Consider the following 110970-nt stretch of genomic DNA (forward strand, 5'->3'; position numbering starts at 1 on the left):
AAACCAGAGGTCGGAGGCCTACGGGCTTTCGCTCGTCGAGGCGGCGATGTGCGGCAAGCCGATGATCTCGTGCGAAATCGGAACGGGCACAAGCTACGTGAATGAAGCCGACAAAACCGGTCTGATCGTCCCACCTTCGGATCCGGATCGTCTTGCCGAAGCCATCAACCGGTTCGTCGATTCGCCGGTCGAAACGGCGAACTGGGGCCGAGCTGCGCGTGATCGGTACGTTCGTCTTTTCACCGCCGACAGAATGGGGAAGTCTTACGCCGAACTCTATTATCAGATCGACAGCCGCCAACGCTGAAAGGCGGCCTTGCTTCTGCCGGTGATTCGGCGCGGCTGCCCAGGGGCAAGGATGCTCCTATCTTCTGATTAGGATTTCCTGTGTTCCAGAGGGGACATCACCTTGGAGGTTTCGACATGCCGGTCTCCCCCGGCTGGCTCTCATTCGGTGATAGATAGGATGTCAGGGCTGCTTCGGCAGCAGCGCCCAGGCGGCAGGCACCAGGGTCGCGGCGAGCGCCACCTTGATCAGGTCGCCGACGATGAAAGGCACGACGCCGAACTGCCATGACTTTTCCGCGCCGATCAGCAGCGCCAGCCAGGCAAAGCCCATCGCCATCATGACGATCTCGGCGACCAGCATCGCATTGAAAAGCTTGACCGGGTAACGATCCCAGCCGCGGTCGGCGGCCCAGCCGACGATGGCGGCCATGACAACGAAGCCGGCGAGATAGCCGCCGGTCGGGCCTACCATGTAGGCGAGGCCGATGCCCTTTTCCGGCGTGCCCTGGAAGACCGGGAAGCCCATGGCGCCCTCGGCCATGTAGAGAAGCAGCGTAGCAACGCCGAGGCGCAGGCCGAACGCGGCGGCAATCAGGAAGACGGCGAGCGTCTGCAGCGAGATATCGACCGGGCCGAGCACGACCTTCGTCTTGGCCGACAGGGCCAGCAGCAGCGTACCGGCAATCGCCAGCAAAAGCTGCGTCGCGAGCCGTGTCGCGCCTTTTTCAGGCAGAGCCAGAGAAACAAGCGGACGCATCGTCGTTGCAGTTGCCATGATCTTCCCCATTCCAGACAGCCGCTGACGTGCGGCCTCGCATTTTCCTATATTGGCTTCCGTGTTATGCGGCAATCGGTTTTGCCGCCTCAGGAACAGAGCTCCACGCCCCCCATGGCCCTCAAATTCGACACCAGCTTCGATCCTGCCTATGGCCAGGCCGTAACCGTCGCACCAGGCGTCCAACGCATCACCGCCCGAAACCCGAGCCCGTTCACCTTTCACGGAACCAACAGCTATCTTGTCGGGCGTGACACGCTGGCAGTGATCGATCCGGGGCCGGAAGACGATGCGCATCTCGAGACATTACTCGACGCGATCGGGCTGCGGCCGGTCAGCCACATCTTCGTCAGCCACACGCATCGCGACCATTCACCGATGGCGGCCCGGCTGAAAGAGCGGACCGGGGCGATCGTTCTGGCGGAGGGGCCGCATCGCCCGGCGCGGCCATTGCGCATCGGCGAGGTCAACCCGCTCGACGCCAGCGCCGACATGGCTTTCGCCCCGGACATTGCGCTCCAAGACGACAGGCTGGTCCATGGCGACGGCTGGGCGATCAGAACGGTGCTGACGCCAGGCCATGCCGCCAATCACGCAGCCTTTGCGCTGGAAGGAAGCGGCGTGCTGTTTTCGGCCGATCACGTGATGGCCTGGGCGACATCGATCGTGGCGCCGCCGGACGGCGCCATGGCCGACTATATGGCCTCGCTCGACCGGCTGATCGAGCGCGGCGACCGTCTGCTTTTGCCCGGTCACGGCGGTCCGGTGACCGCGCCGCGCAGCTTCATGCGCGGGTTGAAGACGCATCGCAAGATGCGCGAGCGGGCGATCCTGGAACGCATCCGGGGCGGCGACAGGACGATCAGGGAGATGGTTGCGGCAATCTATCGCGACACCGACCCGCGCCTGCATGGCGCCGCCGGCCTCTCGGTGCTTGCGCATCTGGAGGATCTGGTGGCGCGCGGCGTGGTCGCCACCGATGGCGATCCAGCCATCGACGGCGTTTTCAGGCCGGCACAGTAGACATCATTCGGCCGGTGCGGCACCCACCTGGCCGGCCACTTCCTGGTCGAGCTCCCCTAGGAACTCCACGATCCGGGCGGCATTGTCGCCAAGGTCGTATTGGCCGTAGCGCGAGGCGGACCGCATGTCGACGATGACGGTGTCGCCATCGTTGGTCACACGGATCGCGACATCGGCGGGAAGGCCAAGCACGAAGCTTTTGGCGAGCGCATTGATCGTCACCTCGCTTTGCCCGTCGGTTTCAGGATATGGCGCCTGAAGCTGCCAGTCGCGCCGATCGAGCACGGTCTCGACCGCATCGACGACGGTTTCAAAGGGCAAATTGTAGCTGCGACTGGTGACTAAAGGATAGGCATCGCCTTGCAGGCTTTGCTCGCCTGGCGTCGGCGTCGACAGAACGTTCATGCCCTTGGTGCGGTCAGACGTGTCGATCGCCGGCGGATCGTCGAAATCGGTCGAAATGTCGCTCAGCGGCGGCGAGATCGTCGCCCAATAGGCGGCGGTGCCATAGGGGGCGAGCACCAGAAGCGCCAGCAGGGCGCCAACGGAGAGATCGCGGCCGCCGCGGTCGCCGAAATTCCACAGCCTGGACAAGGCGAATCCGGCAAACAGCAGCGCGAAGGCGGCGAGCAGCGCGACGATCGCCAACACCCAGAGAAATACTGGTGTTTCGACGAGATCGAGTCTGTGGCCGACGAGCACGGTCAGCAGCAGGACCAGCGAAAAAGCCGCTGTCCCGCGCGACCAGCCGGCCGCCCTCGACGTCTGTCGTTCAGGAATGCTAACCATTCTCAGCCACACCACCCCAAACCCGAACCGAGACTTAGAGCAGGATGAATTGGAATTGTCATTCACCCTGCTCTAAGTCTTTGTTTTATCGCATGATCTTTTCCGAAAAGTCTGCAACTTTTCGGAATCAAGCGCCAGAGCGTTTTGGCTCAGGCTTGAAGCCGAAAGACGCAGCATGCCCATCAATCCGTCGGCAGGCGATAGTCCCTGAACTGCTCGCGCAAGGTGATCTTCTGGATCTTGCCGGTGGCGGTGTGAGGAATTTCGCCGACGAAGGCGACGTCGTCGGGCATCCACCATTTGGCAACCTTGCCGTTCATGAAATCGAGGATTTCGGTCTTGCTCGGCTCCTTGCCTGGCTTGCGCACGACGACGAGCAAGGGCCGTTCGCCCCATTTGGAATGGGCAACGCCAATGGCGGCCGCCTCGGCGACATCGGGATGACCGACGGCGAGGTTCTCCAGATCGATGGTCGAGATCCATTCGCCGCCCGATTTGATGACGTCCTTGGCGCGATCGGTGATCTGCATATAGCCGCCCGGATCTATATGCGCGACATCGCCTGTATCGAACCAGCCTTCGGCGTCGAACTGCTCGGCGCCGACGCCGCCATAATAGGCGCGGGCGATGGCCGGCCCACGCACCTTCAGCCGCCCGAAGGTCCTTCCGTCCCAAGGCAGCGCCTTGTCGTCGTCGTCCGTTACCTTCATCTCGACGCCGAAGGGCGGATAGCCCTGCTTGCCCTGGATATCGAGCCGCGCCTCGCCGTTCAGCCCTTCATAGTCGGGCTTCATGGTGCACAGCGTGCCGAGCGGCGACATCTCGGTCATGCCCCAGGCATGGATCACCTGGACATCGTAATTGTCCTGGAATTTCTGGGTGATGGCGCGCGGACAGGACGAGCCCCCGATGACCACCTTCTGCAGGTAAGGGAGTTTCTTGCCGGTCTCCTCCAGATACTGCAGCAGCATCATCCACACGGTCGGCACGGCGGCGCTGAAGGTCACCTTCTCGGTATCCAGCAGTTCGTAGATCGAAGCCCCGTCCATCTTGCAGCCAGGCATGACCAGCTTGGCCCCGATCATGGGCGCACTCTGGCCGAGGCCCCAGGCATTGGCATGGAACATCGGCACCACCGGCAGGATGGTGTCGCGGGCCGAGATGCCCATGGCGTCGGGCATGGCGGCGATCATGGCGTGCAGCACGTTCGAGCGATGGCTGTAGAGCACACCCTTGGGATCGCCTGTCGTGCCCGAGGTGTAGCACATGCCGGCGGCGGTGTTTTCGTCGAAGGTCCTCCAGGCGAAGTCGCCGTCGGTCTCGGCCAGCCATTCCTCGTAGGCGACGGCGTTCGGCAGCGCCGTTTCGGGCATGTGCGCGCTGTCGGTCAGCACAATCACACGCTTCAGCGATTTGACCGACCCGGCGATCTTCTCGAGCAGCGGCACGAATGTCAGGTCGACGAAGATCGCCTTGTCCTCGGCGTTGTTCATGATCCAGGCGATCTGCTCGGGGAAGAGCCGCGGATTGAGCGTGTGATAGATCGCGCCGATCCCCATGATGCCGTACCAGGCCTCGATGTGGCGCGCCGTGTTCCAGGCCAGCGTCGCGATGCGGTCGCCAAGCGCGAACCCGTCGCGCTCCAGCCGTTGCGCCACCTTAAGCGCGCGCCGGTGAATTTCGGCGTAGGTGGTGCGCACGATAGGCCCCTCGATCGATCGCGACACGATCTCGCGGCTGCCATGCTGACGTTCGGCATTGTCGATCAGCTTGTGGCAAAGCAGTGGCCATTCCTGCATCAGTCCGAGCATGTCTGTTCCTCCCTGCGCTTTTTTCGCGTCTACGCGCTTTTGCCCCATTGTGGGACGAACCGGCGGATTGTCCAGCCATCCCGGTGCATTGACCGAAATGACAAGGAAAACCGCCACAATCCGGCCATCGTCGGCGTTAAGCTCTGTTAATGGGCAGGGGTGTGATTGGCGAATGGAAGAGGTTCGCATGGACGCGCAGCTCGACGACAAGGCACTTGAAAACACACTTGCCGAAAGTCTGGCCGATTTGGTGCCGGACGCCAAAACCGTCTCCGAAGATGAATTCGTCGAGGTTGTCGGCGGCGCCCTTGAGGCGGTCGGCGGCACGCTGCTGTTCAAGATGTGCGTCGACAACGACGGCGAAGGCCAGCATGTCGCCGCGGCATGCGTGGGAGATGGCGGCAACCGCCAGTTCCTGCTGCTGACCCTGCCAACGGTCGGCGGCGCGCTGAAGGTCGAGACGGCGTCGAGGAGCACCAATCCGGTGGCCGGCATCGCTGCTGCCTATGCCGGGCTGATGGATGTGTTCAAGACCGCGGCCTGAAATCTCGAGACAAGACCAGTATGACAGCAGACCAAGGGAGGGCTCGGTCAGGTTTGCTGCGTGTCCTTGAATGGTGACCTTGCGAAGCGCGGTCATCCGACACACCTAGTGCAGGACGTTCTCACCCCAGACAAGGAGACCCCGTCTTGGACCAGATCGCAAACCCTGCACCCGGCTTTCAGCGCAACCCCGGCAAGGTCATCACCGTCGAGCCCTTTCACGGCACCGTCGTCGTGCGCGCCGGCGATACGATCATCGCCAGCTCGACGAACGCGAAGCTCCTGTCGGAACCGCCGTATCCCGCTGTTCTCTACATTCCGTTCGATGACATCGATTTCAGCCAGCTTGGCAAGACCGAGCACTCAACGCATTGTCCCTACAAGGGCGACGCCACCTACTGGAGCGTGCGGTCCGCGAAAGAGACCGGCAAGGATGCAATGTGGGCCTATGAGCGGCCCTTCGACGAGATGACGGAAATCCGCAATCACGGCGCCTTCTATCCCAGCAAAGTGACGATCGAAGCCACTCCCGACTGAGCGTTCGGAGCGAACTCACCCAAGATGCAGACCCAGGGTCAGGCCGATCCGATCACTCGGTGGTGCCGTCGTTGCCGATGCCATCGGCTTCATCGAGCCGCACGAAGGTCAGGCCCTTTTGCTTGAGCGCCAGCAGGCCCTGCACCACGCCTTCGCCTGCGGCATGGGTAGGCTGGTTGATATGGGCGATGATGACGTCGCCGTCCTTGGCGGCGGCGATGCGCCGGGCGGTTTCCTTCGCACCCAGCAACGAACCGCCGTCCCCGTTTATCGAAAAGCCGGCGATCTTGAAGCCAAGCTTGCGGATCATGGCGATGGCGGACGAGCTGTATTCGGCGGTCGCGCCGCGAAACCATTTCGGCGCCGGCTCACCGGTGCGGGTAAGTGCGGCGGCGCCCGATTCGACCTCGGCCAGCACGGCGTCGGGGCTGCCGGCGCTGCGGATGCCATAGATCTTTTGCGGCGTGTCGACCGCTGGAATATGGCGGCCGCCATGGTTCTCCAACTCGAACAAATCGGGATGCGCGCGCATGATCTCGACCGCCGCGGCATTGCGCTTCAGCCAGATGCCGGTGACGAAAATCGTCGCCGGGATCCTGTTGTCGACCAGCGCCGAGAGGATCCTGGTGTCGGTCTGACCGCCGCAGGCGTCGAGCGTCAGCGCCACGCGGCCGCTGCCCGCCTGCGGCGTCAGGTGCAGCGTAGGCTCGAGAAGCGGTGCAGCGTGACCTGCCGACACGGCGCAGGCCGAGATCGCGATCGCGCAAAGACATTTTCCGAGCAGGCGCATGATTGATTTCCGGACAGATATGTAGAAGCGGATCACCGCGGGAGCCGCGCCAAAAAGACCCGCATCGAGGCGAAATCGGGACGGCGCGCACGCGACAGGCGGTCACCGCGACAACTGGCGTGTGACTTTTCAGCGAGTGGCGCGAACCACGGGCGGCGGTTGCACCGCGACCTCGGTCTGGGACAAGATTTCCCGCACGGCCTCGATGACAGGCTCGACCTCCAGGCGCCAGACGCAGCAGGATTTGCTTGGGTCCGGCCAACGGCACAAATCGCGCGCAACGCATTCGCACGGCATGGAAGGCTGGAGGCAAATGCTCGGCGCGCCGACCGGCGCCCAACGGGTTGGCCTTGTCTGGCCGAAAAGGCCGACAACAGGGGTTCCCGCCGCCGCTGCCATATGCATCGGGCCGCTCTCATTGCCGAGGAACAGCCGCGCTTCCTTCTGCAGCGCCAGCAGCGTCTCGAGCGACAGGACGCCGACGAGGTCGACGACGGCCGAGGCGGTCCCGGCGACAATCCGTTCGGCCGGCTTGCGCTCGTCCGGGCCGCCGACAAGCACGAAGTCCAGCCCGGTCTCGCGCGCGATTTCGTCAATCACGGCGGCGAAGCGTTCCGGCTGCCATTGCCGGCCGCGGAAGCTCGCTCCGGCATGCACCGCGACGAAGGCGTTTCGCCGGAGCCCGTGCCTGTTCAGTAAGTCCTCGGCGCGAGCCGTTTCCAGCGGCAGCGGCTTGATCGAAGGCACTCTGACGCGCAAATCGATCCCAAGCGCCTCCAGCGGCGAAAGGTAGCGGTAGAGATAGTGCGTTTCACCATAGCCGAACCGCGTGACCCGAATATTGGCCGGATTGCGCTCGTACCAGCGCAAGGGCCTGTCAGTCGGGTGATAGCCCAGTCTGGTCCTGGCGTTGACGAGTCTGACGACGACCCGAGAGGTTTTCGAATCGCTCAGGTCGATCGTCATATCGAAGCGGTGCTGGCGCAGCCTGCGCACCATCGAATAGAGCTCACGCCCGCGTTGCAGCGGTGAACCACGCAGGCGCGCGCGGCTGAAGGTGACGACGTCGGAGGCGATGCCGTGGGCGGTGAGGAAGCTTGCGAAACGCGCCTCGCAGAGGAACACGATCCTGACGCCCGGATATTCGAGCTGCAGGTTTTTCACCAGCGTGGAGGCGAGAACAATATCGCCCATGAACTTGGTCTGGAGGATCAGGATTGATCGGAACGGGGCGGGGGAAGACTGTAGCATCTGTTTCGGGCACCGGGGGTCGGGCTTGGGAAACTGGGCGGAAACGATGTCGAGATTGAGGACCGTCACACGCAACTTCGCGTGACTTTGCTCACAAAATCGTAAGTTGGCAACCACACAGCCGGAGCCAATCGACAGTCATCGATCGGTCATCCATGGCAATAGTCGCGGCCATCAGGCGCGCGGCGCAGATGCCTTTGCCACCAGCACCGCTGCCTGCGCCGCGGCCAGCCTGGCGATCGGTACGCGGTAGGGCGAGCACGACACATAGTCGAGGCCGACCTCCTCGCAGAAGCGGATCGAAGCGGGATCGCCGCCATGCTCGCCGCAAATGCCGAGCTTGATCTCGGGCCTGGTCGCCCTGCCCTTTTCGGCCGCCATGCGCACCAGTTCGCCGACGCCGTCTATGTCGAGCGACACGAACGGATCCTGCTCGATGATGCCTTTCTGACGATAGGTCTCCAGGAACGAGGCGGCGTCGTCACGCGAGATGCCGAAGGTGGTCTGGGTCAGGTCGTTTGTGCCGAAGGAGAAGAATTCGGCCGCCTCGGCGATGACATGGGCGCGGATCGCGGCGCGCGGCAGTTCGATCATCGTGCCGGTGAGATAGTCGATCTTGATGCCGGTCTCTTCCATGACACTCTTGGCGATGGCATCGATCCTCGCCTTGACGTAGTCCAGTTCCTTCACCAGGCCAACCAGCGGCACCATGATTTCGGGAACCACCAGCGCGCCAGCCTTCTGGCCCGCCTCCACGGCAGCCTCGAAGATGGCGCGCGCCTGCATTTCGGCGATCTCGGGGTAGGAGACGGCCAAGCGGCAACCGCGATGGCCGAGCATCGGATTGAACTCGTGCAGGGCTTCGGTGCGCTGCCTGAGCTTTTCCGGCGACACGTTCATGGCGGCGGCGACTTCGGCAATTTCCGCCTCGGTCTTCGGCAAGAATTCGTGCAGCGGCGGATCGAGCAGGCGGATGGTCACCGGCAGGCCGGCCATGATCTCGAACAGTTCGAGGAAATCCGAGCGCTGCATCGGCAGGAGCTTGGCAAGGGCTGTACGCCGGTCCTTCTCGGTGTCGGCCAAGATCATCTCGCGCATGGCGACGATGCGGTCGCCGTCGAAGAACATATGCTCGGTGCGGCAGAGACCGATGCCCTCCGCGCCGAAGGAGCGCGCCATGCGCGCATCGAGCGGGGTTTCGGCGTTGGTGCGCACCTTCATGCGGCGTGCGGCATCGGCCCATTCCATGATGGCGGCGAAATCGCCGGAGAGTTCCGGCTGCAGCATCGGCACCGCGCCCTTCAGCACCTGGCCGTTGCCGCCATCGATGGTGATGATGTCGCCCTTGCGGAACGTCGATCCCATCGCCATCAGCGTGCCGGCCTTATAGTCGACGCGCAGCGAGCCGGCGCCCGATACGCAAGGCTTGCCCATGCCGCGCGCCACCACGGCGGCATGGCTGGTCATGCCGCCGCGCGTGGTCAGGATGCCTTCCGCCGCGTGCATGCCGTGGATGTCCTCGGGGCTGGTCTCGATGCGCACCAGGATCGCCTTGCGGCCTTGCGCCTTGGCGTCCTCGGCATCGCCTGAGGAAAAGACGATCTCGCCGGTAGCGGCACCCGGTGAAGCCGGCAGGCCGATGCCGATCACGTCACGCGCGGCCTTCGGATCGATGGTCGGATGCAGCAACTGGTCGAGCGAGGCGGGATCGATGCGGGCGACCGCCTCCTCCTTGGTGATCAGACCATCCCTGGCCATCTCGACGGCGATCTTGAGCGCAGCTTTGGCGGTGCGCTTGCCGGAACGCGTCTGCAGCATCCACAATTTGCCGCGCTCGATGGTGAATTCGAGATCCTGCATGTCGCGGTAGTGCTTTTCCAAGCTGTCGGAGATGGTGACGAAGGAATGGAAGGCGTCCGGCATCAGCTTCTGCAGCGACGGCTTGTCGGAGCCGGCGGCAATGCGGGCAGCTTCGGTGATGTTCTGCGGCGTGCGGATGCCGGCGACCACGTCCTCGCCCTGCGCATTGACCAGGAATTCGCCATAGAGCTGCTTTTCGCCGGTCGAGGGGTTGCGGGTGAAGGCGACCCCGGTGGCCGAGGTATCGCCCATATTGCCGAACACCATGGCCTGGACATTGACCGCCGTGCCCCAGCTTTCGGGAATGTCGTGCAGGCGCCGGTAGGTGATGGCGCGGTTGTTCATCCAGCTGGAAAACACCGCGCCGATCGCGCCCCACAGCTGCTCGTGCGGATCCTGCGGGAACGGCTTGCCGAGTTCCTCCTCCACCTTGGCCTTGTAGAGCGCGATGACACCCTGCCACTCCAGCGCCGTCAGTTCGGTGTCGAGTTCGTGGCCGAGGCTCGCCTTCTGGTCCTCGAGGATTTCCTCGAACACGTCATGGTCGAGGCCCATGACGACGTCGGAATACATCTGGATGAAGCGGCGGTAGCTGTCATAGGCGAAGCGCGCATCGCCGGAATCGGCGGCCAGCGCCTCGACCGTCTCGTCGTTGAGGCCGAGATTGAGCACGGTGTCCATCATGCCGGGCATCGAGGCCCGAGCGCCGGAGCGCACCGAAACCAAGAGCAGTTTCGACGGGTCGCCGAAACGGCGCCCCGTCAGCCGGCCGATATGATCCAGTGCCACCGTGACATTTGGTTCCAGCTCAGCCGGATAGGTACGGCCGTTGGCGTAGTAAGCATTGCAGACCTCGGTGGTGATGGTGAAGCCAGGCGGCACCGGTAGGCCGAGGCTGCACATCTCGGCCAGGTTGGCGCCCTTGCCGCCCAGGAGGTTTCGGTCGCCGGCACGGCCTTCCGCAGCACCATCGCCGAAAGTGTAAACCCACTTGGTCATACTCGCCCTCCAGGTCTTGGAGATGGAAAGATTGGCGAAGCACGGACTAGGCCCGGTCTCCGCAGCGTCCGGACCGAGCGATATGATGCTGCACTGCGAAAGGCAAGGCGTCGGCAAAGCGACCGGCCCCTACAATCGATTAAGAAAAACCCCTACAACCGATTAAGCAAAGGCTGCGTCAAAAAGACTTGCGGCATCGGAGGTAACGAAATAGAACATAACAAGAACAATGTATGGAGTGGCGTCATGAAACTGACCGGAAAACTCGACTATCTGGAAATGCCGGCGACCGGAGGCACGCTGGACAGTGTGAAGGCCTTCTACAGCGCCGCCTTTTCCTGGTCGTTCACCGACTACGGACCGACCTATTCTGCTTTTGCCGAAGGGCTGGATGGCGGTTTTCAGGCCGATGCCGGCGAAGCGCCAGCCAAGCCCCTGCCGGTGCTTTACTCCAAGGATCTGGAAGAAACGCTGGACGCCGTCGAAAATGCCGGCGGCACCATCGTCAAGCCGATCTTCTCGTTCCCTGGCGGCAGGCGCTTCCATTTCACCGATCCGGCCGGCAACGAAATGGCGGTCTGGAGCGAGTAGACGCCGCTCCTGGCCGCGGCTGTGGACTGCGAAATCAGGTGGGCGACGCCACCCCTCATTGCCATTGTGCTTTTTGGCCGCTCTGCTAATAACGCGCCGCACAAGCGACTCTGATGGGGCGTCGCCAAGTGGTAAGGCATCGGTTTTTGGTACCGACATTCCCAGGTTCGAATCCTGGCGCCCCAGCCAATCTCAAGGACATCGTCCATAATTTCAGGGAAATGAACGAGCGGACAGCTGCCGATCAGGCGCCTCAGCTCGCCTCGCGCATCGCCTCGGCGGCCTGCAGGTCGACCGACACCAGTTGGCTGACGCCCTGCTCGGCCATGGTCACGCCGAACAGCCGGTCCATACGCGCCATGGTGATCGGATTGTGGGTGATGATGACGAAGCGCGTCTCGGTGGTCTTGGCCATCTCGTCCATGAGATTGCAGAAGCGCTCGACATTGTGGTCGTCGAGCGGCGCGTCGACTTCGTCGAGCACGCAGATCGGCGCCGGATTGGTGAGGAACACGGCGAAGATCAGCGACATCGCCGTCAGCGCCTGCTCGCCGCCGGAGAGCAGCGTCATGGTCTGCGGCTTCTTGCCGGGCGGGCGGGCGAGGATCTCCAGCCCGGCCTCGAGCGGATCGTCGGATTCGATCAGCTGCAGTTCCGCCGTGCCGCCGCCGAACAGATGCGAGAACAGCCGCTGGAAATGGCCGTTGACCACCTCGAAGGCGGCGAGCAGCCGCTCGCGTCCCTCGCGGTTCAGGCTCTGGATCGCTTGCCGCAGCTTGCGGATCGCCTCGATAATGTCCTCGCGCTCGGAAACAATGGTTTCCAGCCGGTCTGACAGTTCCTTCTGCTCTTCCTCGGCGCGCAGATTGACGGCGCCGAGCCGTTCGCGCTCGATCTTCAACCGGTCGAGCTGACGCTCGATCTCGGCCATTTCGGGCATCGGGCTGTCGGCTTCCAGTCCGGTATGGCGGATGACCAGATGCGGCGGTGTGTTCAGCGTTTCCTGGATGCGCGCCTCGACCTCCAGCCGCCGCTCGTCGGCCGCCGTCAGCCGCTCCTCGGCGCGAACGCGGGATTCGCGGGCTTCGGCCAGCGACTGGATCGCCGCGGTTGCGGCCTTGTCCAGTTCGGCCTGCTTGTTCTCCGCTTCCTGCAGGCGATCGCCCGCCGCCTGGCGCAGCGACTCGGCTTCGGCGAGCTGCGACAGCAGCGCGCGCCGCTTGGCGTCGATCTCGTCAGGCGCGTCGGCCAGCCGCTCGCGCTCGGCCTCGGCCTCGGCCTTGCGCTCGCCAAGGGCGGCAATCTGCGTCGATGCGTTCTCGGCCCGCTCCAGCCAGTTGCGTCGTTCGGCACCAATGGCCTCGAGGCGGCGCGTGCGTGCCTCGGCTTCCCGCCGCAACCCTTCATGGACGGCACGGGCGTCGGCCAGCGTGGCGCGGTCTTTTGCGACATTGGCCGAGGCCTGTTCGAGCTGCAGTTGCAGGTCGCCGAGGTCGGGCGCGCTCTGCAGCAGCATTTCCGCCTCGACGAAGGCGGCCGCCGTTTCTTCATGGCTGTCGACGACGCGGGCGCGGGCCTCGTCGAGGGCGGCGCGCCGGCTCACCAGCTCGCCTCCGGCCTTTTCGGCCTCGGCCAGCGCATTGCGGGCAGCGTCCAGCCCGTGCTGGGCGTCGCGGCCTGCCTGGCGAGCGTTGCGCTCGGCCTCGCTCGCCTGGCGAAGCGCCTGCTCGGCCTGGGCAAGTGCGGCTTCGGCCTCACGCAGGACAAGGGTCGCCTGGATCGCCTCGGCGTCGAGCTCGGCCAACCGGTTCTTCTGCGCCAGCCGCTGCGCGGCCGCGGTCGGCGCGTCGGCGCTGGCTGTCAGCCCGTCCCAGCGCCACAGCGCGCCCTCGCGGCTGACCAGCCGCTGTCCCGGAGCCAACAACGCCTGCAGCCGCCGGCCGTCGGCGGCATCGACAATGCCTATCTGCGCCAGCCGGCGGGCGAGCTGCGCCGGGGCACGAACCACGCTGGCAAGGCTCCTGATGCCTTCCGGCAACGAGGCATCGCCGGGGTGGACCGCGCTTTCGCCCCAATGCACTGGTGCGCTGCGGTCGAGCGGGACATCGAGATCCTCGCCAAGCGCGGCACCCAGCGCTGTCTCATAGCCGCGCTCGACGCTGATCTGTTCGAGAACGGAGGGGAAGAGATCGCCGCTCGCGGCATTCAAGATCTTGGCCAGCGTGCGCGCCTCGGTCTCGATGCGCGCCAGCTCGGCCTTGGCGTCCTGCAGCGGCGGGCGGGCGACGCTTTCGGCCGTGCGAGCCTCGGCGACCGCCTGTTCGGCCGATATTGCATTGGCCTCGGCCTGTTCCAGCAGCGCCTGGGCGTCCTCGACCAGAAGCCGCTTCTCGGCGGGATCGGGCAGGCCGGAAAATCGCGAGACGATGTCGGACAGTTCGCGGTCGACCTCGGCAAGCTGGCGGGCAAAACGGTCGCGCCGCTCGGCGGTCTCGCGCAGGGTGCGCTCGATCTGGTTGCGCGAGGCGGCCGCCTCGGCGCGTTCGGCGGTCAGCGCGGCAAGCTTCGCTTCGCTCTGCGAGAGCGTGGCCGCCGCTTGCTCGAAGGCGCCACGCGTGGTGGCCTCGCGCTCGGCGGCACCGGCATTTTCGGAATTGAGCGTAGCCTCCTCGGTGCGAAGGCGTTCGAGGATGTCGGCATTGTCGCGCACCATCCGCTCCTCGCGGGCGATGTCGCCATCAAGCTGCTGCAGCCGGCGCTCGAGTTCGGCCTGGCGGGCACGGATGCGGCCCGCTTCCTCCTCGATCTGCGTCTTGGCGATCGACAGGCGCTGGAAGGCGGCGGCGGCGGCGGCTTCCGCGTCGCGCAAATCCGGCAGCCGGTGGGCGCAGATGCCTTGCTCCCTCGCGGCCGCCATCTGGGCGGCGGCGCGGTCGCCGACCAGCGCCGTGGCAACCGCCAGCGCCGAACGCGCCTCGCCTTCCTGGGTCTTGGCCAGCGTCCAGCGCAGATGCAGCAGCGTCGCCTCGGCCTTGCGGATGTCGGCCGACAGGTTCTTGAAGCGCGAGGCCTGGCGCGCCTGGCGCTTCAAGCTTTCGATCTGGCTTTCCAACTCGCCGACGACATCGTCCAGCCGTTCCAGGTTCTGTTCGGCCGCTTTCAGCCGAAGCTCGGCCTCGTGGCGGCGCGTGTGCAGGCCGGAAATGCCCGCCGCTTCTTCCAGCAGAGCGCGGCGCGCCTGGGGCTTGGCCTGGATCAGTTCGCCGATGCGGCCCTGCCCGACCATCGAAGGCGACCGGGCGCCGGTCGACTGGTCGGCGAACAGAAGCTGCACATCCTTGGCGCGGGCTTCCTTGCCGTTGATGCGGTAGAGCGAGCCGGCCTCGCGCTCGATGCGGCGCGAAACCTGCAGTTCATCGGCGTCGTTGAAGGCCGAAGGCGCGGTGCGGTCGCTGTTGTCGAGGAAAAGCGTGACTTCGGCGGTGTTGCGGGCCGGGCGCGTTCCCGAGCCAGAAAAGATGACGTCGTCCATGCCGGACGCGCGCATGTTCTTGTAGGAGCTTTCGCCCATCACCCAGCGTAGCGCCTCGACCAGGTTCGACTTGCCGCAGCCGTTCGGCCCGACGATGCCGGTCAGGCCGCGTTCGATGACGAACTCGCCCGGTTCGACAAAGGACTTGAAACCGAGGAGGCGAAGGCGCGAAAACTTCATTCGCGCCGCCCCATAAGCTGTTTCAGCAAGGGTGTTCCGCGGTCGAACCCACGGCAAGGCATAGGCGTGCGCACGCCGAAGCGCAGCCGCTTCGGCGCTGCCTGGACGTCAGAGCAGAGGGTCGAGGATGGCCGACATTTCCTCAATCGACATCGCCCCTTTGTAGGTCTTCCCATTGATGAAGAAGGTCGGCGTCGAGTCGACCTTGAATTCATCGGCGCCGCGCTTCTGGACCGCTCTCACATCGTCCAGAAGTTTCTGGTCCGTCAAGCAGGCCTCGAAGGACTCCTGTGTAAAACCGGCGAGCTTCGAGATTTGCAGCAATGCGTCCTTGGTGTTGTTGACGCCAACCCAGTTGGCCTGCTGCTTGAACAGCACGTCCACCATCGGGAAATAGTTGTCCTTGGCGCAGCGTGCCAGCATGAAACCGGCCTCGGCGCTCGGATCGAACGGAAATTCGCGCAGGATGTAGCGGGCCTTGCCGGTGTCGATGTATTTCGTCTTCAACTCAGGGAAGGTCGTCTCGTTGAAATGCGCGCAATGCGGGCAGGTCATCGAGGCGTATTCGACGATGGTGACCTTGGCGTCGTCCTTGCCGAGCTGCTTGTCGGGCAACGCGCCGGGCTTCAGCAGTTCGGCCATATCGACCGTGCCCTGCGCTTCCGGCACCTTGACGGCGGCCGGCGTGGCTGGTGTCGCAGGGGTGGCGGGTGCGGCAGGCTTCACATCTGCCGCCTTGGCCTCTTCGTCCGAGTCGCTACAGGCGGCAAGCAGAACCACAGCCGGAACGGCGGCCAGCGAAGACAAGAGGTTTCTGCGGGACAAGCTTTGGCCAAACGGGGAACGGTTCATGCGAATCACCTGACAATGTTGGATTTTGCAATGCAAAGGCTAGAAAAGGCGAGAGTTGGCGCGAATTAAGGCATCGCAGTCCCCATTCCAATCGCCAAAGACTATATGCATGATCACGAATGCGCGAGATAGATGACGCATTCATGACCCCCGCGGTTTGCTTTCGCCAAGAATAGTGGCGCCGAGCCGTTCCAGCGAGGCGCGCAAGCTATCGTCCTCGATCTTGCCGACCGTGTCGGACAATTTGGCCTTCTCCGCTGATGTCAACGGCCTGAGAGCCGGTTTCGGCCGGGCTTTCTCGGTCAGCACCGGCTTCTGCAGGATCTTGATGCGGCCGATGGCATTGAACCCGAGGAAGGCATTGACGCGGTTGATGATCTCCCCGGCCTCGTGCTGCAAATGGAGTGCGGCCATGCCCTCGCAGGCGATGACCAGCATCGCCGGCTCGAATGGATCGTCCTCATGCAGGCGGCGCGGCCACTGGATCTTCTCGGGACGCGAACGGCCTGCAAGCCGGGGTCCGGCGATCTCCTCCCATGACTGGACCAGCCCGATCGAGATGCCGGCGCGCTTGCGTAGCACCGGATCGAGGATCTCGGTCGCGAGATCGCTCACCGGAACGGGATTGCCGAAGGGCCTTTTCCCTGCCATGTGCGTTCTCCAGTCCGCCCTTCACCAGATATCGGCCAAGCCGGCACCCGATCAATGGCACCGCTAGACCAGACCCGCAAGACCGCATCCGGAGACAGCAGCAAAGCTGCGTCCCTGGATATCGGCGAAGCTGGATCCGGGGATATCGGCGAAGCCGGATCCGATATCGCGTCCCGCCTGCTCGCCTGGTACGACGCGCATCACCGCGAATTGCCATGGCGTATCGCTCCGCGCGCGTTGGCGTCCGGCACGAGACCCGACCCCTACAGCGTCTGGCTCTCAGAGGTGATGCTGCAGCAAACCACGGTCGAGGCGGTCAAAGCCTATTTTCGCGCTTTCGTCGAGAAATGGCCTGATGTCGAGGCGCTGGCCGCTGCGCCGACCGAGGACGTGATGAAGGCGTGGGCCGGGCTCGGCTACTATTCACGGGCGCGCAATCTCAAGGCCTGCGCCGATCTCGTTGCGCGCCGAGGCGGCAGCTTTCCGGATACGGAAGCCGGCCTTAGGGAACTGCCGGGGATCGGCGCCTACACGGCGGCGGCGATCGCGGCGATCGCCTTCGACCAGCCGGCGGCCGTCGTCGACGGCAATGTCGAGCGCGTGGTCTCCAGGCTGTTTTCGATCGCCACGCCGATCAGCGAGGCCAAGCCCGAGATCCGCGCGCTGGTCGAGCGCGTGGTTCCGGACAAAAGGCCTGGCGACTTCGCCCAGGCGATGATGGATCTCGGCGCGACGATCTGCACGCCGCGCCGGCCGCGCTGCATGCTGTGCCCGCTGCGGGCGGATTGCAGTGCCATCCTTTCAGGCGATCCCGAACGTTTTCCGGTTCGCCTGCCGAAGGCGGGAAAGCCCTTGCGACGCGGGGCCGCCTTCGTGGCCGTGCGTGGCGATGGCGCCATCCTGTTGCGCAAGCGTGCGGACAAAGGTTTGCTCGGCGGCATGACCGAAGTGCCGACCACCGCCTGGACGGCGCGGGTGGACGGTGCGACCACTGACGCCGCGGCGCCCTTCCCCGCCAATTGGCGGCGTGCCGGACAGATTGCGCATGTTTTCACGCATTTCGCGCTCGAACTCGACGTCTTTCATGCGCAGGTGAGCGGCGACACCCCAGTTGGCCATTTCTGGTCGCTGCCAACAGACATTTCAGGCGAGGCGTTGCCGACTGTCATGAAAAAGGCAATCGAGGCTGCGATACCCGGCGCGACGAAAAAGCCGTCGCCACATACCGCAAAGAGGCCTGCATGACTGAAATCCGCCACATCGTTTTCGACATCGGCAGAGTGCTGATCCATTACGATCCGAACATCCCGTTCAGCCGCCTGATTCCGGATGCCGAAGAGAGAAAGTGGTTTTTCGACAATGTCTGCACCAGCGACTGGAACATCGAGCAGGACCGCGGCCGGACCTGGGAAGAGGCAGAGGCGCTGCTGATCGCCGAACACCCCGATCACGCTGAAAACATTCGCAATTTCCGCCGCCATTGGCACGACATGGTGCCGCATGCTTATGACGACAGCGTCGCCATCATGGAGAAGCTGATCGACACTGGCCATGACGTGACCATGCTGACCAATTTTGCCACCGACACGCTTGCCGAGGCCCGGCAGCGCTTCGATTTTCTCAACCATCCGCGCGGCGTGACCGTGTCGGGCGACATCCGCCAGATCAAGCCCGATCGCGCCATCTACGATCATCACGTCGCTGCGTTCGGACTCGAGCCAGAAGCGACGCTGTTCATCGACGACAGCCCGAAGAATGTCGAGGGCGCCAAGGCGGCAGGCTGGCAGGCGGTGCTGTTCACCGACGCCGAAACGCTCACGGCGGACCTTGAGCGTCTTGGTATCAAGGTGAGCTGAATCAGGCCCCTGCCCGCTCCATGCCGAGGCGGGCGATGCGACGAAGCTCGTCGATCGGGGTCAGGCCGCCGCTGCGCTCATAGTGCCAGAAGGTCCAGCCGTTGCAGGCGTCCAACCCCTGCACTTCGGCACCGATCTTGTGGATCGAGCCGGCGCTGTCGCCGATGGCCACCGTGCCGTCGGCGCGCACCCTGGCCGCCCAGCGCTTCTTGGCGTCATAGAGCGTGGCGCCGGGCAGCATAAGACCGGTGTCGATGAGGCTGACAAAGGCAACGCGCGGCTCGGCGCGCTTGCCGGTAAGCACGGTGAGATCGTCACCGTCCAGCGGACGAACGGCGTCGATGCGCTCGTTGGCGGCATCGATATAGGCCTGCTCACGCTCGATGCCGACGAAGTGGCGGCCGAGGCGTTTTGCCACCGCGCCGGTGGTGCCGGAGCCGAAGAAGGGATCGAGCACGATGTCGCCTGGTTTGGTCGAGGCCATCATGATGCGGGCCAGCAGTGCTTCCGGCTTCTGCGTCGGATGCAATTTGTCGCCGTTCTCGTTCTTCAGCCGCTCGCCGCCGGTGCAGATCGGAAACAGCCAGTCGGAGCGCATCTGGACGTCGTCGTTGGATGCCTTCAGCGCCTCGTAATTGAAGGTGTAGCCCTTGCCCTTCTGGTCGCGCGAGGCCCAGATCATCGTCTCATGCGCGTTCTGGAAACGACGACCGCGGAAGTTCGGCATCGGGTTGGTCTTGCGCCAGACGACATCGTTGAGGATCCAGAAGCCGAGATCCTGCATCCGGGCGCCGACCCGGAAAATGTTGTGGTAGGAGCCGATGACCCAGATGGTGCCGTTCGGCTTCAGCACGCGGCGCGCCGCCAGCAGCCAGGCGCGGGTGAAGGCGTCGTAGGCTTCAAAGCTCTCGAACTGGTCCCAGTCGTCGTCGACGGCGTCGACCTTGGACTGGTCGGGCCGGTGCAGATCGCCATCGAGCTGAAGGTTGTAGGGCGGATCGGCGAAGATGACGTCGATCGACTTTTCGGGCAGCCGGTCGAGTGCCGCCACGCAGTCGCCCTTGAGGATCGTGTCCAGCCATTCGGATTGCTGGGGAGCATGGGAAAGCTCGTCGAGAAGACGCACGGCTGACATTGTTACACCCAAGGCACGCGTTACTGTTTTACTTCCTGTTATGGTTACCGATCAGCGTAAATATTCGGTGAAGGGCGGAACCGGTTCGGCCGCCTAGGTCCGGTTAATTTGCGAAGCCCGGCCTGTTGGTGTATGCCGCGCCGCCTGAGCCCTGTCGGGCCGCCTACCATCCTTCCCTTGTTTCGGATTGCCATGCCCCAGCCAGACCTTGTCATCTTCGATTGCGACGGCGTGCTCGTCGATTCCGAAATCATCGCCGCGCGCATCGAAGCCGAGCTTTTGACCTCGGCCGGCTACGAGATATCGCCGGAGGAACTTGCCGAGACCTATGCCGGGCTGACCTTCAAGGACATCATGATGCGGGTCGAGGAGAAGTCCGCGATCCCATTCCAGGTCTCGCTGATCGACCGCGCCGAAGAGCTGGTCGACCGCAAATTGCGCGGCGACGTGCGCGCCATCGACGGCGTGCGCGAGGCGGTCGCGGCGGTGACCGTGCCGCGCTGCATCTGCTCCAACTCACGCTCCGAGCGGATCGAGTTCATGCTGGAGAAAGTGCATCTGCTGCCGTTCTTCGCCGGCCGCATCTTCTCGGCGATGGAAACACCGACCGGCAAAACCAAGCCGGCCCCGGACGTGTTCCTGTTTGCCGCCGAAAAGCTCAACGCAAAGCCGGAAAACACCTTCGTCATCGAGGATTCCGTGCATGGCGTCGCCGGCGCCAGGGCGGCCGGCATGCGCGTCATCGGCTTCACCGGCGCCGGGCACAGCTATCCCGGCCATGCCGACGCGCTGACCGAGGCCGGCGCGGAAACCGTCATCCGCCGCTGGGCGGAACTGAAGAGCGTCATCGCCGCTTTGTCCGAGTGGTCCGCGGACGCTTGAAAGGGCTGTCCGCAGCCGCTTTAAGCCAGTCAGTTCGTCGCGGCGGCGACCTTCTTCCGCTTGCCCTTAGGCTTGTCAGTCGCGGCTTTCGGGGCGCCTTCGTCATAGCCGGCGTAGGCCTGGTAGTCCTGCGCGGTCGGTTCCGGCACGACGACGTTCTGGTCGGTGAAGGCAAACTGCGTGGCGGCCGAGGGGTCGGTGACCTGGACCTGGTAAGGATGGATCTGCGAATAGAGCACCTCGGTGCCATGCATCACCGCCACGCGGATCGGCATGGTGATCGTGCCCGGCGCGAACATCGGTCCCGGAACGACCTTGCCGGCGACAGCGATCTTCATCGACAACTGGCCGTTGGCGTTGCTGCAGTCGCGGGTCACGTCGGTGATCGAGGCCTGGTAGATGACCTTGGCGGGATCGCGATCGGGATCGACGATGGTGCCGTCGGGCGCCGGCTGGGCGGCAGCCGCGGCATCCTGAGCGGCGTCGGTCTTCTTCCTGGGCTTGGCGGAGCCCTTGGCATAGGTGCTGAAGAAGGCCGTGCCGTCGCGCAACGTCACCCTCGGGCAGTAGGCGCGCAACTGACTGGCGAGCACCTTCGGATCCTGCGGCGGTGGTGGCGCCTGGGTGTCCTTCTTGCCGAAACCGAAGTTGAGAACGCCATTGTCGCTCGATTGGCAACCGGCGGCGGCAAGCATAAAGCCGGTGAGCGCCAGACCCGCGACAAAGCGGTTGTTGAACGAATAAAACGCCATGAAACTGCACTTCCCTCTCGCAAAGCTGGTGACGTATATCAACCGCGCGGCAAAAATGCGACTGATCCGCCTCGGAAAATTAACCACCTTGCGGTGAATGAAACGCCCGCCAGCAACGGAATGTGACGATGCAATATGTGAGTACCCGCGGGGATGCGCCCGTGCTTGGATTTTCCGACGCGGTGCTGGCCGGGCTGGCGCGCGACGGGGGCCTCTACGTCCCGCGCGAATGGCCGCAGTTTTCGGCATCCGATATCCGCGCCATGCGCGGCCTTGCCTATCCCGACCTCGCCATCCGCGTGCTGACGCCGTTCCTCGGCGGTGAAATCGCGACACCAGTGTTCGAGAAGCTGGTGCGCGAAGCCTATGCGACCTTCCGCCACGAGGCCGTCTGCCCGCTGGTGCAGACCGGTGCCAATACCTTCGTGCTGGAACTCTTCCACGGCCCGACGCTGGCCTTCAAGGACGTGGCAATGCAGCTGCTGGCCCGGCTGATGGACCATGTCCTGGCCGAGCGCGACCAGCGCGCAACAATCGTCGGCGCCACCTCCGGCGACACTGGCGGCGCTGCCATCGACGCCTTTGCCGGGCGCAACCGCACCGACATCTTCATTCTCTTCCCGCACGGCAAGGTCTCGCCGGTGCAGCAGCGGCAGATGACGACGTCGACCGCCGCCAACGTCCATGCGCTGGCCCTTGAAGGCAATTTCGACGACTGCCAGGGCCTTGTGAAGGACATGTTCAACGACCACGGTTTTCGCGATCGGGTGTCGCTGTCGGGTGTCAATTCGATCAACTGGGCCCGCATCATGGCCCAGATCGTCTATTATTTCTCCTCGGCGCTGTCTCTCGGCGCGCCGGACAGGCCAGTGTCCTTCACCGTGCCGACCGGCAATTTCGGCGACATCTTCGCCGGCTATGCCGCCAAGAAAATGGGCCTGCCGATCGAGCGGCTGATCATCGCCACCAACGACAACGACATATTGGCGCGCACGCTTGGTAGCGGCGAATACCGCACCAAGGGCGTCTTCGCCACCACCTCGCCGTCGATGGACATCCAGGTATCGTCGAACTTCGAGCGCCTGCTGTTCGAGGCGGCAGGCCGCGATGCCGCGACAGTGCGTCGCTACATGAACGGGCTCAAGCAGTCGGGCGCCTTCACCATCGAAACAGGCGAGATCGCAAGGATCAGAGCCGAATTCGACGCCGGCCGTTCCGATGTCGACGAGGTCGCCGCCACCATCCGCTCAACGCTCGAAGCCAGCAATTATCTGCTCGACCCGCACACGGCCGCGGCCATGCATGTTGCCGCCGGCAAGAGCACAGGCGCCGTGCCGATGGTGGTGCTGGGCACCGCCCATCCGGCCAAGTTCCCGGCCGCCGTCGAAGAGGCCTGCGGCATGTCGCCGGCCCTGCCCGCATGGCTAGGCTCCTTGATGTCAGCCGACGAAAAATACACGGTACTTCCATCCGACCTGAAAATGGTGGAAGATTATGTTACACGCCACACGCGGGCGGCGCGTTAGGGAGTACTAGCCATATGGGTGTTGAGGTAAGCCGTCTGTCGAACGGCCTGACAGTCGCAACCGAAACCCTTCCAAGTCTCGAATCCGTTGCCCTTGGTGCCTGGGTCAAGTCAGGCGCCCGCAATGAGCGCGAAGAAGAGCACGGAATGGCCCATTTGCTCGAGCATATGGCCTTCAAGGGCACGAAAAGGCGCACCGCCTTCGAAATTGCCTCTGAAATCGAGAATGTCGGCGGCGAGATCAATGCCGCCACCAGCGTCGAGACCACCTCCTATTACGCCAGGGTGCTCTCCGACGACGTGCCGCTGGCGGTCGATATCCTCGCCGACATCTTGCAGGAGTCCGAATTCGACCCCGAGGAGCTGGAGCGCGAGCAGCATGTGATCCTGCAGGAGATCGGCGCCGCGCACGACACGCCCGACGACATCGTCTTCGACCGTTTCACCGAAACCGCCTTCCGCCACCAGACGATCGGCCGCTCCATCCTCGGCACGCCGGAGACGGTCAAGTCCTTCACCTCCAAGCAGCTGCACAATTTCATCGAGCGCCAATATGGCGCCGAACGCATGGTGGTCGTCGCGGCCGGCGACATCAAGCACGACGCTTTCGTGCGCGAGGTCGAGAAGCAGCTGGGCGGCTTCCGCGCCAAGGCCGAGAGCAACATCCCGCAATATGCGCAATATGTCGGCGGCGATTTCCGCGAGGACCGCGACCTGATGGACGCGCAGATCGTGCTCGGCTTCGAGGGCCGCGCCTATCATGTGCGCGACTTCTACGCCTCGCAGGTGCTGTCGATGATCCTCGGCGGCGGCATGTCGTCCCGGCTGTTCCAGGAGGTCCGCGAAAAGCGCGGCCTGTGCTATTCGGTCTATGCCTTCCACTGGGGCTTTTCCGACACCGGCATCTTCGGCGTCCATGCCGCGACCGGGCAGAGCGACATCGCAAAGCTGGTGCCCGTCATCATCGACGAGTTGCAGAAGGCAGGCGAGAACATCCTGCAGGAAGAGCTCGACCGGGCCCGGGCGCAGTATCGCGCGGGGCTGATCATGTCGGCCGAAAGCCCGGCCAGCCGCGCCTCGCAGATCGCCCGGCAACTGCTCCTGTTCGGCCGGCCGATCGCCAAGGAAGAACTGATGGAGCGGCTGTCGGCGTTGACGATCGAGCGGCTGACCGACCTGTCGGCGCGGCTGTTTTCGACCAAGCCAACGCTCACCGCCGTCGGCCCCGTGGGTACGCTTGCACCCTATGAGGCGATCCTCGATTCGCTTTCGGGCACGCAGACGACAGCCCGCAAGCTCGCAGTCTAAGACCTCCCAAGCGCCATGTTCGCGCTCCCTTTCTTTCGCCGCGATCTGCCGGCACTGAAGGGTGACCGGATCACGCTGCGCGTGCCGCTGACCAACGACTACCGCGAATGGGCGGCGCTGCGCGGCGAAAGCCGCGCCTTCCTCGAGCCGTGGGAGCCGCGCTGGACGCCGGACGAGCTTGACCGCACGGCATGGCGGCTGCGCATCAGCCGCTACCGCGAGGACTATGCGCAAGGAACGGCCATCGCCTTCTTCATCTTCGAGAAGGCGAGCGGCAAGCTTGCCGGCGGCATCACGCTCGGCAACATCCGCCACGGCGTCGCGCAGAGCGGTCATATCGGCTACTGGATCGGCGAGCGCTATGGCGGCCGCGGCCTGATGACCGAAGCGGTCAAGCTGGTGTCGCAATTCGCCTTCGATACGCTGAGGTTGCACCGGATCGAGGCTGCCTGTATTCCCGACAACGCCCGGTCGATCCGCGTGCTTGAAAAAGCCGGATTCCGGCGCGAAGGACTTCTGCGATCCTATCTCAGGATCAATGGCATCTGGCAGGACCACTACCTCTACGCCCGGATCGCGGACGATCCGCCGGGCGCTGGAACGAAGGGCTGATTTTTGACGAATTTCCTGCGAATCGGCTCGCTGTTCGCGCTTCTCCTGGCGACGATCGTGACGCTTTGCGCGGCGTCTTCGGCCTTCGCCGTCGAACCGATCAAGATCGCCCGCGACGACGTGGCGCTCGACCTGTCCGGCGCCGTCGAAATCTACCGGAACCAGGGTGAAAACTTCCAGGTCTCGACCGCACCGGGGCCTGATGGCATCGTCAGGCGCATCGAGGTCGAGGCCAATGACGCGCGTTCGACCGGCGACTGGGCGGTGTTCGCGCTGGCCAACACCACCGACCAGCAGCTCGACCGGCTGATCGTCGCGCCGCATTTCCGGCTGGTGAATTCGGGCATTTTCTGGCCCGATCTCGGCTCGACCCGCATCGCCGCCATCACGCCCAGCGAAGGCTTCGCGCTCGACCGCCAGACCAGCCCCGACGCGGACGTGTTCCGAGTGACGCTGAACCCCGGCACGGTGATCACCTTCATCGCCGAACTCGCCTCGCCGAAACTGCCGCAGGTCTATCTGTGGGATCCGGAATCCTACAAGGACTCGGTCAATTCCTACACGCTGTTTCGCGGCATCGTCATCGGCATCGCCGGCTTGCTGGCGCTGTTCCTGACCATCCTTTTCGTCGTCAAGGGAACCTCGATGTTCCCGGCGACCGCGGCACTGGCCTGGGCGGTGCTTGCCTATATCTGCGTCGATTTCGGCTTCCTCAACAAGGTCATCGAGATATCGCCGGGGAATGAGCAGATGTGGCGGGCCGGAACGGAGGTGGCGCTTGCGGCGACATTCGTGGTGTTCCTGTTCGCCTATCTCAACCTCAACCGATGGCACGGCCATTTCAGCTATGGCGCGCTGGTCTGGATCCTCGGGCTGGTGCTGATCGCTGGCGTCGCCATCATCGATCCGGCGGTCGCCGCCGGCATCGCCAGGCTGTCCTTCGCCGCCACCGCAGTGACTGGGCTTGGCCTGATCATCTTCCTCGGCATACGCGGCTACGACCGCGCCATCATGCTGGTGCCCAGTTGGGTCATGGTGCTGCTATGGCTGTGCGGGTCGTGGATGGCGATCACCGGCATGCTCGACAACGACATCGCCCAGCCGGCACTCGGCGGTGGCCTGATTCTGATCATCCTGCTGATCGGCTTCACCGTCATGCAGCATGCCTTTGCCGGCGGCGCGCTGCATCAGGGCCTGTTCTCCGACCTCGAGCGCCAGGCGCTGGCCGTTGCCGGATCGGGCGACATCGTCTGGGACTGGGACGTGCTGCGCGACCGCGTGGTGACCAAGCCCGATGTCAGCGTGCAGCTTGGCCTGGCGCCCAACAGCCTGGGGGGCGCCGCGCGCAACTGGCTGCCGGTGCTGCATGCCGACGACCGCGACACGTTCCGCACCACGCTCGACGTGGTGCTGGAGCACCGGCGCGGCCGGGTCTCGCAGAATTTCCGCCTGCGCGGCGCCGACGGGCATTATCACTGGTTTTCGCTACGCGCCCGGCCGGTGATCGGCTCGGATGGCGAAGTGATCCGCTGCGTCGGCACGATGGTCGACGTGACCGAGCAGAAGAAGTCCGAGGAGCGGCTGCTGCACGACGCCGTGCACGACAATCTGACCGGCCTGCCGAACCGCGAATTGTACATGAACCGGCTGGAGGCGATCATCTCGATCGCGCGCACCGAGGAGAAGGTGCGTCCAACCGTCTTCGTCATCGACATCGACCGATTCAAGCAGGTCAATGACGGCCTGGGCATCTCGGCCGGCGACACCATCCTGCTGACCATCGCCCGCCGGCTGCACCGGCTGCTCAAGCCGAAGGATTCGCTGTCGCGCTTTGCCGGCGACCAGTTCGCACTGATGCTTTTGTCGGAACAGGACCCGGCTCGCATCGCGGCAGTGGCCGACGCCATCAAGCATGCGATCAACAACCCGATCACCTTCGCCAAGCGCGAGATCGTGCTCACCGCTTCGATCGGGCTGATCACCTGGACCACGGCGCAGACTTCAGCCGAGGACATGGTCAAGGACGCCGAGCTTGCCATGCACCAGGCCAAGCGCTTCGGCGGCGACAGGATCGAGCCGTTCCGGCCCGCCTTCCGCACCGTCGGCACCGACCGGCTGCAGTTCGAATCGGACCTGCGCCGCGCCATTGAGCGGCGCGAATTCACGCTTGCCTACCAGCCGATCGTGCGCCTCGAGGACGGCAGCGTCGCCGGCTTCGAGGCACTGCTGCGCTGGGACCATCCGCGCCGCGGCATGATCCCGCCGGGGGATTTCATTCCGGTCGCCGAGAATTGCGGCCTGATCGTGCAGCTTGGCCTGTTCGCCATGCAGCAGGCGGCCGAGGATCTGGCGACCTGGCAGAAACAGATCGGCGACGCGCCGCTGTCGGTTTCGGTCAACCTCTCCAGCCGCCAGCTCATCCGCCGCGACCTGGTCAGCGACGTCCGCTCCGTCATCGCGCGCGCCAATCTGAAGCCGCGCTGCTTCCGCCTCGAGCTCACCGAATCGCTGGTGATGGACAATCCCGAGCAGGCGTCGCATGTGCTGACCAAGCTGAAGCAGCTCGGCATCGGCCTGTCGCTGGACGATTTCGGCACTGGATATTCGTCACTGTCCTATCTGACGCGCTTCCCCTTCGACACGATCAAGATCGACAAGAGCTTCGTCGACGATGCGACGCCGAAGCGCGCGGTGCTGCTGAAATCCATGGTCAACATGGCGCATGAGCTTGGCCTGTCGGTGGTTGCCGAAGGCATCTCCGACGAAAGCGATGCGCTGGAGCTGCGCCAGATGGGCTGCGAATATGTGCAGAGCTTCATGTTCGGCGCGCCAATGCCAGGCGACCAAGTGCTGAAGACGCTGAAGGAGCAATATCCGCTTACGCAAGCATGATGTTCAGGCGTGACCGGCGGCCAGGCTGAGATGCGCCAGATCGATGCCGATCGAGGCCAGGATGCGGTCGTATTTGCGCTCGATGTCGGCGTCGAACAGAAGCTCGGGGGTGGCTGGGCATGTCAGCCATCCGTTCTCGGCGATCTCGCTTTCCAGCTGGCCGGCACCCCAGCCCGAATAGCCGAGCGCCATCAGCGCGCGGCGGGGCCCGCGGCCAGATGAAATGGCGCGCAATATGTCGACGGTCGCGGTCAGGCAGATGTCGTCGGAGACGCTGAGAGACGATTCAACCCGGTAGTCGCCGCTATGCAGGACAAAGCCGCGGCTGCGATCCACCGGTCCGCCGTTGCGCACGACGAAGTCGCGTGCCTGCGCCGGCAGGCGGATCGCCTCCTGCTCGTTCATGATGCCGAGTTGCACAAGAAGGTCCGGAAACAGCATCTGCTGCGTCTGGTTGATGATGAGGCCCATCGCGCCCTCATCGCTGTGGGCGCAAACGTAGATGACGGAGCGCGTGAAGCGGTCGTCCTTCATGCCGGGCATGGCAATCAGGAACTGGTCGTCGAGGAAGCCGCGTCCAGCAGCCGTCTTCTTGTGGCGCAACAAGTCCATGGCGTGAGGGTAACGCGTTTCCGGGGCGCCGAAAAGATGCGCGCGCGGGATTGCGGGCTCCTGCTGTGCCCGAAGCAAAAGATTCTTGAGTTGGGGTTCCTCGGATGGAATTCCACAGCTTGACCATCCTCTGCGCTGATGTCACGCAAATATGATACCTAAGGGGTCACGAGATCATTGCGCTGCCACGAACGGACGATCAAATCACGGCCATGCAAAGCTTGAAAATCCTGCTTGCCAGCGCCGCTGCCGTCTTGGGAACGGGCCTTCCGGCCCTGGCTTCCTCCTCGGCCTGGTACAACACCGAGGGCGGCAAGGTGCGGCTTGTGACCAGCGGCAAGCCCGACGAAGCCGGAAGCATCCAGGGCGTGCTCGACATTGCGCTCAAGCCCGGCTGGAAAACCTATTGGCGCGACCCTGGCGACGCCGGCGTGCCACCGCAGATCGATATCTCGGCCAGCACCAACATCTCCGACGCGCGGTTTTCATTTCCGCCGCCGCAGCGTCACGACGACGGTTACGGCAAGTGGGCCGGCTACGACCATCCGGTCTCGCTGCCGATTACGTTCACGCTGTCGGCGCCGGATCAGCCGGCGGTCATCGACGCCAACATTTTCCTCGGCATTTGCGAGACGATCTGCATTCCGGTGCAGACAAGGCTGAGCGTCGATCCCGGGTCCGATCCGGACAATGCCAAGGATGCTGCACAGGTGAAGGCGGCGCTTGCGACCCTGCCGGCTGCTTCACGGCCCGATTTCGGCATCAACGTGCTGCCCGGCGACCACGAGACACTGGTCGTCGAGGCGAGCTTTCCAGGCGACCCGGAAGCCGCGGACTTCTTCGTCGCCGGCGAACGCGACTATATGTTCGGTGCCCCGGTTCGCAGCGAAAAGGACGGCAAGCTGTTGTTCACGGTGCCGATCCTCGACCGGCCGTCGACGACGCCGACCGATGGCGGGCTCCACTACACGCTGACAAGTGCCGAGGGCGCGGTCGAAGGCATGCTGCCTTTCCCGTGACGGCGGCGCCGGGGGATGCGCAGACTGCAACATCCATTGCGCCAGGCGCGCCATGGCAGTTGCGAGCGACGCCTGACTTCGCTATCGCAAGGACACGTCCCTCCCCAACACATCGAACGAGGCATTCATGACCATCTCCGTTGGCGACAAGCTGCCCGACGCGACCTTCAAGACGATGACCGCCGACGGCGCCAAGCTGGTCACGACGGCCGAGATCTTTGCCGGCAAGAAGGTCGTGCTGTTCGGCGTTCCCGGCGCCTTCACGCCGACCTGCAGCAACAACCACCTGCCCGGCTATCTGGAGAACCGTGACGCTATCCTCGCGCGTGGCGTCGACACCATCGCGGTCGTCTCGGTCAACGATGTGCATGTCATGGGCGCCTGGGCGCGCTTCACCGGCGGCGAGGGCAAGATCCTCTATCTCGCCGACGGCAATGGCGATTTTGCCAAGGCGGTCGGCCTCGACTACGCCAGCGACGGTATGGGGCTGCGCTCGAGGCGCTTTTCGATGATCGTCGACGACGGCAAGGTCACCGCGTTCAATATCGAGACCAAGCCAGGTGTCGACGAGTCGGGTGCGGCTCACATTCTCGGCCAGCTCTGAGCTCGACGGCAGTCGGGCCAAGGCCGTCAGGTTCGCCTTGCGTGACGGCCGCGGTGTAGGTGCTTCTGGATCTTCACTTTTGGGGGACCTCAGCGATGTTCGATATTGTCTGGCGCAGCGTAGCGATCGGCATTGGCGCGACGGTGCTGATGGATATCTGGGCCTTCTTCCTTCATGTGGCTTTTGCCCAGCCGCGGCCGAACTGGGGACCGGTCGGCCGCTGGGTCTGGCACTTGAGAAACAAGGTGTTTCACGACGACATCGCGGAGGCCTCGCCCTACGCACATGAAGTGGCGCTGGGCTGGGCCTTCCACTATGCCGTCGGCATCGCCTACGGCATCATCCTGGTCCTGCTGGCGGGAACGGCGTGGCTTGCCGCACCGACCTTCCTGCCGGCCTTCATCCTGGGCATGGTGACAGTCGGCGCCGGCTGGTTCCTGCTGGCGCCCGGCATGGGTGCCGGCTGGGCGGCTTCAAAGCGCCCCAACCCGATGCAGATCCGGGCGCTCAATCTGGTATCGCACACGGTGTTCGCGCTTGGGCTCTACGGCACGGCGCTCCTGATCCGCGAGAGCGGTTCTGCTTTTGATAGAATCGCAGGTCCGCTCTAAGTATTTGTTTTTACGCAATTCCGGACGGAAAACCGCTACGCACTTTTCCTGGAATTGCTCTAGCTGAACTGGCTGGCACCGAGTTGCACCGGCCTGTCGATTGGCCGCCATCCGTGGAGAACGCGGCGCGCTCCGATATCGTAGGCGAAGTAGTTGCCGCCGCCCGCGGGCTGATCCGCTTCGCGGCTGATACCCCGACCGCTGAGAGACAGCAACAGGAGCGTTCCCACGCCGCCATGGCCCACGAAGACAATATCGTCGGCGCCGTTTGCGCCGAGCACGGCTTCGACCTCGCATACAATACGAAGCTGGGCATCGATGGCCCGCTCCCATCCACGAATGCTGCTTTGTGGATTGGCGAAGAACTGGTCCGCAACCGCTTCGAACTCCGGCGGCGGCAGGAAACCCGTTGCCGACCGGTCGTTCTCATGCATCCGGTCCCTCACCTCGACCGCAAGGCGCAGATGCCTTGCGAGGATCTCGGCGGTTTCTATCGCCTTGCGTTCGCCTGACGACACGATACGCCGGATCGACCCTATCCATGGCTGGTCGAGTATCGCAAAGGCTCTCGCTCGCCCGATGTCGGATAGCCCCCACTGCGGCACCGGAATGCCAGCATCGATCTGAACCTGGGGATGCGTGATATAGTATGCGACAGGCACGATGGAGGTCTTTCTGCCAGTCAGCGGATCCGCGCCCGAATTCAATAACTCTGGGTCGAACGCCGCGCCTTTGCGACCGCCTGCGGCTTTGCCTGTGCAGCTGGCTGCGGCGTCACTGTAGGCCTTGACGGGCCCTTCTTGAACGGCGCCATGCCTTCCCGCGCCAATTCGTCGGCGCGCTCGTTCTCGATATGGCCGGCATGGCCCTTGACCCAGTTCCAGGTCACCTGATGGCGCCTGTTGGCCTCGTCCAGCGCCTGCCAGAGTTCGCCATTCTTGACCGGCTTCTTGTCGGCGGTCTTCCAGCCGTTCTTCTTCCAGCCATGGATCCACTTGGAAATGCCGTCCATGACGTATTTGCTGTCGGTGTGCAGGTCGACCGCGCACGGCTCCTTCAGCGCATTGAGCGCCGAGATGGCAGCGAGCAACTCCATGCGGTTGTTGGTCGTCTCGGCCTCGCCGCCCGACAGTTCCTTGGTTTTGCCGTTGAAGCGCAGGATCGCTCCCCACCCGCCGGGGCCCGGATTGCCCGAACAGGCGCCGTCGGTGAAGATTTCAACACGCTTGGTCATGTCGGTCATGTCAGCCCGTATTCGGAAGGAGATTTGATCGCTCGGTGGAAGCGCATGCGGCGGATATACTCGGTCGGGTCACGTTTCATGACCAGCCCGCCATTCGGAATGGTCAGCCAGTCATAGAGGCGGGTCAGCATGAAGCGCAGCGCCGATCCCCGCGCCAGGATCGGCAGCGCGGCCTTCTCCTCGCCGCTCAGGGGCCGCACGCTCTGGTAACCGGCCAGCAGCGCGGTGCCCTTGGTCAGGTTGAACGAAAAATCCTTCTCGAAGCACCAGGCATTGAGACAGGTGGCGACGTCATAGGCATAGAGGTCGTCGCAGGCGAAATAGAAGTCAATCAGCCCGGAGAGTTTCTCGCCGAGGAAGAAGACATTGTCGGGAAAAAGGTCGGCATGGATGATGCCTTGCGGCAGGTCCTTCGGCCAGTTGCGTTCGAAATCGGCGAAATCGGCATCGACCTCCGCCGCCAGCCCCGGCTCGACTTCGTCGGCGCGGGCATGGGAGGCGTTCCACAGCTTGCGCCAGCCATCGATGGCAAGCGCATTCGGGCGGGTCATGGAAAAATCCTGGCCGGCAAGATGCAGTTCGGCCAGTGCCTTGCCAACCTCGCCGCAATGCGCCGCAGTCGGCCGCCGCAGCGACAGGCCCTCGAGGAAGGTGATGATGACCGCCGGGCGGCCGGCCAGCGCACCGATGACGGTGCCGTCATGCGCGGTCACCGGAAGCGGGCACGAAATGCCCTTTCTGGCGAGATGGCCCATCAAGCCCAGAAAGAACGGCAGGTCGGCCTTGTCGACGCGCTTCTCGTAAAGCGTCAGGATGTAGGAACCGCTCGTCGTGTGCAGCAGGAAATTCGAATTCTCGGTGCCTTCGGCAATGCCCTTGTAGGACAGGAGTTCGCCGACCGGATAGGCCTGCAGGAACGTGCCGAGCTCGCCCTCGCTGACGTCGGTGTAGACCGCCATGGGCTGTTCACGCGGCTCCGTTGACGAAAGCCATGTCGGCCTTCGTCAGTTCGACATCGCGCAAAACCCGCATGACCGGAAAGTCCTCCGTTTCCGTTGCCGTGATCGCCAGATCGATGGTCACATCGAAGCGCTGGCGGAAGGCATCGATGATTTCGTCGACGATGATTTCCGGCGCCGACGCGCCAGCCGACAGGCCAAGCGTCGAGATGCCGGCGATGTCATTCCACGGAATTTCAGAAGCGCGCTGCACGAGAAGCGACATCTTGGCACCGGCGCGTTCCGCGACCTCGACAAGACGGCGCGAATTGGAGGAGTTGGGCGCGCCGACGATCAGATAGAGATCGGCACCGGCTGCGGTCTCCTTGACCGCCTCCTGGCGGTTGGTGGTGGCGTAGCAGATCGATTCCGCAGCCGGCGCATGCAGAGCGGGAAAGCGATCCTGCAATGCCCGGATGATGCCGGCGGTGTCCTCGACCGACAGCGTCGTCTGGGTGACGAAGCCGAGTGCCTCGGGATCGGCAGGCGCAAGCTTCGCAGCGTCCGCCTCGGTCTCGATCAGCGTGACGGCGCCGTCCGGCAGTTGGCCCATGGTGCCGATCACTTCGGGATGCCCGGCATGGCCGATCAAAAGCACGTGGCGGCCGAGGCGCTGGTGGCGCATTGCCTGCTTGTGGACCTTGGAGACCAGCGGACAGGTGGCGTCGAGATAGAACAGGTTGCGGGCCTGCGCATCGGCCGGCACCGATTTCGGCACGCCATGCGCCGAAAACACCACCGGGCTCTGACGATGCTCGGCCGGAATTTCCGAGAGTTCCTCGATAAAGACGGCACCCAGGCTCTGCAGGCCCTCGACGACATAGCGGTTGTGGACGATCTCGTGGCGGACATAGACCGGCGCGCCGTATTTCTTCAGCGCCAGCACGACGATCTGGATGGCGCGGTCGACGCCGGCGCAAAAGCCACGCGGCTGGCAGAGCCTTATCGTCAGTGGGGGCTTGGTCGTGGTGTGAAGCATGAATCCGGGCCGGTTGTTCAGAGCCGAAATGAGGTGCGCACCCCTGCCCTGTCAAGGGCGGCGGCAACGATCATTCCGCTTTCGCCGGACGGCGAAGCCTGAAGATGAGGACGCCGGCAAGGGCAGCGGCAAGGCCGTACCAGGTGAAAGCATATTGCAGATGGCTGTTCGGCAGGTCGATGATGGTGACGCCGCCAACCGGCAGGCCGCCGGGGTTTGGCGTCTTGTCGGCATCGATGAAGAACGGCACCAGGCGGGCTGCGCCAGGCAGGCCGGCGCTCGCCGCCATCACATCGCGATCCTTCCAGTAGAAAATGTTCTTCTGGATATCATTGTCGGGAACCATCATCGACGGCTTCGCGGGCAGCGGGTTGCGGGCAAGTCCGGTCACCGTCACCTTGCCCGCCACCTGCCCTTGCTGTCGCTTGGTGGCGTCCTTCAGGTCATAAGGCACGAAGCCGCGATTGATCAGCACGAAACGGCCATCATCCAGTTGCAGCGGCGTGATGACGTCAAAACCGGCAGCACCGTCCCAGGTCGAATAAAAATGCCGCTCACCCTGGTGCAGGAAAGTGCCTGACACCGTCACCGGCGTGTAGTCGACATCACCAGAGGAAGCGAACTGACTTTCGACCTCGGCCAGCGGCCGCGGCGCCGAATGCGTGCGCTGGTCTATGGTCTGGAGAAGACCTTCCTTCCAGTGCAGGCGCTGCATCTGCCAAGTGCCGAGCGCCAGCAGGATGACGAACACCACCAGGCCGAGGCCGAGCAGCAATGCCGTCTTCGGCCGCGAACGGCCGACACTCTTGGCCGAAGCCTCGCTCATTCGTCGCGGTCCAGCCGCCCCTCAGCCGCCTTGTTGGCGTATTGCAGCGTCAACAGCACGCCCTTGATCAGCCTGAGCGCCGTCAGGCACAGCACCAGCGCCAGCGGTATCCAGACCAGCAGATGCAGCCACAGTGGCGGGCTCAGCGTCACCTCCACCCACAGCGCCAGCCCGACGACGATGAAGCCGATGATCAGGATGACGAACACCGCCGGTCCATCGCCGGCATCGGCATAGGAATAGTCCAGGCCACAATTCATGCAGCGCTTGCCGACGGTCAGGAACCCGGAAAACAGCCGTCCCTCACCGCAGCGCGGACAGCGGCCGTGCAGGCCGGCCGAGATCGGCTCGATGGGTGGCCAGATCGCCTTGTCGTCGCTCATGCTTTACGGCCCGATCTCAATTGGCGTTCCATCGGCCACCATGGCCCAGATTTCATTCATATCGGAGTCCGTAACGGCAATGCAGCCGTCGGTCCAGTCGACCAATTGAAGCAGCCAGCTCCACCAGCCATAGCCGTTGGGCTGGCCATGGATCATGATCATGCCGCCGGGGTCGACGCCGGCCGCCTTCGCAGCCGCCATCTCCTCGGTATTCGGATAGGAGATGTGGATCGACTTGTGGGCAATGCTGTTGGGGTTGCGCCAATCCAGCAAATAGCGCCCCTCCGGCGTGCGCTGGTCACCTTCCCTGTGCTTTTGCCCGACAGGGTCGCCACCCAGAGCGATGCCGTAGGTGCGCAATATTTTGCCATCGCCGACCAGTTCCAGCCGCCGCTCCGACTTGTCGACGCGGACCAGATCGACGCGTTCGCTTGCGAAGGCTGGGACTGCCGCGGCAAAGCCGGCACAAGTGACAAAAAAGTGTCTCGAACGCATCGGCCATCGATCGACGATGATTATGCCGAAATGAAGAAGGCGGCCACGTTACCGCGGCCGCCTTGTCGATTTCCGAGCGAAAGCTGTCAGTGGCCTTCGATCAGCGCGCCGTTCGAGGCCCAGACATAGACCGCGCTGAACAGGAACAGCCAGACCACGTCGACGAAGTGCCAGTACCAGGCCGCCGCCTCGAAGCCGAAATGCTGCTTCGGGGTGAAGTCGCCCTTCATGGCGCGCACCAGGCATACAGCCAGGAAGATGGTGCCGATGATGACATGGAAACCATGGAAGCCGGTCGCCATGAAGAAGGTGGCGCCATAGATGGAATCCTTGAAGCCGAACGGCGCGTGCATGTACTCGTAGGCCTGCACCATGGTGAACAGCATGCCGAGGCCGACGGTGAGTACCAGGCCGTTGATCAGCCCCTTGCGGTCGCCGTGAAGCAGCGAATGATGCGCCCAGGTGACCGTCGTGCCCGACAGAAGCAGGATGATGGTGTTGTAGAGCGGCAGGTGGAAGGGATCGAGGACCTCGATGCCCTTCGGCGGCCAGACGCCGCCGGTGAAGGTGGTGCGGGCGTAATTCTGGACCTCGCCGGGAAACAGGCTGGCGTCGAAGAAGGCCCAGAACCAGGCGACGAAGAACATCACTTCCGAAGCGATGAACATGATCATGCCGTAGCGCAGATGCAGCGACACGACGCGGGTGTGATGGCCCTCATGCGCTTCCTTGATGGTGTCCGACCACCAGGCGAACATCGTGTATATGACGATCAGGAGGCCGATGAAGAACAGCCACGGATTGGCGATGTTGTAGCCGAAGATCGGGAAATCGCCGGCCTTGAGATACTGCATATAAGCGACGCCGCCGATAGCGGTCACCAGCGCGCCGATGGAGCCCAGGAAGGGCCACGGGCTCGGGTCGACGAGATGGTAGTCATGCTGTGGTCTTGCGTGCGCGTCGGCCATATCAACCCCCGAGATTTGCTTCGGTATCTGGAACTTTGTTGCTGCTTGCGGCCGGCGCTGACGACGCGACCGGCTTGTTCTTTTCGACCGGGAACATGGTGTAGGACAGGGTGATGGTCTTCAAGTCCTTCAGTTCCGGCACGTTGACGATGTCGGGATCCACGTAGAACACGACCGGCATGTCCAGCGTCTCGCCGGGCTTCAGCGTCGTGTCGGTGAAGCAGAAGCACTCCACCTTGTTGAAGTAGGGGCCTGCGAGTTCCGGCTGCACGTTGAAGGTCGCGCGGCCGGTAACGGGGCGGTCGAACTTGTTGGTCGCGGTGTAGTGCGCCTGGACCGTCTCACCGATCTTTATGGTGATCGAACGGGTGACCGGCTGGAATTGCCAGGGAACGCCCGCGGTGTTGGCATCGAAGCGGATGGCGACATCGCGGTCGAGCACGCGGTTCGCGTATTGCTGCGTGGCGCGTTTGGTCGTGCCGCCATAACCGGTCGCCTGGCAGAACATCGCATAGAGCGGCACGGCGGCGTAGGCCATGCCGATCATGCCGGTGAAGAAGGTAATGCAGACGCCCGCAACAATGCGGTTGGTGTTCTTCTTTGCGGGATCGGTGACTGTCTGGCGGGTCATCTTCGGCCTCACATCGCCGCGCCGCCGGTATGGCCGAATTTCACGATGGTGGCGACGTAGAAGATGACGACAAGCACCGCCAGCGCCAAACCAATGGCGGCGGAGCGGTTGCGCTGGGCTTTCTTCTGGCGTTCCGTCATCGTGATGAGTTCGAGTTTCTTGTCGACCATGATCATGCTCCGCCGATCGCAAGCGCGCGACTGACGACGCTGTCGGCAAGGTAGATGGCGAAGATGGCGAAGAGGTAGAGCAGCGAGTAGCCGAACAATGCCTTGGCCGGCTTCATCTCGCGGTCGCCGTCGCTCATGCGCAGCACCTTCCATGCATACCAGACGAAGCCTGCGCCGAGCAGCAGCGCGGCGATGCCATAGGCCGGCGTGGTGAAGCCGAGGACCCATGGCAGCACGCCGACAGGCGCCAGGATCAGCGCGTAGGCGAAGATCTGGCGCCGGGTCGAAGCCTGGCCGGCAACGTTCGGCATCATCGGGATGCCGGCCCTGGCATAGTCCTCGGACTTGAAGAGGGCCAGCGCCCAGAAATGCGGCGGCGTCCACAGGAAGATGATCAGGAACAGGACAAGGCTTTCGAGGCTGACCGTGCCGGTCACCGCGGCCCAGCCGATCACAGGCGGAATGGCGCCGGCGGCACCGCCAATGACGATGTTCTGGGGCGTCCAGCGCTTCAGCCACATCGTGTAGATGACGGCGTAGAAGAAGATGGTGAAGGCCAGCAGGCTGGCCGACAGCCAGTTGACGAGGACGCCGAGCGTCATCACCGACAGCACCGAGAGCACCAGGCCGAAGGTCAGCGCCTCGCCGGGCTGGATGCGGCCGGCAGGGACGGGGCGGCTTGCTGTCCTGGTCATGACCGCATCTATGTCGGCGTCATACCACATGTTGAGCGCGCCCGAGGCGCCGGCGCCAATCGCAATCGACAGGATCGCGATCACCGCCAGCAGCGGGTTGATGGTCACGGGCGCCGCGACCAGCCCGACAAAGGCCGTGAACACCACCAGCGACATGACGCGCGGCTTCAGCAGGGCGAAGAAATCGCCTGCGGTGGCTTCCGACATGCGAAAGCCCGCTTCGTCAATCAATGGTTTGTCGACAAGGGCCATGCGTACTTAAGTCCATCATTCCGTTGGCCAAAACCGCCGGCGTGCCGGCGGTTTCGTATTCGCGGGCAGCCGCTTACTTGATCTTCGGCAGCTGTTCCCACTGGTGGAACGGCGGCGGCGAAGGCAGCTGCCATTCCAGCGTCGTTGCACCCTCTCCCCATGGGTTGGCGCCGGCGATCCGCTTCTTCTGGAAGGCTTCGAACACGCCATAGAGGAAGATCATCACGCCGACGGCCGAGATATAGGACCCCATGGACGACACCCAGTTCCAACCGGCAAACGCGTCCGGATAGTCGATGGTGCGACGCGGCATGCCGGCGAGACCGAGGAAGTGTTGCGGGAAGAAGATCAGGTTGACGCCGACGAAGGTGACCCAGAAGTGGGTGTTGGCGATGACCGGAGAGTACATATAGCCGGTCATCTTCGGGAACCAGTAGTACCAGCCGGCGAAGATGGCGAAGACCGCGCCCAGCGACAGCACGTAGTGGAAGTGGGCGATGACGAAATAGGTGTCATGCAGCGAGCGGTCGAGGCCGGCATTGGCCAGCTGGACGCCGGTGACGCCGCCGATGGTGAACAGGAAGATGAAGCCCAGCGCCCACAGCATCGGCGTTTTGAACGAAATCGACCCGCCCCACATCGTCGCGATCCAGGAGAAGATCTTCACGCCCGTCGGCACCGCGATGACCATCGTGGCGAAGACGAAATAGCGCTGCGTGTCGAGCGACAGGCCGGTCGTGTACATGTGGTGCGCCCAGACGATGAAGCCCACCGCACCGATGGCGACCATGGCATAGGCCATGCCGAGATAGCCGAACACCGGCTTCTTCGAGAAGGTCGAGACGATGTGGCTGATGATGCCGAAGCCCGGCAGGATCAGGATGTAGACTTCCGGGTGACCGAAGAACCAGAACAGATGCTGGAACAGGATCGGGTCGCCGCCGCCGTCCGGCGCGAAGAAGGTGGTGCCGAAATTGCGGTCGGTGAGCAGCATGGTGATGCCGCCGGCCAGAACCGGCAGCGACAAGAGCAGCAGGAAGGCGGTGATCAGCACCGACCAGGCAAACAGCGGCATCTTGTGCAGCGTCATGCCAGGCGCGCGCATGTTGAAGATGGTGGTGATGAAGTTGATGGCGCCGAGGATCGACGACGCACCGGCAATGTGGATCGACAGGATCGCCAGATCCATGGCCGGCCCGGGCTGGCCCGAGGTCGACAGCGGCGGGTAGAGCGTCCAGCCACCACCGACGCCGTAGGCCCCCGGCGCGCTCGGCATGAAGGCCGAGGCGATCAGCAGGATGAAGGCCGGCGGCAGCAGCCAGAACGAGATGTTGTTCATGCGCGGGAAGGCCATGTCAGGCGCGCCGATCATGATCGGCACCATCCAGTTGGCAAAGCCGCCGATCAGCGCCGGCATGACCATGAAGAAGATCATGATCAGCGCGTGCGCGGTGCCGAAGGCGTTGTACATGCTCTTGCCGCCGTCGATCGCGGCATCGCCGTTCATGCCGTAGACCATCTGCGCCAGACCGGTGAAGATCTGAATGCCCGGCTCCTGCAGCTCCATGCGGATGACGACCGACAGGGCGCCGCCGACGATGCCCGCGAAGATCGCGAAGATCAGATAGAGCGTACCGATATCCTTGTGGTTGGTCGAATACACCCACCGGACCCAGCCGTGATACGGCTTGTGGTCGTGATCGTCGTGAGCTGCAGCGTCTGCCATGTTCGGCTCCGTTCCCTGATCTTATTTCGGTCGCGGCATCAGTTGCCGGCGGCCGCAACCTTGTTTGTGCCGTCGACCTCGGCCATCAGCGCCTTGTTGGCACCAGGAAGGTCGGTCTTGGCTGCCGTCAGCCAGGTGTTGTACTGCGCATCGGAGACGACGCGGATCGCTATCGGCATGAAGGCGTGGTCCTTGCCGCAGAGCTGCGAGCACTGGCCGTAGTAGAGGCCTTCCTTTTCCGCCTTGAACCAGGTTTCGTTGGTGCGTCCGGGAACCGCGTCCATCTTGATGCCGAAGGCGGGCATGGCAAAGGAATGGATGACGTCGGTTGCGGTGACCAGCACGCGGGTCATGGTGTTGACCGGCACCACCATCTCGTTGTCGACGGCGAGCAGGCGCGGATAGACCTGGCGATCTTCCTTGCCGGCGGCCTTGCGATCGCCGTCCTGAAGGATGGCCGAGTTGAAGGAAAGCGTCTTGTCGACCTGGTACTCATAGTCCCAGTTCCACTGGTTTCCAGTCGCCTTGATGGTCAGCTTGGCTTCTTCCGGCGGCGTGTATTGCGCGGTCAGCAACTGGAACGAAGGGATGGCGATGAAGAGCAGGATAACGACCGGGCCGACAGTCCAGATCACTTCGATCAGCGTGTTGTGGCTGGTCTGCGAAGGGACCGGGTTCACGCTTGCGCGGAATTTCCAGATGCAGACGGCGAGCAGAACAAGCACCAGGACGGTGATCGGGACGATGAACCACATCGTATAGTTCCCGAACCACTCGATCTGCCGCATCATGTCGGTTGCGGGCGGCTGGAAACCGATCTCCCACGGCTGGGGCTGGGCCGCATTGGCGGCACTCGCACCAGCCATGACCATGGCGGCGGCTCCCGCGCTTGCTAGAGACTTGGCGCTTGCTAGAGACTTGGCGCCAGCTAGGAATTTTCTCATCGCCCTCATCATCTCCCAGTTCCTCGCGATCGGACCGCAAGAATAACGAACCACGCCGGGATGGGAATCCCGGACAGTCCCAAGGGTGGTTCAAACCATACTCTATTTCCCTCCGCAAGAAAGGAGCGGCCGAAACCGTGCGGCATTTTTGCGCGCAAGCCTCGGCCGTCGCTTTTGGCGGCATGAGGCCTTCGTCGATCGATGACGCATGGACGGCAACCGTTACTTTCCGGAATGCTTCGCACTATCCGCCGGGCGGTCGCAATTCGGGCGAATTTGGCTTGGAAAAGCGCATTATTGCAGGTGTCCGGACGGACGGGCGACGGTCTCGTCCTTTACTTGGCCTTGGCGCGGCTTAAAGTGCCGTGATTCGCAATGGAGCCGTCATGAACTCTTGGCTTTCAAAACTTGGGTGTTCGAGAACTTTGGCTAGGGCCATTTTTCTTGCCGCCCTGTTTGGTACCGGCCTGTCAGGCATCGGTTCGGCCAATGCCGCGCAGCCAAGCGGCACGGTGCGCTCGACGCATGGCGCGTGGTCGATCATCTGCGATACGCCTGCCGGAGCGACATCAGAACAATGCGTGATGATGCAGAACGTCGTTGCCGAGGACCGTCCGGAGATGGGGCTGTCGGTGGTCGTGCTGCGCACCGCCGACAACAAGGCGGAGATCCTGCGCGTGCTGGCGCCGCTTGGCGTGCTGCTGCCCAACGGGCTCGGCCTCAATGTCGACGGCAAGGATATCGGCCGCGCCTATTTCGTGCGCTGCTTCCAGGACGGCTGCTATGCCGAGGTCATTCTCGAAAAGCCGCTGCTCGACACGCTGAAGACCGGCACGTCTGCCACTTTCATCGTCTTCCAAACGCCCGAAGAAGGCATCGGCATTCCCGTCGACCTCAAGGGCTTTGCCGACGGTTTTGCCGCGCTGCCCTGAGCGGCGAAGAATATCGTCATTGCGTTTGGCGCCCGCTGTCTGACGTCATTGTGATTGGCGCCATTGCCGATTGTCTCGGCACGCCTTCGCGCCTACATCGGGGAAAACGCCCAATCCTCCTGCGGACGGACCTGCCATGAACAGCCTGATCGGCCAATTCGACATTTCCGACGATCGCATCAAGCGCATCGTCGCCGAAACCATCAACGGCGCCGACGACGGCGAGCTGTTCCTCGAATACAGCGAGAGCGAAGCGCTGATGTTCGACAATGGCCGGCTGAAGACCGCCAACTTCAACACCGACCAGGGTTTTGGTCTGCGCGCGGTTGCCGGCGAGGCCAGCGGCTATGCGCATTCGAGCGATCTTTCGGAAGCCTCGCTGCTGCGCGCGGCCGACGCCGTTTCGACGGTCAAGGGCGGCTATTCCGGCACGCTCGCGGCAGCGCCCGCACGCACCAACCGCCATCTCTATGGCGAGGAGAACCCGATCCCCTCGCCTTCCTTCGAGACCAAGGCCAAGCTGCTGCAGGAAATCGATGCCTGGCTGCGCGCCGAGGATTCTCGCGTGCGCCAAGTCACGGCCTCGCTCGCCGCCTCGTGGCAGCATGTCGAGATCGTGCGCGCCGACGGCCAGATGGTGCGCGATATCCGCCCGCTGGTCCGCATCAATGTCTCCGTGGTCGTCGGCAGCGGCGACCGCCAGGAGAGCGGCTCCTACGGCATGGGCGGGCGCAAGGCGTTCGGCGAGTTCCTCGTCGAGGAGAGCTGGAAGCATGCCGCCAAGGAAGCGCTGCGCCAGGCGCTGGTCAATCTCGAGGCGGTTCCGGCGCCGGCCGGCACATTCGACATCGTGCTCTCCAGCGGCTGGCCGGGTGTCATGCTGCACGAGGCCGTCGGACACGGGCTCGAGGGCGATTTCAACCGCAAGAAGACCTCGGCCTTTGCCGGCCTGATGGGCCAGCAAGTGGCGGCCAAAGGCGTCACCGTCGTCGATGACGGGACCATTGCCGAACGGCGCGGCTCGCTGACCGTCGACGACGAAGGCACGCCCTCGGCCCGCAACGTGCTGATCGAAGACGGCAAATTGGTCGGCTACATGCAGGATCGCCAGAACGCCCGGCTGATGGGCATGAAGGCGACCGGCAACGGAAGGCGCGAAGGCTATGCGCATCAGCCGATGCCGCGCATGACCAACACCTACATGACCTCGGGCGACATGGAACCGGACGAGATCATCGCCTCGGTCAGGAACGGCATCTATGCCGTTTCGTTCGGCGGCGGCCAGGTCGATATCACCTCGGGCAAGTTCGTGTTCGGCTGCACAGAGGCCTACATGATCGAGAACGGCAAGGTGACGCAGCCGATCAAGGGCGCCATGCTGATCGGCAACGGACCGGACGCCATGCACCGCGTCAGCATGGTCGGCAACGATATGAAGCTCGACAACGGCATCGGCATGTGCGGCAAGGCCGGACAGGGCGTGCCGGTCGGCGTCGGTCAGCCGCATCTCAGGATGAACCAGATGACGGTGGGTGGCACGCGGGTTTGATGCGATGGCCACAGGAGAAAGTTCGTCGTCACCATTTCGACCGAGAGCCAGGTCACACAACCTCCCCCGGTCTTTCCCATAACGCGACCTCCCTGCCCAACAGAGGCAAGCCGAAGACCTTGAGAGAAATGGAAGCGGGTGTGCTCGCGGAAGCACGACGCCGCCATACTCGCGACTGACCTACCGTCTCTTCCTCGGCTTCTCCAGCAGCGCCACAGCCTCGACATGCGGCGACCACAGGAACTGGTCGATCGGCGTGACACTTTTCAAGGTGTAGCCACCATCGATGAGGATGCGCAAATCCCGTGCCAGCGTCACCGGATTGCACGAAACGGCGGCGACGAACGGCACGTCGGAGCGAGCGATCTGCTTCGACTGGTCCTCGGCGCCGGCGCGGGGCGGGTCGAAGACAAGGCCATCGAAGGCATTCAACTCCTTGAAGGTGAGCGGCCGCCGGAACAGGTCGCGGCGTTCGCTGGTAACCCGCTTCAGGCCAGTGGCGAAACGGAAGGCGCGGTCGAGTGCAGAAAGCGCCGCCGTATCGCCTTCCGCCGCGTGGACCTCCGACTTCGCGGCCAGGCGCAGCGCGAAGCTGCCACAGCCGGCAAAAAGGTCGGCGACCTTTTTTGCGCGTGACAGATGCTGGCCGACGATATCGGCCATGGTTTGCTCTGCAGCCTCGGTGGCCTGCAGGAATGCGCCCGGCGGCACCGCGACCGCCACGGTTCCGAACTGCACTGTCGGCTTCTTCGGCTCGACGATGATCTCGCCGTCGACCGACAGCCTGGCCAACCCCTCCGCAATGACGAAGTTCGAAGCGATGCGACGCTGGTTCTCGCCGAGCTTGCCGGATTCGTGGATCGCGACGTCGAGGCCGGACCCGGTGACCGTCACCGTCATATGGAACGATTTGGTGGTGGCGCAGACCAGCTCGGCGAGTTTTTTCAGACGATCGAGCGCGGCGACGATCACCGGCAGCGAGATCGGACATTCCTCGATGGCAATGATTTCCGACGACAGCGCGCGCACGAAGCCCAGCCGCATGCCGGCCTCGGTGCGCCTGGCGGAGAAGACGACGCGGCGGCGCGTCGCCGGCGCGCACGGCACCAAGGCGCCGATGTCGCCGGCTATGCCCTTGCTTTTCAGCGCATGCACGACCTTGTCGCGCTTCCACCGGCGGTAGGCTTCGGCCTCCAGATGCTGGACGGCGCAGCCGCCGCATTCGGTGAAATGCCGGCAGGCTGGATCGATCCTCAGCCGTGAAGCCTCCAGCACAGACATAAGCGTGGCGCGATCCTTTTCGCGCGCGGCAGTCACAATCTCGCCCGGCAGCGTGAAGGGAATGAAGACCTCGCCGGTTTCGGTCGCGGCGACGCCATCGCCTTGCGAGCCCAGCCTTGCGATGGTGAAGCGCGCGCTCATCGATCCTTGATCCCACCAAGCAGGAATTCGCGATTGCCGTCGCCGCCCTCGATCGGCGACAGATGCAGCCCCAGCGAGCGCCAACCGGGCATGCTGTCGAACCAGTCTTGCAGCACGCCGGCAACGCGGGCGGCGTCATAGGGATCCTTGAGCAGGCCGCCCTTGCCGATCGCCGCGCGGCCGGCCTCGAATTGCGGCTTGACCAGAAGCACCGCGCGGGCGCCGCTGCCGGCCAATGCGAGCGCCGACGGCAGCGCCAGCTTCAGCGAAATGAAGCTGACATCGCAGACGATGAAACCCGGAATGCGACCGCCGAGATCGGCGACGGTGAGGTCGCGGGCATTGAGGCCCTCGATGACCGTCACGCGTGGATCGCCTGCGATGTCGGGATGTATCTGGCCGCGGCCGACATCGATCGCCGTGACATGCGCCGCGCCGCGTTCGAGCAGCACCTGGGAGAAGCCGCCGGTCGAGGCGCCGATGTCGAGCGCTTCGCTGCCGGCCGGGTCGAGACCGAAATGGTCGAGCCCGGCGATCAGCTTCAGCGCCGCGCGAGACACATACCCCTGTGCCGGGTCGTCGATCGCGATCAGGCATTGCGGCGGGACGGTTTGGCCAGACTTGCGGGCGATGGTGCCATCGACCGTCACCGTGCCGCGCTCGATCGCGTCGCGGGCACGCGAGCGGCTGGCGAACAGGCCGCGTTCGACGAGCACTTCGTCGAGCCGCTGGCGCGCGCTGGCTGGCAAAGGGGAGTTCATCGGCCTTCATGGCGAAAGCCGGTGATGAACGCAAGGATGTTGGAAGCCGCAGATCTAGAAGATGGTTCGCGAAACCGGCCGTTCGACGGCCGGCGCCAGACCGTCATTGGGGTCGCCGGAAGCCTGCCTGCCCGGACGCTCGGCAGGAACTGCCGGCGCTGCGACAGTCTCCGGCACGACGACGAATTGCGGCCGTTGCTTGTAGGAAAGCCGCCGCGGATGCCGCCGATCTTGCCGGCGACGATGTCCATCGCCGCCTTTTCGAGATTGCGGTCGTAGCGCGTTTCGGCCATCGCAGGTGCTGCGATGACGGCCGAAAGGGCCATGCCATACAAAAGCGTTTTCATTTTTCGTCGTCCCCCTGCCGGACAGCCTTGTAGCAGGGCGGCGTTGAGAAACGGCCAAAAGACAGCGTAAGCAAAACGGCAAATGGCAGCGTAAACAGGGCGTTACAGCCGCAAGCCGGCAAGCTGATTCAGAGGCTTGAGGTTTTGATTCAGGCGCGCTGCGCGTGCGCGGTGTGGCCGAGCGCGGCAAAGACGGTGCGCACGATGCCGGCCGAATCCAGCCCGGCGTCGGCATACATCTTCTCGGGCTTGGCGTGGTCGGTGAAATCGTCCGGCAGCACCAGCGGACGCACCTTGAGTCCGCTTTCGAGCAAGCCTTCATGGGCAAGGAACTGCAGCACGTGGCTGGCGAAGCCGCCGACGGCGCCCTCCTCCACCGTCACCAGAACCTCGTGCGAGCGGGCGAGCCGGCGGATCAGATCCTCGTCGAGCGGCTTGGCGAAGCGGGCGTCGGCGACAGTGGTGGAAAGACCGGCGGCACCAAGCTCCTCGGCCGCCAGCAGACAGTCCTGCAGCCGCGTGCCGAAGGACAGCAGCGCCACCTTGGTGCCTTCCCTGACGATGCGGCCCTTGCCGATTTCGAGCACGGAGCCGCGTTCCGGCATGTCGACGCCAACGCCATTGCCGCGCGGATAGCGGAAGGCGATGGGGCCGTCATCATAGTGCGCGGCGGTCCGCACCATGTGGCGCAGCTCCGCCTCGTCCGCCGCTGCCATGACGACGAAGCCCGGCAGCGTTGCCAGGAAGGTGGTGTCGAAGGCGCCGCAATGGGTGGCGCCGTCGGCGCCGACAAAACCGGCGCGGTCGATGGGAAAGCGCACCGGCAGCTTCTGGATCGCCACGTCGTGGACGACCTGGTCGTAGGCGCGCTGCAGGAAGGTCGAATAGATGGCGGCGAAGGGCTTGTAGCCTTCGGTGGCGAGACCGGCGGCGAAGGTCACGGCGTGCTGCTCGGCAATGCCGACGTCGAAGGTCCTGGACGGGAACGCCTCGCCGAACAGGTCGAGGCCGGTGCCGTTCGGCATGGCGGCGGTGACAGCGACGATACGGTCGTCCTCGCGGCCTTCCTGGACCAGGCTTTCGGCGAAGACCTTGGTGTAGCTCGGCGCGTTGGCCGGCGCCTTGGCCTGTGCGCCGGTGATGACGTCGAACTTGTTGACGCCGTGATATTTGTCGGCGGCGGCCTCGGCCGGGCCATAGCCCTTGCCCTTCTGGGTCACGACATGGATCAGCACCGGGCCGTCGCCATTGTCGCGGACGTTCTTCAGCACCGGGATCAGGTGCTCGAGATTGTGCCCGTCGATCGGGCCGATGTGGTAGAAGCCAAGCTCCTCGAACAGCGTGCCGCCGGTGACGTAGCCGCGCGCGTGTTCGACCGCCCTGGTGATGGCGCGATCGGCGCGCTTGCCGAGGTAGGAGGTCAGCTTCTTGCCGAAATCGCGCAGGCCGAGATAGGCCTTGCCCGAAGCCAGACGCGCCAGATAGGCGCTCATCGCACCGGTCGGCGGCGCGATCGACATGTCGTTGTCGTTGAGGATGACGATCAGGCGGGCGTCGAGCGCACCGGCATTGTTCATCGCTTCATAGGCCATGCCGGCCGACATGGCGCCGTCGCCGATGACGGCGATGACGTTGTTGCGGCCACCCGACAGGTCGCGCGCCATCGCCATGCCGAGGCCGGCAGAGATCGAGGTCGAGGAGTGGGCGGCGCCGAACGGGTCGTATTCGCTCTCGGCGCGGCGGGTGAAGCCGGAAAGGCCGCCCTCCTGACGCAACGTGCGGATGCGGTCGCGGCGTCCGGTCAGGATCTTGTGCGGATAGGCCTGGTGGCCGACATCCCAGATCAGCCGATCGTCCGGCGTGTTGAAGACATAGTGCAGCGCCACCGTCAGTTCGACCACGCCAAGGCCGGCGCCGAGATGGCCGCCAGTGTGCGAGACGGCGTCGATCAGCTCGATGCGTAGTTCCGAAGCGAGCTGCGGCAACTGGCCTTCGTCAAGCGTGCGCAGGTCGGCCGGAATGCGGACCTTGTCGAGAAGCGGCGTATGCAGCGTTGCGTTCACTGTTAAGGGGCCTGCTGAAACCTGATGTTCATGGGCGTCGATCATGGGCGAAATATGCCGCCGGACGGCGAATGTAAATGCGTGTCAGTGACGCGGGTAGCTCTGGCGTTAATTGTCCGGTAACGGAATGAACTCTTCCTCATCTCCAGGAACGATATCGAAGCGGCCGGTCTTCCATTCTTCTTTTGCCTGTTCGATGCGTTCCTTCGACGACGAAACGAAATTCCACCAGATGTAGCGCTTGGAGCCGAGCGAGGCGCCGCCGAACAGCATGAAATGGGCGCCCTTCTCCGACGACACGACGATCTCGTCGCCGGGCCGGAACACAAGCAGCCGCTCCGCCGGGAAACGGTCACTGGAGATCGAAACCTCGCCTTCCAGCGTGTAAATGGCGCGTTCCTCGGCATCGGCGGGGATCTTCACACTGGCGCCAGGCGTCAGCCTGAGGTCGGCATAGAGCGTGTCCGAGGACGTGGTGACCGGCGATCGCAGCCCGGAAAGCGCGCCGATGACGACGCGGCCGCTGACGCCTTCGGCATCGATCTCGGGCAAATGAAGGGCGGCGGTGTTCTCGAAGGCCGGGGCGACCTCCTCCTTGCTGTCGGGCAGTGCCAGCCAGGTCTGCAAGCCGGAGATCGACATCGGCGCGCCGCGCAATTCCTCCGGCGTGCGCTCGGAATGAACGATGCCGCGGCCGGCAGTCATCAGGTTCACGTCGCCGGGCTCGATCACCATTTCGGTGCCGAGCGAATCGCGATGCCTGATCTTGCCGTCGAACAGATAGGTTACCGTCGACAGGCCGATATGCGGATGCGGGCGCACGTCGAGCGCCTGGTCGGCCCGCAAAATGGCCGGGCCCATGCGGTCGAAGAAGATGAAGGGACCGACCAGCCGGCGCCTGGCGGTTGGCAAGGCACGGCGAACCTGGAAACCGCCAATGTCCTTGGCATTCGGAATGACCATCAGCTCGATCTGGTCGCAGGCGAAAGCATCGCCGGGCGAAGGATCGTTGCCGGGAAAGAAACTCATGGAACCTCCTCAGGCGAAACGGAGTGCGGATTTGGCCTTTGCCTTGGCCGCCACCTCCTCGCGATTGCGCGGATGATGCGTGGTTTCAAGCGAATGGAGCAGTTCGTGCGCCGATTCGGCAATCGCATCGACGGCGCGGTCGAAGGCCTCCTGGTTGCGCTTCGAGGGCCGCGTCGTCCCGCTCAATTTGCGCACGAACTGGAGCGCGGCATCGCGGATCTCGTCATGGGTCGCCGGCGGATCGAAATTGAACAGGGTCTTGATGTTTCTGCACATCGCTTGAACTCCTTACCTGCTATCCTCGCCCAGCCCTTCCAATTCCTAGTCCGCGTCGAGCGGCTCCGTTCCCACCGGCTTGCCGTCGCGCGACAGCCTGATCTTCTCGACCTTGTCTTCTGCCGCCTTCAGCAGCCGGTCGCAATGCGCCTTCAGCGCCTCGCCGCGCTCGTAAATGCGGATCGACTGGTCGAGCGGCACGTCGCCGCGCTCCAGATCGTCGACGATCTTTTCCAGCGCGTCGAGCGCCTGCTCGAAGCTCATCGCCTTGACGTCGTCGCTGCCTTCGCCTGCCATACCCTATCCCTTCATCAGCCGCCCGACATGGGCGGCGACCGAAAATGCCAATCCCTGCAGATCGTAGCCGCCCTCGAGCAGGCTGACGAGCCGGTTGCCGCTGTGGCGCCCTGCGCGCTCCATCAACTGGCCCGTCGCCCAGTCGAAATCCTCCTCGGTCAGGTTGATCTCGGCCAGCGGATCGCGATGGTGCGCGTCGAAACCGGCGGAAATTATGATCAGGTCGGGGGCGAAATCGTCGAGCGCCGGCAGGACGCGCGACAGGAAGGCATCGCGAAACACCTCGCTGCCGGTCTGCGGCGCCAGCGGCGCGTTGACGATGTTGCCGGCGCCGGTTTCGTTCTTCGCGCCAGTGCCGGGATAGAGCGGCATCTGGTGCGTCGAGCAATAAAGCACCGACGGATCGTCCCAAAAAATGTCCTGGGTGCCGTTGCCGTGGTGGACGTCCCAGTCGACGACGGCGACGCGCTCGGCCTGATGCTTCCTTTGCGCGTAACGCGCCGCGATCGCCGCGGTATTGAACAGGCAAAAGCCCATTGCCGTGGTCTTCTCGGCATGGTGGCCGGGCGGCCGCGCGGCGACGAAGGCATTGGCGGCGCGGCCCTCGAAGACGTCGTCGACGGCGGCATTGGCCGCGCCGATCGCCGTCACCGCTGCCTGCCAGCTTTTGGGGCTGGCGCTGGTGTCGGCGTCGATCGAGACGATGCCGGTCTCGGGGATCGCGGCGCGGACCCGCGCGACGAAATCCTCGGGATGCGCATAAAGGATGGTTGCCTCGTCGCCTTCAGGCGCCTTGACGCGATCGAGCGCGGCAAAGGCCTCGTCGTCGAGCACGCGCTCTATGGCGCGCAAGCGGTCTGGCCGCTCCGGATGGCCCGATGGCGTCAGGTGTTCGAGGAAGATCGGATGGGTGTAGAGCCTGGTGACCATGCCCCGATATAGGCGCGTACGGGCGCTTTGACCATGTTTTCGCGCCTTCGTCGCGCAATGTTCAACAGGGATTGGGTGGGGCTATTAATTATTGGGTGCCGGCTGGGTCCAGCGCGAGCCGCCGAACGAGGCCAGCGCCTTGTCTTTGAGTTCCCTGAATTTCGAGGAGGCTTCCGACAGCCGCCGGTCCCAGTCGGGATTGGGCACCTGGCCCTCGATGGTGCTGAAATAGACCTGCATCAGCGAAGCGATGGCGAAGGGCTCGATGAAGGCGGCCTTGAAGGCCCAGGCGAAGACGATGGCCATCACGAAGGCCCAGCCGCCGAGCTGGCCCGGCATGAACCAGAGGATGGCGCCGGCGGGCGCCAGCATCAGCAGGAAGATAACGAGGGACACGCCCCACATGATCACCGACAGCCAGATCGCGTTCTTGACCATGGTCTTGCCGTTCTGTGCGTAGAGCACGATGCCTTGCCTGGCCGTCTCGAAGGGCGAGGTGGAATTGATGCGGATGTTGTAGCCGAGGATGATCTCGTCGACGTAGGTCAGCGACATGCGGATGACGGTGTTGATGAAGCTGACCAGGCCGCTCAGGCCCGGAATGGGCAGGAAGGCGGCGATGCCGCCGATCAGGCCGGTGATGGCGCGGATGGCGCCCTTGACCAGCTGGTCGAGCACGAACAGCACATTGGCCTCGGCGAAACGCTCGGTCACCACGGCCCTGGCATAGGAGATCTGGTCCTGCCCGCCAGGCACGTCCTGGCCATCGATCAGGTGGACCATGACCGCGATATGGCCGGCCTTGACGATGTAGAGGATGTATTCGCGGATCCAGTAGACGGCGATCGAAACGACGCCGAAGCCGACCACGCCGCCCCACAGCGCAAAGGACAGCGGTCCATCCGGGTCGGTCGAGATGTGGCCGACGCCGTAGCCGACACTGGCGCCGGTGCCGGTGGCCATGATGTAGGCCAGCGTGATGCCGAAATAGACGATCATGCGGAAGACGATGAAGGGCCATGTCCTGATCATGATGGACACCGACCTGCCGATGCTGAAGTCCCACATGCCCCGAATCTCCCGCCTCAGAGATGGGCGGAAAGGATGAACCTCGGTCGGCGATTGTCAATCTCGGGAGCAGTGCACAGCCTTGGGCGACCAGCGCGGTCGGCGGGCCTGTCAGTCTTTTTTGAGCAAGCCTTCGAGCAGCTGCTTGAAGGCCGCCACCACCTTCTTCGACGTCGCCTCGGGGTCTTGTGAATTGGCGATCCGCTGAGACGCCTGGCTGCTCGCGCCGTTGATCAGCCGTGCGGCGGTCTCGGGGTCGAGGTCGGCTACGACCACGCCCTCCTCCTGCAGCCTGGTCAGGTGATTGGTGATTGAAGCCGCGCACGCATTGGCGTTCGCCCACTGTGCCGGATCGCCGAGCACCGCCGGACCGTCGCGGAACATGATGCGCTGGATTTCCGGCTCCAGCGCCATCTCGATATAGGTGGTGCATTCGTCGACAAAGTGCTGCCAGCGGGTCGGCGCCAGCGCCGCCGCCTCATTGACCCGCGCCGCCATCTCGCCGTCGATCTCGGCAATGACCGCCTGCAGCAGTCCCTTCTTGTCACCGAAGTGATGATAGAGCGCGCCGCGCGTCAGCCCGGCCGAGGCAGTGAAATCATCCATCGAGGCTTCCGCATAGCCGATCGTGCCGAAGGCATGGCGGGCCGCGGTGATCAACTTGGCGCGCGTCTCGGCGATCATCTCCTTGCGGGGTCTGTGCATGGCTCTGGCCCTATTAACATACGTCTCGTATGCCAATTGACATACGCGACGTATGAGCTATTTGATACTCATACGCCACGTATGTAAATGTCGATCCTGCAATTGTCGAGGAGCCAGACCATGCAAAACCCCTATGCGGAAATCTTTCGTGCTCCCGGCACCAAAGGTTTCGCCGCGGCCGGCTTCATTGCCCGGCTGCCCATCGCCATGGCGCCGATCGGCATCGTCGCCATGCTGTCGCAGACGAATGGCGAATACTGGCTGGCTGGCGCCGTCTCCGCGACATACGCGCTGGCCAACGCCTTCGTCGCGCCGCAGATCTCGCGGCTGGTCGACCGCCTCGGCCAGACGCGGATTGTCGTGCCCACAACGATCATCTCCGTGCTCGCTTTCGTAGTGCTGATTGCGGCGGCCAACCGCCATTGGCCGATATGGACGCTGTTCGCCTCGGCGCTGCTGGCCGCCGCCATGCCCAGCATCCCTGCCATGGTGCGCGCGCGATGGACCGAGATTTTCCGCGATCGTCCGGAGCTGAACACTGCGTTCGCCTTCGAGTCGGCGGCGGACGAGCTGGTATATATCGCCGGGGCCTCGCTGTCGGTGGGCTTGAGCGTCGCCCTGTTCCCGGAAGCGGGAATGCTGGTCAGCACATTGTTCCTCGCCTTGGGCTCGACGGCCTTCATCCTGCAGCGCTCGAGCGAGCCGCGCGTGCGTCCGGTGACTTCAGCTTCGCAAGGCTCGGCAATTCGCCTGCGGCCGGTTCAGATCATCACCTTCGCCCTGATCTTCATCGGCGCGACGTTCGCGACCACCGAGGTGAGCACCGTGGCGATCACCAAGGAACTGGGCCAGCCGGGCGCCGCCAGCCTCATCATCGGCGTCTACGCACTCGGCTCGTTCGTCCTCGGCATCGTCATCGGCGCCCTGAACCTGAGGATGCCGCTGCAGCGCCAGCTGGCAATCGCGGTCGCCGTCATCGCACTCACCACGCTGCCGCTGCTCGTCGCCGACACGGTGCCGCTTCTGGCGCTGGCGGTCTTCGTCAGCGGCGTGGCGATCTCGCCGACCTTCATCACGGCATTCGGCCTGATCGAGCGGCGTGTGCCAGCGGCGATGCTGACCGAGGGCGTCACATGGGTAACGACCGGCATCGGCATCGGCATGGCGCTGGGTTCCTTCGCCGCCGGCGCGGTGGTGGACGCGTTCGGCGCGCAGAACGGGTTTTTCGTATCGGTGGCCGCGGGCGCAATCGCGCTGGCCACCGTGCTCATCGGCCAGCGCAGCCTGGCCACCCACACATGCGATCTGGACGGATGCGACGTGGCCGCCGTTCCCGCGGAATAACCAACAGGCGTCCGGTTCGGCACGCGGACCGGGCGCAGCTTCTTCGAAAAGAGCCTGGCCTCCCTACGACCGCCCAAGCCTATCGCAGATCTCGTCCCCATCAAGAACGACAACAGGACTTCCCAGAGCCTCGACCATATCCGGGCTTAGATGGGATATGGTTTCGGCACGCCCAACCATTGGCGGGCACTCTCCGGCGCAATAGATGGCGGAATTGGTGACACGCAGAATCTCCCACAACGCCTTGTAGAGACGCGGATCATCTGGCGGCCGCGCGACGGTGAAGCCGGAGCATCGCGAGGCGTCACTAGGGTCCAGATTGAGATAGAGATCGGCTTGAGCGAGAGCCGACGGAGTATCGTCATAAGCAACGACCCAGCATGAGAATTCAGGTTCGCGGCTGGTGATGAATGGCGCGAAGGCGTCGTCCACGATCGACGTTGGGAAATAGCTCCGCTCCCCATCCTCAAAACAACCGAGATATGCCTCGAAGCCCATCTCAATTGCCTCCAATAGCCTAGAGTATTTCGGTCTTGGCAATGTGGATGCCAAACCCTTCGAGGCCGACATAGTGGCGTTCGCGCGAGGCGATCAGGTTGATCGAGGAAATGCCGAGATCCTTCAGGATCTGCGCGCCAAGGCCGATTTCGCGCCATTCGTTCTCGCGGCGGCGCGCCTCTTCATGGTCTTCGCGCTCGCCGCTCGCTGGGCGCTTGCGCTCCTGATGGGCGACGCCGACCGAGCCTTCGCGCAGATAGACGATTACGCCGCGCTTGCGCTCGCCCATCGCCTTCATGATGGCATCGAGCCGATGGCTGGTGCCGAACACGTCGCTCACCACATCCTCGGAATGGAGCCGTACCGGCACCTCCTCGCCGTCGCGGATGTCGCCGAAGACGATCGCCACGTGGTGCATCGAATCCCAGGGCAGCGTGTAGGTGAAAACCTGCGCCTTGCCGCCCGCCGTATCGATGTCGGAGCAGGCGACGCGTTCGACCAGCGTTTCCTTGCGCTGGCGATAAGCGATCAGGTCGGCGACCGAGATCTGCTTCAGGCCGTGCTCCTCGGCGAAGGCCTGCACCTGCGGGCCGCGCTTGACGGTGCCGTCATCGTTGACCAGCTCGGAAATGACGCCGATCGGCGGCAGGCCGGCGAGCTTGCAGAGGTCGACCGCCGCCTCGGTATGGCCGGAGCGCATCAGCACGCCGCCTTCGCGGGCGATCAGCGGGAAGATGTGGCCGGGGCGGACGAAATCGGAGGCGCCGACATTGCCGTTGGCGAGGTTGCGCACGGTCAGCGTGCGGTCGTCGGCCGAGATGCCGGTCGTGGTGCCGTGCTTGAAATCGACGCTGACGGTGAAGGCCGTCGTGTGGGCCGAATCATTGTCGGCCACCATCGGTGACAGGTTGAGACGCTTTGCCTCCTCGCGCGGCATCGGCGTGCAGACGATGCCGGACGTGTTGCGGACGATGAAGGCCATCTTTTCCGGCGTGCAGTGGACGGCCGCGACGATCAGGTCGCCCTCGTTCTCGCGCCCGTCATCGTCCATGACGACGACGATCTCGCCGCGTTCGAAGGCGCGCAGGGCTTCGACGATTTTCTTCTGGTCGTAGGGCATCGACGCTCGCTTCCGCTTGCAGGTTGAAGGTCAGACGCGCCCGGTCTGGCCGCGATGACGCAAATAGTGATCGGCGATCGCGCAGGCAACCATCGCCTCGCCGATCGGCACGGCGCGGATGCCGACGCAAGGATCGTGGCGGCCCTTGGTCATGACCTCGACGTCCTTGCCGTCCTTGTCGATTGATTTGCGCGGCGTCAGGATCGACGAGGTCGGCTTGACGGCGAAGCGGGCGACGATCGCCTGGCCGGTCGAGATGCCGCCAAGGATACCGCCGGCATTGTTGGACAGGAAGACCGGCTTGCCGTCATTGCCGATACGCATCTCGTCGGCATTCTGTTCGCCGGTGATGCGGGCAGCCTCGAAGCCGTTGCCAATCTCGACGCCCTTGACGGCGTTGATCGACATCAGGCCCGACGCAATGTCCTGGTCGAGCTTGGCGTAGATCGGCGCGCCGAGGCCAGCAGGAACACCATCGGCGACGATCTCGATCACCGCGCCGACCGAGGAGCCGGCTTTGCGGATGCCGTCTAGATACTGGGTGAAGACGGGAACGGATGCCGGATCGGGAGTGAAGAACGGATTTTCGGCATCGCCGATGAAGTTCCAGTTCCAGTTGGCGCGGTCGATCGACTTTTCACCCATCGAGACCAGCGCGCCGCGCACCACCATGCCGGGCACGACCTTGCGGGCGAGCGCGCCGGCCGCGACGCGCGCTGCCGTCTCGCGGGCGGAGGAGCGACCCCCGCCGCGGTAGTCCCGCAGGCCGTATTTGACGTCATAGGTGTAGTCGGCGTGGCCCGGCCGGTACTGGCGGGCGATCTCGCCATAGTCCTTGGAGCGCTGGTCGACATTCTCGATCAGCATCGACACCGGCGTGCCGGTGGTGATCATCGTCTCGCCGTCGTCGTCGAGGATGAAGCCGGAGAGTACCTTGACCTCGTCGGGTTCGCGACGCTGCGTCACAAAACGTGACTGTCCCGGCCGGCGCTTGTCGAGCTCGGCCTGGATTTCTTCACGGGCGAAGCGGATGCCGGGCGGGCAGCCGTCCACAACGCAGCCGAGTGCCGCGCCATGGCTTTCGCCCCAGGTGGTGACGCGGAACAGGTGGCCGAACGTGTTATGAGACATGGAGAAGTGCCCTGCCCGGCGGCGGAGCCGGTTCAAGTCTGCCTTCTATTGGCGTTTTCCACAGCGGTCAAACTGTGATCTGGCGGTTTTAGTTTTGACACATTCGGTTGGTTTCTGCTCTCTTCCATCCGCCGTTGAGGATCCGCCGCTACCCATGCCGGTGCAATGATAATGAGGACGACGATGCGTACCCTGATTGGCGCTGTTGCCGCCACCCTGCTGATTTCCACTGCCGCCTTTGCCGGCCAGACCGAAGGCCTGATCAAGAAGATCGACAAGGATACGCTGACGCTGACGCTGGAAGACGGCAAGTCCTACAAGCTGAACGCCGAAACCGATCTCGATGCACTGAAGCCCGGCATGGACATCGTCCTCGCCTATGACGTGACGAATGGCGAGAATGTCGTCACCGACATGGAACTGCCGGACACCGAGTAATATTTCCGGCTCTCCAGTGGCGGGCGACAGCCACCGTCTGTCATCACTCGTTTCGACCCCGGCGCTGAGGCGCCTTGGGCCGGCCCTTGCCAGCGCCGTTTCTTGGGAGCAATCTCGGTTCGCTGATTGAGCTATCAGGTGGATTTCCACCACTAGCGGAAGATCGGCGACGGGGCCGAACAATGTGCAGCGGCTGCAAGGGCAAGCGGGTCGGCCGTAGGGATTTCCTCAAGGCCGGCGCGGGGCTTGTCGCGATCGGTTTTGGCGGGGCTTCCTGGTCGGCACGTGCGGCAGAGGCTGCTGCGCCCGCGCTATCCCCTGATGAAGCGCTTGCCGCGCTGAAATCCGGCAACGAACGTTATGTCAGCCACCCGGAACTCTGCTCGATCGACCTTGCCGCGCAGCGGAGCGCCGTCGCCGCACATCAGGCGCCCTGGGCCACGATCATCAGTTGCGCCGACAGTCGCGTCCCGCCGGAGCTGATCTTCGGCGGCCACGGCATTGGAGAATTGTTCATCGCCCGCAACGCCGGCAATCTCGTCGACACCGCGACGCTCGGCACGGTCGAATACGGCGCGGCGGTGCTCGGCTCGCCGTTGATTGTCGTCCTCGCGCACACAAGCTGCGGCGCCGTCAAGGCAGCCTGCGACGTGGTTGCCAAGAACGCGACCTATCCGGGCGCGATCGGTCCGATGATCGAACCAATCCTTCCCGCGGCGATCGCCGTGCGAAGTGAGTCGGGCGATTTCGTCGACAACACCGCCAGGGAGAGCGCGCGCAGGACCGCGACGCGCCTGTCCGTTTCGAGCAAGCTGTTGGCCGGTCTCACCCGGGACGGAAAGCTGAAGGTCGTTGCGGCAATCTATGATCTCGAAACAGGTGCGGTGACCTACATCGAATGACAGCTACAACCATTCCAGGCTCTGGCCCTGTAGCCGGAGCAGACGATCCTGCGGCACGTCCATCCTGACCGCCTCCCGCGTGGGCATCCCCAGCACCAGGCGGAACAGCGCGCGCACGACGCCGCCATGGGTCACGCAGACGGTGTCGCGATCGAGCGCTTCGAACCACGGCTTCACCCGCTCGAGCAGCATCTGGTAGCTTTCGGCGCCCTCGCCGGGCGGCTGGAAGTTCCACTTGTCGAGGCTGCGCTGCCTGGTCGAACCGGGATCCCTGGCTTCGAGCTCGGCAAACGTGAAACCCTGCCAGTCGCCGAAGCTCAACTCGACGAGGAGCGGATCGGTACGGTAGGCGAGCGGATCGAGCTTCATGGCGGCGCGCAGGCGCTCCATCGTCTCGCGCGTGCGCCGCATCGGGCTGGCGACAAAGTCGAAATCTTCCGGATTGTGCATGAACTCGGCCAGCCGCTTGCCGTTGCGACTCGCCTGCTCGCGGCCGAGCGCGTTGAGATCGGTGTCGGCCTGCCCCTGCAGCCTGGACTCGGCGTTCCATTGCGTCTGGCCGTGGCGCACGAAGTAGACGAGCGGGTACATCAGGTCTTCCGAGGCTCGGGCCAGACTTGGACACAAGGGGATTTCAGTCGGAAGCTAACCGTTTGTTTTTGCGCAATTCCGGACGGAAAACCGCTACACACTTTTCCTGGAATTGCTTCAGTCCTTGACGGTCGAAATGTCGGGAGCGTCGACCGCCTTCATGCCGACGACATGGTAGCCGGAATCGACATGATGCACCTCGCCGGTGACGCCACGCGAGAGGTCGGATAGGAAATAGACGCCGGAATCGCCGACTTCCTCCTGGGTGACCGTCTGCTTCAGCGGCGAATTGTACTCGTTCCACTTCAGGATGTAGCGGAAGTCGCCGATGCCGGATGCGGCCAGCGTCTTGATCGGACCGGCGGAGATGGCGTTGACGCGGATCTTCTTGGCGCCAAGGTCGACGGCCAGATAGCGCACGCTGGCTTCGAGCGCCGCCTTGGCGACGCCCATGACGTTGTAGTGCGGCATCACCTTTTCGGCGCCGTAATAGGTCAGCGTCAGCAGCGAACCGCCGTCGGTCATCAGCGGCTCGGCGCGCTTGGCGATGGTGGTGAAGGAAAACACCGAAATGTCCATGGTGCGCAGGAAATTGTCACGCGTCGTCTCGACATAGCGGCCGGTCAGCTCGTCCTTGTCGGAAAAGGCAATGGCATGGACGAGGAAGTCCAGCTTGCCCCAGTGCTTGGCGATGTCGGCGAACACCGCGTCGAGGCTTTCCGGATCGGTGACGTCGCAATGGCCGGCGACATGGGCGTTGAGTTCGGCCGCCAGCGGCTCGACGCGCTTCTTGAAGGCTTCGCCCTGATAGGTCAGCGCGATTTCGGCGCCGTGATCGACGCAGGCCTTGGCGATGCCATAGGCGATCGACCGATTGTTCGCGACGCCGAGGATCAGCCCGCGCTTGCCGGCCATAAGACCCTGTCCACCCGCCATGTGAGCACTCTCCGCAAGAATGTCTGCTTTGTGGAGAGCCCTATCGCACAGGCACAAGGCCCCATCAAGCGTTCAAAACGGACAGTTCATGGGAGAAAAGTCTCTCGATCAGCCTTTTCGACGGCGCATCAGCGCCTCGAGCTCGCTGTCGCCGCCCTCGGGCAGCATCAGCCTGACATGGGCGTAGAGGTCGCCATGGCCACCGGTTTTTTCCGGCAGGCCCCTGCCCTTCAGCCGCAGCACCTTGTCCGAGCTCGACCATGCCGGAATATTGACCGCCAGCCGGCCGGTCGGCGTTTCGACCGCCACCTTGGCGCCCAGCACGGCATCGGCCAACGCCAGCGGCAGGTCGGCATGCAGGTCGCGGCCCTCGAGACGGTAGCGCGGATGACGGCGGAAACGGATCTTGACCAGCGCGTCGCCCGGCTGTCCCGGTCCCTGCTCGCCCTGGCCTTTCAGGCGGATGGTCTGGCCGTCCTCGACATAGGCCGGCAGCTTGACCGCCACCTTGCGGCCGTCGGGGAACATCGCAGTCACCTTCTCGGCTGTGGCCGCCTCCTCGATGGTGACATCGAGCGTCACGTTGAGGTCGGCGCCTGCCGCCGGCTGGCGGCGGTCGCCCGCACCAGGCCCACGCGCGCCGGAGAAGGCGTCGCCGAAGATCTGGCTGAAGATGTCGCTGTTGCCGTCGAACGGATCGCCGCCCGGACGCCCCGAGCGGAACTCGAAGCGCGAGCCGCCGGCGCCCTGCTGGCGGCGGAAGCCTGCGAACGGATCGCCACCACCGGCCGCGCCCTCAAAGCCCTGGAAGCGCGGCTTGCCGTTGGCGTCGATCTCGCCGCGATCGAAAGCGGCGCGCGTCTTTTCGTCGCCGACGATCTCGTAAGCCTGGTTGGCGGCGGCAAAACGATCCTTCGCCTTGGGATCATTCGGATTCTGGTCCGGATGATGTTTTTTGGCGAGTTTGCGGTACGCCGATTTTATGTCCTTGGCCGATGCGTTCTTGGCAACGCCCAGGACCTCATAGGGGTCGCGCATGCTTCCTGCCCTGGAGAAGGAGTGAGTCCATGGTTGCCCCCTATATGCGCTTGCATAGGAAGAAATTCCAGTAGCGCAAGGAGAGAAATGGCGGTGGAAAATCAGAGCGCCTTGAAGTCCTGCATGTGCCAGCCGCCGGCGCCGGCGATACACAACTCGCCCTTGAACATCGAGACGCCGTCGAAGCTCTCGCGCGAGGCGGTGAAGCGGCGGCAGGTCTGACCCGCGTCCTTCAGTTCGACCAGTTCGGTGATCGATCCGCGCGACCCGGTGCCGGCGTTGGCCCATGGCACGGCCTGGTCGCCAAGCTGTTCGATGTCGGCGGAAGACACAGCATTGCCGATCGTTGTCTGATCCGAATCGCGGTCCTGATCGGTCGGCGTGGCGGAAGCAGGCGTGCTGCTGGTCAGGATCGAACGGTCGACCTCGGCTCTTTCCAGGCTGAAGCCGCCGGCGCCGCAAGCGGCAAGAGGCAGCGCGACCATCACGATCCAGGCCTTGGCGCTGGCCGAAGCGATAACGCCCCATTGCCTGCTGTCAAAAGCTTGCGCGATACGCAACAATCGGCAACCTCCCCAGCCATCGTGACAATTTGAGAAAAACTATGAGCGAAACTGAGTTAACAAGCGGTGACTTTACCGAGGCCGCCGAGCCATTCCGCCTTTTCGCCGCATGGCTCGACGACGCGACGAAGAGCGAGATCAACGACGCCAACGGCGTGGCGCTGGCGACCGTCGATGCCGACGGCATGCCGGATGTGCGGATGGTGCTGCTCAAGGGGTTCGATGAAGGCGGGTTTGTCTTCTACACGAATTTCGAGAGCGCCAAGGGCCGCGAGATTCTCGGCAGCATGACGGCGGCGATGTGCTTCCACTGGAAATCGCTGCGCCGGCAGGTGCGCGTGCGCGGACCGGTGGAGATCGTCAGCGATGCCGAGGCGGATGCCTATTACGCGACACGGCCGCGCGGCAGCCGTATCGGCGCCTGGGCCTCGAAACAGTCGCGGCCGCTGGAAAGCCGCTTTGCACTGGAAAAGGCCGTCGCCGAATACACGGCGCGCTATCCGATCGGCGAGATTCCGCGCCCGAAACATTGGTCGGGTTTCCGCATCGTGCCGCAGACGATCGAGTTCTGGCACGACCGGCCGTTCCGGCTGCATGATCGCCTCGTGTTTTCACGCAATGCCGCGGGCGGCTGGGACAAGACGCGGTTGTATCCCTAGCCGTCGATCCAGCTCTCAATCTTTTTCCAGCTGGAACAGCAGGAAATACGGCCTCTCGCTGGCGAGGCCGATCGCCGGCCGGATCGTCTTCGTCACGTCCTTCGGCACCAGGAAGGTCTCGCGCAGGTTGAGCGTATCGCCGGTCTTGGCGCCGGAGAAGATCGCCGACGTGCAGGTCTGCACGTCGCCCGGCGCCTTCAGCGTCACCGCCGATGTCGGCGACCAGCGCCGGCCCGTTGCGTCGATCAGCATGACCTTGCAGCCAAGCCAGAGTTTTTGCAGATCGGGATCGCCGACCTTTACCGAGAAGTCGGCGAGGACCGGCACGGAATCCGGCGGCAGGTTCGCCATGCCGAAGGCACCGCGCAGATCGGTCAGTTTCCAGTCGCTGCCGCCGAAATGCACGCTCTGGCCCCAGGCGACGCGGCGCGCAAACAGGTCATTGTCGGCCAGCAGCGCCTTGACGCTGTCATAGGCCTCGACGGCCAGGGTCAAAGGAATGAGCAGGAGGAGCGCCCAAAGACTGCGGCGCCGCCATTTCCCCTCGCCACGCCCACCACCTTCCTCAACCAGATGCTCTGCCTTCATTGGATGCCTGTCATTCAGATCGGCTGCGTCAGATCGAGCATGTCGACGGTTCCGGCGGGCAGACCGTCGGATACGGTGGCGACCGGCCCGAGCGAAATCTCGGCCTGCGAATCGAGCGCCGACATCAGCTTCTCCGAAATCAGCAAGGTTGCGTTGCTGGCCTCGTCCGGCCGCAACTCGAAGACCAGCCTTGCCTTCTTCGGCAGGCCGGGGTCGATGGACACGGGAAGAAGCCCGTCGGCAAAGGACATCCGCTCGGTCTGGTCATAGGCAAGACCAGTCGGCCCGCGCCAGGAAGCGACCGCAACGGACGTCGATTGCGCCCGCGCCGTAAACTCCACCGTCACCACGGCCCAGACGTTGCATGCACAGGCCAAAATCACGCCATGCGCGAGTTTCCCCAGACAAGGCGCAACTCTGCCGTGCCCGCCGTGATGCCAAAGCGCCGCGCGGCAATAGCTCGGTCAGCCCGCCTTCTTGCGCATCATGAAGGCTGTGAGAGCGGCGCGGGCCTCGTCGGATTTCAGGCGGTCGCGGAAGTGTTCGCTTTCCACCTTGATACGAGCGACGAGGTCTTCGCGAGAGCCGCGCATCAGGTCGCGCGCGATCTTCAGCGCCTGCGGTGGCTTGGCCGCGATCTGGCCAGCCGCTTCCAGCACGGCGGCCTCCAGCGCGCCCTCCTCGACCACCTCGTAGATCAGGCCGGCGGCCTTCGCCCGCTCGGCCGAAAAGCCCTCGCCAAGGCCGAGCAGCGCGAAGGCGCCTTGGCGTCCCAGGACCTCAGGCGCAAGCAGGCTCGACCCCGCCTCCGGCACCAGGCCGAGATCGACGAAGGGTGTGCGGAAGACGGTGCGCGGGGTGGCGAAGGTCAGGTCGCAATGCAAGTTGAGCGTGGTGCCAATGCCGACCGCTATGCCGTCGACGCCCGACACTATGGGCTTTTCCACTTTGGCCAGGGCCATCAGGAAATCCCAGACTTCCGTCCCGCCCTCGCCGCCAGTGGCGATGACCATGAAATCGGCGAGGTCGTTGCCGGAGGAGAAGGCGCCGGGCACGCCGAGAAAGACATGCACGCGAACCGTGGGATCGGCGTCGCCTTCGACGAGCGCGGCCGACATTGTCGCATACATGGCGCGTGTCAGGGCATTCTTCTTGTCCGGACGGTTCATGCGGATGATCTGGATGGCGCCCTGGCGCTCGACGAGGATATGGTCTGTCACGGTCTTTTCCTTGTGAACGCCAGAGAGTCAGGCGGAAATCAGCGCCTTGCCGGCGGCGGCAAGGCTTTCGGCGCCGCCGATGACGCGCTCCTTGAGCGCGCGCACCTCGCCAAGCAGGTTTTCGGCAAAGAAGCGGCAGAGCGCGACGCGGCCATGGTCGGCAAGCGCACCTTGCGCCAGATAGGCGCCGCCGGCGGCAAGCGAGATCAGCCGGAGATAGGGCGTGGCGCCGGCCAATGCCTCGTCCGAGCGGCCGTCGGCCAGCAACTTCTGCAGGAGGCGCGTCGCCTCGTCGAGATCGGCAAGCGCCCGATCGAGATTGTCGGCGGTGCGGCCAAAGCCTGCGACGTTGGAGACACGCACCGCGTCGGCTACCGCCTTCAGTTCGCCGATATAGCGATGCACATGCTCGCCGCCGCCGAGCGGCAGCTTGCGCGCCACCAGATCGATCGCCTGGATGCCGTTGGTGCCTTCGTAGATCGGCGCGATGCGGGCGTCGCGATAGAGTGCTGCCGCGCCCGTCTCCTCGATGAAGCCCATGCCGCCATGCACCTGGACACCGAGCGAAGCGACATCGACGCCGACATCGGTGGAAAAGGCCTTGGCCAGTGGCGTCAGCAGATTGGCGCGGTCGCGCCAGTTGGCGGCGGCCTCGCCCTCGGCGACACGGGCGCGGTCGATGGCATGCGCGCAGGAGTAGCTGATGGCGCGCGCGATCTGGGTCAGCGCCTGCATGGTCAAAAGGTTGCGCTGCACGTCGGGGTGATGGACGATCGGCGCCATGCCCGCGCCAGCAAAATCGGATGCCCTGCCCTGGCGGCGCTCATTGGCATAGGCGATCGCCTTCTGCGTCGCCGTCTCGGCCACCGCCACGCCCTGCATGCCGACGCAGAGCCGGGCATTGTTCATCATGGTGAACATGCAGGCGAGGCCCTTGTTCTCCTCGCCGATCAGCCAACCGATGGCGCCGGGTTTGGCGCCGTCGAAACCGTCACCATAGATCATGGTGCAGGTCGGCGAGGCATGGATGCCGAGCTTGTGCTCGAGGCCCGAGCAGAAAACGTCGTTGCGCGCGCCGAGCGCGCCATCGTCACCGACCAGGAATTTCGGCACCAGGAACAGCGAGATGCCGCGCGTGCCGGCCGGCGCGTCGGGCAACCGTGCCAGCACCAGATGGATGATGTTGTCGGTGAAGTCGTGCTCGCCATAGGTGATGAAGATCTTCTGGCCGAAGATGCGGTAGGTGCCGTCGCCGGCCGGCTCGGCGCGGCTGCGCAGGGCGGCGAGGTCGGAACCGGCCTGCGGCTCGGTCAGGTTCATCGTGCCCATCCACTCGCCGGAGACGAGCTTTGCCAGATATTTGGCCTTGAGCACCTCGGAGGCGTGCTTGTCGAGCGCTTCGACCGCGCCCATGGTCAGTGTCGGGCCGATGCCGAAGGCCATGGCGGCGGAGTTCCACATTTCGAGCGCGGCGACGCCGAGCATGGTGGGCAGGCCCTGGCCGCCGAACTCTTCCGGTCCGGACAGCGCATTCCAGCCGCCGTCGATCCAGCGCCGGTAAAGGCCCTTCCAACCTGGCGGCGTGGTGACGGCCGCGTCCTTCAGCACCGCCCCATGCTCGTCGCCGATCTTGTAGAGCGGCGCCACTTCGTCGCTGGCGAAGCGGCCGGCCTCGGCCAGGATGGCGTCGACAAGGTCCTCGCCGAGATCGCCGAACGTGCCGGCTTCCAGCGCCGGCTTCAGGCCGGCCACGTGCTTCAGCGTGAAGGCGATGTCCTCGACCGGTGCCCGATACATGCCGCTTTCTCCTCCTCAGCTTCCGCCAGCCGACCCTAGGGCCGGCGCGGCCGCAAAACCATTCGCCCTTCGCTCCCATCTTCTTTTTACGTAAACGTCAAACTTTGTCACGCGGATTTTGCAATCGCGGCGGGGCGTATTAGAATCGGGGTCAGCCCGGCATTCGGCCGGCGACAGACCGGAACGGAACCACCCATGCTTGCCAGACCCGACGCTTATCGCTGCATCGAATGCGGCCTGCCCTACCGGGCCACGGGGTTCTGGTATCATCATGGCAGACTGGAGAACGGCGCAGCCTACTGGTCGGATCGCGGCATATTGTGCTCGCCGCAATGCTCTCTCGCCCACCATCGCAAGCGCGCGGCCGAGGGCACGCTGCCGCAAGAGCCGGCGCCGGACCCGTTCGAGATCCAGCCGCTGATACGCCGCTGACAGCCGGCTGCCGCTACAAAAGCATTTCCTTAACCATAGCGGTTCAGGATCGATCCCTGGTCAGTGGGGACACCCTGATTGAAAACGCTGGCGCGCCCTCTTCGCCGCCTGGCACTTATCGCGATGGCGATGGTGCTGGGCACGGCAGCAAAGGCCTCGGATTTCTCCGAGCCGTGGAAGAATGCCGACCGCGCGCTGGTGATCGACGCCTACGAATACAATTCCATCGACTGGGGACAGCTTGCCACCGACAAGCGCATCGTCGGCTTCATCAACAAGGCCTCCGACGGGCTGCCGCCGCCCTATTTCTGCTCGGGCGACGAGACGGAGGTGCGGCTCTGCAAGGCGCTGTGGAAGCGTCATGCGGTGACGCGCGAACTGTTCCAGACGCGCAAGGTGGTGGCCAAGGCGCTCGGCCTGAAATGGGGCGCCTATCATCTTGCTCGTCCCGGCAATCCGGTCGAGCAGGCCAACAATTTCATCGACTTCGCCGAGCCGGCGCCGGACGAACTGATGGCCCTCGACCTCGAGGGCAACGACCCGACGCAGTGGATGTCGCTGGAGGATGCCGAGGAATTCGTGCGCCAGGTGCATCGGCGCGTCGGCCGCTTCCCGGTGCTCTACACCAACGGCAAGACCGCCCAGCACATCGCCGACAATCGCTACCAATACCGGCTGCTGTCGCGGCTGCCGCTCTGGTATGCGCGCTACAAGCCCGACATCGACGCGCATTTTCCGATGGGCAACTGGCAGGGCTACGCACTCTGGCAATTCTCGGCGCAGGCCAATTGCGGGCGCTTCCGCTGCCCTTACCGGGTGGCGGGCACGCCGAATGATATCGACGTCAATGTCGCGCCCACGAACGCCGACCAGTTGCGCACGCAATGGGCCTTCGGCGGGCTGATCGACGTGCCGGCGGACTATCTCGCTTCGATCCCTGTGCCGGTCTCGCGCGCGGACGGGCTCGCCGGCAAATTCACCGTCACCTACGCCGATGTGGCGACGCCGCCGACATTCGAGGAAATGGTCGCGGTGCTCGGAGCGCGCTGGCAAAGGTTCCGCGACGGCTTCAGCATGCCGGTGGTGAAGACAGTGCCGCGGCGCCCGCGCTTCGGCATTGCCGAGCATGTCGCCTGGAAGCGGACAGAGCAGCGTTCAAACGCGCAGCTCGAGGCCGCCTTTGCCGCAGCCGACCCTGTCAGCACCGCCTCGACCGAAATCGACCGCAGCCAGCGTTGAAGGCTCCGCCCGCAGGGTGCCGAACCTAGCTGGCGCCGGCCTTCTCGCGCGCAACTGCCTGCCAGCCAATGTCGCGGCGGCAGAAACCTTGCGGCCAGTCGATGCGGTCGAGCGCGGCGTAGGCGCGTTTCTGCGCTTCGCCGACGGTTGCGCCGGTCGCCGTGGCATTGAGCACCCGGCCGCCGTTGGCGACGAGCGCGCCGCCATTGATGGCGGTGCCGGCGTGGAAGATCTGGGCGCCGTCGCTGGCGGCTTCGTCGAGGCCGCGGATGACCGAGCCTTTTTCCGGCGTGCCGGGATAGCCCCTCGCCGCCATCACCACGGTGAGCGCCGCCTCGTCGCGCCAGCGCACCGAGCTGTGCGCAAGCTGGCCGTCGACGGCGGCGTTGAGCAGCACCAGCAGGTCGTCCTTCAACCGCATCATCAGCACCTGGCATTCCGGATCGCCGAAACGGGTGTTGTATTCGATCAGCTTCGGCCCCTTGTGCGTGATCATCAGCCCGGCAAAGAGAATGCCGGCAAACGGTGCGCCGAGTTCGGCCATGCCGCGCATCGTCGGCTCGATGATCTCGCGCATGGTTCGCTCGACCATGTCAGGCGTCATCACCGGCGCCGGCGAATAGGCGCCCATGCCGCCTGTGTTGGGGCCGGTATCGCCCTCGCCGACGCGCTTGTGGTCCTGCGCGGTGCCGAAGGGCAGCGCGGTGGTGCCGTCGCACAGGCAGAAGAAGCTTGCCTCCTCGCCGGTGAGGAACTCCTCGACCACGACCTCGGCGCCGGCGGCGCCAAAGGAGCCGTCGAAACAGGCGTCGAGCGCGGCGAGCGCGTCCTTCAGCGTCATGGCCACGGTGACGCCCTTGCCGGCAGCCAGCCCATCAGCCTTGATGACGATCGGGGCGCCCGTCTTCTCGACATAGGCTTTCGCCGAAGCCAGATCGCCGAAACGGCCATAGGCGGCTGTCGGGATGTCGTATCTGGCGCAAAGGTCCTTGGTGAAACCCTTCGAGCCTTCGAGCCGCGCCGCCTGCTTCGACGGGCCGAAAACGCGGATGCCCCAGGCGCGCAAATCGTCGGCAATGCCGGCCACCAGCGGCCCCTCCGGCCCGACCACGACCAGATCGATCTTTTTCTCCTGGCAGAAGGCGGCGACAGCGGAATGGTCGGCAATGTCGAGCTTGACCAGTTCGGCTTCACGGCCAATGCCCGGATTGCCGGGCGACGCGCAGAGCCTGGTCAGCAGCGGCGAGGCGGCAATCTTCCAGGCGAGCGCATGTTCGCGGCCGCCCGAGCCGAGAAGAAGAACATTCATGGCCACCTCTTGCTGCCGATCGTCCTCGTCCAGAACCCGCTATTGGTCTCGGAGCGACGGGTCAAGGCGTCTTGGCACTTTGGCAGCAATTGCGCACGGGAACATTGCCCGCCGATGGGATCGACGCGGCAAGTTCGTACCTGACGAATGTGATCCGGCCGATCAGCTCTGGAAGACGATCGGGAACCAGTCCTCGCGCAGTTTCTGCCCGGGCTTCATGTCGTGGCCGGGATAGGGCGGAGACGTGCGGCCGGGACGCTCGACGTAGCGCGCGTCGTCGCCGACCCAGCGCAGCGACAGCGCCCGGCGCCGGGCCGCGGTCAAATTGCCGCGCGCGCCATGCGCGGTCCTGAAGTCGAACAGGATGGCGTCGCCCGGCTCCATCTCCCATTCGAGGACCTTCATCGAGGAATCCTTGTCGGGATCTGGCACCGGCAGGTAGTCACCCTCGCCGGTGTAGAAATTGCTGTCGTCGAGCCAGCGTACCGGCAGGATCATCTTGTCCCATTTGTGCGAGCCGGCGATCAGCCGCAAGGTCGCCTCCTTGACCGGATCGATCGGGATCCAGAAGCTCACGGTCTGCTGTCCGTCGACGAAATAATAGGGGATGTCCTGGTGCCAGGGTGTCGGTTTCTGCGTACCCGGCTCCTTGACCAGCACGTGGTCGTGGAAAAACTGGGCGCTGCGCGATTGCATCACAGCCGCCGCCAGTTCGGCGGCGGGCGAGTTCCGAACCACGTCGACGAATTCGGGAATGCGCTCCCAGTTGCAGTAATCGTCGAAGAAGCTGCCGCGGCCATTGGCGATGTCGGAGGCGGTGGCGCTGCGGTTCTGGATGTTGCGCTCGATGCCGTCGGCAATTGTCTCGACCCAGTCCTTGAAGGCGCCGCGGATGCAGACCGCGCCATCGCGCTGGTAATCGGCGATTGTCTCAGCATCGATTTTCTGGGCGGCCATCGCGTTTCTCCTCAGCTTGATGACCGACTATCGCAGTCAACAAACATCGCGTAAAATAATAACTTCTCATTTCGCTTATAGTTTAGCCCTATGACTCTGACCCTCACCCAGCTGCGTTATCTCGTCGCCGTGGCGCGCCACGGCAGCGTCACCGCGGCCGCCAGGATGCTCAATGTCTCACAGCCGTCGATCTCGGTGGCGATCGACAATGTCGAGGCGACGCTCGGCCAGAAACTGTTCGTGCGCCAGCGCGGCAGCGGCATTGCGCTGACATCGTTCGGCCGTGGCGCGGTGGCGAAGGCAAAGCAGGTGCTCGCCGAGGCCGACGAACTGATGGGGCTCGGAACGCGAGACGCCGATGTCGCAGGCGAGCTGGTGCTCGGCTGTTTCGAGGATCTGGCGCCATATTTCGCGCCGGCCCTGATCCGCTCGTTTTCGCAGCGCTGCCCCGCCGTGACCGTCATTGTCCGCGACGAGACCTTCGAGACGCTGGGGCGGCGGCTCGGTGATTCCGCCATCGATCTCGGCCTGACCTACGATCTCGGCCTTCCGGCGCATTTCGCCCGCGTCTTCCTGCACGAGCTGCGGCCGCACGCGCTTCTACCGCAAAGCCATGCGCTGGTCAGCCAGGCGACCGTCAGTCTCGCCGACCTTGCCGCCCATCCGCTGATCACCACAGACCAGCCGCACAGCTGGCAGCATATGCTGGACCTGTTCCTCAGCCGCGGCCTGTCGCCCGTCGCGCACTCGACGACAAGTTCGTTCGAACTGCAGCGCAGCATGGTGGCCAACGGCTTCGGCGTCGCCGTCAGCTACACCAGGCCGCATGGCGACGTGAGCTATGACGGCCTGCCGCTGGTCTGCAAGCCGCTCTCCGATCCACTGCCCATGCAACGCATCATCCTCGCCCATGACACGCGCCAGCGGCTGTCGAAGGCGGCGCTGGCGTTCACCGAGGTGGCGAAGGAATGGTTCTTTGGTCACGATGTTTTCACCGGGTGATGGCTTCGCCTGACGCTTGACGGCGCCCACCGCTGCTGCCACTCCAGCAGCATGGAACCCATCCAGTCGAAAGCAGCCCAGGGTCGTGTCGCCGATGCGCCGAGTGGGCATTGGGCCTACCGGGCGCTGCCGCGCTGGCTCTGGCCCTACGCGCAGCTCGCTCGCTGGGACCGGCCGATCGGCTGGCAATTACTGCTGTGGCCGTGCTGGTGGTCTGCCGCTCTCGCCGCCAGCGCCTATCCCCGCGTCACCGATCCGCTGCTGACACTGCTACCGGCGCCCTGGTACCTTCTGCTGTTCCTGATCGGCGCCATCGCCATGCGCGGTGCCGGCTGCACCTACAACGACATTGTCGACGAGGACATCGACAACCAGGTCGAGCGCACGCGGTCGCGTCCACTGCCGGCAGGCAAGGTGACGCGCAAGCAGGCCTGGGTGTTCCTGGTCATCCAGGCGCTGGTGGGCTTGGTCGTGCTCCTGCAGTTCAACAACTTCGCCATTCCGCTCGGCGTTGCCTCGCTCGCCGTAATCGCCATCTATCCGTTCATGAAGCGCTTCACGAACTGGCCGCAATTCGTGCTTGGCCTCGCCTTTTCCTGGGGCGCGCTGATGGGCTGGGCGGTCGAATTCGGCGACCTCGATGGCCCCGCCATCATGCTCTATATCGGCTCGATCCTGTGGGTGATCGGCTATGACACGATCTATGCGCATCAGGACAAGGAAGACGACGCCATCGTCGGCGTGCGCTCGACCGCGCGGCTGTTCGGCGACAACACCAAGATCTGGCTGGTCGGGCTCTACGGCGGGGCGCTCATCTGCTTCGCCATCGCCTTCGCCTCGGCGCAGGCGCCGGTGCCGGCGCTGGCCGGGCTGATCGCCGCCGGCGCGCATATGGCGCGGCAGATCGCCGTCCTCGACATCGACAATCCTGACCAATGCCTGCGGCTGTTCAGGTCGAACAACCAGGTCGGCTGGCTGATCTTCCTCGGCCTGATCGGCGGTTCGCTCTGGGTGGCGTTGAAGCCACTGGTGTAGGGGCTCGTTCCCTTCTCCTTGGGGAGAAGGAAGGCCCGTTCTATTCGCGCGCAATAATCTCCTGGCCGTCGATGACCAGCCTGAGGCCGAGATCGCCGGCCCGGCGGCGGGCCAGGAAGCGAGGGCGGCGCATGGTTGAGACGCGGCCCTTGCGACGGTCCTGCGGCGGCAGCGCCTTGATGGCGGCGCCGAGCGATTCCTCCAGCGTTCGGGCGATGCCGTCGGCCTCGATCAGCAGCATCGGCAGACGGTAGGCGTCGGCCCAGACGCGCCAGTCGGCGGCGACGTCGTCGAGATCGTCGGCCACCAGCAGCGGCACCGACAGCATTGGATCATTGTGCAGGAGCTCAAGAGTCACCGTGACATTGCCATCCGGATCCTCCATCGCGCGGGCGGCGACGCCGCGGAACGCGTTGGCGGGCAGCGCGATGATCGCCGGCACGCCGCTCATCTCCAGCATGCGGCGAATGACGGCGCCACGCTGGTCGATGGTGAAGGTAACGTCGCCATAGTCGTCGCGCGTCGCATAGCTCACCATCTGCGGCAGGCGGAATGGGTCGAGACGCATGTTACGTCCGGCCCAGACTGGCTTCAGTCCAGTGTTCATCGAATGCCTTCCTGTTACTCCTGAGGGCCGTTTTCCGGTTCTCTCCGGGCCGGTTTTTCCGACCTCGTTTGTGCAGGAATATTAGCGAGGGCTTCTTACCGCCGCGCTTAAGAAAGTCGGTTAAATTTTGCTGATCTCGGGCGATGGTTATCGGAATGCAACCAACAACAACATGTTGGAAGGATCAGATAACCTTACCGGGATTCATGATGCCGGCCGGATCGAAGGCAGCCTTGACCCGACGCATCAGATCGATCGCCATCGGCGGCGCCGTCGCGATCAGTTCGTCGCGTTTCAGCTGGCCGATGCCATGCTCGGCCGAGATCGAGCCGTGGAAGGAGCGCACGACATCATGCACGGCCTTGTTCATGGTGTGGTAGAGGCCGAGGAAAGCCTCGTCGTCGCCGCCTTCCGGCCGGGAGATGTTGTAGTGGAGGTTGCCGTCGCCCATGTGGCCGAAGCAGACGACGCGCGCATCGGGGCTAACCGAAGCGACTGCGCCGGCGGCTTTGCCAATGAATTCGGGGATCGATGATATCGGCACGGAAATGTCGTGCTTGATCGAGGCGCCCTCAGGTTTCTGGCATTCGGGCAGCACCTCGCGGAAATTCCAGAAGGCGTCGCCCTGGGCCAGGCTTGCCGCGATCACCGCGTCGCCGACCATGCCCTGCTCCAGCCCGGCCGACAGCACCTCCTCGATCAGCGCCCTGCCGTCCTCTTCCGAACGGCTCGAGGACACCTGCATCAGCACGTACCAAGGCCAGTCTTCGGCCAGCGGCCGCGTGACGCCTTGCGCATGCTTCAGCGTGTAGTCGTAGGGTCTTTTGGCGATCAGTTCGAAAGCTGTGAGCGAAGCACCGGCCCGGTCCATCGCCAGGCTGAACAGGGAAAGCGCGGCCTCAGGCGACGACAGGCCGGCGAAGGCCACTTCCCTTCCCTTCGGCTTGGGGAAAAGCTTCAACACCGCGGCGGTGATGACGCCGAGCGTGCCCTCCGCACCGACAAACAGGTTCTTCAGATCGTAGCCGGTGTTGTCCTTCTTCAATTTGCGCAAATCGTCGAACACCTCGCCGGTCGGCAGCACCACTTCGACACCAAGGCACAGCTCGCGCGCATTGCCATAGGCGAGCACGCCGGTGCCGCCGGCATTCGATGAAAGATTGCCGCCGATCTGGCAGGAGCCTTGCGCGGCGAGCGACAGCGGAAACAGCCGGCCGGCGGCGTCGGCTGCCTCCTGCAGCGTCTGCAGGATGACGCCGGCCTCGACAGTCACCGTATTGGACAGCACGTCGATCTCACGGATGCGGTTCAGCCGCGAGAGGGACAGCAGGATCTCGTGGCCGGAGGCATCCGGCACCTGGGCGCCGACCAGCCCGGTGTTGCCGCTCTGCGGCACGACCGGTGTGCCGGTCTCCGTCGCCAGCCGCATGATGTGGCTCACCTCCTCGACGCTGCCGGGCCTTAGCACCAGCGCCGTGCGGCCGTGCCACAGGCCGCGGCGCTCAGTGAGGTAGGGCGCGATGTCGTGCTGGTCGCGCAGCGCGTATTTTTCGCCGACGATTGCGGCGAAGCGGTCGATGAGGGCCGGAGCGAGATCGGAGGGGGCGTCGTTCATGGGCAGAAACTATGGCGCTCAATCGGCCTTGTCACGTGGGGCGGCGGCGCGAAAGAGCCGGTCGTTGATCGCCTCGCCCAGCCCTTCGAATGGGATCGGCTCGACGGCAATCGTCGCAGCACCGCTCTGGTCGAGCGCCTGCAGATGGGCAAACAGGTTGGTGGCCGCTTCGCGCAAGTCGCCGCTCTCTGACAGGTTGCGCAAGGCGGCGGCATCCTGCCAGCCGCCGGCGCGGCGTTTGCCGAAGGCGAGCAGCGCTTCGCCGCAGGCGACTTGCCCGGCGTTGAGCCGCACCGCGGCACCTGGTGCATAATGCGAGGCGAGCATCCCGGGCGCCTCGATGCCGGCAGCCATTCCGCGCAGCAGCTTGACGCCGGCCACCGCCTCGATCTCCTCTGCGGCAACGCCGCCCGGCCTCAGCAGGCGCAAGCCTTCGCTCTCGACCTTGACGATGGTCGATTCCAGCCCGACCGGCGTCGCGCCGCCATCGACGACCAGCCTGATTTTCGCGCCGAGGTCGGCCGCCACGGCCTCTGCCGTGGTGGCGCTGATCTTGCCCGAGGAATTGGCGCTGGGCGCGGCCAGCGGGCGGCCAAGTCGCGCGATCAGCTCGCCGCCAAAACCCCTGGGCATGCGCAGCGCGATCGTGTCCAGCCCGGCCGTGACCAGCGGATGGATGGCGTTGCCGGTGCGCTGCGGCAACACCAGCGTCAGCGGCCCCGGCCAGAACGCCTCGGCCAACCGTCTCGACAACGGATCGAAGACGGCAATGCGCTCGGCCATGGCGATATCGGCGACATGGGCGATCAGCGGGTTGAAGCGCGGGCGGCCCTTGGCTTCGAAGATGCGTGCAACGCCAATGCCGTTGGTCGCATCGGCGGCCAGCCCGTAGACGGTCTCGGTCGGGATGGCGACGACATCGCCGCCTTCAAGCAGCGCCAGCGCCCGCTCCATCGCCTCGCCGACGGCAAGTATCTCAGCCAATCTCGTCACCTCTACAGATGCCGGGCTGCGTAATACGGCGGCGTTCACGGGGCAAGTCCGGACGTTGGCGAATTATCAATCCCTAAAATGCTATGCTTTCGTGCAAGCGGGCATCAATCCCCCGGGAATAGGATGTCGGCTCCAAGGGTTTGGGGAGTTTTCATCGTGTCGATGCGTATGTTTGCAATGCTTGGCATCAGTCTGGCGGCAATGGCCGGCGGGGCGCATGCCTCATCCATTCTCGTCCTCGGCGCGTCGACCACGACGCCCTCCGTCGTCAAGCTCGGGGCGCCCGAGCCGATGAAGATCGCTTCGGCGCCATCGATCGTGGCGCTGGGTGAGGCCGTGCCCGACGTCACCGATGAGAAGGTGGCGGCGATCCCCGACAAGTCCGAACAAAAGCACATGCAGAGCCCGATGATCATTCGCGGCGGCATCGTCGGCGGCGCCTTCGCAACGCCCGCCGCCGCACCGGCCAAGGCCACTGCGGCCGCCGAACCGGCAGCGGGAGACACCACAGCCGCGGCCGACGGCAAGCCGGCGACGGCAACCGCCTCGAACGGCGAGCAACAGCCCGCGCCGCAGCCACAACCCGAGGCAGCACAGCCGTCACCGATAGCCCCTGTCGGAAAAGCCATGTAAGTTGCCGGCGGAGGCGGATCGGTCGTCCGGGGCAGGCATCCGGTGAGCGGTTTTCTTCTCCAGTTGCTTGCCACGGCCCGCTCGAATCTGGACGAGCGGCTCCGGTAGGAGAAATTGGGTTTTTCAAGGGGGCATCATGAACAAGGCAAGAGCGTTTGCCGTCGCCGGGCTGTTGCTGGCGTCGGCGCTGGGCACAAGTGCGGCGAAGGCCGACGACATGCTCGGATCCTATGTCGCGCGCATTTCCGAACGCGACCATCACGCCAGCGACGGCTTCCCGCTGGACAGCGCCGCGCAGATGGTGCGGCAGGACCGCGCCAACTGGCACAAGTTCCACCGACGCGACAGCGACGACGAGGGCGACGACTGGTTCAGGAGCAATGACGACCGCGCGAATCTGCAACGCATGCTGGAGCGCGGCGGCGCGATGAGCTCCTCGACACGGCGCGCCATCGTCAATGGCGAACCGCTGATCCAGGTCGATGTCTATTCACGCAGCGTGCGCGTCAGCATCCTGGAAGATTGACCGAGTCAACATCTGGAAGACAAACGCAAAGAGGGCGACGCACAAGCGCCGCCCTCTTCGCAACTCGGCCTGCCGAAATGGCTCAGGCCGCCTCTTCCTTGTCGTCGTCCTCTTCGTCCTCTTCGTCCTCGGACTCGTCTTTTTCGCCAGCCTCGCCGCCTTCGGCCTTCACGCTGTCTTCATCTTCGTCCGCGTCGTCTTCTTCGTCGTCCTCGCCGTCTTCATCCTCATCGTCGTCCGAGAGGGTGGCTTCCTTGTCGGCTTCCTTGTCGGCGTCCTCGCCGTCTTCGTCGTCGCCTTCCTCATCGTCGTCGGACAGATCGGCGGCTTCGACCGCGGCGGCGGCAGCCTGATCGAGGATGTTTTCGGAAGCGGATTCAGTCGCCTCGGTGGCGGCCGGGGTCTCTTCAGTCACTTCGATGTCGTGAGCGGAATTCATGGAAGCCTCCGTGGTTGGGGGAACATGTCCGTTTTGCCACGGGGAGATCATCGTCATATGACTGTAAGCCGGCTCGAATGGCCGGCCGGAAAGAAAATTCTATTCGCTTCAGCCGGCGATCCTGGAGAAGTCCGCGACCTTACCGGTGGCGGCGCGGATGCGGGCGAGCAGAGCCAGCCGGTTGGCGCGCACGGCCTGGTCCTCATCATTCACGAGAACGCGTTCAAAGAATGAATCAACCGGCTCGCGCAAAACGCTAAGCGCCAGCATGGCGGCGGAAAAGTCTTCGTTTTGAATCGCTTCGCCGGCTTCCTTCTCGGCCTGATTCACCGCTCCATGCAGTGCCTTCTCGGCATCCTCGCGAAACAGCGCCGGCTCAACAGTCTCGGCGATCACCGTTTTCTTCTTCTCCTCGGCGGCCAGGATGTTGGCCGCGCGCTTGGTTCCGGCAAGCAAGTTTTTCCCGTCCTCGGTGTCGAGGAAGGAGCCCAGCGCCTCGACGCGGCGGACGATCTGCAGAAGGTCGTCGGACTGTGGCGTGATGACCGCGTCGATCAGATCATGCCGCGCGCCCTGGTCGCGGAGGTAGACCTTTAGGCGGTCACGGAAGAAGGCGAGGAGGTCATCCGTGAACGGAGCCAAAGAGGCTTGCAGTTCCATTATGCGCTGCCCGTCGAAGAACTCTCGCTCCGGGTCAGCAGCGCCAGAGGTTTCGGATATTGCCTTTTGGAGACCTTGCTTCACCAACTCAGCGACAAGACCCGCTTCCGGCAGCAGACGGCTTTCCCCCCGGTAGTCTTGAATTCGAGCATTCAGCATCGCCACGACGCCGAGACTCTCGGCGCCTTCACCCGAACGTTCATAGGCAAAAAGTGCTGCCGCGACCGTCGCAGCAATGGCCTTGCTGAAGGAGAGTTTGATCTTGTTTTCGAGGACGATCCTCACCACTCCCAGCGCCGCTCGTCTCAGGGCATAGGGATCCTTCGACCCGGTCGGCTTTTCGTCGATGGCCCAGAAGCCGACCAGCGTGTCGAGCTTATCGGCGAGCGCCACGGCAACCGAAACCGGGTCGGTCGGCACGCGGTCGGACGGGCCTTGCGGCTTGTAGTGTTCCTCGATGGCGGCTGCGACTGAAGGATGCTCGCCCTGCAGCAGCGCGTATTTGCGACCCATGGCGCCCTGCAATTCCGGGAATTCGCCGACCACTTCGGTGGTCAGATCAGCCTTGGCCAGCACCGCGGCGCGAGCGGCGAGCGCGGGATCGGCGCCAACGATCGGCGCCAGCTCTTCGGCCAGCTCCTTGATGCGTTCCACCCGCTCGCCCTGCGTGCCGAGCTTAGCATGGAAGGTGACGCCGAGATGGTCGAGGCGGGCCATGCGCTGGTCGAGCGGCTTTCTGAGATCAAGCCCGAACTTCTCCGCCGATGCCTTGAGCTGGTCGAGATCGGGCAGGTCGCCCTGGTCGGTCTTCCAGAAATACAGCGCATCGGAGAGGCGCGCGCGCACCACCTTGCCGTTGCCGTAGGCGATCTCCCTGCCGCCGTCCTTCGCCTCGATGTTGGCGGTGAGGATGAAGCGGTTGGAGAGATCCTCGACGACGCCCTGCGGTCGGCTGACGAAGCACTTCTGGTTGGCGCGAATGGTGAGCCGGATCACCTCGGCGGGAATGGCGAGGAAGTCCTGTTCGAACTCGCCCATCAGCACGACCGGCCATTCGACCAGGCCGGACACTTCCTCCAAGAGCCCTTCGTCCTCGACCAGGTCGAGGCCGTTGGCGAAGGCGAGGTTGCGGGCGTCGGCCAGGATGATCTCCTTGCGGCGGTCGGCATCGAGCACGACCTTGGCCACCTCCAGCTTGGACACATAGTCGTCAAAGCGGCGCACGGTGATTTCGCCCGGCGCATGGAAGCGATGGCCGTAGGTGACGTTGCCCGAGCGGATGCCGTCGATCTCGAAATCGACCACCACCGGCTCCTCGGTCTCTGGGCCGAAGGTGCAGAGGATCGACTGCAGCGGCCGCACCCAGCGCAACGAGCCCGGCTTTGCCGAGGCCGGCCCCCAGCGCATCGATTTCGGCCAGGGGAAGCCACGGATGATGCCCGGCACCAGGTCGGCGATGATGGCTTCCGCCGCCCTGCCCGGCTTCGAAATATGGGCGACATAAAAATCGCCCTTCTTCGGGTCGGAGTGGACATGCGCCTCGGCGACCGAGGCAAGGCCCGCCTTGCGCAGAAAACCCTGCACCGCCTGCTCCGGCGCCGAGGTGGCAGGCCCTTTGATCTCTTCGTGGATGTCCTTCGAGCGTGCGGTCAGGCCGCGAATGTCGAGCGCCAGCCGCCGCGGCGTCCAGTACTCGCGCGCCGCCTCATAGGTCAGGCCCGCCTCGACCAGACCGTCGGTCAGCATCTTCCTGAGGTCGCCCGCCGCCTTGCGCTGCATGCGGGCAGGGATTTCCTCGGAGCGAAGTTCGAGCAACAGGTCCGGCATCAGAGTTTCTCCGCCCGCATGCCGTTTTCTTGTTTGCGCGTCCTCGCGCCTTCGGCACTGCGGGCGCGCGGCTGGGCAGGGATTTCCTCGGAGCGAAGTTCTAAGAGCAAGTCGGGCATAGGGTCAGCTCATGCTGGCGAAGGGTTTGGGCGGGCATAGCAACTCGGCCGGCCGCTGTCACCCTGCATGCCGATTGCCTGTTCGACCTATTTCCGGAAATTTTCATGGCTGTGTCGGGATGGCGGGAACCCGGTCGTCCTTAGGGCAGAAATTCCCATGAACCAAACACAGCGCTGAAGCGACCAACGCTCAGGCAGGGAACTATTGGCTGAACGACGATGAAAACGGCATCAAGACTACTGCAGATCCTGGCACTTAGCGCTTGCTTCGCCGCGCAGGCTCACGGTGCCTTCTCGATGCCAGGCGTTCGGCAGGCATTGCGGACAATGGCAGGCCCGAGTGGCCAGATCCTGTCCCCGATCAACGCGTCTCTCGAACTGATGAAGCGCGTCTGAACTCACGCCGCCAGCCCGCCGGCCTGCGTCAGAAGGAAAGCCTCGCCGCAGGCCTTGGCCAGATTGCGCACGCGCAGGATGTAGCTCTGCCGCTCGGTCACCGAAATCACGCCGCGCGCGTCGAGCAGGTTGAAGACGTGGCTGGCCTTGATGCACTGGTCGTAGGCCGGCAAGACCATGCGGTGCATCGCCAGATTGTCGTTCGACCCCGGCGCGCCGGCATCGAGCAGCGCCTTGCACTCCGCCTCGGCGTCTTCGAAATGCCTGAGCAGCATTGCCGTGTTGGCATGTTCGAAATTGTGGCGCGAATATTCCTGCTCGGCCTGCAGGAAGACATCGCCATAGGTGACTTTCTCGGCGCCGTCGCGGCCGTTGAAGTTGAGGTCGTAGACATTGTCGACGCCCTGCACATACATGGCCAGCCGCTCCAACCCGTAGGTGAGCTCGCCCGCCACCGGCGCGCATTCGATGCCGCAGACCTGCTGGAAATAGGTGAACTGCGAGACTTCCATGCCGTCGCACCAGCACTCCCAGCCCAGGCCCCAGGCGCCCAGTGTCGGGCTTTCCCAATCGTCCTCGACGAAGCGGATATCGTGCAGCAGCGGATCGACGCCGATCGCCTTGAGCGAGCCGAGATAGAGCTCCTGCAAATTGGGCGGGTTCGGCTTCAGGATCACCTGGTACTGGTAGTAGTGCTGCAGCCGGTTCGGGTTCTCGCCGTAGCGGCCGTCCTTGGGCCGGCGCGAGGGCTGCACATAAGCGGCGTTCCAGCGCTTTGGCCCCAGCGCACGCAATGTGGTCGCCGGATGGAAGGTGCCGGCGCCGACTTCCATGTCGTAGGGCTGGAGGATGACGCAACCATAGTCCGCCCAATAATTGTGCAAGGTCAGGATCAGCCCCTGGAAAGAGCGGCTGGGATGCATATGGGCTGGGATGTCTATCGTCACGGCGGCCTCGGAAAGCGCGGAATGAAGCATTTCCCTAGTTGCCGGGCCGGCGAGCGTCAAGGCGGGGTGCCGCACCCACTCTCCCCCCTCGAGGGGGAGATGCCCGCGCAGCGGGCAGAGCCGGTCCCCTCTGGAGACACCGCAAGCAAGGCGTCGAGCATTGCGCGAGCGACCCCTCCCGACCAGAGTTCGTCTGGCCACCCTCGAGCTTTTCTGAAACGAAAACGGGGCTCAGCGAGCCCCGTTTTGCATACAATATCGCGATCCTCACCCCTTCGGTGCCGGCGTCGGCTCCGGCTTGACCTTCGGGGTCTCCTGCGCCGTGTTGGATTCGATCGGCGGCAGGCCTTTCAGCAGCTTCTGCTGCACGGCAGCAAGCACAGCGGGGTCCGGCTTCAGGTCGCGCGCCTGGTTCCACTGGAAGGTGGCTTCCAGCTTGCGGCCGACGCGCCAGTAGGCATCGCCGAGATGGTCGTTCAGCACCGGATCTTCCGGCTTCAGCGACACGGCACGCTCCATTTCGCGCACGGCGTCGTCGAACCGACCAAGGCGGAAATAGGCCCAACCCAGCGAATCGACGATGTAGCCGTCGCTCGGCCGCAGATCGACGGCCTTCTGGATCATCGCCAGGCCTTCCTTGAGGTTCATGTTCATGTCGACCCAGGAATAGCCGAGATAATTCAGAACCTGCGGCTGGTCCGGGAGCAGTTCCAGCGCCTTGCGGAAATTCGGCTCCGCCTTCGGCCATTCCTTCAGCCGCTCATAGGCGATGCCGCGCTGGTAGAAAATGTTCCAGTTGGCGCTGGTCGGCGTCTTCAGTACTTCGACCGCCTTGTCGTAGAGATTGGCGGCGGAGCGGAAATCGTCCTTGGAGGAATAGACGCCGCCAAGCGCCAGATAGGCACGCATGTCTTCTGGATGCTTTTCGACGAACGCCTTCAGGTGGGCAATCGCCTCCTCATGGCGGTCGAGATCGGCGAGGTTGAGGCCGAGCTGCAGGTCGGAAAGCTCCTTCAGCGGCGAAGAATCGGGAATGCGGCGATAGAGCGCGATCGCGCCCTCGCCGTCCTTCAGCTGCTCGGCGACGGCGGCGAGCTGCACCAGGGCAGCATCGCTGTTGGGCTTCAGCGCCAGCGCATATTGCAGATAGAGGCGGACGAACGGCTCGCCGCCGCCGCGGTTGAGCGCGGTGGCAAGATCAAGCAGGATCTCGGAGGCGCCCTCGGACGGACCGGTGACGAGAGGCTCGATCTTGTCGCCCTTGTTGATCCTGTCGCGAAGCGTGGTGATTTCCAGCTTGCCCGGCGCAAACGCCTCGGCCTGGTCGAGCACGGAAACCGCCTTGGCCTTGTCGCCCTTGCGGGAAAGGAACGAGGCATAGGCCTGTGCGTTGCGCATCCACGTCTCGGGCGCCGCACCACCGGCAGCAGTGTCTGCCAAGGTCGCGGCGTAGATTTGATCGGCCTTTTCGGGCAGGCCCGCGGCATCGGCGATCAAAGCGCGATGGTAGGATTTGAACAGGCCGAACCAGTCCGGCCCCTGCAGCTTGTCGATGAACGCCATGGCGTCGCTGGCTTCACCAGCGCCTTCCATGGCCCAGCCGCTCATGACGCCGGACAACAGGCGGTCTAGATCGGATTCGAGCGACAGCTTGAGCCAGTATTGCGCCTTGGTGAAATCCTTCTTGTGGAAAGAATCGACGGCCAGCGCCAGCCGCGAGAAGCGCTCGACATCGGGCACTTCCTTGAGCTTGTCGGCATAGACCAGGGATTCCTCGAAGCGGCCTTGCGCAATCAGCGACAGCATCAGGCTCTGCTGCAGCGCCGTGTCGCCGGGCGCGAAGGCAAGCGCCTGCTTGTAATAGGCGATGGCGCTGTCGAGGTCGTTGTCGCCTTCGGCGATCCGCGCGGCGAGATAGGCTCCCGAGAAGGATGTGATCTTGACCGGCTCGGTGGTTTCCTTGGCATGCGACGGCAGAGCCGAGATCGCCATGCCCGCCACAATTGCCAGCCCTGTAAGCCAGCGCGCACGTCCTTGCCGCATCGTATCCCTTTCAGCCAGACGCAATCCCCAAGTCGGTGGGACCGCCATAGACTCGCACTTTTCCGGGCAAAGCATGGCCTTTTTGGGGTCAGGCTTCAATCCGGGCCGAATTCACAATCGGGTCACCCGATTAAAAAACCATGGCGACGGCGGATTATAGCAGATTGCGGCGGCGGACCCTACACCCTGGTATCGCGATAGGTGTTGATGGCAACAGTGGTGCACAGGCCGGCCCACTCGCAGCCCCGGCAGGCCTCACGCGTCAGGCCGGCTGAAAAGGCGGCGCGCATGCTGGCCAGGGTTTTCGCGTCGAGGCTGAAGCGGGCACCGACCCGGATCGGCCGGGCCAGCAATTGCTCCACGTCCCGCGCCGCCAGCCGGTCCCGCTCGGCAGCACTATCCCGCAGGCAGTGCGGCTCCGGCTCGCCGAGTAGCGGGGCGCAGATATCGTCGGGCCCCGAGACGATCAGGATGTCCTCGCCCTGGCGAAGACGCTCGGCGATGCCGTCATAGTTGGCGATGAAGGCGGCGCTGTAGCCCTTGCCGACATAGGTCAGCAGGCAAAGCAGATGATGGGCGCGCAGCCTGACGGTCATCGGTTCTCAGGATGCGGTTTTCGCGGTCTCGGACTTGTTGCCGGAAAACAGCTTCAGCGTGGCGGCGCCGAGCGCCGACTTCAGCAAGCCGCCGACGATGAAGGGCAGGAAGCCGAAGGTGATGGCCTGTTCGGCGCCGATCATGACGGCAAGCCACGCCGTGCCAAGAACCAGGCAGGCGAGATTGCCGAGCACCATCGCGGCGAAGGCCAGCATCGCCCGGTTGCCGTTCCAACCGCGTTCGGCCAGCCAGCCGACCAGTGCGCCGGTGAGCGGAAAGGCGAAGAGATAGCCGCCCGTCGGCCCGAGGAAATGCTGCACGCCGGCAGCGCCGCCGGCCAAGACCGGAAAGCCAACGGCGCCCTCGACCAGCCAGGCGGTGATGGTGATGGCGCCAAGCCGCCAGCCATAAAGCGCGCCGATCAGCGTCACGGCGAAGGTCTGCATGGTCACCGGCACCGGCACCATCGGCACTTCAATGTAGGACGACAGCGCCAGAAACAGCGTGCCGAGGACGATGGCACCGGCCTGCCAGCCAAGCGAGCGGGTTTGCAGGCGCAGCGGGCTGAAGGACGGCTTTGAGGACGAAAAAGCGATGTCGGTCACGGCGGTTTCCCTAGCTGGAAATTATAGATAATTTCTGTATTCGATCTATTATCGAATCCATATTTCCGCGGTGATGGCAAGCCCTGGCCCGGGAAAATGCTTCCGGGCATCGGTTTTCAAAACGTCGCGATGCATTGGGAAGGGCCGGCGGGGCAGCAGCAGCTGCGCGCCAATGGCCTAGCCGACGATGGCGAAGGCGTCGCGGGTCCTGCCGGAGGCCGTCTTGACCGGCTTCTGGCCGATCCACTGCACATGCCGGCCAAGGGTGGCGGCGGCCGATTCGGCATTGCCCTGGCGGAGCGCGCTCAGGATCGCCCTGTGGTCCTGGTCGGTGCGGATTTCCCATTCCAAGCGCCAGGCGGCGAACAGGAAGCGGGCGCTTGCCGCGTGCAAATCGTCGATGGTGGCGAGAAGGCGCGGCATGCCGCATGGCTGAAGGATCAGCCGGTGGAAGGTGCGGTTGGCTTCCTCCCAGGAGCGGACGTCGCGGGATTTGTCGCCGGCCTTGGTCGCTTCCTCGGCGAGATCGAGAATGGCTGCGGTCAGGTGCGGCGCGGCATGACGCAGCGCCAGCACTTCGAGTGCCGCCCGCATTTCGGCGACTTCCCTGACCTCGCCAAGGTCGAAAGACGCGACACGCACGCCACGGCGCGGCTCGCCGATCGCCAGCCCTTGCGCCTCCAGACGCCGGAACGCTTCGCGCACCGGGACATGGCTGGTCTGGAATTCCTCGGCGATATGGTCCTGCCGCAGCCGGGCACCCGGTTCGATGGCGCCCGATATGATGCGGTCCGCCAGCACTTTGCTGATACGGACGGCGATGGTGTCGTCTGCGGTCCTTGCCATGCTTTATAGATAATTTGTATCGCAACGGCTTGTCGAGACGGCCATAGCGGGATTTCGCGGCAAAGTTGCCTTTCAGTTCACCCGGCTGATGCAGAAATCGATGACGTCGATCAGCGCCGATTTCTGCGGTGTCGCCTCCAGCGGCGCCAGCGCGTCGCGAGCGATCTCGCCGAAATGGCGGGCGCGGCCGATGGTGTCGGCGATGGCGCCATGGCGGGTCATCAGGCCGATCGCCTTTTCCAATCCGGCATCGTCGGTGACATTGTCCTCGATAGCGCGCTTCCAGAAGGTGCGTTCGGCCTTGGTGCCGCGCCGGTAGGCGAGGATGACCGGCAGCGTCACCTTGCCTTCGCGGAAATCGTCGCCGACATTTTTGCCCAGCTCCTTGCTGGAACCGCCATAATCCAGCACGTCGTCGATGAGCTGGAAGGCAAGGCCGAGATTCATGCCGTAGGAGCGCAGTGCCGCGCGGTCGTTGCGCGTTGCCTGGGCGATGACCGGGCCGACTTCGGCGGCGGCCGAAAACAGCGCCGCAGTCTTGGCCTTGATGACGGCGAAATGCTCGTCCTCGGTGGTTTCGAGGTTCTTTGCGGCGGCAAGCTGCATCACCTCGCCCTCGGCGATGATCGAGGCCGCACTCGACAGGATGTCGAGCGCTTCCAGCGAGCCGACATCGACCATCATGCGAAAAGCCTGGCCGAGCAGGAAATCGCCGACCAGCACACTGGCCTGGTTACCCCAGATCATGCGGGCGGTCTTCTTGCCGCGGCGCATGCCGCTCTCGTCGACGACGTCGTCGTGGAGGAGTGTGGCGGTGTGCATGAATTCGACCGAGGTGGCGAGCTTGACGTGGCCCTCGCCGGAATAGCCGAACATCTGCGCGGCCGCCAACGTCAGCATCGGCCGCAGCCGCTTGCCGCCGGACGAGATCAAATGGTTGGCGACCTCCGGGATCATCTCGACGTCGGAGCCCGCCTTCGACAGGATGAGTTCGTTGACGCGCCCCATATCGGCCGCCGTCAGGTCGATCAGGTCCTTGATGGAGGCGGCTTCCCGCTTCCCGTTTTCGATGTTGAGAACGACACCCACCACAAACACTCCCGTCTATTCCATGCGCACGACGGCACCCTGTCCCGGATGGACTCTAGGGCGGCACCCACGGGCACGGCAAGAGGCGAATTGGCGCGGTTGCAACTGGCAGGCGACCACCCACGTTTACAGGAACGCCGCAACCTGCGATTTTCGTCCGATGATAGAGCTCATCCGCACCAACGATGCCGTGATCATCTCCTTTGTCGAATCGCTGATGCGCGATGCCGGCATTGCCTGTTTCGTCGCCGACCAGAACATGAGCGTGCTCGACGGCTCGATCGGCATCCTGCCCCGACGCGTCATGGTCGACGCCGATAGGGCGGATGCGGCGCGGCGCATCCTGACTGATGCCGGCATCGCCAACGAGATCCGCCAAAAATAATGTCCGCTTCACCCGCCGCCCTTGTTCCGGACACACCAGCCCACACGGTCGATGCCTTCCATCGCGGCCGCTTCTGGCTGGTGCAGCCCCGTGCGGGCGGCCACCGCGCTGGCATGGACGCCATGATGCTGGCCGCCGCCGTGCCGTCGGCCTTTGCCGGCCGGCTCGCCGACTTCGGCGCCGGCGCGGGAGCCGCGGGCCTCGCGGTTCTGTCGCGCTGTGCTTCCGCCCGGGCCGTTCTGGTCGAACGCTCCGAGGAGATGGCGGGATACGCGGGGACCACGCTTGCCCACCCCGGCAACGCCCATCTCGGCGATCGCGCCTCGGTGCTGGCCGCCGATGTCACGCTTTCGGGCAAGGCCAGAGGCGACGCCGGCCTTGCCGACAATTCCTTCGATTTCGTCATCATGAACCCGCCCTTCAACGCCGCCGAGGATCGCGCCACGCCGGATCCGCTGCGCAAGCAGGCGCATGTCATGGAGGACGGGCTGTTCGAAGGCTGGATCAGAAGTGCAGCAGCGGTCGTGAGGCCGCGCGGCGGGCTCGCCGTCATTGCCCGGCCGGAGCAGCTCGGCGTGCTTCTCGACGCGATCGAAGGCCGCTTCGGCGATGCCGAAATGCTCTCGGTCCATCCTCGCCCAGAGGCGGCGGCGATCCGCATCGTGGTCAGGGCGGCACTCGGCGCGCGCGGAAAGCTGTCGATCCGCCCGCCACTGATGCTGCATGGTGAATCGGGCAACGGACCAGCGGAGCGGACCGAGATGATCAACAACGGACTGGCGTCGCTGTTCGGCGACTGACCCCGCCGGCCACATAGCATTGCTGTTGGCCGGAAAATCCCTACATGCCCGGAGCAAGATCGTCGCGCCTTCCCAGAAACAAATTTGCCTGACCTCATATTGCTCTTTGCACATTGACCGGAGACAACCCCCTCGTGAAACGCCTTTTGAACCGACTGCTGCCGAAATCCTTGCGCTCCAGCGTCGTCACCGTTCCGGTCATCCGGCTGCAGGGGACCATCATGCCCGGCGGCGGCCAGTTCCGGCCGAGCCTGTCGCTGGCGTCGACCGCCGGCCTGATCGAAAAGGCGTTTTCCTTCGATGCGCCAGTCGTCGCCATCTCGATCAATTCGCCTGGCGGCTCGCCGGTGCAGTCGCGGTTGATCTTCAAGCGCATCCGCGACCTGGCGGTGGAGAAGGACAAGAAGGTGCTGGTCTTCGTCGAGGACGTAGCGGCATCGGGCGGCTACATGATCGCGGTGGCCGGCGACGAGATCTTCGCCGATCCCTCCTCCATCGTCGGCTCGATCGGCGTGGTGTCGGCCTCGTTCGGCTTTCCCGAACTGATGAAGAAGATCGGCGTCGAACGCCGCGTGCACACAGCCGGCCAGAACAAGGCGGTGCTCGACCCGTTCAAGCCGGAGAAGAAGGAAGACGTCGAGCGGCTGAAAGCGCTGCAGCTCGAGGTGCACGAAACCTTCATCGACCTCGTCAAGGAACGGCGCGGCACCAGGCTCAAGGACGACCCGGATTTGTTCACCGGCCTGTTCTGGACCGCAAAGAAAGGTCTTGAGCTCGGCCTTGTCGACGCGCTGGGCGATATGCGCACTGTGCTCAAGACCCGCTTTGGGCCGAAGACCCAGCTCAAGCTGATCACGGCGCCGCGCGGCCTGTTCGGCCGCTTCGGCCTGTTCGGCTCGCGCAGCGGCTTTTCGGCGCCCGACATTGCCGCAGCGGCCGCCAGCGGCATCATCGATGCGGCGGAAGAGCGCGCGCTATGGGCGCGCTTCGGGCTTTGAAAAAACGGTGAAAACGTCTAGCATGTCCGCTTGACCGACCCGACCGGCCGCCTTCGCCGCCTTTTCGAGGGAGGAGTTTTGAGATGCCGCAGATCATTTTCTTCGTCGCCGTTGGCGTGCTTGCCTATGTCGGCTACCGCTCCTTCGTCAGGGAAGCCGAACGCGTGACGGCCAAGATCCGGCGCACCGAAAAGCAGGCGGCCAACGGTACGATGGGAACCTTGGTCAAGGACCCCAAGACCGGCGAATACCGCCTGGCCAAGGACTGACAGCATTTCCCTTGCAGCCGACACATTGAACTCCGAGGCGCCGGCCCGGATTTGGCTTGCGCCCGCCAAGATCAACCTGGCGCTGCATGTCACCGGCAGGCGCGCCGACGGCTATCACCTGATCGAGAGCCTCGCCGTCTTCACCCGCTTCGGCGACAGGGTCGAGATCGAGCGCGCCGACAGCGATCTTTTTTCCGTGTCCGGCAAGTACGCGTCCGCGGTCCCGCACGACGACAGCAATCTGGTGGTGAAGGCACGCGAGGCACTGCGGCGGGAAGCCGGCCTGCAGCGGACGCCGCCTGTCGCCATCAGGCTGGAAAAGAACTTGCCGATCGCTTCCGGCGTCGGCGGCGGATCGAGCGATGCGGCGGCGGTGCTGCGCGGGCTCGTCCATGCCTGGGCACTGGATGTCAATGACGCCGAACTGGCGCGCATCGGCCTTACGCTTGGCGCCGACATTCCCATGTGCCTGGCAGCAAAACCCCTGGTCGCGCGTGGTATCGGTGACGAGCTGTCGAGCGTGCCGGATTTTCCGGCGCTCGGCCTGGTGCTGGTCAATCCCGGCACCACCGTCTCCACGGCCGAGGTGTTCAACGCGCTCGCCAGCCGGGACAATGACGTGCTGCCGCCGCTGCCGCGCACGATCGACTTTCACAGCATCCGCAACTGGCTGGAAATCACGCGCAACGATCTCGAACCGGCGGCCCGCGCCATCCAGCCGGCCATCGGCAAGGCATTGTCGGTGCTGAATAAGGCCGGGGCGGGATTCGCCCGTATGTCGGGCTCCGGCGCCACCTGCTTCGGACTGTTCGAGACCGGCAATGTCGCCAAGCGCGCCGCACTCGACATACGCAGCCGCCATCCCGACTGGTTCGTCGCCGCGACGCGAAGCATGGAGGCTGACGCGCATGGCCAGGATTGACGAGAGCCGACCCTTCATTCCCGTGCGCATCGCGGTGCTGACCGTTTCCGACACGCGCAGCCTTGCCGACGACAAGTCCGGCCAGACGCTGGCCGACCGCATCGCCGAGGCCGGCCACATCCTTGCCGCCCGCGATATCGTCACCGACGACCGCGACAAGATCCGCGACAAGGTGCTTGGCTGGTCGCAGGACAAAGACGTCGATGTCGTCATCACCACCGGAGGCACCGGCTTCACCGGCCGCGACGTGACGCCGGAGGCGCTGGAGCCGATCTTCGAAAAGCGCATGGACGGCTTTTCCGAAGTGTTCCACCGCATCTCCTACGACAAGATCGGCACCTCGACGATCCAGAGCCGGGCGACCGGCGGCGTCGTCAACGCCACCTTCGTCTTCGTGCTGCCGGGCTCGCCCGGCGCCTGCAAGGACGCCTGGGACGGCATATTGAAGCGGCAGCTCGACTACCGGCACATGCCCTGCAACTTCGTCGAGATCATGCCGCGCCTGGACGAGCATCTCAGACGCGGATGACGAACGGCTAGGTCGCAGGCATTTCGCCGCAGCGACTTTGGCTTTGCCAGGCAGAACAGCGTTTGCGCCTTCGAAGCGCCATTCCCAACCGGACGCTGGAAAAATACTCTGCGCCACGATCTTCGTGAGCGAGACATGCGATGAACCGACATGCCGGCGGCTGCCATTGCGGCAATATACACCTGACATTCGAAGCCGAGAGCCGCCGCAAATCGAGGTTCGCGCTTGCCAATGCTCGTTCTGCACCAGACATGGATCGCGCGCTGCCGCCGATCCGGCCGGCAGGCTGATCATTCTGGTGAAGGACGAAGAGCGGCTGCGGAAATACCAGTTCGGACTGCGGACCGCTGATTACCTGGTCTGCAGGGAATGCGGCGTCTATGTCGCGGCTGTCGCCGGAGATGGCGAAGGCGCAAGGGCTATCGCCAACATCAATGCGCTGGACGATCGGATGCAGTTCAGCCGTGAGCCTGTCGCCGTGAATTTCGATACCGAAAGCAGGGAGAGCCGCCTCGCCCGGCGGCGCTCGCGCTGGATGCCGGTCGAGATGCGTTTCAGCGGATGACCGGCTCGCCGTGGAAGCGACGGCGCGACGGCGCCGAGACCCCGAAACCGACTTCCATCATCAGCCGCGGCGTGCGCGTCGGCACGGTGCCCATATGGAAGCCGAAGGGATCCTCGACGAAGCCGAGGCCGGCTTCGCCGGTCAGCGTCACCGGGCTGTCGTCGCCGTAGACGCCGAGCACGTCCTGCGCCGGATGGCCGACGAGCAGCGTCAGCTGATGCTTGAGGGCGCGGCGCTTGTGGCTGCCGCGGACATAGACATGCGGACCGGTGCCCTCGTCGACGGGCTTGAGGTAGAAGAAGAATTTCAGCATCCGCCAGTCGTCGAGGTCGAAGTGGTATTTGCCGAGCGACGCCAGGTTCTTGTCGGCCTCCGAAGCCGCACCGGTCGGAAAGCTCCACCAGACGCGCGTCGTGATCAATTTCGCCTGGCCGCCGAGATAGTGCGCGGCGATATCAAGCAGCAGCGGGTCGTGCTGAATGGCCAACGCGGCATCGCAGTCGAGGATGCGTTCGAAAAAATGGCCGCTGAGCAACGGGCGGCCAAACCCCTTTTCGGCCTCGGCATGCTCGCCTGGCATGAACTCGAGACGACGGTCGAAATTGCCGAAGCACGGCGTGCGCTCGGCGAAGTCGGCGATTTCCTCGTGAATGGACTGCGGCAGCACCAGCCCCGAAAACAGCCCGTCCGACTTGAGCGCGGCGACGGCCGCGGCGCGGTCGACGCCGGCAAACATGGTACCTGCGTTGCGTGCCGGCTTGGCCTGCTTGGCACCAAGCCAGTGCAGCCGCCGCCCCGGCATGGTGCGGGCGAGAACAAACATCGGCAGCCAGGCGGGATTCTCGCGAAGGTCGGTCAGATAGGTCGGGATGCGTGCGGCCATGCGGCGCAACATGCTGCCGTTTCGCGCAATTGCCTCCAAGCTGGCGGCGCCGGATTTGTTAGGGCTTGTAAAGGTCATCGGGTCCTCGGGTATGAATGCGGCGCCGACGCAGCGTCAGTTGCTCACCGCTCTGGCATTACCCAAACCCGATTGTCCCGCGTGAACGGAATGCTACTCTCGCGTCATCTTTTGTGCAATGCACAATAGACAACGCACCTGCAATAAAATTCATTTGGCCGTGGAACGGGTGAAGTTCCGTCCGTTCGCGAAGGCGGGGCAAAAGAGCCTCACTTCGACGGCGCGACCCAGATCTCCGCGTTGAGCCTCCTGGTCGCAAGGCCGCGCGCAATGGCCTCGGCGCTGCGGGCGCCTTTCGACAGGGCGGCGGCCTGGCGTTTGCTGATCACCAGCCCCTCGGCCAGTGCCCGGTTGCCGGAAAAGACGCGTGCCAGGAACGGCGTGCGGCTGCCACGCGCCCGCGCAAACCGCGCCGGCATGGTTTGCCTCGCGGTGTGGGCGACAAGCTCGTCGATCCAACCTTCCGAAAGCCGCGCGCCGGGCTCCAGCAACAGCAGCCAGTCGCCCTTGGCTTGCCTGATACCGGCCGCGATGCCGCCGGCGACATAGTGGCAGCCGGCATGCTCGGCGACACGGTGCGTCTGGTCGGTGGAGCCGTTGTCGCAGACGATGACATCGCGCACCACGCCCTCGACCGCGCCGCCGATCAGCGAGGCGAGCGTGCGGGCAAGGCCCTCTTCGTCGTTCATGGTTTCAATGAGAACGCTGAGCATGGTTAGCCGAATAGCGGAAAGCCGCAGGCCGCGCCAGTTTTTGCATCGCGGCATAAAAAGTTCTTGCTTTGTTCTCGTCGGCAAAATAGGAATAGTTTCATGAACAGAGCGATTCGACAGCCTGCCGATAGTCCCTGGGAGAGGGCGAAAATGGAACAGATCGTGCGTGCCGACATTGCAGCCTTCGGGGCCGGGAGAGCCGAGATGGCGAATGCAATGATCGAACAGAGCGGCATGCGCGTGCGGCCGGACCGCAATCGCGGCCGCTCCGCCGGGATCAATCCGTCCGGCCGCTTCGAGCCGGTCAGCCGGCATGTCTTCGATGACGGCTGGAATTCGCTGGAGGAACTGCCGCCCTTCAAGACCGAGGTGCAGGTCGAGAAGCCGCGCACGATCATCACCCGCAACGAGTCGCCCGACATTTCCTTCGACCGCTCGATCAACCCATACCGCGGCTGCGAGCATGGCTGTGTCTATTGTTTCGCCAGGCCGACGCACGCCTTCATGGGCCTGTCTCCGGGGCTGGATTTCGAATCGAAGCTGTTCGCCAAGCCCGACGCGGCACGGATGCTCGACAAGGAATTGTCGAAGCCCGGCTACCAGCCGCGCACCATCGCTATCGGTACCAACACCGATCCCTACCAGCCGATCGAGAAACAGTACCGGATCATGCGCGAGATCCTCGAAGTGCTGGAAGCCCGCGGCCACCCGGTCGGCATCGTCACCAAGTCGGCGCTGGTGACGCGCGACATCGACATACTGTCGCGCATGGCCGAACGGGGCCTGGCCAAGGTGGCGTTGTCGGTGACGACGCTCGACCGCATGCTGGCGCGCACCATGGAACCACGCGCGTCGACGCCGACCAAACGGCTGGAGGCGATCCGGCAGCTTTCGGACGCCGGCATTCCGGCCTCCGTCATGGTCGCGCCGATCATACCCGGCCTGACCGATCCGGAGATGGAGCGCATCCTCGATTCGGCACGCGCCGCCGGCGCGCGGGAGGCCGGCTATGTCATACTTCGCCTGCCGCTTGAGGTGGCGCCGATCTTCAAGGACTGGCTGCTGCGCCACTATCCCGACCGCTACCGGCACGTGATGTCGCTGATCCGTTCGATGCGCGACGGCAAGGACTACGATTCGGAATGGGGCAAGCGCATGAAGGGCGCAGGACCCTATGCCTGGCAGATCGGCCGCCGCTTCGAGATCACCGCCAAGCGGCTCGGCCTCAACGCCGAGCGGCGGACGCTCAGGACCGACCAGTTCGTCGCCGCGGCCAATGCCACGGAGCAGTTGATGCTGCTTTAAGGAAGATCTGGCACCGGCCTTCGCAGGCCGGTGCATGAGAAAAGAATCCCGTCCGGCCCTGTCCCCCCGGCCTGCAGACGGTGCCCTCCCGGTCCGGCGCCCCACCCCGACCCGGAGGGACTTGCGGAGAATCGGAGCCGATGCGAACCTCGCCGCAACATGGCTCGCGCGCGTTCCGATTCTCCGCTTCTTTTCGAAATCGTCGAGAAGCCCGATTTCTCCTTCGAGACGAAGGCGATGGCCGAAGGCCTGTGGCCGGTGGCGGGGATGGACGAGGCCGGCCGCGGGCCGCTGGCCGGGCCGGTCGTCGCGGCGGCGGTGGTGCTCAATCCAGCCAACATCCCGGAAGGGCTCGACGATTCCAAGCGCCTGACGCACCTGCAGCGGGAGGCGCTGTTCGCCAGGATTCTCGGATCCGCCGTAGCCGTCTCGATGGCCTCGATCAGCGCCGAAGGCATCGACGGCAGCAATATCCTCAAGGCCAGCCTGGAGGCGATGCGCCGAGCCGTCGCCGGTCTTTCCGTGCAGCCGAAGCTGGCACTGGCCGACGGCCGCGACGTGCCGCCGGGCCTCACCTGCGCCGGTCGCGCGCTGATCAAGGGCGACCAGCGCTCGCAGTCGATCGCCGCCGCCTCCATCGTCGCCAAGGTGATGCGCGACCGCATGATGTGCGGCTGCGGCAACCACCACGACCGCTACGGCTTCGAGGTCCATATGGGCTATGCGACGGCAAGGCATCGCACGGCGATCGAAGCACACGGCCCGGTGGCGCGGCTGCACCGCGTGTCGTTCGCGCCGTTCAGGTTGGGCGGCGCTGAGGTGGCTGAAGAAGAGGGGCTGGCCGGGCTGGATTGAGCGGTTGGGCGGTATTCCACGAAGATTGGCGGAAGCGGCGGCGACAGCTAATCTCCCCCCCGCGGGGGGAGATGGCCGGCAGGCCAGAGGGGGTCGCCGCGCGTGAAGCGCCAACCTTTTCTTTCGTCGCATGGGGCGTCGCGACAGGACGTACCGACCCCCTCTGTCGCCTTCGGCGACATCTCCCCTCGAGAGGGGAGATTATCCCCGCACAACAAAAAGCCGCCAAGTTGCCCGGGCGGCTTTCGATAATCCTGTGAACGCTATCGCCTAATTCAGCTTGGCCTTCACATCCTGCAGCGAGGCCTTGAACAGGTCGGCGCCGGCTTTGGCGTCGATCTTGCCGGCAAGCAGCGCACGCGCCGCCTCGACGGCGATGTCTACGGCGCTGGCGCGCACTTCGGCGACGGCCTCGCGCTCGGCCTGGCCGATCTTCTGCTCGGCCAGCGCGGTGCGGCGCGCGACATAGTCCTCGGTCTTCTTGTGCGCCTCGGCGGCGAGCAGGTCGGCCTCGCGCTTGGCGGCGGCGACGATGTCGGCGGCCTCCTGCTCGGCTTCCTTGCGCTTGTTCTGATACTGGCCAAGCAGCTGCTGGGCCTCGTCGCGCAACCGGCGGGCTTCCTCGAGCTCATTGCTGATCTTGGCGGCGCGGGCGTCGAGCGCCTTGGCGATCAGGCCCGGCACCTTGATGTAGACGGCAGCGCCGAGGAAGATGATCAGGGCAACCGTGGCCCAGAGTGTCGCGAGAGATGTGGCGTCCATGATGCGCTCCTCACCGGGCCACGGATTTGACCGCGGCCGCGATCTCGGCCTTGCTGGCCTTGCCGCCGACAAGCGCCTCGACGATGGCCGAAGCCGTGTCTTCGGCGATCGAGCCGACTTCCTTCATGGCGTTGGCCTTGATGGAAGCGATGCTGGCTTCGGCCTCGCCGAGCTTCTTGTCGAGGGCGGCCTCGACCTTCTTGCGGGCAGTATCGGCCTCGGCCTTGGCGGCGTCGTTGGCCTGCTGGCCGATGGCGTTGGCCTTGGTCTTGGCTTGCGCCAGTTCCTGCTCGTAAGCGGCAACCGCCGCGTCGGCTTCGCCCTTCAGCTTGGCGGCGTGGTCGAGGTCCTGCGTGATGCGGTCGTTGCGGACATCGATGATGCCGCCGATGCGCGGCATCACCACCCGCTTCAGGAACAGGTAGAACAGCCCGAAGGTGATCGCCAGCCACAGAAGCTGCGACGGGAACGTCGCCGGATCGAATGGCGGGAAGGTGCCGTGCGCCTCTCCGGGCACCGAGGTGCCGGCATGCGTTTCGGCTCCCGCACCGGCAGTGCCTTCGGCAGCCGGCGCTGACTCTTCTGCAAAGGCAGATGTCACGAACATGGGCTATCCCCTGATATCAGGCTTGACCGCAGGATTGCGGCCGGCCTGCCCAATCTTCCCGAGTGCTCAGCCGAACAGGGCCAGAAGCGCGATGAGAAGGGAGAAGATGCCCAGAGCTTCGGTCACGGCGAAGCCGAAGATCAGGCGGCCGAACTGGCCATCGGCGGCCGACGGGTTGCGCAGGGCGCCCGCCAGGTAGCTGCCGAAGATGTTGCCGAGGCCAATGCCCGCGCCGCCCATGCCCAGGCAAGCGATACCAGCGCCGATGTACTTTGCTGCTTCTGCGTCCATTTCAAACTCCTTTGGATCTATAATTGCGTTGCATTTCCATCCGGCGGCAATGCCGGAAACTTGTTGTCAGTGCCCGGGATGCAGGGCGTCGTTCAGATACATGCAGGTCAGCACGGCAAAGACGTAGGCCTGCAGGAAGGCGACCAGCAGTTCCAGCGCCGTCAGCGCCACGGCCATGGCCAGCGGCAGAACCGAACCGGCGACGCCAACCGCGCCGAGCGCGCTCAGGCTGACGACGAAGCCGGAGAACACCTTGAGCGTGATGTGGCCGGCCAGCATGTTGGCGAACAGACGCACCGAGAGGCTGACCGGGCGCGACACGAAGGAGATCACTTCAATCAGCACCACCAGCGGCAGCAGGAACACCGGCACGCCATGCGGCACGAACAGCTTCAGGAAGCCGAGGCCATGCTTCATGAAGCCGTAGACGACCACGGTTCCGATGACCAGCGCTGCGAGGCCGACGGTGACGATGATGTGGCTGGTGACGGTGAAGAAATAGGGAAACAGGCCGAGCAGGTTGGCGACCAGCACGAACATGAACAGCGAAAAGACGAAGGGGAAGAACTTCAACCCTTGCGTTCCCGCAGCGTCCCTCAGCATGTTGGAGACGAACTCGTAGGCCATCTCCGAAACCGACTGCAGGCGGCCCGGAACAAGGCTGCGGCTTGACGTGGTCAGATAGAGGAACGCCGATGCGACGGCGACCGTTGCGACCATGAACAGCGCGGAATTGGTGAAGGACAGGTCGTAGCCGCCGATGTTGATCGGAATCAGCTTGACGATATGGAACTGGTGGATCGGATCGACCTTGTCAGCAGCCACTTTACATCCCCGTCAAAGCCGCGTGCGGCTTCAGTGTCCTGTTTCGCGCCTTTGACAGCGCCTCGTCCTAGTCTTTCGGATCGCGCGTTTTGTCGCCCTGTCCGAATCCCGCCACCAGTCCCGCCGAGCGCAGGACATTGAGCACGCCGGCGCCAAAACCCAACAGCAGGCCGACGATCAGACCCCATGGCGATGTACCCGCCAGACGGTCCAAGAACCAGCCAAGGCCGACGCCCACCACTATGCCGGCGATGAACTCGCTGGATAGTTTGAGCGCCTGGCCGTATCCGGCCACGCTGCCCGTTTTCGCGTCGTCTTTCGCCTCGAGCCGGTCCGGCCGTCTTGTCGCAAGCGATGCTTCAAGATCGCGCCGGCGGCGCTCAAGATCGTCGTCGCGGATGTCGGCTTCGTGCTGTTTGCCGCGGCCGGTTTCTCCGGTTCCGTCTGGCCCGTTTTTGTCGGCCATCGCAACCCCCCTGCCCGGTCAGATCGTCGCCGTCCGTCCGCTACCAAAGTCGCCGGCAACATAGTTAGAGGGTCCGCGCCCGTCAAGCCACGGGCCGAACTTCAATGTGATGTATTTTTCCCAGTTAAATCAACCACTTATTTAGGTGCGACATCGTGCCCGCCGCAGTTGCGGGCATGTGCCTGCCGAATCCTTGCGGCGACGGGCCTTTGGCTGCCGGGTCTTGAAGCCTCTCCGGCTCGCCGCGAACGCCTGTTCAGGGAATACTCAGCTCCAGCCGCCGCCATAGGTGCGATAGAAGATATGCAGGCCGATTTTGGTCATCTTCTTCATCGTGCGCGCCCAGCCCGGGTGGACATAGTTGGCGTAATAATGGGTCGAGGAGCCGACTTCCGGAATGAAGATCTTGCCGGCGGTGACGGCCATGGCGACATCCTGGGCGGTCTTGTAGGCGACAGGATTGCTGATGCGCTTCTTGCGGCCGTCGCAGGCGAAGGAGAACTGGCAGCGATTGTACCAGTGGTCGTTCTGGTAGACGACGCCGCAGATCGAATTCGGATAGGCCGGGTTGCGGACGCGATTGAGGATGACCTGGGCGACGGCGGCCTGGCCGCGTACGGTTTCGCCGCGCGCCTCGAAGTAGATGCCGTTGGCAAGGCATGCCTGCTCCGGCTTGGAAAAGACGCTGGCCGGCAGCGGGTTCTGGATCCACGAATGATCGCCCTTGCTCATCGGCGGGATGAAGCGGCCGTTGTTCGGCTGTTCGTCCTGCAGCAAGGCCTCGAAGGGCGAGGCCTTGGCGTAGTCGGGTTCGGCCTGCGCGTAGGCGGTGGCCAGTACGTCCGGCTTGTCATTGTTGACGAGAGCCGCCAGCATGGCGGGAACGCCGGGATCGGGCTTCTTGTCCTCACGGATGTGGAAGGCCTGGGCGATCTGGATTTCCTTGCCCCTGATGCCGGGCTTGGCGAAGGCGAGCTTCAGGCCACTGTCCATGCTCGGGCGAAGCAGCGAGGAGGTGCGTTCGAAGATCGAACCGGCGTTGAAGTTCTTCGGCGGCGCCACCGGCGAGATCTGGACGATGCGGCCCTTCTTGTCGGCGCGCGCGATACGATCCTCGTCTGGCGTCGTGCCGGCCACATTGCCCTTGCCGCGAAACGATACGCTGCCGATGCCGGGCAACTTGACGCCCGACCCGGAGATCGAGCCGGTGGAGATGGAATCAACGAACGGCATTTCGGCGGCGTGCACAGAACCGGCGACGGATTTCTCGACATAGGCGTTCCAGCGGGCGTTCGGCTTCTCCAGGCCGGAGACCAGGCTGGTCATGTCCTGATAGGCAATGACGGTCGGGAAGCCGACCCAGATGCCGAGACCGATGACCAGCGGAGATAGGAACGAACGCTTTTTCTCACCGGCGACGGCGGCCAGCCGTTTCAAGACACGTCGATGCACGGAACTCTCCAGAAACGCAACTGACCCTCTGGAGAGCCAAAATGATGCATTAACCTTGATGGGGCGTTAACGGGTTCGATCGTGTTTTTTTGATGTTGATCCGAAAGGGACGTTTCCAACGCCCCTCAACCAGGCGGAAAATCAGGCCGGCCGGAGAAAGATCGGCCAGGCGATCAGTGCGCAGACGGCCGCCGCCAGCCATACGCCCGCCCATGACGAGAGCAGCAGCAATCCCGGAATGCCCCGGCACCAGGAAGAAGGCGATGAAGACGAAGCTGTTGGCGAGGCCGAGCGCCGTTCCGGCACGGCTGGCGCCGGCAAGCGTCGCAAGCTCGGTATAGGCGACACCATGCCAGGCGGAAACCGAGATGCCGGCAACGACCAGCACCATGGCGACGGCCGGCATCAGCACGGGCTGCCAGCCAGGCGTGACGGCTGCCGCCAGGACCAGCAGGCCAAGGGCAGCGAAGGCAAGCGCGCTCAAGGCGCTGCAGAACCGCAGGAACGGGCGACGGTTGCCGTGGCGGCGGTGAAGCGGCCGCTCCAGACGCGCAGGACCATGGCGCCGTGCCGAGGCGGATGAAGGCCTGAGGAATGTGGCTTAAGGCGGCAACGCCCCGAGAGCCGACGGCTCAGCGCTTCTTCGCCCTGCCGGCAAAGGGATTGTCCGAGGTGCGCAAGGCGATGCGGATCGGCACGCCCGGCATGTCGAAGGCCTCGCGCAGGCTGTTCGAGAGGTAGCGGACGTAGGATTGCGGCATCGCGTCCGGTCGCGAGCAGGAGACGACGAAGCCCGGCGGGCGGGTCTTAGCCTGCGTGACATACTTTATCTTGAGCCGACGGCCGGCGACGGCAGGCGGCGGATGATGCGCCAGTATGCCTTCCAGCCAGCGGTTGAGCTTGCCGGTCGAGACGCGGCTGTTCCACACCTTGTGCGTCCGGATGACGGCATCCATCAGCTTGTCGAGGCCGCGCCCGGTCTCGGCTGAGACCGTCACCGCCTGCATGCCGCGCGCCTGCGGCAGCAGCCGCTCGGTCTTCTCGCGCAATTCCGCCAAGAGTTCCTGCGGCTTGTCGATCAGGTCCCATTTGTTGAAGGCGATCACCGGCGCGCGGCCCTCGCGGATGATCAGGTCGGCGATCTGCAGATCCTGCTTCTCGAAGGGGATGGTGGCGTCGAGCACGATGATGACGATCTCGGCGAAACGGATGGCGCGCAGGCCGTCCTGCACCGACATCACTTCCAGCTTTTCGTGGATCCTGGCCTTGCGGCGCATGCCGGCGGTGTCGAACAGTTTTAAGCGGCGGCCGCGCCAGTCCCAGTCGACGGAGATGGAATCGCGGGTGATGCCGGCTTCCGGCCCGGTCAAAAGCCGCTCCTCGCCGATCAGTGCGTTGATCAGCGTCGACTTGCCGGCGTTCGGGCGGCCGACGACGGCGATCCGCATCGGCTTGGTGTCGTCATAGGCGGGCTCGGCGTCCGGATCGGCAATGTCCTCGCCGATCAGCACTTCGCTGGCGGCGACCTCCTCATCGTCGTCCTCTTCCTCGCCGAAAGCACGCTCCTCGCCGAGGGCTGCGATCACGGCGTCGCGCAGATCGGGCATGCCCTGGCCATGCTCGGCCGAGACCGGGATCGGCTCGCCCAAGCCAAGCTCCCAGGCTTCCAGCATGCCGCCCTGCGCGCCCTTCGCTTCGGCCTTGTTGGCGACCAGCACGACCGGCTTGCCGGATTTGCGCACGACTTCGGCGAAGGTCCTGTCGTCAGGCAGCAGGCCGGATTTGGCGTCGATGGTGAAGAAGATCAGATCGGCCTCGCGGATGGCGATCTCGGTCTGCGCGCGCATGCGGCCCGGCAGCGTCGAGGCGCCCGCATCCTCGAAACCGGCAGTGTCGATGACTTCGAAATGCAGGTCGTAGAGCTTTGCCGCATGGACGCGGCGATCGCGGGTGACGCCCGGCGTGTCGTCGACAAGCGCCAGCTTCTTTCCCACCAGCCGATTGAAAAGAGTCGATTTGCCGACGTTAGGCCGGCCGATGATGGCGACTTTGAAGCTCATGAGAGCAACATGTGGGTAGATTGGATCGCTCTGCCGGAGATGGTTTGGGACAAGGTCGAGGGATTTGGCGACGGACGTAGTGGTGCTACGTCCGAGCTGAAGCCCGAAGGATTTGGCCCAAACCAGCCTGGCAGAGCGATCCAATCTAGCCACATGTTGCTATATCACGACGCGCTGCCCGACCCGCGGATCAGCTCGGACATCAAGGTCGCCCGCTGGCGCGCATTGCGCGGGGCGCCGTCATCCGAGGCGATCTGGTCGAACAGTTTCAGCGCGTCCTGAGACTTGCCTTCCTTCCAGGCGGCAAGGCCGAGCGCCTCGCGCGCGGTGTGGCGCAGCGTGTTGGTGTCAGATGTCAGCGCCTCGACGCGGCTGGAGACGTCGGCGAAGGAGCCGTGGTCGACAAGCAAAAGTGCCGCCCTGAGGCGGGCCATGTCGCGTATGCCCGAGGGAATGGCGGTGTCGGCGGCAACGTCGTCGAAATCCTTGACGGCGGCGTCGACATCGCCCTTGTCGGCCTTGACGGTCGCGGCACGCATGCGGGCAAGCAGCGGATAGGCACCGTAGCCGTCCTTCTCCAGGGAATCGAGCGCAGCCAGCGCCTCGTCGCTCTTGCCATCATTGGCGAGCTTCAGCGCCTGCGAGAAAGCATCGCCCGAACGGTTGGCGCGGCTCTCGTCCCAATAGCGGTAGCCGACGACGGCAGCGGTGCCGAGCACCACCAGGATGGCAAGGACAAGCAGGGCCGGGCCGAAACGGTCCCACAGCGCCTGCGCCTGTTCGCGACGAATCTCTTCGTTGACTTCGCGGATAAAACTGTCGTCCGACATCATCAAAACCATTGCTGCCCCGGCCGGGGCGCTTCTTGAGCCCGCGTTTTAGCGAAATTTTGTCGGCATGGAAGGGGCTGGGCGGGAAAATCGGCGGATAGAGGTCCAGGCGCGGCAAAGAGCACCTCTGCGGGTGACCGTACCCGCGCCACATTTCGCCGCTAGCCGGTGCTCGACCTTCCGGATACCCAGACCTTTGCCGATGCCTCCTCTGTCCCGCGTTGTTGCGTCTTCCCTCGCCTTGCTGGCAACGGCCGGCACGGCTTTCGCCGATCCGCCGGCAGCACTGGCGCCGGCAAAGCCGAAGCAGGTCGTCATCATCTCGTTCGACAGCGCCCGCGACATTTCGCAATGGAAACGCAGCCGGGCGCTGGCTGAGCGCACCGGCGCCCATTTCACCTATTTTCTGTCCTGCGTCTTCCTGCTCTCGCCACAAACGCGCACAGAATACACCGCGCCCGGCAAGAGCGCCGGCAAATCGAACATCGGCTTTGCCGCCTCGAAGCAGGAGGTGGCCGACCGTCTGGAGCAGATCGGGCTGGCTGCCTCGGAAGGCCACGACATAGGCAGCCATGGCTGCGGTCATTTCGACGGCAAGGCCTGGAGCAAGGCCGACTGGCTCGCCGAGTTCGGCTCGTTCGAGCACATCCTCGAGAATGCCTATTCGATCAACGGCATTGCGGCCGAGCCATCGGGCTGGCGCGCTTTCGCGCGGCATGCGGTGGTCGGCTTTCGCGCGCCCTATCTGTCGGCGAACAAGGCGCTTTACGAGGCACTTCCCGCGGCCGGCTTCCAGTTCGACGCCAGCGGCGTCTCGAAAGGCCCGGCCCAGCCGCCGACAAGCAACGGCATCACGCGCTTTTCACTGCCGCAGATCCCAGAGGGTCCGAAGGCAAGACCGGTGATCGCCATGGACTACAATCTCTATGTCCGCCATTCCGGCGGCTTCGAGCGGCCGAGCATGGCGGGCGAGTTCACTGAGCGCACCTATCAAGCGTTCCGCGCCGCCTTCGACAGACAATATCAGGGCAAGCGTATCCCGCTGGAACTCGGCTTCCACTTCACGCTGATGAACGACGGCGCCTACTGGGACGCGCTGGAACGCTTTGCCCGCGAGGTCTGCGTCAAGGCCGATGTCGAATGCATCAGTTTCCGCGACTATGTCGCGCGGCAACGCGGTGGTGAAAGACAGGCGTCGGTGGGCGGCTGAGCCGCCCACACCTTCAAGGTATCAGGCCGGGTCCGGCTCCCGCACCTGCCGCTCGAGATAGCGCTGGTCGATGTCAGGAAGTGGTTCACCTGAGATTGTTGCCTCAAATGCACGTAGACGTTTATGGACCGACAGAAGTTCAACGATCGTGGACCAGGAATTGACGAGATACTGGAACGAGTTGGTCACTTGGCTGAAAGCTGAATTGATCTGATTGATGAGTCCCAGCGTCAAAGCTCCGGCAATTATGGAAGGAACCATCAAGAAAAGAGCAAATATATTGTTTGTCTGAAGATAAAGATAGCGCACCACATTAAAATAAACATAGTGAAAATAAAGTCGAAAGTAATTACTTCTAACGTTTGCAAACAACTCTGAAACTGTTTGTGGCTGCGCCCGGGACTGATCATCCTCGCCGTAGACGAGCTCCTTTCGATACGCAGCCTCGACACGCTGGTTGCGAAACTGCAAGCCGGGAAGCTTTATGCCGGCAGCAGAAATACACACGGTTCCGAATATTGCCCAAAAAATTGCTGCCAGAACCAGAGGCTGCGGAACATGGCCGACAAAAGGCAGTTCCGTGATGTGACTTGAGTAAGCGAGCAAGATTGGCATGAACGCTATCAACGTCATGATCGAATCAACGAAGCTGGTGCCGAGGTCTTCCATGATCCGGGAAAACCGCATTGTGTCTTCCTGCACGCGCTGGGCTGCACCCTCGATCTGGCGCAATCTGGGCCAATACGACATGTAATAGTTGTTCATCGCGGTGCGCCACCTAAACACCCAGTGGCTGACAAAGAAGTTAGTCAACACCAGCACCGTGACGGCCACGAGGGCGATGCCGAGGAAAGTTATTATTTGCGCATAAAGGTCGCTTTCTGTCGCCTTTACGCTTTTGCTGACGATGCCTTGTATGAGGTCCCAAAATGGCCCGTACCAGGCATTGATCGCGACGCTCACCTGCACCTGAAAATAGGTCGTAAACAGGAGCAGCGAACTGCCTAGGATCGACCAGCGATCCCATGGGTGCGGGGAATACAGATGCCAGAAAGCGTAAAAGAGCAGCACACCAAGCGCAAAGTAGATGTAGAACCAAAGGAATGGAGGCGACCAGAACACTGAAACGCCAATGATCTGCGGCGCGTCCGCTGCGGCGGGGGGCAATCCGATCAGAGCGCCGAGGTGATCACCGCCCAGAAACCACACGGCCACCATGACCGCGCTCCATAGGACCGCCGAGGTGAAAAACAGCTTCGGCTGCGGGAAAAAGGATACGAACACTGTGGCGGGTTCCTCGGTCGAATCGCAAATCAGCGAGGTTGCTGTCAGCGGGCATAAGTTCACACATTAGAGGGAAAGAAAATGCCCGTGCCCGATGCCCGGCACCGAGCAAGCCCACAAATCATGGCGATTTTGGCGCAGCCGACCACGCAATCAAACCGGACGCCAAAAGGATGACGGCCGCCATGATCGAAGCGAGCACGTAATTGCCGGACGCCTGGGCCAGCAGCCCGGCGGCGATTGGGCCGATGATCTGGCCAATACCGAAGGCGGCCGTCATCATCGCCAGGATACGGCGTGGCGCCTGCGGAACCAGCTGTCTTGCCGTCTGCAGGCCGAGCGCGGTGAGAGCGATGAAGGTGCCGCCGAGCAGGACGCCGGCCAGTAGTGGCCCGGCATGGCCGCCGACGGCGACACTGGCGGTGACGCCGACCACCTCGATGAGGCAGGCCAAGGCGTAGGCCGCGTAGAGCCCGACCTTTGCAGCGACCCTCTGCCAGAGCCACAGCGAAGGAAAACCGGCAAGGCCGGTGACCATCCAGACCGCTGCCTCGAAGACGCGCCCGCTACCGCCCTGGCGGACGATGGCGACCAGGAACGTCGCCGTCACCACATAGCCGAAACCGAACAGGCCGTAGGCAACGATCATCTTCAGCAGCGGCCTGTGCTTCGGCAGCGGCGGCTCGCGGCCAGCGATGCCGTTGGCGGTCGAGATGGAGCCGACCAGCCAGGCGACGAGCACCAGGCCGCAAGCGGAAATCACCGCCGACCACAGCCAGCCCGCCGCCCAGCCGGCATGGTCGGTGACGAGAACGGCCATCAGCGCCGAGGAGGCGGCGATGCCCAGGCCGACGCCGCCGAAATGCAGCGCCTGCAGGTCGTTGCGGTCGGCCCGGATGAGATGGCTGAAGACGATGCTCGACATGAACACCATGACGAAGGCGCTGGCCAGGCCGGCAAGAAGGCGGATGACAAGGAAAGCGGCCATGGTTTCGCTGAACCCCATCAGCCCGGCAAGCACGGCGCTGGCGGCAAGGCTCGACAGCATCAGCAGGCGCTCGCGCCCATGTGCCCAGCCGCCGGCTGCGGCCAGCGCGCCGACGAGGTAGCCGAGATAGTTGGCGGACGCGATCCAGCCGGCATCCGCCGGCGTCAGGCCAAGCTCTTCCATCATGCCGGGCAGGATCGGCGTGTAGACGAAACGGCCGATACCCATGGCGACAGCCATGGCGACCATGCCAGCGATGGCGAGGCGCAGTGGCGATGGCGAGGCAGCTTTCATTGCAGCGCACAATAAATGCGCGCGCTGGTGAAACAATCCGCTTGGGTTGGGCCAGCGTGGCTGTGCCGGCAACGACCATCTGCTCCGTAGCGGACGATTTTCGGCGTCGCGCCGCCCCTTATCCGCCTGCCGGCACCTTCTCCCCGTATAGAGACGGGGAGAAGGGTCTGGCTGCAACCTCGGCTCGATTTTCTGCAACGCCGACGAATGGCGAAACCATCGATGACAGCGTCCTTCTCCCCGTGATTATACGGGGAGAAGTGCCCGGCAGGGCGATGAGGGGCGGCGCGCCAAGGTCAAGCGATCTTAACGGCAGCCAACCGAAGCGGTCTCGTAGGCAGTGCGCCGCGCCGTCAGGCGGAACGGCATGTCGCCCAGTTCACGCTCCGACATAGTGTCGAGCACCGGGTGCGACAGTGGGTCGATAACCCAGCGGGCGATCTCGTCATGGCGCGGGTCTTGTCCCGCTCCGGAGACGGAAAAGACTTTTAGCAATGATAAAATCTTCATCGTCTTTGCCCTCCAAGATCTGGCTTGCCTCCATAAACTCTGCCTTTCCATCCAGTATTTCAATTGAGATTTCGGCCATATCAGTTTAGAAAAACTCAAATGGCTATGCTGAACCGCGTCCACCTCAACGGCCTGCGCGCCGTGGAAACCGTTGCCCGGCTGGGCTCGCTGGCGGCCGCGGCGGCCGAACTCAATGTTTCCGTCAGCGCCGTCAGCCAGCAGATCAAGCGCACCGAAAAGCAGCTCGGCCAGGCGCTGTTCGAACGGACGCCGGGCGGACTGGTTCCAACGGAGTTCGGAACTGTCTTCACGGCCCGCCTGGGTGCGGGTTTTCGCGAGCTTGCGCAGGCGGTGGCGCTGGCCGACGAGGCCAACCAATGCACGCTGGTGGTGTCGGTCGCGCCAGCCTTTGCCTCGAAATGGCTGCTGCCCAGGCTGTCGCGGCATTTTGCCCGGCATCCGAACGTGCTGCTGCGCATCGACGCTTCGGGTCGGATTGCCAATCTCGACCATTCCGACATCGACATCGGCATCCGGATGGGTGACGGCAAATGGCCGGGCGTTCGCTCGGAACTGCTGCTGGCGCAGCAGGTCTTCCCGGTCTGCGCGCCGTCGATTGCGGCCAAGCTCAGGTCGATCGAGGATCTGGCGCAGACCTGCGCGATCACCGACGAGCGGTCGATGATCAGCTGGGACAGCTGGTTCGAAGCGGCGGGCGTCGAGCCCGTCACCTTCCTCAAGGGCGCGCGCTTCACCGACCCAATGCTTTGCCTGGAATCGGCGATTGCCGGCCATGGCGTGATGCTGGCCTGGCAATTGCTGACGGCCGACGCTCTCACCGACGGCCGGCTGGTGGCGCCCTTCGGCGTGCGCGCCGAGAGCGGCCTGGGCTATTGGATGGTGACCTCGGCGACCAAGGCCGAAAGCCGCAAGGTGCGCGATTTCAAGGCCTGGATCCGCGAAGAGATCGACGCGACCATGGCGCAGTTCCGGACGCTCGACAGCGCCGCCTGAGCCTGGTCCACCGCAATGCAGTGGACCAGGACAGCGGCACCGGTCTAAGTATGGATCAGACCCCCACATCACGGCAGGCAGGATCATGACCACACATTCGCGCGGCGTTTCCGCAACGATCGACCCGGTGAAGCTCGACAGGCTGGCCGAGGTCGCCATCAAGGTCGGGCTGCAATTGCAGCCGGGGCAGGATCTGGTGCTGACCTCGTCGATCGCGGCCCTGCCCTTGACGCGGCGCATCGTCGAGCATGCCTACAAGGCCGGCGCCGGGCTGGTGACGCCGATCTTCAACGACGACGAGATCACGCTGGCGCGCTTCCGCCATGGCGCCGACGCCGGCTTCGACCGCGCCGCCGGCTGGCTCTATGAGGGCATGGCCAAGGCCTTCGCCGGCAATGCGGCGCGACTCGCCGTGCGTGGCGAGGACCCATCGCTGCTTTCGGCGCAGGATCCTTCGAAGGTAGCGCGGGCCAATAAGGCGAATTCCATGGCCTACCAGCCGGCGCTGGAAAAAATCACCGGCTTCGACATCAACTGGAACATCGTCGCCTATCCCGATCTCGCCTGGGCCAAGCAGGTGTTTCCCGATGACGCCGACGACGTCGCGGTGGCAAAACTCGCCGACGCCATCTTCGCCGCCTCGCGCGTCGACGTGGAAGATCCGATCGGCAACTGGACGGCGCACAATGCGGCCCTGCGCAGCCGCACAGAATGGTTGAACGGCCACAATTTCCATGCGCTGCATTTCACCGGGCCGGGCACTGACCTCACCGTCGGACTGGCCGACGGCCATGAATGGATGGGCGGCGCCTCGACCGCCAAGAACGGCGTCACCTGCAACCCAAACATCCCGACCGAAGAGGTGTTCACCACGCCGCATGCAAGGCGCGTCTCGGGCCACGTCTCCTCGACCAAGCCGCTCTCCTACCAGGGCACGCTGATCGACGAGATATCGGTGCGCTTCGAAGAAGGCAGGATCGTCGAGGCCAAGGCTTCGAAGGGCGAAGACGTGCTGAAGAAGGTGCTGGACACCGACGAAGGCTCGCGCCGGCTCGGCGAAGTGGCGCTGGTGCCGCATTCCTCGCCGATCTCGGCCAGCGGCCTGTTGTTCTTCAATACGCTGTTCGACGAGAACGCCGCCTGCCATATCGCACTCGGACAATGCTATTCGAAGTGCTTCGTCGACGGCGCCTCGCTCAGCCAGGACGAGATCGCCCAGCGCGGTGGCAACAAGAGTTTTATCCACATCGACTGGATGATCGGCTCGGACAAGATCGACATAGACGGCGTAGCCAAGGACGGCAGCCGCGTGCCGGTGATGCGCAAGGGCGAATGGGCCTGAGGGATTGCACTGCGGAGGGCTTGATGGCCTTCGATGTTGCGGTGAAGCGTGTCTACGAGGGGCCCGAGAAGTCTGATGGGCAGCGGGTGCTGGTTGATCGCATCTGGCCGCGCGGCGTCGGCAAAAAGGATGCCGCGCTGACGCTGTGGTTGAAGGAGATCGCGCCGAGTGACGAACTGCGCAAATGGTTTGGGCACGAGCCCGAGCGTTGGGCGGAGTTTCAGAAGCGGTATAGCGCCGAGCTTGATGGCAATGGCGAGGCAGTTGGGGAACTGCGCGCTTTGCTTCGTGAAGGCAAGGTGACGCTGCTCTACGGCGCGCATGACGAGGTTCACAACAATGCGGTGGCGCTGGCGGGGTACCTACGTCGCGGTTGACGCCTCCGGAATTCTCAAAAGCCGGCGCGAAAGATCGGCGGGAGGAGGGTCGCTTTACCGCGCTCCCACCGTCGCCTGATAAACATCCGGCTTGAACCCAACCAGGATGCGGTCGCCAACCTCAAGCACCGGCCGCTTGATCATCGTCGGCTTGGCCAGCATCAGCGCCTTGGCCTTCTTCTCGTCGAGCGATCCCTTCTCCTTGTCCGACAGTTCGCGAAACGTCGTGCTCGCCTTGTTGAGCAGGACTTCCCAGCCGACCTTGCCGACCCAGTCGTTGAGCCGGTCCGCGTCCAGCCCCTCGGCCCTGTAGTCGTGAAAACGATAAGCTACATCATTCCCTTCCAGCCAGACGCGCGCCTTCTTGATCGTGTCGCAATTGGTGATGCCATACATGGTGGTCGTCAAAACAGAACCTCGGAACGATGGATTTGCGAATCTGACGGCAAGCTAGGCCCGCCCTGCCTGCTTTGCCAATGGCCTTGTCAGCACCTGCGAATTTCTGTCTTGCCAATACTAAGGAATTTTCCTAAGTATCTTGCGAAGCGCCTGTAGTGGTGCGCGATCCGCAAGAAGGGAAGACGTATGAGCCTGCAGACGGCAACTCCCAGCCCGCCGCCGGTCGACGGCATTTTTCGCGCACTCGCCGATCCGACGCGCCGTCTTGTGGTGGAGCGGCTGAACCGGAGCCCGGCCTCGGTCAGCGAGCTGGCGGAGCCTTTCGATATGGCACTGCCCTCATTCATCGAGCACCTCAAGGTGCTGGAAGGCTGCGGGCTGGTGCGCTCGGAAAAGGCCGGCCGCGTCAGGACCTACCGGCTCTCGCCCGAACCGCTGAAGCTCGCGGAAAACTGGCTCACCGAACAGCGCGCGCTGTGGGAGCGCCGCCTCGACCAGTTCGACGCCTATGTCATGACCCTCAAGGAGAAAGAAAAGTGAGCTATCCGTTCAAGCCAGACCCCAGACTGGACCTCATGCTGGAGCGCGTCGTCGACGCGCCACCCGAATTGTTGTGGCGCGCCTGGACGACGCCGGGGCATGTCAAGCAATGGTTCACGCCGAAGCCGTGGATCATCACCGCCTGCGAAATCGACCTCAGGCCGGGCGGACTGTTCAGGACCCGCATGCAGTCGCCGGATGGCAAGGAAGTCAACGACCGCCATTGCTGCTATCTCGAAATCGTGCCGAACGAACGGCTGGTGTGGACCGATGCGCTGCTGCCGGGTTACCGGCCGTCGGGAGAACCCTTCATCACCGCGGTGATTTCCTTCCAGCCGGAAGGCCAGGCGACGCGCTACACCGCGACCGCCATCCATCGCGACGAGGCGACGCGCAACAACCATGAAGAGATGGGTTTTTACGACGGCTGGGGCACGGTGGCCGACCAGCTTGCCGACTATGTGAAGACGATTTGAGCTTCTCGCATGGCGGCCAGGGCATCGTCCTGGCCGCCCAATTTTAAATCATGCGGCGAAGTGAGCCGGAAGCCGGTGGCCTCAATAGTAGAAGCGCTCTTCGGTAATCTTGCCGTTCTTGACCGTGTACAGGCCAACCTCATCCATGGTGACGCGCTCGCCCGTAGCCTTGGGCGTTATGTCAAACTTGAAGCGGACCGCGAACTGGTAGCCGTTGACATAGGGGCCCTCGACCGCACCGCCATGGACCTCGTGGTTCTCTTGCCACCACTGGCCCTTCTGCTTGACGGCGTCCTTGCCTTCGCAGACGGCCATCGGCCCTTCCATGGCTTCGTAGCTAACGACGTTGTCGGCATTGTACTTCTCAGCAGCAGCTTCGTTGTTGCCTTGCTTGAGGAGCTCTGTGAAATCCTTGGCAATTTCCGCGGTGGTCATATGTGTTCCTCCTGTTCAGACGCTTTCCAAGTAGGGAACCGCTTGCTGGCCTGCCACCGTCGCCCCGCCGATAGCTGACAAGTCCTGTCAGGATGGACGGACTATCTGCGGATTATGTGACGATGGTTTGAGATGCTCAAAAAAGCGGCCAAACCGTCGTCCCGCTGATATCGCCTACCTGCCACCACTACCGCTCTACGCGGACCTTGCATGAAGACGGTGAAAGACGTCATCGGCAAGGATGCACCGTTCATTCGATGGGACAGGTCCGGTGGAGCCCTTGGGCCCGGCGAACTAGGGCACTCAGTCTTAATTGAGCGCGTTCTAATGTGCTCATAGATTGATCAGCGCGGGGAATTGGTTGCCACCACCCGCAGTGGCCGGTGCGGCGCGCCCCCAAGGAGCCCCCGTTGCACCGGCCATTCCTACGGCTGGGTAGCGCCTAGCGAATTTTGCGTAGCCCACTCTCGGAACTTTTCAAGAAGCGAACGAAGGTGGAGTGGGCCGCCCGCGCCATGAAACGCGTTGTCCTCCGTCCAGCACGCCCACCAGTCGGTTTCGTGTTCGTAGTTGTGCGTGATCAGATCAATGGTCCGCCCGTCGCAGTCCGTCCCTGCAAGGTCGATTTTAATGACCAGCCCGGGTTATCGATGGTGCTGATCGAAGGACCAAACCCATGCTCCCAATCCCCATCGCATTGAGCTTCATACCAGCGGGCCAACCAATCGAGAACGTCCATCCAGCTAAGCTACCGGACCGGTTTCAGCATGGGAAGAAGGCTTTCGATAAAGGCGGGTTTGTCAAATATATAGTCGCCCGAGAACTATGCCTGATAGCACCCGCGCTCGATGGCGAGGCGGCGCACCAGCGCCAGCACGCTGTCGATGGTCGGCGTCGGCTGGCCGATCAGCCGTCCCAGCTCTTGCACGGCCGTGACCAGCGCGTCGATCTCCATCGGGCGACCGCGCTCGAGATCCTGCAGCATCGAGGTCTTGTGCTCGCCGACATCGCCGGCGCCCTTGATGCGCCGGTCGACCGCGACGGGGAAGCGCACGCCGAGGCTTTCGCCGATTGCCTGCGCTTCCAGCATCATGGCGCGGGCAAGCGCGCGCGTCGCCTCGTCGGCGACGATTGCCGCGAGCGTGCCGCCGGTCAGCGCCGAGATCGGGTTGAAGGAGAGATTGCCCCAGAGCTTCACCCAGATCTCGCCGCGGATGTCGTCGCGAACCGGCGCCTGTAAGCCCGCAGCGACCAACTCCTTGGCGAGCCGTGTGACACGCTCGCTCTTTTCGCCGGATGGCTCGCCGAGCGAGAAGCGCGTGCCTTCGACATGGCGGATCAGTCCGGGCGCGTCGACCTCGGCGGCGGGATAGACAACGGAGCCGATGACGCGCTCCGGCCCGAGACGCTGCCAGATCGTGCCGCCGGGATCTACGGCCTGGATGCGTGTGTCTTCGAGCGCGCCGCCGGCCTTGTAGAAATACCACCAGGGCACGCCGTTCTGCATGGTGACGACGGCGGTGTCAGGCCCAAGCAGTGGCGCGATCTGGTCGAGCGCCGGGCCGACCGAATGGGCTTTCAAGGCAAGCACAACATAGTCCTGCACGCCGAGTTCTTCGGCGCGCGCAGCGGCCCTGACCGGAGCAACGGATTCATCGCCGTCCTCGATCAGGCGGAGTCCACTTGCCTTGATCGCATCGAGATGCGCGCCGCGTGCCACGATCGACAGATCGACCTTGCCGGCGATCGCGAGCCTGGCGGCGAGATAGCCGCCGATGGCGCCGGCGCCGAAAACG

The 110970-nt window shown here is 64.1% G+C and carries 119 protein-coding genes, 1 tRNA gene and 1 pseudogene (2 of these 121 only partly in view); 44 read left to right on the plus strand and 77 right to left on the minus strand.

All coding sequences use genetic code 11. From position 1 onward, the window contains the following. On the plus strand, positions 1-307 hold the 3' end of the coding sequence (locus AC1RUK_RS18920; protein ID WP_481834406.1) for a glycosyltransferase. Its footprint begins 812 nt before the window's first position; 307 of the gene's 1119 nt are visible here — the last part of the coding sequence; its start codon lies beyond the left edge, outside the window; its stop codon occupies positions 305-307. A 162-nt stretch (positions 308-469) separates the two neighbouring features. On the opposite strand, the gene AC1RUK_RS18925 is transcribed toward AC1RUK_RS18920, so the two are convergent. Beyond that, positions 470-1063: a biotin transporter BioY gene (locus AC1RUK_RS18925; protein ID WP_481834405.1), complete on the minus strand. Its 594-nt coding sequence runs from the start codon at positions 1061-1063 to the stop codon at positions 470-472. 114 nt (positions 1064-1177) lie between these two features. On the opposite strand from AC1RUK_RS18925, the gene AC1RUK_RS18930 reads away from it, so the two are divergent. Continuing rightward, positions 1178-2086, plus strand: a complete 909-nt coding sequence (locus AC1RUK_RS18930) for an MBL fold metallo-hydrolase (RefSeq protein ID WP_481834404.1) — start codon at positions 1178-1180, stop codon at positions 2084-2086. A gap of 3 nt (positions 2087-2089) precedes the next feature. On the opposite strand, the gene AC1RUK_RS18935 is transcribed toward AC1RUK_RS18930, so the two are convergent. Together AC1RUK_RS18935 and AC1RUK_RS18940 are read right to left on the minus strand one after the other, a co-directional pair. Next, on the minus strand, positions 2090-2875 hold the full coding sequence (locus AC1RUK_RS18935; protein WP_481834403.1) for a DUF1499 domain-containing protein: 786 nt from the start codon (positions 2873-2875) through the stop codon (positions 2090-2092). Between the two features lie 182 nt (positions 2876-3057). Further along, the gene (locus AC1RUK_RS18940; protein ID WP_481834402.1) at positions 3058-4686 is read right to left on the minus strand and encodes a fatty-acid--CoA ligase; all 1629 of its coding nucleotides are present in this window, start codon (positions 4684-4686) and stop codon (positions 3058-3060) included. A gap of 187 nt (positions 4687-4873) precedes the next feature. Between AC1RUK_RS18940 and AC1RUK_RS18945 the strand changes: the two genes are divergently transcribed. Further along, positions 4874-5230 carry a hypothetical protein gene (locus AC1RUK_RS18945; RefSeq protein WP_481834401.1) on the plus strand — a complete coding sequence of 119 codons (357 nt, stop codon included), beginning with the start codon at positions 4874-4876 and terminating at the stop codon, positions 5228-5230. A gap of 146 nt (positions 5231-5376) precedes the next feature. Further along, a complete protein-coding gene (locus AC1RUK_RS18950) occupies positions 5377-5766 on the plus strand; it encodes a DUF427 domain-containing protein (RefSeq protein WP_481834400.1) in 390 nt (129 codons plus the stop codon). Between the two features lie 52 nt (positions 5767-5818). Here AC1RUK_RS18950 and AC1RUK_RS18955 read toward each other — a convergent pair whose 3' ends face one another. From AC1RUK_RS18955 to ppdK, 3 genes are all read right to left on the minus strand, one after another. Continuing rightward, positions 5819-6556, minus strand: coding sequence for a polysaccharide deacetylase family protein (locus tag AC1RUK_RS18955; RefSeq protein WP_436171582.1), 738 nt, complete (start codon positions 6554-6556; stop codon positions 5819-5821). A gap of 129 nt (positions 6557-6685) precedes the next feature. Further along, the gene (locus tag AC1RUK_RS18960; protein WP_481834399.1) at positions 6686-7750 is read right to left on the minus strand and encodes a glycosyltransferase family 9 protein; all 1065 of its coding nucleotides are present in this window, start codon (positions 7748-7750) and stop codon (positions 6686-6688) included. 231 nt (positions 7751-7981) lie between these two features. After that, on the minus strand, positions 7982-10666 hold the full coding sequence (ppdK, locus tag AC1RUK_RS18965; RefSeq protein WP_481834398.1) for a pyruvate, phosphate dikinase: 2685 nt from the start codon (positions 10664-10666) through the stop codon (positions 7982-7984). A gap of 246 nt (positions 10667-10912) precedes the next feature. Here ppdK and AC1RUK_RS18970 point away from each other — a divergent pair, with 246 nt between their 5' ends. After that, positions 10913-11257: a VOC family protein gene (locus AC1RUK_RS18970; protein ID WP_436171579.1), complete on the plus strand. Its 345-nt coding sequence runs from the start codon at positions 10913-10915 to the stop codon at positions 11255-11257. Between the two features lie 114 nt (positions 11258-11371). Continuing rightward, a tRNA-Gln gene (locus AC1RUK_RS18975) sits at positions 11372-11446 on the plus strand. A gap of 64 nt (positions 11447-11510) precedes the next feature. Here AC1RUK_RS18975 and smc read toward each other — a convergent pair. The 3 genes from smc to AC1RUK_RS18990 all read right to left on the minus strand — a co-directional run bounded on the left by smc (position 11511) and on the right by AC1RUK_RS18990 (position 16472). Next, positions 11511-14969 carry a chromosome segregation protein SMC gene (gene smc, locus AC1RUK_RS18980; protein WP_481834397.1) on the minus strand — a complete coding sequence of 1153 codons (3459 nt, stop codon included), beginning with the start codon at positions 14967-14969 and terminating at the stop codon, positions 11511-11513. 108 nt (positions 14970-15077) lie between these two features. Continuing rightward, complete coding sequence (locus tag AC1RUK_RS18985; protein ID WP_481834396.1) at positions 15078-15821, minus strand: DsbA family protein; 744 nt, start codon at positions 15819-15821, stop codon at positions 15078-15080. A 141-nt stretch (positions 15822-15962) separates the two neighbouring features. After that, positions 15963-16472: a DUF721 domain-containing protein gene (locus AC1RUK_RS18990; protein ID WP_481834395.1), complete on the minus strand. Its 510-nt coding sequence runs from the start codon at positions 16470-16472 to the stop codon at positions 15963-15965. 54 nt (positions 16473-16526) lie between these two features. Between AC1RUK_RS18990 and mutY the strand changes: the two genes are divergently transcribed. Both mutY and AC1RUK_RS19000 read left to right on the plus strand, forming a co-directional pair. Then, positions 16527-17717, plus strand: coding sequence for an A/G-specific adenine glycosylase (mutY, locus tag AC1RUK_RS18995; RefSeq protein ID WP_481834394.1), 1191 nt, complete (start codon positions 16527-16529; stop codon positions 17715-17717). After that, a complete protein-coding gene (locus AC1RUK_RS19000) occupies positions 17714-18328 on the plus strand; it encodes an HAD family hydrolase (RefSeq protein ID WP_481834393.1) in 615 nt (204 codons plus the stop codon). Before mutY ends, AC1RUK_RS19000 begins: the two co-directional genes overlap by 4 nt. Before the next feature lies 1 nt (position 18329). On the opposite strand, the gene AC1RUK_RS19005 is transcribed toward AC1RUK_RS19000, so the two are convergent. Further along, positions 18330-19463, minus strand: coding sequence for a site-specific DNA-methyltransferase (locus AC1RUK_RS19005; protein ID WP_481834392.1), 1134 nt, complete (start codon positions 19461-19463; stop codon positions 18330-18332). Positions 19464-19655: 192 nt separating this feature from the next. Here AC1RUK_RS19005 and AC1RUK_RS19010 point away from each other — a divergent pair, with 192 nt between their 5' ends. Further along, positions 19656-20345 carry an HAD family hydrolase gene (locus AC1RUK_RS19010; protein ID WP_481834391.1) on the plus strand — a complete coding sequence of 230 codons (690 nt, stop codon included), beginning with the start codon at positions 19656-19658 and terminating at the stop codon, positions 20343-20345. A 29-nt stretch (positions 20346-20374) separates the two neighbouring features. On the opposite strand, the gene AC1RUK_RS19015 is transcribed toward AC1RUK_RS19010, so the two are convergent. Continuing rightward, entirely contained in the window at positions 20375-21097 is a 723-nt protein-coding gene (locus tag AC1RUK_RS19015; RefSeq protein WP_481834390.1) for a hypothetical protein, read from the minus strand. 128 nt (positions 21098-21225) lie between these two features. Here AC1RUK_RS19015 and thrC point away from each other — a divergent pair, with 128 nt between their 5' ends. Genes thrC through AC1RUK_RS19035 form a run of 4 tightly spaced genes read left to right on the plus strand, consistent with a single transcriptional unit; the run spans position 21226 to position 27434 of the window. Beyond that, complete coding sequence (gene thrC / locus AC1RUK_RS19020) at positions 21226-22623, plus strand: threonine synthase (protein WP_481834389.1); 1398 nt, start codon at positions 21226-21228, stop codon at positions 22621-22623. A 14-nt stretch (positions 22624-22637) separates the two neighbouring features. Beyond that, complete coding sequence (locus AC1RUK_RS19025; RefSeq protein ID WP_481834388.1) at positions 22638-23930, plus strand: M16 family metallopeptidase; 1293 nt, start codon at positions 22638-22640, stop codon at positions 23928-23930. A 15-nt stretch (positions 23931-23945) separates the two neighbouring features. Further along, positions 23946-24542: a GNAT family N-acetyltransferase gene (locus AC1RUK_RS19030; protein ID WP_481834387.1), complete on the plus strand. Its 597-nt coding sequence runs from the start codon at positions 23946-23948 to the stop codon at positions 24540-24542. A 3-nt stretch (positions 24543-24545) separates the two neighbouring features. After that, positions 24546-27434: an EAL domain-containing protein gene (locus AC1RUK_RS19035; protein ID WP_481834386.1), complete on the plus strand. Its 2889-nt coding sequence runs from the start codon at positions 24546-24548 to the stop codon at positions 27432-27434. Between the two features lie 3 nt (positions 27435-27437). Here the strand turns inward: AC1RUK_RS19035 and AC1RUK_RS19040 are convergent, their stop codons facing one another. Then, positions 27438-28046 carry a YqgE/AlgH family protein gene (locus tag AC1RUK_RS19040; protein ID WP_436171567.1) on the minus strand — a complete coding sequence of 203 codons (609 nt, stop codon included), beginning with the start codon at positions 28044-28046 and terminating at the stop codon, positions 27438-27440. 212 nt (positions 28047-28258) lie between these two features. Between AC1RUK_RS19040 and AC1RUK_RS19045 the strand changes: the two genes are divergently transcribed. The 3 genes from AC1RUK_RS19045 to AC1RUK_RS19055 all read left to right on the plus strand — a co-directional run bounded on the left by AC1RUK_RS19045 (position 28259) and on the right by AC1RUK_RS19055 (position 30280). After that, entirely contained in the window at positions 28259-29065 is an 807-nt protein-coding gene (locus AC1RUK_RS19045; protein WP_481834385.1) for a protein-disulfide reductase DsbD domain-containing protein, read from the plus strand. Between the two features lie 127 nt (positions 29066-29192). Continuing rightward, entirely contained in the window at positions 29193-29669 is a 477-nt protein-coding gene (locus AC1RUK_RS19050) for a peroxiredoxin (RefSeq protein WP_481834384.1), read from the plus strand. Positions 29670-29764: 95 nt separating this feature from the next. Continuing rightward, on the plus strand, positions 29765-30280 hold the full coding sequence (locus AC1RUK_RS19055) for a DUF2938 domain-containing protein (RefSeq protein WP_481834383.1): 516 nt from the start codon (positions 29765-29767) through the stop codon (positions 30278-30280). Positions 30281-30339: 59 nt separating this feature from the next. Here the strand turns inward: AC1RUK_RS19055 and AC1RUK_RS19060 are convergent, their stop codons facing one another. The 13 genes from AC1RUK_RS19060 to coxB form a co-directional block, all read right to left on the minus strand. Then, positions 30340-30942, minus strand: coding sequence for a histidine phosphatase family protein (locus AC1RUK_RS19060; RefSeq protein ID WP_481834382.1), 603 nt, complete (start codon positions 30940-30942; stop codon positions 30340-30342). A gap of 41 nt (positions 30943-30983) precedes the next feature. Continuing rightward, a complete protein-coding gene (gene rnhA / locus AC1RUK_RS19065) occupies positions 30984-31514 on the minus strand; it encodes a ribonuclease HI (RefSeq protein WP_481839455.1) in 531 nt (176 codons plus the stop codon). A gap of 5 nt (positions 31515-31519) precedes the next feature. Beyond that, positions 31520-32482, minus strand: a complete 963-nt coding sequence (locus tag AC1RUK_RS19070; RefSeq protein WP_481834381.1) for a homoserine kinase — start codon at positions 32480-32482, stop codon at positions 31520-31522. Between the two features lie 7 nt (positions 32483-32489). Further along, complete coding sequence (gene ispH, locus AC1RUK_RS19075) at positions 32490-33500, minus strand: 4-hydroxy-3-methylbut-2-enyl diphosphate reductase (protein ID WP_481834380.1); 1011 nt, start codon at positions 33498-33500, stop codon at positions 32490-32492. A gap of 70 nt (positions 33501-33570) precedes the next feature. After that, positions 33571-34326 carry an SURF1 family protein gene (locus tag AC1RUK_RS19080; protein WP_481834379.1) on the minus strand — a complete coding sequence of 252 codons (756 nt, stop codon included), beginning with the start codon at positions 34324-34326 and terminating at the stop codon, positions 33571-33573. Beyond that, positions 34323-34709, minus strand: coding sequence for a DUF983 domain-containing protein (locus tag AC1RUK_RS19085; protein WP_481834378.1), 387 nt, complete (start codon positions 34707-34709; stop codon positions 34323-34325). Before AC1RUK_RS19085 ends, AC1RUK_RS19080 begins: the two co-directional genes overlap by 4 nt. Positions 34710-34712: 3 nt before the next feature. After that, positions 34713-35204, minus strand: coding sequence for a L,D-transpeptidase family protein (locus AC1RUK_RS19090; protein ID WP_481834377.1), 492 nt, complete (start codon positions 35202-35204; stop codon positions 34713-34715). A gap of 86 nt (positions 35205-35290) precedes the next feature. After that, the gene (locus AC1RUK_RS19095; RefSeq protein ID WP_481834376.1) at positions 35291-36172 is read right to left on the minus strand and encodes a cytochrome c oxidase subunit 3; all 882 of its coding nucleotides are present in this window, start codon (positions 36170-36172) and stop codon (positions 35291-35293) included. A 1-nt stretch (position 36173) separates the two neighbouring features. Next, positions 36174-36803, minus strand: coding sequence for a cytochrome c oxidase assembly protein (locus AC1RUK_RS19100; RefSeq protein ID WP_481834375.1), 630 nt, complete (start codon positions 36801-36803; stop codon positions 36174-36176). An 8-nt stretch (positions 36804-36811) separates the two neighbouring features. Next, a complete protein-coding gene (locus AC1RUK_RS19105) occupies positions 36812-36973 on the minus strand; it encodes a cytochrome c oxidase system small membrane protein (RefSeq protein WP_481840328.1) in 162 nt (53 codons plus the stop codon). Between the two features lie 2 nt (positions 36974-36975). Continuing rightward, positions 36976-37920 (minus strand): heme o synthase, encoded by a 945-nt coding sequence (locus AC1RUK_RS19110; protein WP_481834373.1) that lies wholly within the window; start codon positions 37918-37920, stop codon positions 36976-36978. Between the two features lie 73 nt (positions 37921-37993). Beyond that, positions 37994-39646, minus strand: a complete 1653-nt coding sequence (gene ctaD, locus AC1RUK_RS19115) for a cytochrome c oxidase subunit I (protein ID WP_006206344.1) — start codon at positions 39644-39646, stop codon at positions 37994-37996. Between the two features lie 38 nt (positions 39647-39684). After that, a complete protein-coding gene (gene coxB / locus AC1RUK_RS19120; protein ID WP_481834372.1) occupies positions 39685-40518 on the minus strand; it encodes a cytochrome c oxidase subunit II in 834 nt (277 codons plus the stop codon). Between the two features lie 458 nt (positions 40519-40976). On the opposite strand from coxB, the gene AC1RUK_RS19125 reads away from it, so the two are divergent. Further along, positions 40977-41522, plus strand: coding sequence for an invasion associated locus B family protein (locus tag AC1RUK_RS19125; protein WP_481834371.1), 546 nt, complete (start codon positions 40977-40979; stop codon positions 41520-41522). A 136-nt stretch (positions 41523-41658) separates the two neighbouring features. Further along, positions 41659-43071: a metalloprotease TldD gene (tldD, locus tag AC1RUK_RS19130; RefSeq protein ID WP_481834370.1), complete on the plus strand. Its 1413-nt coding sequence runs from the start codon at positions 41659-41661 to the stop codon at positions 43069-43071. 180 nt (positions 43072-43251) lie between these two features. Here the strand turns inward: tldD and AC1RUK_RS19135 are convergent, their stop codons facing one another. The 10 genes from AC1RUK_RS19135 to AC1RUK_RS19180 form a co-directional block, all read right to left on the minus strand. Beyond that, positions 43252-44493, minus strand: coding sequence for a class I SAM-dependent RNA methyltransferase (locus AC1RUK_RS19135; protein WP_481834369.1), 1242 nt, complete (start codon positions 44491-44493; stop codon positions 43252-43254). After that, positions 44490-45254 carry a TlyA family RNA methyltransferase gene (locus AC1RUK_RS19140; RefSeq protein ID WP_481834368.1) on the minus strand — a complete coding sequence of 255 codons (765 nt, stop codon included), beginning with the start codon at positions 45252-45254 and terminating at the stop codon, positions 44490-44492. The genes AC1RUK_RS19135 and AC1RUK_RS19140 overlap by 4 nt, the downstream gene beginning before the upstream one ends. Next, positions 45251-45601: a hypothetical protein gene (locus AC1RUK_RS19145; protein WP_481834367.1), complete on the minus strand. Its 351-nt coding sequence runs from the start codon at positions 45599-45601 to the stop codon at positions 45251-45253. Before AC1RUK_RS19145 ends, AC1RUK_RS19140 begins: the two co-directional genes overlap by 4 nt. Before the next feature lie 149 nt (positions 45602-45750). Then, entirely contained in the window at positions 45751-47709 is a 1959-nt protein-coding gene (gene dxs / locus AC1RUK_RS19150; RefSeq protein WP_481834366.1) for a 1-deoxy-D-xylulose-5-phosphate synthase, read from the minus strand. A gap of 63 nt (positions 47710-47772) precedes the next feature. Then, positions 47773-48693 carry a pirin family protein gene (locus tag AC1RUK_RS19155; RefSeq protein WP_481834365.1) on the minus strand — a complete coding sequence of 307 codons (921 nt, stop codon included), beginning with the start codon at positions 48691-48693 and terminating at the stop codon, positions 47773-47775. Between the two features lie 9 nt (positions 48694-48702). Further along, complete coding sequence (locus AC1RUK_RS19160) at positions 48703-48969, minus strand: DUF2277 domain-containing protein (RefSeq protein ID WP_481834364.1); 267 nt, start codon at positions 48967-48969, stop codon at positions 48703-48705. A 45-nt stretch (positions 48970-49014) separates the two neighbouring features. Further along, complete coding sequence (locus tag AC1RUK_RS19165) at positions 49015-49266, minus strand: exodeoxyribonuclease VII small subunit (RefSeq protein ID WP_481834363.1); 252 nt, start codon at positions 49264-49266, stop codon at positions 49015-49017. A 3-nt stretch (positions 49267-49269) separates the two neighbouring features. Then, positions 49270-50196, minus strand: coding sequence for a histone deacetylase family protein (locus tag AC1RUK_RS19170; protein ID WP_436171546.1), 927 nt, complete (start codon positions 50194-50196; stop codon positions 49270-49272). A gap of 84 nt (positions 50197-50280) precedes the next feature. After that, positions 50281-51264 (minus strand): hypothetical protein, encoded by a 984-nt coding sequence (locus AC1RUK_RS19175; protein WP_481834362.1) that lies wholly within the window; start codon positions 51262-51264, stop codon positions 50281-50283. Positions 51265-51375: 111 nt separating this feature from the next. Further along, positions 51376-51969: a TetR/AcrR family transcriptional regulator gene (locus tag AC1RUK_RS19180; protein WP_436171544.1), complete on the minus strand. Its 594-nt coding sequence runs from the start codon at positions 51967-51969 to the stop codon at positions 51376-51378. Positions 51970-52089: 120 nt separating this feature from the next. On the opposite strand from AC1RUK_RS19180, the gene AC1RUK_RS19185 reads away from it, so the two are divergent. Beyond that, the gene (locus AC1RUK_RS19185; RefSeq protein ID WP_481834361.1) at positions 52090-53313 is read left to right on the plus strand and encodes an MFS transporter; all 1224 of its coding nucleotides are present in this window, start codon (positions 52090-52092) and stop codon (positions 53311-53313) included. 63 nt (positions 53314-53376) lie between these two features. Here AC1RUK_RS19185 and AC1RUK_RS19190 read toward each other — a convergent pair whose 3' ends face one another. The 3 genes from AC1RUK_RS19190 to aroC are packed head-to-tail and all read right to left on the minus strand — an operon-like array spanning position 53377 to position 56062. After that, positions 53377-53811 carry a hypothetical protein gene (locus tag AC1RUK_RS19190; RefSeq protein WP_481834360.1) on the minus strand — a complete coding sequence of 145 codons (435 nt, stop codon included), beginning with the start codon at positions 53809-53811 and terminating at the stop codon, positions 53377-53379. A 19-nt stretch (positions 53812-53830) separates the two neighbouring features. Beyond that, positions 53831-54931: a 3,4-dihydroxy-2-butanone-4-phosphate synthase gene (gene ribB / locus AC1RUK_RS19195; protein ID WP_481834359.1), complete on the minus strand. Its 1101-nt coding sequence runs from the start codon at positions 54929-54931 to the stop codon at positions 53831-53833. A 30-nt stretch (positions 54932-54961) separates the two neighbouring features. Next, positions 54962-56062 carry a chorismate synthase gene (gene aroC, locus AC1RUK_RS19200; RefSeq protein WP_481834358.1) on the minus strand — a complete coding sequence of 367 codons (1101 nt, stop codon included), beginning with the start codon at positions 56060-56062 and terminating at the stop codon, positions 54962-54964. Positions 56063-56245: 183 nt separating this feature from the next. On the opposite strand from aroC, the gene AC1RUK_RS19205 reads away from it, so the two are divergent. Together AC1RUK_RS19205 and AC1RUK_RS19210 are read left to right on the plus strand one after the other, a co-directional pair. After that, entirely contained in the window at positions 56246-56500 is a 255-nt protein-coding gene (locus AC1RUK_RS19205; protein WP_006204310.1) for a DUF1344 domain-containing protein, read from the plus strand. Positions 56501-56682: 182 nt separating this feature from the next. Then, positions 56683-57402, plus strand: coding sequence for a carbonic anhydrase (locus AC1RUK_RS19210; protein ID WP_481834357.1), 720 nt, complete (start codon positions 56683-56685; stop codon positions 57400-57402). Positions 57403-57405: 3 nt separating this feature from the next. Here AC1RUK_RS19210 and AC1RUK_RS19215 read toward each other — a convergent pair whose 3' ends face one another. The 4 genes from AC1RUK_RS19215 to AC1RUK_RS19230 form a co-directional block, all read right to left on the minus strand. After that, a complete protein-coding gene (locus AC1RUK_RS19215) occupies positions 57406-57993 on the minus strand; it encodes a histidine phosphatase family protein (protein ID WP_481834356.1) in 588 nt (195 codons plus the stop codon). 117 nt (positions 57994-58110) lie between these two features. After that, positions 58111-58929, minus strand: coding sequence for an enoyl-ACP reductase FabI (fabI, locus tag AC1RUK_RS19220; RefSeq protein ID WP_481834355.1), 819 nt, complete (start codon positions 58927-58929; stop codon positions 58111-58113). A gap of 108 nt (positions 58930-59037) precedes the next feature. Then, complete coding sequence (locus AC1RUK_RS19225) at positions 59038-59967, minus strand: DnaJ C-terminal domain-containing protein (RefSeq protein WP_481834354.1); 930 nt, start codon at positions 59965-59967, stop codon at positions 59038-59040. 101 nt (positions 59968-60068) lie between these two features. Then, positions 60069-60530 carry an RT0821/Lpp0805 family surface protein gene (locus AC1RUK_RS19230; protein WP_481834353.1) on the minus strand — a complete coding sequence of 154 codons (462 nt, stop codon included), beginning with the start codon at positions 60528-60530 and terminating at the stop codon, positions 60069-60071. A gap of 41 nt (positions 60531-60571) precedes the next feature. Between AC1RUK_RS19230 and pdxH the strand changes: the two genes are divergently transcribed. Further along, the gene (pdxH, locus tag AC1RUK_RS19235) at positions 60572-61189 is read left to right on the plus strand and encodes a pyridoxamine 5'-phosphate oxidase (protein ID WP_481834352.1); all 618 of its coding nucleotides are present in this window, start codon (positions 60572-60574) and stop codon (positions 61187-61189) included. Between the two features lie 15 nt (positions 61190-61204). Here the strand turns inward: pdxH and AC1RUK_RS19240 are convergent, their stop codons facing one another. The 4 genes from AC1RUK_RS19240 to AC1RUK_RS19255 form a co-directional block, all read right to left on the minus strand. Then, a complete protein-coding gene (locus tag AC1RUK_RS19240; RefSeq protein WP_481834351.1) occupies positions 61205-61777 on the minus strand; it encodes a hypothetical protein in 573 nt (190 codons plus the stop codon). 14 nt (positions 61778-61791) lie between these two features. Further along, on the minus strand, positions 61792-62160 hold the full coding sequence (locus AC1RUK_RS19245) for a hypothetical protein (protein ID WP_481834350.1): 369 nt from the start codon (positions 62158-62160) through the stop codon (positions 61792-61794). A gap of 81 nt (positions 62161-62241) precedes the next feature. Further along, positions 62242-62997 carry a crotonase/enoyl-CoA hydratase family protein gene (locus AC1RUK_RS19250; protein ID WP_481834349.1) on the minus strand — a complete coding sequence of 252 codons (756 nt, stop codon included), beginning with the start codon at positions 62995-62997 and terminating at the stop codon, positions 62242-62244. A gap of 27 nt (positions 62998-63024) precedes the next feature. Next, positions 63025-64794 (minus strand): acyl-CoA dehydrogenase family protein, encoded by a 1770-nt coding sequence (locus tag AC1RUK_RS19255; protein WP_481834348.1) that lies wholly within the window; start codon positions 64792-64794, stop codon positions 63025-63027. Between the two features lie 195 nt (positions 64795-64989). Here AC1RUK_RS19255 and AC1RUK_RS19260 point away from each other — a divergent pair, with 195 nt between their 5' ends. Both AC1RUK_RS19260 and AC1RUK_RS19265 read left to right on the plus strand, forming a co-directional pair. Continuing rightward, on the plus strand, positions 64990-65226 hold the full coding sequence (locus AC1RUK_RS19260) for a hypothetical protein (protein ID WP_481834347.1): 237 nt from the start codon (positions 64990-64992) through the stop codon (positions 65224-65226). 78 nt (positions 65227-65304) lie between these two features. Then, on the plus strand, positions 65305-66465 hold the full coding sequence (locus AC1RUK_RS19265) for a glycoside hydrolase family 25 protein (protein WP_481834346.1): 1161 nt from the start codon (positions 65305-65307) through the stop codon (positions 66463-66465). A 25-nt stretch (positions 66466-66490) separates the two neighbouring features. On the opposite strand, the gene purD is transcribed toward AC1RUK_RS19265, so the two are convergent. Together purD and AC1RUK_RS19275 are read right to left on the minus strand one after the other, a co-directional pair. Next, positions 66491-67774 carry a phosphoribosylamine--glycine ligase gene (gene purD / locus AC1RUK_RS19270; RefSeq protein WP_481834345.1) on the minus strand — a complete coding sequence of 428 codons (1284 nt, stop codon included), beginning with the start codon at positions 67772-67774 and terminating at the stop codon, positions 66491-66493. 162 nt (positions 67775-67936) lie between these two features. Further along, positions 67937-68731 (minus strand): phytanoyl-CoA dioxygenase family protein, encoded by a 795-nt coding sequence (locus AC1RUK_RS19275; protein WP_481834344.1) that lies wholly within the window; start codon positions 68729-68731, stop codon positions 67937-67939. A 90-nt stretch (positions 68732-68821) separates the two neighbouring features. Between AC1RUK_RS19275 and AC1RUK_RS19280 the strand changes: the two genes are divergently transcribed. Both AC1RUK_RS19280 and ubiA read left to right on the plus strand, forming a co-directional pair. Further along, complete coding sequence (locus AC1RUK_RS19280) at positions 68822-69733, plus strand: LysR family transcriptional regulator (protein ID WP_481834343.1); 912 nt, start codon at positions 68822-68824, stop codon at positions 69731-69733. Positions 69734-69784: 51 nt separating this feature from the next. Next, positions 69785-70768, plus strand: coding sequence for a 4-hydroxybenzoate octaprenyltransferase (ubiA, locus tag AC1RUK_RS19285; RefSeq protein WP_481834342.1), 984 nt, complete (start codon positions 69785-69787; stop codon positions 70766-70768). A 40-nt stretch (positions 70769-70808) separates the two neighbouring features. On the opposite strand, the gene AC1RUK_RS19290 is transcribed toward ubiA, so the two are convergent. The 3 genes from AC1RUK_RS19290 to AC1RUK_RS19300 all read right to left on the minus strand — a co-directional run bounded on the left by AC1RUK_RS19290 (position 70809) and on the right by AC1RUK_RS19300 (position 73974). Next, entirely contained in the window at positions 70809-71375 is a 567-nt protein-coding gene (locus AC1RUK_RS19290) for a DUF6101 family protein (protein ID WP_481834341.1), read from the minus strand. 184 nt (positions 71376-71559) lie between these two features. After that, the gene (locus AC1RUK_RS19295; RefSeq protein ID WP_481834340.1) at positions 71560-72990 is read right to left on the minus strand and encodes an FAD-binding oxidoreductase; all 1431 of its coding nucleotides are present in this window, start codon (positions 72988-72990) and stop codon (positions 71560-71562) included. Between the two features lie 18 nt (positions 72991-73008). Further along, entirely contained in the window at positions 73009-73974 is a 966-nt protein-coding gene (locus AC1RUK_RS19300; protein ID WP_481834339.1) for an L-threonylcarbamoyladenylate synthase, read from the minus strand. A gap of 171 nt (positions 73975-74145) precedes the next feature. On the opposite strand from AC1RUK_RS19300, the gene AC1RUK_RS19305 reads away from it, so the two are divergent. Together AC1RUK_RS19305 and AC1RUK_RS19310 are read left to right on the plus strand one after the other, a co-directional pair. Next, positions 74146-74616: a hypothetical protein gene (locus tag AC1RUK_RS19305; RefSeq protein ID WP_481834338.1), complete on the plus strand. Its 471-nt coding sequence runs from the start codon at positions 74146-74148 to the stop codon at positions 74614-74616. A 136-nt stretch (positions 74617-74752) separates the two neighbouring features. Continuing rightward, positions 74753-75142, plus strand: a complete 390-nt coding sequence (locus AC1RUK_RS19310; protein ID WP_481834337.1) for a hypothetical protein — start codon at positions 74753-74755, stop codon at positions 75140-75142. Between the two features lie 82 nt (positions 75143-75224). Here AC1RUK_RS19310 and AC1RUK_RS19315 read toward each other — a convergent pair whose 3' ends face one another. The 8 genes from AC1RUK_RS19315 to AC1RUK_RS19350 form a co-directional block, all read right to left on the minus strand. Next, positions 75225-75581, minus strand: a complete 357-nt coding sequence (locus AC1RUK_RS19315) for an ATPase (protein WP_481834336.1) — start codon at positions 75579-75581, stop codon at positions 75225-75227. Positions 75582-75689: 108 nt separating this feature from the next. Continuing rightward, positions 75690-78068, minus strand: coding sequence for a glycine--tRNA ligase subunit beta (gene glyS, locus AC1RUK_RS19320; protein WP_481834335.1), 2379 nt, complete (start codon positions 78066-78068; stop codon positions 75690-75692). A gap of 517 nt (positions 78069-78585) precedes the next feature. Then, the gene (locus AC1RUK_RS19325; protein ID WP_481834334.1) at positions 78586-79560 is read right to left on the minus strand and encodes a glycine--tRNA ligase subunit alpha; all 975 of its coding nucleotides are present in this window, start codon (positions 79558-79560) and stop codon (positions 78586-78588) included. 237 nt (positions 79561-79797) lie between these two features. Beyond that, complete coding sequence (locus AC1RUK_RS19330; protein ID WP_481834333.1) at positions 79798-81573, minus strand: tetratricopeptide repeat protein; 1776 nt, start codon at positions 81571-81573, stop codon at positions 79798-79800. A 179-nt stretch (positions 81574-81752) separates the two neighbouring features. Next, complete coding sequence (locus AC1RUK_RS19335; protein WP_481834332.1) at positions 81753-82169, minus strand: DUF1284 domain-containing protein; 417 nt, start codon at positions 82167-82169, stop codon at positions 81753-81755. A gap of 6 nt (positions 82170-82175) precedes the next feature. Beyond that, positions 82176-82775 carry a biotin transporter BioY gene (locus tag AC1RUK_RS19340; protein WP_481834331.1) on the minus strand — a complete coding sequence of 200 codons (600 nt, stop codon included), beginning with the start codon at positions 82773-82775 and terminating at the stop codon, positions 82176-82178. A 177-nt stretch (positions 82776-82952) separates the two neighbouring features. Further along, on the minus strand, positions 82953-83621 hold the full coding sequence (locus AC1RUK_RS19345) for a GntR family transcriptional regulator (RefSeq protein ID WP_481834330.1): 669 nt from the start codon (positions 83619-83621) through the stop codon (positions 82953-82955). A 72-nt stretch (positions 83622-83693) separates the two neighbouring features. Continuing rightward, entirely contained in the window at positions 83694-84710 is a 1017-nt protein-coding gene (locus AC1RUK_RS19350; protein ID WP_006201983.1) for a polyprenyl synthetase family protein, read from the minus strand. A gap of 160 nt (positions 84711-84870) precedes the next feature. On the opposite strand from AC1RUK_RS19350, the gene AC1RUK_RS19355 reads away from it, so the two are divergent. The 7 genes from AC1RUK_RS19355 (at position 84871) to AC1RUK_RS19385 (ending at position 89178) form a co-directional block, all read left to right on the plus strand. Next, positions 84871-85095, plus strand: a complete 225-nt coding sequence (locus AC1RUK_RS19355; RefSeq protein WP_481834329.1) for a putative signal transducing protein — start codon at positions 84871-84873, stop codon at positions 85093-85095. After that, positions 85095-85895: a tRNA1(Val) (adenine(37)-N6)-methyltransferase gene (locus AC1RUK_RS19360; RefSeq protein ID WP_481834328.1), complete on the plus strand. Its 801-nt coding sequence runs from the start codon at positions 85095-85097 to the stop codon at positions 85893-85895. Before AC1RUK_RS19355 ends, AC1RUK_RS19360 begins: the two co-directional genes overlap by 1 nt. A 134-nt stretch (positions 85896-86029) precedes the next feature. Next, positions 86030-86893, plus strand: a complete 864-nt coding sequence (locus AC1RUK_RS19365; RefSeq protein WP_481834327.1) for a S49 family peptidase — start codon at positions 86030-86032, stop codon at positions 86891-86893. Positions 86894-86976: 83 nt separating this feature from the next. Next, the gene (locus tag AC1RUK_RS19370) at positions 86977-87162 is read left to right on the plus strand and encodes a hypothetical protein (RefSeq protein ID WP_006201979.1); all 186 of its coding nucleotides are present in this window, start codon (positions 86977-86979) and stop codon (positions 87160-87162) included. 25 nt (positions 87163-87187) lie between these two features. Beyond that, positions 87188-88084: a 4-(cytidine 5'-diphospho)-2-C-methyl-D-erythritol kinase gene (locus AC1RUK_RS19375; protein ID WP_481834326.1), complete on the plus strand. Its 897-nt coding sequence runs from the start codon at positions 87188-87190 to the stop codon at positions 88082-88084. Beyond that, entirely contained in the window at positions 88071-88613 is a 543-nt protein-coding gene (gene moaB / locus AC1RUK_RS19380) for a molybdenum cofactor biosynthesis protein B (RefSeq protein ID WP_481834325.1), read from the plus strand. Before AC1RUK_RS19375 ends, moaB begins: the two co-directional genes overlap by 14 nt. A gap of 298 nt (positions 88614-88911) precedes the next feature. Continuing rightward, positions 88912-89178: a hypothetical protein gene (locus AC1RUK_RS19385; protein ID WP_481834324.1), complete on the plus strand. Its 267-nt coding sequence runs from the start codon at positions 88912-88914 to the stop codon at positions 89176-89178. Here the strand turns inward: AC1RUK_RS19385 and AC1RUK_RS19390 are convergent. Next, the gene (locus tag AC1RUK_RS19390) at positions 89168-90139 is read right to left on the minus strand and encodes a hypothetical protein (RefSeq protein WP_481834323.1); all 972 of its coding nucleotides are present in this window, start codon (positions 90137-90139) and stop codon (positions 89168-89170) included. The two genes, AC1RUK_RS19385 and AC1RUK_RS19390, sit on opposite strands and share 11 nt — an antisense overlap. On the opposite strand from AC1RUK_RS19390, the gene AC1RUK_RS19395 reads away from it, so the two are divergent. Then, positions 90060-90224 carry a hypothetical protein gene (locus AC1RUK_RS19395; RefSeq protein ID WP_481839618.1) on the plus strand — a complete coding sequence of 55 codons (165 nt, stop codon included), beginning with the start codon at positions 90060-90062 and terminating at the stop codon, positions 90222-90224. The genes AC1RUK_RS19390 and AC1RUK_RS19395 overlap by 80 nt on opposite strands. A gap of 124 nt (positions 90225-90348) precedes the next feature. On the opposite strand, the gene AC1RUK_RS19400 is transcribed toward AC1RUK_RS19395, so the two are convergent. Next, positions 90349-90852 carry a glycosyltransferase family 2 protein gene (locus AC1RUK_RS19400; protein WP_481834322.1) on the minus strand — a complete coding sequence of 168 codons (504 nt, stop codon included), beginning with the start codon at positions 90850-90852 and terminating at the stop codon, positions 90349-90351. Positions 90853-91002: 150 nt separating this feature from the next. On the opposite strand from AC1RUK_RS19400, the gene AC1RUK_RS19405 reads away from it, so the two are divergent. Further along, on the plus strand, positions 91003-92157 hold the full coding sequence (locus tag AC1RUK_RS19405; RefSeq protein ID WP_006201974.1) for a PA0069 family radical SAM protein: 1155 nt from the start codon (positions 91003-91005) through the stop codon (positions 92155-92157). Between the two features lie 159 nt (positions 92158-92316). Next, a complete protein-coding gene (rnhB, locus tag AC1RUK_RS19410) occupies positions 92317-93012 on the plus strand; it encodes a ribonuclease HII (RefSeq protein WP_436171501.1) in 696 nt (231 codons plus the stop codon). Positions 93013-93282: 270 nt separating this feature from the next. Here the strand turns inward: rnhB and AC1RUK_RS19415 are convergent, their stop codons facing one another. The 9 genes from AC1RUK_RS19415 to AC1RUK_RS19455 form a co-directional block, all read right to left on the minus strand. After that, positions 93283-93774, minus strand: a complete 492-nt coding sequence (locus AC1RUK_RS19415) for a F0F1 ATP synthase subunit B (protein WP_481834321.1) — start codon at positions 93772-93774, stop codon at positions 93283-93285. 10 nt (positions 93775-93784) lie between these two features. Next, positions 93785-94381 carry a F0F1 ATP synthase subunit B gene (locus AC1RUK_RS19420; RefSeq protein WP_481834320.1) on the minus strand — a complete coding sequence of 199 codons (597 nt, stop codon included), beginning with the start codon at positions 94379-94381 and terminating at the stop codon, positions 93785-93787. A 66-nt stretch (positions 94382-94447) separates the two neighbouring features. Beyond that, on the minus strand, positions 94448-94672 hold the full coding sequence (locus AC1RUK_RS19425) for a F0F1 ATP synthase subunit C (protein WP_006206606.1): 225 nt from the start codon (positions 94670-94672) through the stop codon (positions 94448-94450). 66 nt (positions 94673-94738) lie between these two features. After that, a complete protein-coding gene (locus AC1RUK_RS19430) occupies positions 94739-95497 on the minus strand; it encodes a F0F1 ATP synthase subunit A (RefSeq protein WP_481834319.1) in 759 nt (252 codons plus the stop codon). A gap of 67 nt (positions 95498-95564) precedes the next feature. Next, positions 95565-95963 carry an AtpZ/AtpI family protein gene (locus AC1RUK_RS19435; protein WP_481834318.1) on the minus strand — a complete coding sequence of 133 codons (399 nt, stop codon included), beginning with the start codon at positions 95961-95963 and terminating at the stop codon, positions 95565-95567. Between the two features lie 267 nt (positions 95964-96230). Next, a complete protein-coding gene (locus tag AC1RUK_RS19440) occupies positions 96231-97415 on the minus strand; it encodes a cell wall hydrolase (RefSeq protein WP_481834317.1) in 1185 nt (394 codons plus the stop codon). A gap of 49 nt (positions 97416-97464) precedes the next feature. After that, entirely contained in the window at positions 97465-97821 is a 357-nt protein-coding gene (locus AC1RUK_RS19445; protein ID WP_481834316.1) for a hypothetical protein, read from the minus strand. A 226-nt stretch (positions 97822-98047) separates the two neighbouring features. After that, positions 98048-99475, minus strand: a complete 1428-nt coding sequence (gene der / locus AC1RUK_RS19450) for a ribosome biogenesis GTPase Der (RefSeq protein ID WP_481834315.1) — start codon at positions 99473-99475, stop codon at positions 98048-98050. Between the two features lie 164 nt (positions 99476-99639). After that, a complete protein-coding gene (locus AC1RUK_RS19455; RefSeq protein WP_481839454.1) occupies positions 99640-100305 on the minus strand; it encodes a tetratricopeptide repeat protein in 666 nt (221 codons plus the stop codon). A 202-nt stretch (positions 100306-100507) separates the two neighbouring features. Between AC1RUK_RS19455 and AC1RUK_RS19460 the strand changes: the two genes are divergently transcribed. Then, the gene (locus tag AC1RUK_RS19460; protein WP_481834314.1) at positions 100508-101515 is read left to right on the plus strand and encodes a polysaccharide deacetylase family protein; all 1008 of its coding nucleotides are present in this window, start codon (positions 100508-100510) and stop codon (positions 101513-101515) included. Positions 101516-101536: 21 nt separating this feature from the next. Here AC1RUK_RS19460 and sbmA read toward each other — a convergent pair whose 3' ends face one another. From sbmA to AC1RUK_RS19475, 3 genes are all read right to left on the minus strand, one after another. Then, positions 101537-102799 carry a peptide antibiotic transporter SbmA gene (gene sbmA, locus AC1RUK_RS19465; protein ID WP_481834313.1) on the minus strand — a complete coding sequence of 421 codons (1263 nt, stop codon included), beginning with the start codon at positions 102797-102799 and terminating at the stop codon, positions 101537-101539. A gap of 121 nt (positions 102800-102920) precedes the next feature. Next, complete coding sequence (locus AC1RUK_RS19470) at positions 102921-104081, minus strand: YbfB/YjiJ family MFS transporter (RefSeq protein ID WP_481834312.1); 1161 nt, start codon at positions 104079-104081, stop codon at positions 102921-102923. 306 nt (positions 104082-104387) lie between these two features. After that, complete coding sequence (locus tag AC1RUK_RS19475) at positions 104388-104591, minus strand: hypothetical protein (RefSeq protein ID WP_481834311.1); 204 nt, start codon at positions 104589-104591, stop codon at positions 104388-104390. A 99-nt stretch (positions 104592-104690) separates the two neighbouring features. Between AC1RUK_RS19475 and AC1RUK_RS19480 the strand changes: the two genes are divergently transcribed. The 3 genes from AC1RUK_RS19480 (at position 104691) to AC1RUK_RS19490 (ending at position 107324) form a co-directional block, all read left to right on the plus strand. Beyond that, on the plus strand, positions 104691-105605 hold the full coding sequence (locus AC1RUK_RS19480; protein WP_481834310.1) for a LysR substrate-binding domain-containing protein: 915 nt from the start codon (positions 104691-104693) through the stop codon (positions 105603-105605). 85 nt (positions 105606-105690) lie between these two features. Further along, positions 105691-106947: an aminopeptidase gene (locus AC1RUK_RS19485; RefSeq protein WP_481840080.1), complete on the plus strand. Its 1257-nt coding sequence runs from the start codon at positions 105691-105693 to the stop codon at positions 106945-106947. A gap of 23 nt (positions 106948-106970) precedes the next feature. Continuing rightward, on the plus strand, positions 106971-107324 hold the full coding sequence (locus AC1RUK_RS19490) for a DUF488 domain-containing protein (protein ID WP_481834308.1): 354 nt from the start codon (positions 106971-106973) through the stop codon (positions 107322-107324). A 54-nt stretch (positions 107325-107378) separates the two neighbouring features. On the opposite strand, the gene AC1RUK_RS19495 is transcribed toward AC1RUK_RS19490, so the two are convergent. After that, positions 107379-107732, minus strand: a complete 354-nt coding sequence (locus AC1RUK_RS19495; RefSeq protein WP_481834307.1) for an ArsC family reductase — start codon at positions 107730-107732, stop codon at positions 107379-107381. Between the two features lie 177 nt (positions 107733-107909). Here AC1RUK_RS19495 and AC1RUK_RS19500 point away from each other — a divergent pair, with 177 nt between their 5' ends. Further along, a complete protein-coding gene (locus AC1RUK_RS19500; protein WP_481834306.1) occupies positions 107910-108263 on the plus strand; it encodes an ArsR/SmtB family transcription factor in 354 nt (117 codons plus the stop codon). Next, positions 108260-108739 carry an SRPBCC family protein gene (locus tag AC1RUK_RS19505; protein ID WP_481834305.1) on the plus strand — a complete coding sequence of 160 codons (480 nt, stop codon included), beginning with the start codon at positions 108260-108262 and terminating at the stop codon, positions 108737-108739. Before AC1RUK_RS19500 ends, AC1RUK_RS19505 begins: the two co-directional genes overlap by 4 nt. Before the next feature lie 81 nt (positions 108740-108820). Here the strand turns inward: AC1RUK_RS19505 and AC1RUK_RS19510 are convergent, their stop codons facing one another. The 3 genes and pseudogenes from AC1RUK_RS19510 to AC1RUK_RS19520 form a co-directional block, all read right to left on the minus strand. Continuing rightward, complete coding sequence (locus AC1RUK_RS19510) at positions 108821-109174, minus strand: SnoaL-like domain-containing protein (RefSeq protein WP_481834304.1); 354 nt, start codon at positions 109172-109174, stop codon at positions 108821-108823. A gap of 425 nt (positions 109175-109599) precedes the next feature. Then, a pseudogene (locus AC1RUK_RS19515) lies at positions 109600-109913 on the minus strand (immunity 53 family protein). A gap of 84 nt (positions 109914-109997) precedes the next feature. Next, on the minus strand, positions 109998-110970 hold the 3' portion of the coding sequence (locus AC1RUK_RS19520) for a 2-dehydropantoate 2-reductase (protein ID WP_481834303.1). The gene runs 11 nt beyond the window's last position; the window shows 973 of its 984 coding nt (coding positions 12-984); the start codon falls outside the window, past its right edge; it ends in the stop codon at positions 109998-110000.

The sequence above is a fragment of the Mesorhizobium monacense genome (assembly GCF_056781675.1).

Bases quoted from the DNA above. Each gene is read 5' to 3' on its own strand.
- AC1RUK_RS19370 (WP_006201979.1), top strand. From the start codon at position 86,977: ATGCCGCAGATCATTTTCTTCGTCGCCGTTGGCGTGCTTGCCTATGTC.
- AC1RUK_RS19125 (WP_481834371.1), top strand. From the start codon at position 40,977: ATGAACTCTTGGCTTTCAAAACTTGGGTGTTCGAGAACTTTGGCTAGG.
- AC1RUK_RS19490 (WP_481834308.1), top strand. From the start codon at position 106,971: ATGGCCTTCGATGTTGCGGTGAAGCGTGTCTACGAGGGGCCCGAGAAG.
- AC1RUK_RS18990 (WP_481834395.1), bottom strand. From the start codon at position 16,472: ATGGCAGGGAAAAGGCCCTTCGGCAATCCCGTTCCGGTGAGCGATCTC.
- AC1RUK_RS19045 (WP_481834385.1), top strand. From the start codon at position 28,259: ATGCAAAGCTTGAAAATCCTGCTTGCCAGCGCCGCTGCCGTCTTGGGA.
- AC1RUK_RS19000 (WP_481834393.1), top strand. From the start codon at position 17,714: ATGACTGAAATCCGCCACATCGTTTTCGACATCGGCAGAGTGCTGATC.
- AC1RUK_RS18930 (WP_481834404.1), top strand. From the start codon at position 1,178: ATGGCCCTCAAATTCGACACCAGCTTCGATCCTGCCTATGGCCAGGCC.
- AC1RUK_RS19110 (WP_481834373.1), bottom strand. From the start codon at position 37,920: ATGGCCCTTGTCGACAAACCATTGATTGACGAAGCGGGCTTTCGCATG.
- AC1RUK_RS19160 (WP_481834364.1), bottom strand. From the start codon at position 48,969: ATGTGCAGAAACATCAAGACCCTGTTCAATTTCGATCCGCCGGCGACC.
- AC1RUK_RS19485 (WP_481840080.1), top strand. From the start codon at position 105,691: ATGACCACACATTCGCGCGGCGTTTCCGCAACGATCGACCCGGTGAAG.
- AC1RUK_RS19090 (WP_481834377.1), bottom strand. From the start codon at position 35,204: ATGCGTTCGAGACACTTTTTTGTCACTTGTGCCGGCTTTGCCGCGGCA.
- fabI (WP_481834355.1), bottom strand. From the start codon at position 58,929: ATGGCGGGTGGACAGGGTCTTATGGCCGGCAAGCGCGGGCTGATCCTC.
- AC1RUK_RS19190 (WP_481834360.1), bottom strand. From the start codon at position 53,811: ATGGGCTTCGAGGCATATCTCGGTTGTTTTGAGGATGGGGAGCGGAGC.
- AC1RUK_RS19215 (WP_481834356.1), bottom strand. From the start codon at position 57,993: ATGTACCCGCTCGTCTACTTCGTGCGCCACGGCCAGACGCAATGGAAC.
- AC1RUK_RS19295 (WP_481834340.1), bottom strand. From the start codon at position 72,990: ATGAACGACGCCCCCTCCGATCTCGCTCCGGCCCTCATCGACCGCTTC.
- AC1RUK_RS18970 (WP_436171579.1), top strand. From the start codon at position 10,913: ATGAAACTGACCGGAAAACTCGACTATCTGGAAATGCCGGCGACCGGA.
- AC1RUK_RS18945 (WP_481834401.1), top strand. From the start codon at position 4,874: ATGGACGCGCAGCTCGACGACAAGGCACTTGAAAACACACTTGCCGAA.
- AC1RUK_RS18925 (WP_481834405.1), bottom strand. From the start codon at position 1,063: ATGGCAACTGCAACGACGATGCGTCCGCTTGTTTCTCTGGCTCTGCCT.
- tldD (WP_481834370.1), top strand. From the start codon at position 41,659: ATGAACAGCCTGATCGGCCAATTCGACATTTCCGACGATCGCATCAAG.
- AC1RUK_RS19025 (WP_481834388.1), top strand. From the start codon at position 22,638: ATGGGTGTTGAGGTAAGCCGTCTGTCGAACGGCCTGACAGTCGCAACC.
- AC1RUK_RS19315 (WP_481834336.1), bottom strand. From the start codon at position 75,581: ATGAATTCCGCTCACGACATCGAAGTGACTGAAGAGACCCCGGCCGCC.
- AC1RUK_RS19225 (WP_481834354.1), bottom strand. From the start codon at position 59,967: ATGCGCGACCCCTATGAGGTCCTGGGCGTTGCCAAGAACGCATCGGCC.
- AC1RUK_RS19470 (WP_481834312.1), bottom strand. From the start codon at position 104,081: ATGAAAGCTGCCTCGCCATCGCCACTGCGCCTCGCCATCGCTGGCATG.
- rnhA (WP_481839455.1), bottom strand. From the start codon at position 31,514: ATGACCAAGCGTGTTGAAATCTTCACCGACGGCGCCTGTTCGGGCAAT.
- AC1RUK_RS19240 (WP_481834351.1), bottom strand. From the start codon at position 61,777: ATGAAGGCAGAGCATCTGGTTGAGGAAGGTGGTGGGCGTGGCGAGGGG.
- glyS (WP_481834335.1), bottom strand. From the start codon at position 78,068: ATGCCGGACCTGTTGCTCGAACTTCGCTCCGAGGAAATCCCTGCCCGC.
- AC1RUK_RS19425 (WP_006206606.1), bottom strand. From the start codon at position 94,672: ATGGACGCAGAAGCAGCAAAGTACATCGGCGCTGGTATCGCTTGCCTG.
- AC1RUK_RS19360 (WP_481834328.1), top strand. From the start codon at position 85,095: ATGTCCGCTTCACCCGCCGCCCTTGTTCCGGACACACCAGCCCACACG.
- AC1RUK_RS19460 (WP_481834314.1), top strand. From the start codon at position 100,508: ATGCCTCCTCTGTCCCGCGTTGTTGCGTCTTCCCTCGCCTTGCTGGCA.
- AC1RUK_RS18935 (WP_481834403.1), bottom strand. From the start codon at position 2,875: ATGGTTAGCATTCCTGAACGACAGACGTCGAGGGCGGCCGGCTGGTCG.
- AC1RUK_RS19255 (WP_481834348.1), bottom strand. From the start codon at position 64,794: ATGTATCGGGCACCGGTCGAGGACATCGCCTTCACGCTGAAGCACGTG.
- AC1RUK_RS19005 (WP_481834392.1), bottom strand. From the start codon at position 19,463: ATGTCAGCCGTGCGTCTTCTCGACGAGCTTTCCCATGCTCCCCAGCAA.
- AC1RUK_RS19135 (WP_481834369.1), bottom strand. From the start codon at position 44,493: ATGAGCGCGCGCTTCACCATCGCAAGGCTGGGCTCGCAAGGCGATGGC.
- moaB (WP_481834325.1), top strand. From the start codon at position 88,071: ATGGCCAGGATTGACGAGAGCCGACCCTTCATTCCCGTGCGCATCGCG.
- AC1RUK_RS18940 (WP_481834402.1), bottom strand. From the start codon at position 4,686: ATGCTCGGACTGATGCAGGAATGGCCACTGCTTTGCCACAAGCTGATC.
- smc (WP_481834397.1), bottom strand. From the start codon at position 14,969: ATGAAGTTTTCGCGCCTTCGCCTCCTCGGTTTCAAGTCCTTTGTCGAA.
- AC1RUK_RS19330 (WP_481834333.1), bottom strand. From the start codon at position 81,573: ATGCGGCAAGGACGTGCGCGCTGGCTTACAGGGCTGGCAATTGTGGCG.
- ribB (WP_481834359.1), bottom strand. From the start codon at position 54,931: ATGCCCTACGACCAGAAGAAAATCGTCGAAGCCCTGCGCGCCTTCGAA.
- AC1RUK_RS19205 (WP_006204310.1), top strand. From the start codon at position 56,246: ATGCGTACCCTGATTGGCGCTGTTGCCGCCACCCTGCTGATTTCCACT.
- AC1RUK_RS19275 (WP_481834344.1), bottom strand. From the start codon at position 68,731: ATGGCCGCCCAGAAAATCGATGCTGAGACAATCGCCGATTACCAGCGC.
- AC1RUK_RS19395 (WP_481839618.1), top strand. From the start codon at position 90,060: ATGCGGCGCAACATGCTGCCGTTTCGCGCAATTGCCTCCAAGCTGGCG.
- thrC (WP_481834389.1), top strand. From the start codon at position 21,226: ATGCAATATGTGAGTACCCGCGGGGATGCGCCCGTGCTTGGATTTTCC.
- AC1RUK_RS19155 (WP_481834365.1), bottom strand. From the start codon at position 48,693: ATGAGTTTCTTTCCCGGCAACGATCCTTCGCCCGGCGATGCTTTCGCC.
- AC1RUK_RS19280 (WP_481834343.1), top strand. From the start codon at position 68,822: ATGACTCTGACCCTCACCCAGCTGCGTTATCTCGTCGCCGTGGCGCGC.
- AC1RUK_RS19140 (WP_481834368.1), bottom strand. From the start codon at position 45,254: ATGAACTCCCCTTTGCCAGCCAGCGCGCGCCAGCGGCTCGACGAAGTG.
- AC1RUK_RS19445 (WP_481834316.1), bottom strand. From the start codon at position 97,821: ATGCCGGCCGTCGCCATGGTGCTGGTCGTTGCCGGCATCTCGGTTTCC.
- ispH (WP_481834380.1), bottom strand. From the start codon at position 33,500: ATGCTTCACACCACGACCAAGCCCCCACTGACGATAAGGCTCTGCCAG.
- AC1RUK_RS19105 (WP_481840328.1), bottom strand. From the start codon at position 36,973: ATGGTCGACAAGAAACTCGAACTCATCACGATGACGGAACGCCAGAAG.
- AC1RUK_RS18985 (WP_481834396.1), bottom strand. From the start codon at position 15,821: ATGAACCGTTCCCCGTTTGGCCAAAGCTTGTCCCGCAGAAACCTCTTG.
- AC1RUK_RS19415 (WP_481834321.1), bottom strand. From the start codon at position 93,774: ATGGACGCCACATCTCTCGCGACACTCTGGGCCACGGTTGCCCTGATC.
- AC1RUK_RS19290 (WP_481834341.1), bottom strand. From the start codon at position 71,375: ATGAACACTGGACTGAAGCCAGTCTGGGCCGGACGTAACATGCGTCTC.
- AC1RUK_RS19050 (WP_481834384.1), top strand. From the start codon at position 29,193: ATGACCATCTCCGTTGGCGACAAGCTGCCCGACGCGACCTTCAAGACG.
- AC1RUK_RS19170 (WP_436171546.1), bottom strand. From the start codon at position 50,196: ATGGTCACCAGGCTCTACACCCATCCGATCTTCCTCGAACACCTGACG.
- ppdK (WP_481834398.1), bottom strand. From the start codon at position 10,666: ATGACCAAGTGGGTTTACACTTTCGGCGATGGTGCTGCGGAAGGCCGT.
- AC1RUK_RS19435 (WP_481834318.1), bottom strand. From the start codon at position 95,963: ATGGCCGACAAAAACGGGCCAGACGGAACCGGAGAAACCGGCCGCGGC.
- AC1RUK_RS19040 (WP_436171567.1), bottom strand. From the start codon at position 28,046: ATGGACTTGTTGCGCCACAAGAAGACGGCTGCTGGACGCGGCTTCCTC.
- AC1RUK_RS19185 (WP_481834361.1), top strand. From the start codon at position 52,090: ATGCAAAACCCCTATGCGGAAATCTTTCGTGCTCCCGGCACCAAAGGT.
- aroC (WP_481834358.1), bottom strand. From the start codon at position 56,062: ATGTCTCATAACACGTTCGGCCACCTGTTCCGCGTCACCACCTGGGGC.
- AC1RUK_RS19510 (WP_481834304.1), bottom strand. From the start codon at position 109,174: ATGACCACCGCGGAAATTGCCAAGGATTTCACAGAGCTCCTCAAGCAA.
- coxB (WP_481834372.1), bottom strand. From the start codon at position 40,518: ATGGTCATGGCTGGTGCGAGTGCCGCCAATGCGGCCCAGCCCCAGCCG.
- AC1RUK_RS19145 (WP_481834367.1), bottom strand. From the start codon at position 45,601: ATGAAAACGCTTTTGTATGGCATGGCCCTTTCGGCCGTCATCGCAGCA.
- dxs (WP_481834366.1), bottom strand. From the start codon at position 47,709: ATGATCGACGCCCATGAACATCAGGTTTCAGCAGGCCCCTTAACAGTG.
- pdxH (WP_481834352.1), top strand. From the start codon at position 60,572: ATGAGCGAAACTGAGTTAACAAGCGGTGACTTTACCGAGGCCGCCGAG.
- AC1RUK_RS19345 (WP_481834330.1), bottom strand. From the start codon at position 83,621: ATGGCAAGGACCGCAGACGACACCATCGCCGTCCGTATCAGCAAAGTG.
- rnhB (WP_436171501.1), top strand. From the start codon at position 92,317: ATGGCTCGCGCGCGTTCCGATTCTCCGCTTCTTTTCGAAATCGTCGAG.
- AC1RUK_RS19390 (WP_481834323.1), bottom strand. From the start codon at position 90,139: ATGACCTTTACAAGCCCTAACAAATCCGGCGCCGCCAGCTTGGAGGCA.
- AC1RUK_RS19095 (WP_481834376.1), bottom strand. From the start codon at position 36,172: ATGGCCGACGCGCACGCAAGACCACAGCATGACTACCATCTCGTCGAC.
- AC1RUK_RS19070 (WP_481834381.1), bottom strand. From the start codon at position 32,482: ATGGCGGTCTACACCGACGTCAGCGAGGGCGAGCTCGGCACGTTCCTG.
- AC1RUK_RS19260 (WP_481834347.1), top strand. From the start codon at position 64,990: ATGCTTGCCAGACCCGACGCTTATCGCTGCATCGAATGCGGCCTGCCC.
- AC1RUK_RS19480 (WP_481834310.1), top strand. From the start codon at position 104,691: ATGGCTATGCTGAACCGCGTCCACCTCAACGGCCTGCGCGCCGTGGAA.
- purD (WP_481834345.1), bottom strand. From the start codon at position 67,774: ATGAATGTTCTTCTTCTCGGCTCGGGCGGCCGCGAACATGCGCTCGCC.
- AC1RUK_RS19165 (WP_481834363.1), bottom strand. From the start codon at position 49,266: ATGGCAGGCGAAGGCAGCGACGACGTCAAGGCGATGAGCTTCGAGCAG.
- AC1RUK_RS19030 (WP_481834387.1), top strand. From the start codon at position 23,946: ATGTTCGCGCTCCCTTTCTTTCGCCGCGATCTGCCGGCACTGAAGGGT.
- AC1RUK_RS19310 (WP_481834337.1), top strand. From the start codon at position 74,753: ATGAACAAGGCAAGAGCGTTTGCCGTCGCCGGGCTGTTGCTGGCGTCG.
- AC1RUK_RS19325 (WP_481834334.1), bottom strand. From the start codon at position 79,560: ATGCTTCATTCCGCGCTTTCCGAGGCCGCCGTGACGATAGACATCCCA.
- AC1RUK_RS19400 (WP_481834322.1), bottom strand. From the start codon at position 90,852: ATGCTCAGCGTTCTCATTGAAACCATGAACGACGAAGAGGGCCTTGCC.
- AC1RUK_RS19500 (WP_481834306.1), top strand. From the start codon at position 107,910: ATGAGCCTGCAGACGGCAACTCCCAGCCCGCCGCCGGTCGACGGCATT.
- mutY (WP_481834394.1), top strand. From the start codon at position 16,527: ATGGCACCGCTAGACCAGACCCGCAAGACCGCATCCGGAGACAGCAGC.
- AC1RUK_RS19305 (WP_481834338.1), top strand. From the start codon at position 74,146: ATGCGTATGTTTGCAATGCTTGGCATCAGTCTGGCGGCAATGGCCGGC.
- AC1RUK_RS19085 (WP_481834378.1), bottom strand. From the start codon at position 34,709: ATGAGCGACGACAAGGCGATCTGGCCACCCATCGAGCCGATCTCGGCC.
- AC1RUK_RS19180 (WP_436171544.1), bottom strand. From the start codon at position 51,969: ATGCACAGACCCCGCAAGGAGATGATCGCCGAGACGCGCGCCAAGTTG.
- AC1RUK_RS19010 (WP_481834391.1), top strand. From the start codon at position 19,656: ATGCCCCAGCCAGACCTTGTCATCTTCGATTGCGACGGCGTGCTCGTC.
- AC1RUK_RS19175 (WP_481834362.1), bottom strand. From the start codon at position 51,264: ATGTGGGACTTCAGCATCGGCAGGTCGGTGTCCATCATGATCAGGACA.
- AC1RUK_RS19455 (WP_481839454.1), bottom strand. From the start codon at position 100,305: ATGTCGGACGACAGTTTTATCCGCGAAGTCAACGAAGAGATTCGTCGC.
- AC1RUK_RS18955 (WP_436171582.1), bottom strand. From the start codon at position 6,556: ATGCGCCTGCTCGGAAAATGTCTTTGCGCGATCGCGATCTCGGCCTGC.
- AC1RUK_RS19475 (WP_481834311.1), bottom strand. From the start codon at position 104,591: ATGAAGATTTTATCATTGCTAAAAGTCTTTTCCGTCTCCGGAGCGGGA.
- AC1RUK_RS18960 (WP_481834399.1), bottom strand. From the start codon at position 7,750: ATGGGCGATATTGTTCTCGCCTCCACGCTGGTGAAAAACCTGCAGCTC.
- AC1RUK_RS19405 (WP_006201974.1), top strand. From the start codon at position 91,003: ATGGAACAGATCGTGCGTGCCGACATTGCAGCCTTCGGGGCCGGGAGA.
- AC1RUK_RS19100 (WP_481834375.1), bottom strand. From the start codon at position 36,803: ATGACCCGCCAGACAGTCACCGATCCCGCAAAGAAGAACACCAACCGC.
- ctaD (WP_006206344.1), bottom strand. From the start codon at position 39,646: ATGGCAGACGCTGCAGCTCACGACGATCACGACCACAAGCCGTATCAC.
- AC1RUK_RS19080 (WP_481834379.1), bottom strand. From the start codon at position 34,326: ATGAGCGAGGCTTCGGCCAAGAGTGTCGGCCGTTCGCGGCCGAAGACG.
- AC1RUK_RS19335 (WP_481834332.1), bottom strand. From the start codon at position 82,169: ATGACCGTCAGGCTGCGCGCCCATCATCTGCTTTGCCTGCTGACCTAT.
- AC1RUK_RS19015 (WP_481834390.1), bottom strand. From the start codon at position 21,097: ATGGCGTTTTATTCGTTCAACAACCGCTTTGTCGCGGGTCTGGCGCTC.
- der (WP_481834315.1), bottom strand. From the start codon at position 99,475: ATGAGCTTCAAAGTCGCCATCATCGGCCGGCCTAACGTCGGCAAATCG.
- AC1RUK_RS19210 (WP_481834357.1), top strand. From the start codon at position 56,683: ATGTGCAGCGGCTGCAAGGGCAAGCGGGTCGGCCGTAGGGATTTCCTC.
- AC1RUK_RS19355 (WP_481834329.1), top strand. From the start codon at position 84,871: ATGATAGAGCTCATCCGCACCAACGATGCCGTGATCATCTCCTTTGTC.
- ubiA (WP_481834342.1), top strand. From the start codon at position 69,785: ATGGAACCCATCCAGTCGAAAGCAGCCCAGGGTCGTGTCGCCGATGCG.
- AC1RUK_RS19420 (WP_481834320.1), bottom strand. From the start codon at position 94,381: ATGTTCGTGACATCTGCCTTTGCAGAAGAGTCAGCGCCGGCTGCCGAA.
- AC1RUK_RS19055 (WP_481834383.1), top strand. From the start codon at position 29,765: ATGTTCGATATTGTCTGGCGCAGCGTAGCGATCGGCATTGGCGCGACG.